Consider the following 113839-nt stretch of genomic DNA (forward strand, 5'->3'; position numbering starts at 1 on the left):
CCACAGGTTCCGCGGGCTCTGCCAGACCACATATGCAGAGGAGAGGGTCGACGTTCGCGTCAACTCGCACCAATCGAGGCTGTCGAAGCGGTATGCGAGCAGGTCTGAGAACGGAGCGGGGAACGTGGCGTCCAGGGCCTGGACGACGATCCTCCGGGCATCCTCCACAGTCAGCCCGCCGGTCGCCCGGTGACATCCCCCGTCAAGAACAACCGACACCAATGAGCCCTCGAACTCGAACCGATTCAGAACTGAGAAGGGTACGTACTCTCGCTCAACATGCCCGAGCGGTGTCTGCGTCGCAAGGTCGCTGAAGCGCTCCAGAAACTCGGCCAGCCGCTGAGCGTCGTCGCGACCCCGGATGGAGGGTTTTGGCTTTAAAAACTTCGAAACGACCTCGCCACATTGAGACAGCACCCCAAGAAGCTTGATGAGAGGTTCCTTTTCCACCCGGAACTCGTCGGCTGACGTAAATTGCATCGACATTCCTGTTCTTCAGTCTTGGGGTCGTGGTCGAACGTCTGGTGTTGGCCGACTGTAGCCGGTCGCATAGCCGTCGCTTATCTGCTCACACTTGTGCTCACCAAAGGTCCAGTCGGTCAAACTGAAATCGGACAGTTTCTGCACTAGCCGGGACATCCCCGAAGTTGAAGACGAGGCCGCGCGCCCGGACCAGTCCCTCAGCTTGATCGACTACTTCGCCGCAACCGCGATACCCGTAGCTCCCGTGACACTCCAGTTGCTCTGCACTAGCAAGCGCTTTCTCATCTGCCGGCCAGTCTTGCAGGTACGGAGACTCCAGTTCGTCAACCATGACCGGATGCAGCAGGTTGGGAACTGTTTGGCCAACCTTGTAAGAGCACTGAAAGCAGAAGGCCACCACCGTGGCCACATCGCTGGAAAGCGTAACGTTGGCGTCCCCGCTATCTCAAAGCCAGTGGATGCTCGAAATGGTGAGGTGACTCATCGAAGTTGCGATTCTTGGTTCGATTGACAGCTTGTATTGAACGACCGCTGTTGGCCGAATTTAGACCTCGGCGTCGTGGACTTCGCGCCCCAATGCCAAGGACATTCTGGCGCACAGAACTGTGAGCCACCCGGTCCACAAAAGCGTCTCGACCTCGCCAAAAAATTGAATACCGCTGGGTTCGACCGAGGAGCCGATGTAGCGCGCATCACCCTCTCGACCGTACCAAGCCGGGCCGTCTTGGTCGTCTAGCCAGCCATCCAGCGATGCATAGACGGCCGCGACCTTCTCCCACTCCTCGTTGGAAAGGTCATACGGAATATTCAGGGTGATGTCTTGTCGCAAAGCGGCTTCTCCTGTCCGCGGCCGTGGCAATCGGCCGCTATCCCACGAATTCTGAGCCGCAGCCGGTCGGCTGCTTTTGCCCGACTGTCGGTGGTCGCGCCGATGTCGAAGAAAGAGAGAAAGTGGTGCGAGTATCAACGCGGCCGTGACAACACGCTGTGCGCTATCTCCTCGATGTGCGTAGAGGTCGCAGTGCTACTGATCTCCTGCAGCGTGAGTAGCAGAGAAACGCCGTCGACCGATGTAACGCCGGAGTTCAACATGCGACCGACCATGACGATCCCGAGTTCGCTTGGCTGGCGTGCCAGAGAAGAAAGAAGCGCTGACTCGTAGTTCGGAAGCTTTTCCAACCCGTGAACGAGACTCCACATCACTCCGTGTCCGTCTTCCTCGGGATAGCGCTCAAAGACACTCAGCATTTCGGGGATTGCCTGTTCTGGAGAGCCTGCTTGCCAAAGTTCATCCAGCAGCACGTCCAGGCGGCGCCAGTCGCCATCGTCATCGGGTGCGAACTTGGCAATGTCGCGGGCTATGGTTTTTATTTTTCGAGGCACCGGGAGTCCTAGGCTATTGGCTGCTCTTTGGCCGTCAGTTCTCGCTCATCCAGGCCGAGCGCGAAGCGCGGCATACAGTGCAGTACCAAACGCTCACACGCATAGGCATATTCTTGCGGCCCTCCGTCGACACTGGGTCAGCAGCCGCATGCGGAAATGTGGCCCGCCTCGCGTTGAGGTATGTCTGGCTGTAGTCGATACACCCATCAATCACCTCGACGACTTCAGGCTGCAGCAAACCATCATGCAACTCGCAGACCCTCAACGCGTCTGCGATTTGTGTCACGGCCATCTGGTGCTCGGGATGCCGCACGAAGAACTTCTGGAGTTCGACTTCCTGCCAATATCGAAGCCGCGGCACTGCTCCAGCCGCCACGAATCGACGATACCCTTCTTCCCCGAGCGCCGCGCGGAACGCCGCTCTAAAAAGAGCATTTTCAATCGAATCCATATTGCACAAGTCGGAACAGCTGGTGGAATCTGTGAGGTCTGAAAGCCGGTGGCGGCGAGCGGCTCCTTTGAGGCGAATTCTGCCTCAACACTGAGCGGCTGCTTCTGGCTGCGGATTCAACCGGTCGATGCAACACACTGACAACTGCTTAGGCAGAAGGAGTGTTGCATCGACCGGTTGAATCCGCAGCCGAATGTAGCCAAGCCATTCGCCGGTGAGAAGGGCTCTTTGCAGTCCTTCTACAAATCGAGAGCAGACATTCAAATACCAACGGCTATTGCCCCTTAGGTTCCGTTACTCCGGAAGACACACCGGACCCTTTTGTGTACGCAAGTAGTCTTGCGAGAGTTTTCTTAACCTAAAGGGTGATGGCTCCCAAGAAGCGTCTCCTGATCTACGGCGTTCCATGACCCGCTGACAAATCCCCGCTCCGGCTCTGTTGATATATCTGTACTCGTAGTCGCTAGCGACTGGGAAAGTGAGGTAGTGGTTGCAGTGAATGAAGGTTGCCGTTCCGTACCCAAGGGTGCTGCTGATATTGGCCTGAATTCCAATGGAGTGCTCGCGATCTGCTTCGAGAAAGATGGTTCTGTCGCTATCGAGAGCAACGCCGATCTGCTGAAAATCGGTACAAGTCTCTGTATTGCCGTAGTACACGGAATTCAAGATGACAAAGTCGCGCGAATTTGCGACCAAGGTAAATCTGCTCGTTTTCTTCCCCTGCGGGGCCTCATACATCTTGGGCGCTGTGCATGCGGACAGGACGAGAGTGATCAGAACCAGGCTCTTGCGCATCGTATGCATATGGATTGGCAATCTTCAAGAGAACAAGGCAGCGAGACCGACGCACATGAGGCATCTACAGTTGATCCGATCAAAGCCTTCACATCGGAATGCGGAAATTTCGAGTTGCTCGATACATCGATCTCAAGCAACTCTTCGCTGCCAGGATCGTCGAACTCCAATTGATCGATACGAGGTGAGCGCATTGTGCTGGCGAACTTCTGGTTGTGGCCGACTGCGGGCTCAACCCATACGTGTGCCGGCTTCAGCGCTTGGGTAGACGACCGCGAAATCGGCAGGGCGCTCCGTCTCATCAAGCAGTGAAGCTCCCACTCTGGCTGAATCGGCCAACCGGTTCTCATAAATCATTTCATTCTCTAGGAGTTCGATCACGAAATGGAGTGCGGCATCCAGGTTATCTGTGGACAGGTAGATGAGCATTGCATCGGTACCCTCTTCGTAGTCGTAGCCGCTGTCGGTCAAAATTCCGCTAGAAAGCTCGGTCAAGCGATCAGGTACGACGTATCGAAGATCGGTATCTGGGTTCTCCATGCGGCCTGGATCAAGACGAATCAGGACTGACGGCATATTCGCATCCTCCACGTACTTTCCGCTCGCCTTCAGGCGCTTGACGACCAGCGCCTCCTCAGGCACTCAGCGAAGCTTGAGGAAGGCTTAAACGCGCTCCAAAACTGGACCCCACGTGCCAGTTGGATAGATGAAGATGTTAAACCGACCTTGACCCCTGTCGTGACCACTCACCTCGGCGAAGCTGTTCTGAGAAAAGGCCCGCACGAATGTTCTTTCAACTTGTAGCAGCGCATCGAAGCGTCGTGGACGCACTTGGAAAGCTGGACGATGAACTGACTGCGAGGCGGGCGAAGGATGATTGTGTGCGAACTGGAAGCTCAGGTCGGACGTCCGCCCCTGGCCGAATTCCGGCGCTCGATCGCGCCCAAGTTCACCTCGATCAACGAGTCGCGAAGTCGAACCTCAGCTGGCAGAGATGGCAGCGTCACGGCGATATCGCGCAGCCGCCTCACTCAATGCGACCGCGTCCCCGACATCAAATTCACCAACCGCGCCGTGGAACTCACCCCCAGCTTGCTCCGCGCACTGCGCAACTGGTGATCCACCGTCGAGAACGACCGATTGAGTCGCCGCGCAATCTCCTTGTAGCTCAACCCATCGACCGCCAGCCGAGCCACCGTGCGTTCAGCCGGCGTCAGGCTCTCGAGCAGATCGATCGCATCGCCGCCGTGCACCGGCCGGCCCACATCCCGCTGCACGCCACTGGCCATGCGCTGCGCCGCGCTCATCACCGGCCCCAGCACCACCGCCGCGATCTCCTCGAAGCGCGCCCAGCGCTCGTCGCGCGCCGGTTCGCAGGCATCCATCCAGTCGACGCACATCAGCCCCAGCGGCCGCGTGCGGTCCATGATCGGCGCGGCCATCTTCACGCGCGTGCCCATGCGCAGCAGTTCGGCGCGCGTGCTCTGGCCGAGCCGGCGTTCCTGCTCGACGTCGCGCAGCACCACCACGCCGTGCGCATGCCAGACGGTCTGCACGCCGCAGTCGGCGGCGTCGATGGCGAGGCCGATGACCGAGGGCACGTCGCGGTCGCGGCGCAGGGCCTCGGCCTGGGGGCGGTAGCAGGCTTCTTCGGGGCGGCCGAAGCCGCAGTCGACGCGGTCGGCGTCGAAGGCCTCGCGCAGCCAGCCGGCGGCGAAGCGCCAGCAGTCGTCGGGTTCGTCGAGGTGCAGCAGCAGGTGCGCGGCCAGGTCGCGCGCGGGCCGCCAGCGCAGGGCGCCGTGGCCATCCAGCAGGCTGCGGCGCAACTGGCGTTGCGCGGCCATCAGCTCTTCGTCGTTCATGCGCCCATCTCCGACTGCACATCCAGGTCGGCCGGATGATAGCCAGTCCGGGCGGGGCGTCGGCATGGGGTTTGCCTATTTGGCGGCCGGCCGGGCGGCCGCGATCTCCGCGCTGAGGTCGTGCGTGCGCTTGATGACGTACTGGTGCAGCAGCTGCATGTCCTCGGGCTTGAGCACGCCCGCGAAGCCCGGCATGCCGCGGTTGATGCGCGCGCCGCTCACGGTGGCCGCGAACAGCTCGTGCTGCTCGGGCTTCATGTAGCGCAGGTCGGGCACGACGCCGCCGCTGACGGCATTGAGGCCGTGGCAGGAGCCGCACAGGCCGTTGAACATCAGGCGCGCCTGCTTGATCTGCTCGGCCGAGGCGGTGAGCGGCGGCACGTCGGCGGCGCGCGGCAGCGCGGGCGCGAGCCTGGCGGGCGGCAGCTTCTGGCTGGCGCCGAGCTTGAAGGTGACGACGCGCGCCTCGGGCCGCACGCGGGCGCTCAGCGAGATCGGGCCGGTGATGTGCGGGAAGGCGCCGCCCCAGCCGACCATGAAGCTCACGTACTGCTCGCCGTCGACCTCGTAGCTGATCGGGCCGGCCATGGCGCCGCTGTTGACGGGGCTCTGCCAGAGCTGCTTGCCGTTGTCGGCCGCGTAGGCCACGGCGCGGCCATCGGCCGTGCCCTGGAACACGAGGTTGCCCGCGGTGCTCAGGGTGCCGCCGTTCCAGGCGCTGGCGTAGTCGTGCGACCACGCGGCCTTCTGGCGCACCGGGTCCCAGGCCAGCAGGCGGCCCTTCCAGGCGCCGCGGATCTGGGCCTCGATCTTGGGGTCCTCGGGCAGCTCGGGCACCTCCAGGCCGAGGTTGACCACCGACTTGGTCGGCAGGAACAGCGGTTCCTTCTGCGCCTCGAGCTCGGCCATGGTCTCCTGCGCGGGCAGGTAGACCAGCCCGGTCTTCGGGTTGAAGGACATCGGGTGCCAGTTGTGGCCGCCGAGGAAGGCCGGGATCACCAGCTTCTTCTGCTCGCCGGGCCCGTAGTTGCCGGCGCCGGTCTCCACCGGCCGGCCGGTCTTCAGGTCGATGTGCGATGCCCAGTTGACCGGCACGTAGTTCTTCGCCGAGATCAGCTTGCCGTCGGTGCGGTCGAGCACGTAGAAGAAGCCGTTCTTCGGCGCCTGCATCAGCACCTTGCGCAGCTTGCCGTCGATGCGCAGGTCGGCCAGCACGATGTGCTGGGTGGCGGTGTAATCCCAGCGATCTGCGGGCGTGGTCTGGTAGTGCCAGACGTAGTCGCCGGTGTCGGGGTCGAGCGCGACGATCGACGACAGGAACAGGTTGTCGCCCTTGCCCTCGCTGCGGAACTGGTAGTTCCACGGCGAGCCGTTGCCGGTGCCGATGTACAGCAGGTTGAGTTCGGGGTCGTAGGCCATCGAGTCCCAGGCCGTGCCGCCGCCGCCCCACTTGACCCAGCCGTTGCCCGACCAGGTCTTCATCGCCATGGCCATGGCCTTGTTCTCGGGCGGCTGGGCCGGGTCGCCGGGCACGGTGAAGAAGCGCCAGGCCTGCTGGCCGGTGTCGGCGTCGTAGGCCGTGACGTAGCCGCGCACGCCGAACTCGGCGCCGCCGTTGCCGATCAGCACCTTGCCCTTCACGATGCGCGGCGCGCCGGTGATGGTGTAGCTCTTGCTCTTGTCGAGCACGGTGTCGACCGACCAGACCTGCTCGCCGGTGCGCGCGTCGAGCGCGATCAGCCGGCCGTCGAAGGCGCCGACGTAGACCCGGCCCTTCCACACGGCCACGCCGCGGTTGACCACGTCGCAGCAGCCCTGGCTCAGCGACTCGGCATTCACCTTCGGGTCGTGGCGCCACAGCAGCTTGCCGGTGCGCGCGTCGAGCGCGTAGACGATGCTCTCGGCGCCGGTGGTGTACATCACGCCGTCGACCACGATCGGCGTGGCCTCCACGCCGCGGTCGACGTCGAGCTTGTAGGTCCAGGCCATGCCGAGCTTGCCGACGTTGCGGTCGTTGATCTTCGCGAGCGGGCTGAAGCGCTGCTCGTCGTAGGTGCGGCCGTGGCTCATCCAGTTGCCCGGCTCGCGATCGGCCGCCGCGATGCGCGCGCCGTCCACGGCCTGGGCCGCGGCCGCGCCGGCGAGGGCGCAGCCGGCCAGCAGCAGCGCGAGGCGCGCAGGCGGGCGAAGGCCGGTGAGAGCGAGCGGAAGGCGGTGGGGCATCGTGACTCCTGAGTTTTTGTCGGTTGTTGTGAGGGGGCCGGGGCCGGCGAGGGCAGGGCAGCGGCCCTCGGGATTCTGGAAAGCGCCCGCGCGCCTGGCTATCGCGAGCTTTCGCGATAGGGTTTGCCGCAGGGGCGGCGCGCCGGGCCCCGGGGAAAGGCCCCGGGAATACCCCGTCGCGAATGTTCGCGATGCCACGAATGCGGCGGGCTCGCAGACTGCGCCCCATGAGCCTTCAAACCTACCCCAATACCGTCGACAACCGTCCGGTCACGTCGGAGCGCAGCTTCGAATCGAAGAACCCCGCCACCGGCGAAGCCATCGGCCTCGTGCCGCATTCCACGGCCGAGCAGATCGAGCAGGCCGTGCGCGCGGCGCGCAAGGCGCAGCCGGCCTGGGCCGCGCGCCCCGACGCCGAGCGCCGCGCGCTGCTGATGAAGGTGGCCGAGGTGCTGCACGGCAATGCCGAGTACCTGGCCGGCTGGGTCACGCGCGAGCAGGGCAAGCCGCTGGGCGGCGTCGGCCCGACCGAGGTGCCGGGCGCGCGCTTCGAGCTGTTCGGCTGCGAGGCCTGGACCCAGGTGCCGGCCAGCCTCGAGATGCCGGTGGACGTGGTGTTCGAGGACGCCACGCGTCGCGACGAGATGCACCGCAAGCCCTTCGGCGTGATCGCGGCGATCGCGCCGTGGAACTGGCCACTCTTGATCGCCATCTGGCAGATCGTGCCCTCGCTGCGCGCGGGCAACACGGTGGTCATCAAGCCCTCGGAATACACCAGCATCGGCACGCTCGAGATGGTGCGGCTGATCGCCGAGGTGCTGCCGCCCGGCGTGCTCAACACCGTCAGCGGCACCGGCGAGGTCGGCGGCTGGCTGGTCGAGAACCCCGACGTCGACAAGATCATGTTCACCGGCTCGAGCGCCACCGGCGCGAAGATCGCGGCCGCCGCGGCGCGCAACCTCACGCCCACCACGATCGAGCTCGGCGGCAACGACGCCGCCATCGTGCTGCCCGATGCCGACCCGAAGGCCATCGCCATGGACCTGTTCTGGGGCGCCTTCCTCAACATGGGCCAGACCTGCGCCTGCGCCAAGCGGCTGTACGTGCCCGATGCGCTGCACGATGCGGTGGTGGCCGAGCTCAAGGCAATCGCCGAGGCGATGCCGATGGGCGACGGCGCGCAGCCCGGCATCGCGATGGGGCCGATCCAGAACCGCATGCAGTTCGACAAGGTGCGCCGGCTGGTCGACGAGGCGCGCGCCGGCGGCGCGACCATCGTCTGCGGCGGCGAGCCGCGCGCGGGCGCCGGCAACTTCTATCCGCTCACGTTGGTCACCGACATCGCGGACGGTGCGAGCCTGGTCGACGAGGAGCAGTTCGGCCCGGTGCTGCCGGTGATCCGCTACCGCGACATCGACGACGCGATCGCGCAGGCCAACCGCGTCGACGTGGGCCTGGGCGCCTCGGTGTGGGGCACCGACATCGAGCAGGCGCGCGCGGTCGCGTCGCGCATCGAGGCCGGCACCGTGTGGATCAACCAGCACGGCGCGATCCACCCGATGGTGCCCTTCGGCGGCGTCAAGGGTTCGGGCTGGGGCCTGGAGTTCGGCATCGACGGGCTCAAGGCGGTGACGCAGCCGCAGGTCATCAGCCTGAAGAAGAAGCCGCAGTAGCCAACGCCACCGGATGGCATTTGCCGGCACGGGCCGGGCGTCGCGCACGCTCGGCCCGTGCCGTTTTGGGGTGTCGCGCTCCTACAGGAGGCCGCGCCGCGAACTGACCTGGCGATTTTTCGTGGGGCCTAAGTTGATCCATGTCGGGCATCCGGTCCGGCGGATCTCAACCTTCCGGCCTTGCCGGATTTCCCCAAGGAGCATTTCCATGAATCGCACGTCTCACCTGATCGCAGCCCTCGCACTCACCGCCGCCGGCGCCGCCTTCGCGCAGGGCAACCCGCCCACCACCGCGCCGCCGAACCCGGCCACCGCCGCCGGCCAGCAGAGCCCCGCGGGCGGCCCGATGGGCACCACCGGCACCACGCCGCAGAACAACACCATGGCCGCCACCCCGGCACCGGCTCCGATGCGTGGCAACGCGATGTCGCAGGACTCGGGCAGCAGCAACATGGCCGCCGCACAGCCGATGCGTCCGGCGCGCGCCGACCGCAACTGAGGCCGCGGGCTTCAGTGATGCACACAGGCATTCCGTATCCGCGGGCGGCGGCGGCAGCGCTGCTGCTCGCGAGCGCGGCGGCGTTCGCCGCTCCGCCCGCGATGCCCGCGGCCCCGCTGACGGCCGATGCCCAGCGCATCGCCCAGGCCGCGGTCGCGGCGCGCGACAACGCGGGCGGCGCCTTCGCGGTGGTCGACAAGAAGGCCGCGAGCGTCTTCGTCTTCGACGCGAAGGGCACGCTGCTAGGCTCATCGCCCGTGCTGCTGGGTCTCGCGCGCGGCGACGATTCGGTGCCGGGCATCGGCGAGCGCCCCATGGCCAAGATTCGCCCGCATGAACGCACCACGCCGGCCGGACGCTTCGCTTCCGAGCCGGGGCGCAACACGGGCGGCGAGGACATTGTCTGGGTCGACTACGACGCCGCGATCTCCATGCACCGCGTGCGCACCACCAACAAGGCCGACCGCCGGCTCGAGCGGCTGGCCTCGCCCACCATCGCGGACAACCGAATTTCCTACGGCTGCATCAACGTGCCCGCCGCCTTCTACGACGCCTACGTGAAGCCCGCGCTGGGGCAACGGCGCGGCGTGGTCTACGTGGTGCCCGAGTCCTCGCCGGTGGCCACGCGCTTCGATTTCCTGAATCCGGCGAAGGATGCGCGCGCGCCATCCGCTGCGCGGCCGGCGCTGTAGGCATCCGCGAAGATCCTCCGCACGCTCCTGCGACACAATGCCGCATGCCGACGCATGGCGGCATGCTCATCGAAGGAGACACACCCATGGCAAGTGCGGACGCCGCGCCGCCCGTTCAGGACCCCGCGCTGCTGCGCCGCCTGCTGCGCGCCAAGGACCGCATGGACGCCGCCTCGCACGAGGAATGGCCGGTCGAGCGGCTGGCGCAGGTCAGTGGCGTTTCCGAGGCCCACTTCGCGCGCTCGTTCAAGCAGGCCTTCGGCACCCCGCCGCATCGCTACCTGCTCACGCGCCGCATCGAACGCGCGAGCGCGCTGCTGCGCGAAACCGAACTCTCGATCACCGACATCGCCTTCGCCACCGGCTGGTCCAGCCTCGGCACCTTCGGGCGCACCTTCCGCGACATCACGGGCGGCAGCCCGGGCGAGGTGCGCACGCGCGGCAAGGGCGAGGCGCAGGCCTTCGGGCCCGTGCCGGCCTGCATCGTCAGCGCCTCGCAGCGGCCGCATCTCCAAACAGCAGTTTCGGAGAAGCGCCGCCAGGCCGCGGCCGGTACAAACGAGGCCGAACCACAGGAGATTCCATGAGCCAAGGTATTGAAACGGTCGGTCTGTACGTGCGCGATCAGGAGGAGGCCCTCGCCTTCTACGCGGGCAAGCTCGGCTTTCGCGTCCACACCGATGTCGGCAACGGCGACTACCGCTGGTTGACCGTGCAGCATCCCGAGCAGCCGGCGTTCCAGCTCGGCCTGTTCAAGCCCGGCCCGCCGGTGCACGACGCGGCCACGGCCCAGGCGCTGCAGGCGATCGTCGCCAAGGGCGCGATGCCGCCGCTGGTGCTGAGCGTCGACGACTGCCGCGCCAGCTACGAACGGCTGCGCGCCCAGGGCGTGGAGTTCACGCAGGAGCCGGTGGAGCGCTATGGCACCGTGGATGCCGGCTTCCGGGACCCGTCGGGCAACGGGTGGAAGATGATCCAGCGCGCCGGCTGAGGCCGCGGCTCAGCGCTTGACGAAATAGTCCTTGGCACCCGTCGCGTCGAGCACGGCGTTGAGGGCGAAGGCCACCGCGAGCCCGCGGCCATCCACGGCCTGGGCGGGTGGCGGCAGGCCGTCCGTGGTCAGGAAGCTGCGTGTGCGCGTCTCCCAGCGGGCCGAGGGGTAGAGCCCCTGGTTCGGGTCCGACGCCATCAGCGGCTTGGCCCCGACCCAGCTTCTCTTGATGTAGGACGACGAAGCGGCCTGCGACGCAGCGGCTTCGAGGAGCGGGTCGCTCGCGGACTGCGCGAGCGACTCCGCGAAGGCATGGCCGTGCGACAGCAAGACGGCGAGCACGCCGGTGGACAGCAGCAATTTCATTTTTTCTCTCCCTGTTCGATCGTGTCGGCGCGGGGCCGACGGGCATGCGGCCCGGCGTCGCCGTGCCGCGCGCGCATCTTAGCGTCACGATCGGCGGGCCCGCGCGTGCCCGCGTGCCCCGCGTTCTTCAGCCCACGAAGTTGCCGCTGCTGTTCAGCAGGATCTGGCTGACCTGGCTGCTGGCGCGCGATCCGCCCGCGTAGTCGAAGCGCCAGCCGTCGAGATCCACCGCGGCGCGGCGCTTGAACTGGGTCAGCAGCTTCGCGCGCCCGGGCTCGGTGCCCGCGCCGGCGATGACGGCGCCCGCATAACGGCCGCCGAGGTAGCCGGCAAAGCTGGTCGGCGAGGGGTCCTCGTCGAAGTAGCGCTGCAGCGCGTTGCGGTAGCTGCGCACGATCGCCACCTTGCTGGTGCGCGGATCGGGCACCACGCGCGTGAAGATGATCGGCACGCCCTTGCCGGGGCTCAGCTGCAGGAAGGTGTTGGTGTCGACGTCGGACAGGCACACCACGGTGCGCTGCACGCCTCTTTTGGCGAGCCCGCGCGTGAACAGCGCCAGCTCGATGGCGTCGCCCGTGAACAGCAGGAAGTAGGGCGTGCTGGCGGGCAGCTGGCCACCGAAGGCTTCGAGGTCGCGGCCCTTGGGCGCCGTCAGCACCTGCGCCTCGAGCTTGAGCCGCTCGGCGATCTGCGCCATGCCCGGCTGCAACGCCGTGGCGTGGGCGGCCGTCGGGTACACGATGCCGATCTTGGCCACGCCCATGGTCGCGAGGTTCTTGAGCACGTGCCGGATCTGGTCCTCGCGCGATGCGAACAGGGCGAACAGGTTCGGGTTCGCATCGAAGCGCGAGTCGGCGAGCCAGGGCGCGACATGCGCGATCTCGAGGCGGCCGCTGTCGGCGTGCGCGAGGCTCGCGAGCGCGAGGCGTTCTCCCACGGTGCCCACCAGCGCCACCTGCGCGCTGTCCTCGCCGATGGCCTTGAGCGCGGCCTGGGCGTCGGCGTCCGAGTCGCCGACCTCCACGGCCTTGAGCTGCACGTTGAGCCCCGTCGTGGCCTTGAGCTCCGCGAACGCGAGCCTGAAGCCGGTCGCGTAGTCGCGCGACAGCGCCTGCTGGCTCGGCGACGTGTCCATGAGCTGCGTGACCCGCACCGCCGGCTGTTCCGTGGCGCGGGAACCCTGGGCGAAGCTGGCGCCGACGGACGACGCGAAGGCCATGGCCGTCGCACCACGAAGGACTTGGCGGCGGCTGGGGCGATGCAGGCTCATGCGGCCATGCTAGGTGGAATTTATGACATCGGTGCTCGCCGCCGCGCTTGCATCGGCGGGCTCGCAGGCTGTCACGAAAGTGTCGTCTTGAGTCCTTAAGTTTCAGGCCCCGGGCGATTCGCGTCGCTCCTCCCTTCTGGAATCGACGGCTGCGCGACAGGAAATGGCAGGTTCCCCGCTATTGGGTCATGTGGTCGCGCTGGCACGAAGACTGATCTCGCTGTCTCTCATGGCCGGGGCGGGCGCCGCGCATGCGCAAGCGATCGAGTCCGTGACCACCGCGCCGGGATCGAGCGAGTCGCAGATCGAATTCAACATCCCGGCCCAGCCATTGCCCATCGCACTCGACCAGTTCGCCAACGCGGCGCGGCAGTCGGTGCTGTTCGACGACGAACTGGTGGATGGCCGCAGCTCGGCGGCCGTGCAGGGGCGCTACACGCCGCTGGCGGCACTGCATGCGCTGCTCGCCGGAACCGGCCTGACGGCGGAGAACGTCGGGGGCCGCCAGGACCGGATCGCGGCCTTCGTGCTGAAGACAGCTCCGGAGGTCGCGACCCGCGATGTTCCCGCCGAGCTGCATCGCCGCTACGACGGCGCGGTGCAGGCCGGGGTGTGGAAGGCCCTGTGCGCCGACCCGCGCACCGCCCCCAGCGACTACCGCGCGATGCTGCGCTTCCAGGTGGATGCCGCCGGCCTGGTGCGCCAGGCGCGCCTGCTCGCCTCGACCGGCAACCGGCAGCGCGACGCGGCCGTGATCTCGACGCTCTCGGCGCTGCGCGTCGAGCCGCCGCCGCCCGACCTCAGGCAGCCGCTGACGCTGATCGTGCTGCCGCTCGATGCCGTCGCGCAGGCGCGCGTCTGCCAGCCGGTGCCCTGACCATGGCCGAAGACGTCCTGCCGCTGTTGCGCAGCTTCCTGGTCCAGCGCTATGGCGACCTGAAGCGCCGGCTGCGTCGCACGGTGGGCAACGACGAGCTCGCCGACGATGCGCTGCACGACACCTGGTTGCGTTTGCAGCGCGGCGAGATCCAGGGGCCGATCGCCAATCCGCAGGCCTACGTGATGCGGATGGCGGTCAACTTCGCGCTCGAGGCGCGGCGCGGCCAGCAGCAGCTGCTGTCCGCCGAAGACGCGCAGGCGCTGCTCGACCTGGTGCCCGACGGCGCGGCCGGGCCGGACCGGGTGGCCGAGGACCGCTCGCAGCTGCAGGCGCTCCACGAGATCCTCGAGAAGATGCCGGCGCGGCGGCGCGACATCCTGCTGCTGGTGCGCTGGGAGGGCTGGTCGCAGCAGGACGTCGCCAAGCACCTGGGGGTGTCGCTGCGCACCGTCGAATACGAATTGAAAGCGGGCCAGGACTACTGCGCGACCCGCCTCGCGCAGCGAAACGGCAGGCCGGGATGAAGATGTCGAGAAGAAATAGTTCGGGGATTCGCCGCGCGAAATCCATCTTGAGAGAAGGCAGGCGTGCGACGGACCGCACGGGCAGCGCGAGGCGAAGGAGCTGAGATGCGCGACCTCTCCGATTCATCCGACAAGACCGATTTCCCCGAGCTGCTGCGCCAGGACGCGCATGCCTGGCTGGTGCTGCTGACCTCGGGCAAGGCGACGCAGGAGGACGCGCAGGCGTTCCAGCGCTGGCGCGCGCTCGGCCCGCGCCATCAGAAGGCCTTCGAGGAGGCGCGCGACCAGTGGCGGCTGCTGAAGCCCGCCTTCGGCAAGCTGCTGGGCACGCGCGCGGAACTCGCGCGCCACCACCAGCGGCTGCTGCAGCGGTCGTCGCTCGGTCGTCGCGTCTTCCTGGGCGCGGCCGTGAGTGCCGCGGCGGTCGCGGGCGTGGCCGTGGTGCATCCGCCGCTGGGGCTGTGGACGCCGCTGGACGAGTGGAACGCGGACTACCGCACCGCGACCGGCGAACAGCGCTCGGTGGCGCTGACGAGCCAGGTCGACGTGACGATGAACACCCGCACCAGCGTACGCCAGGTCGCCGCGGAGGGCCGGACCGTCGGCCTGATCCTGCTGGCCGGCGAGGCGGCGGTCGACGTGCGCGCCGCCGAGCGCGCCTTCGGCGTGGTCGCGGGCAAGGGGCGCAGTCTTTGCGAGGGCGGGAAGTTCGAGGTGCGCTTTCTCGATGGCAAGGCCTGTGTGACCTGCATCGAGGGCGCGGTGCGCGTCGAGCATCCGGCGGGCAGCCTGTCGTTGCGTGTGGGGCAGCAGGCGAGCTACGACGTCGCGTCGATCGGCGCGCCGGTCGCGGTCGATCCGGCCGATGCGGCGGCCTGGCGCCGGGGCGAGCTGGTGTTCAAGCGCAGCCCGCTGTCCGCGGTGATCGACGAGATCAACCGCTACCGGCCCGGGCGCGTCGTGCTGATGGCGCCGTCGCTGCGCCACAAGACCCTCAGTGCCCGCCTGCAGTTCAAGGCGCTCGATGCGGCGCTGCTGCAGATCCAGCGCTCGTTCGACCTGAGCGCGCGGTCGTTGCCGGGCGGTGTGCTGATCCTGAGCTGAGGGTGGATTCGATGACCGCGTCATGACAGCGGTCGTCGGCCCGGGAGAAAAAAATTCTTCGGGGTTTCGCGCGGTACCAGCCATCTAGAAGGGACGGGCCTTGCATCGGCGGCTTCCAGCCGCAGCGGTGTCGGGTTCTCTCCGGAAATGGCGGGCCGCGCGAGCGGCCGGCCGTGGCAACGACTCAACCAGCGGGCGGGAACATCACATGAGCACAGGCGGACGCAACGGCGCGGCCAGGCAGGCGACACAGGCGAAGCACCATCCACGGGCGAGGCACGATCTGCGGAGGGCGCCGATCGCGCGGGCCATCGCGATGGCGCTGGCGGCCGGCGGCCTGCTCGGCACGGCGCATGCGCAGCGCGCGTTCAGCGCGGGCTGGATGGCGCAGAAGAACATGGCGCAGAACACCGCCATCGCCACGGGCCGGCTGCCCAACGGCATGCCGGCGTCGAGCCTGACGAGCACGCAGGCGCAACAGCAGCAGGCCAATGCACAACTGCAGCGCTCCATCGGCAACCTCAACCTGGCGGCGCAGGCGATCGCGGCGCAGCAGGGCGCGCAGGCCGCGGCACGGCAGGCGGCCGCGAACGATCCGGCGTCCGTTCCCGATGGCCTGGCCGACGGCGGCCTCAAGGTCGACACCGATTCGCTGACCGCCGGCTGGCTCAACGCCAGCGCGCCCGTGCAGACCGTGTCGAACGGCCGCACCAACGTCGCGATCCGGCAGACCGCCGACCGCGCGATCCTGAACTGGGAGAGCTTCAACGTCGGCAGGCAGACGACGGTGGAGTTCCAGCAGCAGTCGGCCTGGAGCGTGCTGAACAAGGTCAACGATCCGCAGGCGCGGCCCTCGCAGATCCAGGGGCAGATCAAGGCCGACGGCACGGTGATGATCGCCAACCGCAACGGCATCGTGTTCTCGGGCTCGAGCCAGGTCGACGTGCGCAACCTGGTGGCGGCCGCGGCCAGGATCACCGACAACCAGTTCACGAGCGGCGGCCTGTACGGCGCCAGCGTGGCGACCCCCACCTTCACCGACGCGCTCGGCAAGGTCGAGGTCCAGGCCGGCGCGAAGATCACGACCACCGAGCCGCGCTCGGTCACCGACGGCGGCGGCTACGTGATGCTGCTGGGCACCGAGGTCTCCAACGCGGGCGAGATCGCCACGCGCAAGGGCCAGGCACTGCTGGCCGCGGGCGACAGCTTCCTGATCCGCAAGGGCGTGGGCACCGACGGCAACACCTTCTCCACCACGCGCGGCAGCGAGGTCGCGCCGCAGTTCATTGCCGACAGCACCGCGGGCAAGGTCGTCAACAGCGGCCTGCTGCTGGCGCGCGAGGGCGACATCACGCTCACGGGCCGCGACCTGCGGCAGAACGGCGTGGCCGTGGCCACCACCACGGTCAACACGCGCGGCACGGTCCACCTGCTGACGTCGGCCAACGATGCCAAGGGCACCGTGCGCATGGGCGAAGGCGCGGTCACGGCCATCGTGACCGAGGACGACGGCAAGACCACCGCGCTCGACTCCCAGCGCGATGCGCTGATCAAGGACTCGGCCGCACTCGACCAGCTGCGCGCCCTGGCGGCCGCCACCTCCGGCAGGAACTTCGACAACCTGTCCACGCTGACCGACCGGCGCGACCTGTCGCGCATCGAGATCGTCGGCGGCGCCGCCGTCGACTTCGAGGGCGGCTCGCTGACCCTGGCCACCGGCGGCCAGCTCGCCGTGTCGGCCGGCAACGCGGCGGCCGGCACGCGGGAGGACGTCGCCACCACCACGCCGGCCACCTTCGGCGCGATCCGCGTGCGTTCGGGCGCGCAGCTCGACGTGTCGGGCAGCGTGGGCGTGCGGGTGGCGATGGAGAGCAACGACGTCAAGGTCAACGTGCAGGGCAACGAGCTGCGCGACGCACCGCTGAACCGCGACGCGGGCAAGCTGTTCAACCGCGACCTGTGGGTCGACCGCCGGCGCCTCGTGCGCGTGCCCGCGGCCGCGGGCGTGTACGACAGCGACCGCTGGTACACGGCCGGCGGGCTGCTCGAGGTCAGCGGCTACCTGGGCAACCAGGGCCACGGCATCGGCGAGTGGACCGCACAGGGCGGCATCGTCAACCTGGCCGGCGACAGCACCGTCACCGCGGCGGGCTCGAACATCAACCTGTCGGGCGGCACGCTCGACGTGCAGACCGGCTCCATCCACAACACCTGGCTCAAGGGCAGCGACGGGCGGCTGTACACAGCGAACAACGCGCCCGCGGACCTGGTCTACAGCGGCGTGTACGTGGGCTACGAGGACAAGCACGCGCGCTGGGGCGTGACCGACTCCTTCTACAACCCGCTGATCGCGCCGCAGCGGCAGATGGAGAACGGCTACACCGTGGGCCGCGACGCGGGCTCGCTGGTCATCGCCTCGGCCAACGCGCTGCTCGATGGCGAGATCGAGGCGCGGGTCTACAACGGGCCGCGCCAGACCGACGCGCGACCGCTGACGGTGAGCGATGCCTACAAGCTGAGCCAGACGCAGGCGGCGCTGCCGGCGCGGCTGGTGATCCAGAGTTACGACCCGACGCTCAAGACCGACGGGTCGAGTCCGCGCCTGCAGAGCATCTCCGACGTGCGCATCGACAACGAGCGCCCCTCGGACGAGCAGCTGCCGAGCGCGATCGCCAAGACGGGCAACCTCGTGTGGATGAACCGCGACCGCCTCAACGACGCGGGGCTCGGCGGCCTGAAGACGGTGGCCTTCGGCGACCTGACGATCGGCGGCGACCTCGCGCTGGCCCCGGGCGGCGCGATGGACTTCACCACCTCGGGCAACGTCACGCTCGACGGCAGCCTGAGTGCGCGCGGCGGCTCCGTGAGCCTGGTGGGCGGCACCGGCCTGTTCGGCGACCTCCACGGCCTGACGGTCCAGCGCGGTGTCGTGATCGACACGCGCGGCCTGTGGACCAATGCGGCGCTCGACCCCGCGAGCGCCTGGGGCGCGGCCTTCCGCAACGGCGGCACGGTGACGCTGGTCACCAATGGCGCGCTGCAGCTCGAGTCGGGTTCGCGCATCGACGCCTCGGCCGGCGCGGCGCTGCTGTCGAACGGCAGCGTGCTCGGCGGCGCGGGCGGCGACGTCAGCCTCAGCGCGGGCGGCCTGGTGATCGATGGCGGCGGCACCATCGCCTCCTACGGCTTCACCCGCGGCGGCAAGCTCAGCATCGTCACGCCGGCGGCGATCTCCATCGGCGGCACGCTGCTGGCGACCCGCGGCCTGCTGGCGCCCGGCGAGGCGGCGCCCTTCGATCTCACGGTCGGCGCGGACTTCGTGCTGCCGGCCGGCACCACGCTGCCCTTCGAGCTGAAGGTGTCCTCGGGCGACTTCATCCGGCTGGGCGCGGTGGTGCCGCCCAACGCCATCGTGAACATCCCCTTCAACAAGCCGGTCACCGTCGGCCCCAACGGCTGGACCACGCCGATCGACGGCGTGTACGCAAGGGATCCGGTGACGGGCGTGCAGACGGCCTATGCGGCCGGCAGCCTCGTTCCGGCCGGCTACCTCGTGGTGACGATCCAGAAATCCTTTCCGGCCGGCTACGTCATGCCGGCCGATGCCTTCACGGCACCGCTGCCGATCTACCGACGCACCACCACCTATGCCGCCGGCACCGTGCTGGCGATGGACCTCGACGTCATCGCCGGCACCGCCTTGCAGCGCGGTGCCGTGCTGCCGGTGGCGGCCTCGGTCATGCCGGTGTTCGAGGTCACCGATGCCCAGGCCTTCTTCCAGCAGGGCTTCTCGGCCTACAACCTGAGCGGCGCGGCCGGCGCGGTCGTGAAGCCGGGCACCAAGGTCGACGTGGCGATGCCGATCTACCGCCTCACCGGCGCCAGCCTCGACAGCGGTGCGCCGCAGCAGTCGCTGGCCGGCGATGCGCTGGCCGAGGCCGCGCAGCTCTACCTGCCGCCGCTGTTCACCGAGAACGCGCTCAAGGGCACGCTCAAGCAGCGCGCCGGCGCCGACCTGTCGCTGACCGGCGGCATTCCCAATTCGGTCGCGGGCGCGGTGGCGAATCCGCTGGTCAGCGGCGGCATCGTGATCGGCGAGGGGGCGGTGGTCAGCGTCGACCCCGGCCGGCGCATCGACCTCACCAGCAAGGGCCAGATCACCGTCGACGGCAGCTTCGTGGCGCCGGGCGGCGCGATCTCCATCGTCAACACGCGCACGCTGGACGACGTGGCGGCGGCCTGGCGCATCGCCCATCCCAACGAATGGAACTACGAGGACAACGATCCCGCCGACGCGATGTCGGTGTGGATCGGCGAGCACGCGGTGCTCGACGTCGCGGGCCGCGCCTACACCGCGCTGGACGCGCAGGGCCGGCCCTACGGCACCGTGCTCGACGGCGGTGCCATCGTGCTCGGCAGCCTGGGCGGCAAGAACCCGCTCGCGAGCGGCGTCATGTCCAGCAGTTCCTACGTGGTCGTGCGCCCGGGCGCGCGCATCGATGCCTCGGGCGCGAGCGCCGTGCTCGACGTCGCGGCCGGCAGCGTCGGTGCCGCCGGTCCCGCGCGCGCGCCGCGGACCGTGGCCAGCGACGGCGGATCGATCACGATCAGTTCCTACCAGAGCTTCTTCCTCGACGGCGAGCTGCGCGCCGCGGCCGGCGGCGCGGGCGCCAGCGGCGGCAGCCTGTCGCTGGTGCTCGAATCGCCGGTCTACGGCGGCCCCTTCGGCATCGACCCGCTGACCCGGCCGGGCCGCGTGATCATGGTGGCGCAGGACGACCGGCCCGGCAGCCTCGCGGCCGACCTGGCGCCCGGCGCGCTCGACGACGGCTTCGTCGTCGGCACGGCGCGCGTGAGCGCCGCGCAGGTCGCGCGCGGCGGCTTCGACAGCCTGTCGCTGTGGGCGCGCTCCGGCCTCTTCTTCGACGGCGATGTCGACCTGCGCCTGGGCCGCAGCCTCGCGCTGCAGCAGGGCCTGATCTACCAGACCACGGCCGGCGCCAACGTGCGGCTCGCCGCGCCCTATCTGCTGTTCGACGGCGGCATCCAGATGGTGGGGCGCTCGCCGTCCTCGCAGGTGCCGCTGGTGGGCGGCGCCAAGCTGCCCGACCACGAGACCGGCGGCAGCTTCACGGCCGAGTCCGACCTGATCGACCTGCGCAACGCGGTGCGCATGCAGTTCGACCACACGCTGCTGCAGAGCAGCGGCGACCTGCGCTTCCTCGCCGGCACCGCCTCGGCGCCCGAGGCGCAGCTCAACGATTCGTCGGGGCGCACGACCGAACTGCGCGCCTGGGGCGATCTCGAGCTGGCCGCCGCGCAGGTCTATCCGGTCAGCGGCGCGGTGGCCGTGGCGCGCGCCGGCGCGGGCAAGGCGCCCGATGCCACGACCTCGTCCGTGCTGTCGATCCGCTCGACGGGCGACGTGCCCGCGCAGCCCTACTCGGTGCTGGGCAGCCTCACGCTGAACGCCGATGTCATCCGCCAGGGCGGCGTCGTGCGCGCGCCCTTCGGTTCGCTCACGCTGAACGCGACGCGCGAGGTCGAGCTGCTCGACGGCAGCGTCACCTCGGTCGGCACCAGCGGCCTCGCGATGCCCTTCGGCGGCACGGTGGATGGCGTCAACTACACCGTCAACGGCGTGGACGTTCTCAAGCCGGCCCTGGGCTCGGGCCAGTTCGGCGGGGTCTTCACCAAGGACGAGCTCGGCATCAACGGCCAGGTCGGCCTCCGGATCAACGCGGCCTCGCTGGTCGGCGATGCCGGCTCGCTGCTGGACCTGTCGGGCGGCGGACAGCTGCTGGGCGCGGCCTTCGTCACCGGCCGCGGCGGCTCGGTCGACACGCTGCTCAGTCCGCTCAAGGCGGGCGGCAAGGTCTACGCCATCGTGCCCGGCGCGAAGACGGCGCCGGTGCCCGGCGGCTACAACGCGGCCTGGACCGGCGCTGCGCCCGGCATCGGCCAGCAGATCACCCTTCCCGACGGCGTGCCCGGCCTGGCCGGCGGCACCTACACGCTGATGCCGGCCAACTATGCCCTGCTGCCCGGCGCCTTCCGCGTCGAGCTCGGCGGCCCGGTGCAGGAATTCGCGGGCGCGCTGCCGCTGCGCAACGGCTCCTACGCGCTGACCGGCGTGCAGGGCATCGCCAACACCGCCATCCGCGATTCGCTCGGCACCATGGTCACGGTCACGCCGGGCGCCACGCTGCGCACCTACTCGAGCTACAACGAGCAGGGCTACGACCAGTTCCAGTTCGCGCGGGCGAACACCTTCGGCACCCTGCGCCCGCAGCTGGAGATCGACGGCAAGCAGCTGATCTTCAACGCCCGCGTCGCGCCCGACAACGCCAACGCCAGCGCGCTGGTGTTCAACGGCCGCGCCGACTTCTCGGCCGCCAGGGGCGGCTATCCGGGCGCCTTCTCGCTGCTCGGCGGCGTCTACACCGATCCCGCCGCCACCAACCTCGTCATCACCGCCGACGGCAGCGCCACGCGCAACGACGCCACCACGATCGCCGTGGCGGCCTCGGAGATCGGCAAGCTGCAGGCGCCCAACCTCTACATCGGCGGCATGCCGAACGTCACGGCGCCGAACATCGCCCTGCAGGGCGTGATCGGCAACGAAGGCCTGATGGCGAAGCACCTGGTGCTCGAGCGCGGCGTGACGCTGACCGGCGGACAGGTGGTGCTCGGCGCCGCCAGCAAGATCACGCTCGAGGAGGGCGCCAGCATCAGCACGCTCGGCCAGGGCACGAGCTGGCTCGATTCGCGCAACGGCCTGCTGTTCGGCCCCAAGGCCTCGCCCTTCGGCAGCACGGCCATCCTGCTGGTGTCCAACGGCACCTTCACGCTCGATGCGCCCTCGGGCCTGTACGGCAGCAACATCGAACTCAAGGACGGCGTGGCGCTGTACTCCGAAGGCACGGTGGGCTTCTACTCCGACCTCGGCGTGTCGCTGGTCGGCACACCGAAGATCGGCACGCGCAACCTGTCGCTCGCGGTGCCCTCGTTCAACATCGGCACCGCGGCCGCGCTGGCGGCGGTGGCGCAATTGCCGGCGGGCATGAGCCTGGACCAGGGCATCCTCGACACGCTGTTCGCCGGCAATCGCGCCGCGGGCGTGCCCGCGATCGAGAACCTGGTGCTGAGTGCGGGCAAGTCGATCAACTTCTTCGGCAGCGTCGACCTCGACACCATCGACCCGGCCACCGGCAAGTCGCACCTGAAGCAGCTGGTGTTCAACAGCCCCGCGATCTACGGCTATGGCGCGGCCGGCGACACGGTGCGCCTGAGCACCGACACGCTGGTGTGGAACGACACCTTCACGAAGGTCATCAACGACAACGCCAGCCGGCCGCTGTACGGCAGCGCCGCGCCGGGCGCCGTGATGGCGGGCGGCCCGGGCAGCGGCCGCTTCGAGGTCAACGCGAACAGCATCGTGTTCGGCTACCCGACGCCGGCACAGCCCGACAGCTCGGTGCGCTTCGACCGGCTGATGCTGGGCTTCTCGGACGTGGCGCTGAACGCCAGCGAGCGCATCGTCGGCAATGCCAACGGCACGGTCTCGATCTACCAGAACGGCGCCGATCCGAGCACCGCCTTCGATCCCGCCACCTATGCCGGCACCGGCGCCACGGTGCGGCTGAACACGCCGCTGTTCACGGCCGAGTCCGGCGCGGTGCTGGGGCTGTACGCGGGCGGCGCGCTCTCCGTGACCGCGCCCGACGGCGCCACCGCCAGCACCGACAAGGTCGGCGGCCAGATCGACCTGCATGCGGGCCGCATCGACATCGCCTCGGCGATCGTGCTGCCCACCGGCAAGCTGACGCTGACGGCCGAGGGCGACATCACGCTGGCCGCAGGCTCGCGGCTCGACGTGTCGGGCCGCAGCCTCGCTTTCTTCGACCAGGTGCGCAACACCTGGGGCGGCGACATCGTCATCGAGAGCCGGCACGGCAACGTGCTGCAGGCGCAGGGTTCGACGATCGACGTGTCGGCCGCGCACGAGGATGCGGGCACGCTGCGTGTCTCGGCGCTGAACGACGGCGCCGATGCGAAGCCCGATGCCGGCGTCGTTCGGCTGAACGGCACGCTGCGCGGCGGCGGCGCGCAAGGCCATGCGGGCGGCGGCATCGACCTGCGCGCGCAGCGCATCGGCGACAGCGCCGCCAACCTCACGAGCGACTTCGCGGCTCTGAACGCCCGGCTCACCGACGCCGGCTTCCTCGGCAGCCGCGGCTTCGCGTTCAAGCAGGGCAACCTGGAAATCGGCGACGAGCTCAAGGCGCGCGACGTCACGGTCTCGGTCGATGGCGGCAGCCTCACGGTGAAGGGCCGCATCGACGCCTCGGGCGAGCGCCCCGGCAGCATCCGGCTGGCCGCGCGCGACGACCTGCGCCTCGCGGGCGGCGCGGTGCTCGATGCGCACGGCACGGTGCTGCAGGTGGACAGCTACGGCCAGCCCATCGAGGCCCTGAACCGCGGCGCGATCGAGCTGACATCGGCCCAGGGCTGGCTGCGGCTGGACGACGGCACCACGCTGGACGTGTCGGCGCCGGGCGTGAACTTCGGGCGCGTGGTGCTCAATGCACGGCGCGCCACCGAGACGGGCGGCGACATCCTGGTCGATGCCTCGGGCCAGGTGAACGTGCACGGCGCGGCCAGCATCGCGGTGAACGGTTTCTGGACCTACGCGCCCACCGATGCCGCGGGCACCATCGTGCGCGACACCGGCGCCGACAACGTGCCGGCCGGCGCCGTCGGCCTGAACCAGATCGACGCGAAGAGCCAGGTCTTCTACGCCAACGCGCTCGCCAACGGCGCGCTGCAGGGCCGCCTGGCGGGCCTGAAGGCCTATGGCGATGCCTACCACCTGCGCCCGGGCGTGGAGATCGTCAGCAGCGAGGCCTCGGGCGGCAAGCTGACGATCGCCAGCGACATCGACCTCGCGGACTACCGCTACGGCCGCGGCGAGCCGATGGCACTGACGGTGCGCGCCGCGGGCGACCTCGACATCAAGGGCAGCATCACCGACGGCTTCGGCAAGCCCAAGGGCTCGCCCGACGACTTCACGGTGCTGCTGCTCGCGGGCGCCAAGCTGAACGCCGACTACGTGCTGCCGGAGAACGCGACGTTGGCGGTCGGCACCACGCTGGGCGTGGGCGTGACCCTGCCGTTCAACATCGAGCTGCACGATGGCGAGGTGCTGCGCGCGGGCGAGGCCACGCCGCGCCAGATCGTGCTGCATCCCGCCTACGACCCGAACGTGGGCGCGAACGTCTACTACTTCGGCGGCGCGAACTCCTGGGGCGAGATGCTGGAGCCGGTCCAGGTGGTCTCGGGACGCGTGGACGACTGGAACTGGAACGGCACCAGCTTCGGCCCCGGAAGCTACATCGCCTACGGCCTGGGCGACGGCGCGGTCATCTACCCCGGCACGGTGTTCCGTTCGGCCACGGCCGGCTATGCCGACGTGGTGCTGGCACCCCCGCCCCAGGTGGCGGCGGGCAAGTCGCTGCCGCAGGCGGTGACGCTGGCCGCGGGCTACACGCTGTCGGCGGCGCTGACCGCGACCGGCACCATCGCCACGCCGACCCGCACCTGGACCGCGGGCATGACCATTCCCGCCGGCACCGTGCTGCCGAGCGGCACGACGCTGGGCACCGGCGCCTCGCTGCCCTTCGACTTCGACATCGCCGCCACCACCTGGCAGGCGGGCAACCCCCTGGTGCTCGTCGGCGGCTACACCCTGACCGCGTCGATGGACCTGCCGGCCGGCACCGTGCTGCCCACGGGCACGGTGGTGTCGACCACGGCGGACGTGCTGTCGATGCGTTCGCGGCCACTGTGGGCGCTGGCACCGATGCTCGCGGCCGGCAGCCCCTCGGCCTCGATCCGCCTGGTCGGCGGCGCCGACCTCGCCGCCGCCGACACGCGCGCGCTGCGACCGGCCAGTGCGCTGCGCGGCGCCGGCAACATCACGCTGGACGACTCGCGCCTCAGCGGCCTGACGCAGAAGCCGATCTTCAGCGTGATCCGCACCGGCACCGGCGACCTCGACATCCTGGCCGGCGGCGACTTCAGCCAGGCCACGCCCTTCGGCGTCTACACCGCCGGCACGCAGAGCGAGCTGCCCGAGGGCAACGCGGCCTTCGAACTGCCGCGCGCCAAGCTCACCGGCGTGGCCGCCTACGACGCGGCGCTGAACGATCGCAGCACCTGGTTCCCCGACCACGGCGGCGACCTCTACATCGCCGCGCAGGGCAATCTGACCGACTGGGGACCGTTGAGGGACGACAAGACCACCTCCATCGCCAGCTGGCTGTGGACGCAGGGCGGCGACGGCATGGGACAGCAGCCGGCCTGGTCGATCAACTTCGGCACCTATGTGCAGACCGGCACGCGCTACAACCCCGCCACGGGCCGCAGCGACGCGCTGATCGGCGTCTCGGGCTTCGACGGTTTCGGCGCGCTGGGCGGCGGCAACGTCACGCTGCGCGTGGACGGCCATGCCGGCGTGCTCGAGGCCTACGACCCGAACGGCCTTGACGTCGGCACCCGGCCCGCGGGCGGCCTCACGGTGGCGGTCGGCGCCACCGGCCGCGTGACCTCGGTGACGACCCGCGACGGCGTCGTGACCGGAGGCACGCTGGTGCAGACCGGCGGCGGCGACCTGCGGCTGAAGATCGGCGGAGCGCTCAATCCGGCGCCGGCCGCGGACCGCCGGGCCCTCGCCGACGAGATGAACGGCACCTTCGCCGACCTGCGCGGCGACATCGCCATCGACGCGGGGTCGATCGGCAGCCTCCAGCTCGCCTACGGCGTCAAGGGCTCGCAGGATCCGCGCGGCGTGGACCTCTACACCGCCAGCCTCGCGGGCAGTGCCGGCGGTCCGGCCATCGTGCCCGGCGACGGCACGGCGAGCTTCCGCACCCGCGGCGACCTGGTGCTGGGTGGCTACGGCGATGCCACCATGCTCGATCCGGGCACCGTCGGGAACTACCAGTTCAACTACACCGTGCTCGGCGCGCTGGCCTCGGACCCGACCAAGGTCGGCGTGGGCCGCAGCTGGTTCTCGCTGTGGACGCCGCGCACGGCCGTCTCGCTGTTCGCCGCCGGCGGCAACCTGGCGCCGTTCTGGGGCCAGGGCACCAGTGTCAACGAACAAGGCTATGGCGGCATCTACGGCATCGCCCTGATGCCCGCGCAGTTCAGGGCCGTGGCCGGCAGCGGCAGCATCTACTACGGATCGCAGCAGAGCAATGCGCCCACCACCTACGAGCTGACGCCATCGGCCGGCGGCCAGCTCGAGCTGCTGGCGGCGGATTCGATCTATGCCAGCGGCGCGGGCGAGGCGACGGCGCTGGTCGGCATGTCGGGCGCCCGGGCCGGCGTCGACGCGCTGCCCAATCCGTTCAAGCCCGCCTGGCTGCTGGTCGCACCGAACTTCACGTCCAACATCGTCACGCTGACCATCGACGGGATCAACGGCTACGGCACCAACACGCTGGTGCGCATCGCGCCGCCGCCCTTCGTCGGCGGACCGACGACCTACTCGCCCACGCTGGGGTACTTCGCCTTTCAGCCCGCGGACACGCCGGCCGGCGTGCTGCATGCCGGCGACACCGAGCCGATCCGGCTGTATGCCGTCGACGGCGACATCGTCGGCGCGACGCTGGGCGCCAGCCAGCCGGCCAGCACCTTCGGCGCGCCGCGGCCCGCCACCTACCTCGCGGCCAAGGCCGCGCAGGTGCGCGCGGGGCGCGACATCGTGGGCTTCGGGCTCGGGAATGCCAACGACCCGCTGGGCGCGCCGAGCGTGATCATGAATGCCAACGACACCGACGTCTCGTCGATAGAGGCCGGGCGCGACATCTTCTATGCCAATGCCCGCATCGCCGGCCCCGGCACGCTCGAGGTCGCGGCCGGGCGCAACATCTACCAGGGCGACAAGGGCACGATCGTGAGCATCGGCCAGGTGGTGCCGGGCGACAACCGCGCGGGAGCGGACGTCGTGCTGCAGGCCGGCACCGGCGCCGGCGGCCCGGCCTACGCGGGCCTGATGAAGTACCTGGATCCCGCCAACCTGCTGCCCGAGGGCACAGCGCTCGCGGGCTCGGGAAAGGTGGTCAAGACCTACGAGCAGGAACTGGCCGAGTGGCTGAAGAAGACCCACGGCTTCGGCGGCAGCCCCGCCGAGGCGCTGGCCTACTTCGGCACGCTGGCACCCGAGCAGCAGCACATCTTCCTGCGCACGGTGTACTTCGCGGAGCTGCGCGCGGGCGGACGCGAATACAACGACGAGGCCAGCAAGCGCTACGGCTCCTACCTGCGCGGGCGCGATGCGATCGCCGCGCTGTTCCCGAAGCTCGATGCCGAGGGCAACGCCATCGAGCGCGACGGCGACATCACCCTGTTCGGCGGCTCGGGCGTGCGCACGCTGTTCGGCGGCAGCATCGAGCTGCTGGCACCCGGCGGGCAGGTGGTGGTGGGCGTGCAGGGCCAGGTGCCGCCCTCGACCGCGGGCATCGTCACGCAGGGCGCGGGCGACATCGGGATCTTCAGCAAGGGCAGCATCCTGCTGGGCCTGTCGCGCATCATGACCACCTTCGGCGGCGGCATCCTCGCGTGGTCGGAAGAGGGCGACATCAACGCCGGGCGCGGCTCGAAGACCACGCTGGTCTACACGCCGCCCAAGCGCGAGTACGACACGCTGGGCAATGTGAAGCTGTCGCCGAACGTACCGAGCACGGGCGCGGGCATCGCCACGCTCGACCCGATTCCGGAAGTACCGCCGGGCGACGTGGACCTGATCGCGCCGCTGGGCACCATCGACGCGGGCGAGGCGGGCATCCGCGTGTCGGGCAACGTGAACCTCGCGGCCTTGCAGGTGGTGAACGCCGCCAACATCCAGGTCAAGGGCGAGTCGAAGGGCCTGCCGGTGGTGGCCTCGGTCAACGTGGGCGCGCTCACCAATGCGAGCGCGGCGGCTTCTCAAGCCGCGATGGCCGCGCAGGACACGGTGCAGCGCGAACGCGCCACCGCGCGCCAGGCGCTGCCCTCGGTGTTCACCGTGCGCGTGCTGGGCTTCGGCAACGAGCCGGCGGGCACGAGCCCGGGCGACGAGAAGAAGCCGACGCCGCAGACCGGCTCGCTCTCTTCCTCGGCCCCGACGGGCCCCGACGCGCGGATTCCGGTCCAGGTGCTCGGCCATGGCGGCGGCTTCGATGCCTCGGTGCTGTCGATGCTGAGCAGCGAAGAGCGGCGCCTGCTGCGGCAGGGCCGCTAGGCCTTCTTCCACGCCTGCCTGCCTCCTCCGCTCCCGCTTGCCGCGGGGCGGAGGGCGGCGCCCTGCGCGCGGCAGCGGCGGAGTTTGCAACCCCTGAATGCGGAGATCGAACGGCCATGGATCTGAGCGTTATGCAGTATCTGGACGTCGCCGCGCCCGCCGACGCGGACGCGGCGCACCCCGGCGGCATCGACGACGGCCTCGCGCTGCGTGAGGTGCTGGTCATGCACTACGAGAGCCTGAAGCGCCGCCTGGTGCGCAAGCTCGGCTGCCCGGACCTGGCGAGCGACTGCCTGCATGACGCCTGGCTGCGCCTGGGCGAGTTCACGGCCCCGGTGCCCACGCGCAGTCCGCAGGCCTACGTCTACCGCGTCGCCTGCAACGTGGCCATCGACGGGCTGCGCCGCAACCGGTTCTGGCAGCCGGCGGGCGAGGAGGCGGTGGCACCGGAGGCGATGGCCGATCCCGCGCCGGGGCCCGACGTCATCGTCGAAAAGCGTTCCGAGATGCGCGCGATGGACCGCGCGCTGCAGCGCCTGCCGGGCCGGCATCGCGCCGTGCTGGTGGCGCTGCGCATCGAGGAGCGCACGCGCGAGGAAGTGGCCGACTGGCTGCAGATGTCGCTGCGCAGCGTGGACACGACCCTGCGCCAGGCGCTCGACCACTGCGCCGAGGTGTCGGGCCAGAAGGTGTGCGTGGGCGTCAGCGGGCCGCGCCGGCACTGGCGCGCCGATGCTGAGACGAGGCGCTAGAGCTGGTCGATGGCGCTGCCCGCCGACGCGGCGGCGCCGAGCGCGAAGCGCTGCTGCGTGCCCACGTAGAAGCTCGCGCCGAAACGCCCCACGGGCTTGTAGTCCTGCAGCTGGACGCGCCAGCGCTCCGTGTCCACGAGCCCGTCGCGCACCGCGAGCCATTTCACGCGGCCGAAGAACACGTAGCGGCTCTCGGTTTCCATCGTCTCGTGCAGCACGCATTCGAAGGCCACGGGCGCCTCGGCGATGCGCGGCGGCGCGACGCTGTTCGACGGGATCGCATGCAATCCGGCATGCGCGAGCTCGCTGCTGCCGCGCGGCAGCGAATCGCCACAGGCATGCATCTGCTCGGCCATCGCCTCGTCGGTCAGGTGCACGACGAACTCGCCGGTGCGCAGGATGTTGGCGGCCGTGTCCTTGATGCGCCCGTCGTGCAGGCGGTTGATGCTCACGAAGACCAGCGGCGGGTCTTCGCCCACCATGTTGAACATGCTGAAGGGCGCGGCGTTGACCGTGCCCTCGGGCTCGAGCGTGGTGATCAGCGCGATCGGCCGCGGGACGATGAGGCTCGCCATCAGCTTGTAGCGGGCGTAGGGGTCGAGGGTCTGGAAGTCGATTTCCATGGAGGTTGGGCGTCGGTTATTTAAGAAATCGCATGCAATTTGTTTTTAATTTTGCATGCGAATGGTGCGTTCAGGTTCGCTGGAGGCTTCATTGTTGTGCGGTGCGTGTTTCGATGGATGCAGGAGGATCGGTCGATTTCATTGGGGAATTCAAGAATTCTCGCGGACGGCGGCCCTTGGCATGAAGGATGCATGCGGCAAATATCGTATGCAATCCGTGTTCCACCCTTTCTGAAGGAGTCGTCATGTCCGCTGCCCCGCTTCCGCCCCCGCGCGATCTCAGCCGTCGCACCTTCCTGCAAGCCGGCCTTGCCGCCGGCGCCGCGGCCGCCGGCGCGGCCTGGACTCCGGCCGATGCGGCGTCGCCCCAGGTGCTGAACTATCTCTCCTGGCCCGGCAATGCCGATCCCTATCTGATCGAGGCCTTCGAGAAGGCCCACGGCGTGAAGGTGCGCATCAAGGAATACGTGGGCGGCGACCAGATGATGGCCGTCATCAACCAGTCCCCGCCCGGCAGCTTCGACGTCGTGCTCGCGGACGCCGAGTACATGCACCTGCTGCACGAGGCCGACTTCATCGAGGCGCTCGATCCCGCCGACTATCCGCTCAAGGACTACTGGCCCGAGTTCCAGAAATTCCCGCTGCACTGGTTCGACGGCAAGCTCTATGGCGTCATGACGGACTTCGGCTACCTGGGCCTGTCGTACAACACCAAGGCCTTCACGCCCAGGGAGGTGGCCTCCTATGCGGCGCTGTGGAGCGAGAAGGCCAAGGGCAAGGTCGGTCTGTTCGACTGGTACCTGCCGTCGATGGGCTCGATCAGCCTGGCCAACGGCAACCGCCCGCCCTTCGACATCGACAAGGCGCGCTTCGAGGCTGTGAAGAAGAAGCTCTTCAGCCTCAAGCCGCAGGCCTCGGGCTTCTACACCATCGCCGACATCTTCTCGTCGATGACCAATGGCCGCGCCCAGCTCGTGCCCGGCATCGGCGAATGGATCACGCTCGGGCTGCGCCAGAACGGCGTGCCGGTCGACACCATCATCCCGGAGGAGGGCGGGCTGCAGTGGACCGAGTCGCTGTCGATCGTCAAGGGCACGCCCAAGCGCGACCTCGCGCGCAAGTTCATCCAGTACACGACCTCGCCCGAAGGCCAGGTGCGCATGGCCACCAAGGCCGACAACAAGAAGAGCATTCCCTCGATGGCCGGCTGGAAGCTGCTCAACGAGACCAAGCCGAAGGAGGCCGAGATCCTGCGCATGACGCTCAAGGGGCCGAACGTGATGGACGAGTACAAGGCCAGGAAGATCCAGTTCCGCCAGTTGCCCTCGAAGCAGTCGATCGAGGACTGGAACGACGCGTGGAGCCAGTTCAAGAGCCTCTGAGCGCGCGCACCATGAACGCCTCCTCCACGCCATCGATGGCGATCGCTCCCGTGCCCGCCAGAGGCCGCGGGAGCGCGCGCCGCGGTCCCTCGCCCAGGACGGTGCCGGTGCTGCTCGGCCTGCCCGTGCTGCTGTGGCAGCTCGTCTTCTTCGCGGCGCCGCTGCTGTTCCTCGTGGTCGTCACCTTCTGGCAGGTGCGCTCCTTCAAGCTGCAGCCGGCGCTGTCGCTCGACAACTGGACGCGCATCCTCGGCGCGTCGAGCTTCCACCAGGCCGCGCTGCACAGCCTCGCGGTCTCGGCCACGGCCACGGTGCTCGCGCTGGCGATCGCGTTCCCGGCCGCCTACACGATCGCGTTCCGGCTGCCCGTGCGCTGGCGCGACGCCGCGATTGCGGCGCTGCTGGTGCCGGTGTTCTCGAGCTACATCCTGCGCATCTATGCATGGCAGATCGTGCTGAGCCCCGAGGGGCTCGCGAACACGCTGCTGGGCGCGTTCGGCGTGCCTGCGCTGCCCTTGCTGGGTGGCGCGCTGTCGCTGCAGATCGGCCTGCTGACGCTGAGCCTGCCGGTCGCGGTGCTGATCCTGGTGTTCGCGCTCGGCGGCGTCGATGCCTCGCTGGTCGAGGCGGCCGAAAACCTCGGCTGCAGGCGGCTGCGCGTGGTGGGTCACGTGCTGCTGCCGGCCATCCGCCCGGCGCTGGTGCTCGCGGGCTCGACCACCTTCCTGCTGGCCTTCGGTGACTACGTGAGCCCGGTGTTCATGACGGGCAGCAATCCGCCGACCCTGTCGATCCTGATCGTCGACACCGTCAAGTCGGGTTCGCAATGGCCGCGGGCCTCGGTGATCGGCGTCTGCATGCTGGCGCTGCTCGGCCTCGTGCTGGGCCTGGCCCGGCGCCTCGGCGCGAGGAGCACCGGATGAGCGGCATCGACCACGCGCGCGCCAGGAAGATCTCGCGCGCCGCGCAGTACGCCTGGCTGGCCCTGTTGTTCGCCTTCATCGCGGCGCCGATGCTGGTCATCGTCGTGTTCTCGTTCGACGCGAACCGCTATCCCACGATCCCGTGGGGCGGCTTCAGCCTGCAGTGGCAGCGCGCGATCCTCGACGACGAGATGGTGCGCGACGCCTTCGTCAACACGCTGGTGGTCGCGCTCGGCACCGCGGTGCTCTCGACCGTGCTCGGCTTCGCGGCCGCCTACCTCGACCACCGCTATCGCTACCGCGGCAAGTCGGCCTTCGCGATGCTGGTGGCCATTCCGCCGGCCGTGCCGGCCACCATCCTCGGCATGGCGATGCTGGCCTTCCTGTCGCGCATCGGGCTGTTCGGAAGGCTCGAGGCCATCGTCGCCTGCCACGTGGCGATCGCGACCTCGTTCTCGATGGCGATCATTCGCCTGCGCCTCGGCGAACTGGGGCCCGACATGGAGCAGGCGGCCTGGAACATGGGTGCATCGCCGGCCACGGGGCTGGTGCGCGTCGTGATCCCATTCTGCCGGTCGTCGCTGATCGCTTCCTTCTTCCTCGCGGCGGCGGTCTCGTTCGACGAATTCATGATCGCCTGGTTCGTCGGCGGCGTGCACGAGACCTTGCCGGTGCGCATTCTCAACCTGCTGCAGGGCCAGGTCAGTCCGAAGATCAACGCCATCGGCACCGTGGTGCTGGCGGTCAGCGTGGCGCTGGTGCTGCTCGCGCAGCGCTTCATGGGCGTGCGGGCCGGACGACCGGCCGCGCGCATCGCAACCGAGTGAGACCAGGATGAACAACGACGCTTATGTTTCGCTGCGCGCGCTCGACAAGCGCTTCGCGGGCCACCACGCCGTGCGCGGCATCGACCTCGACATCGCGGCCGGCGAGTTCGTCGCCATCATGGGGCCCTCGGGCTGCGGCAAGTCCACCACCTTGCGGCTGTTGGCCGGGCTGGACCAGCCCACGTCCGGCGACATCCTGATCGGCGGGCGCAGCATGCGCGATGTGCCGGCCTACCAGCGCGACACGCCGATGGTGTGGCAGAGCCTGGCGCTGTTCCCCTTCCTCACGGTGGCCCAGAACGTGGAGTTTCCGCTGCGCATGAAGGGGCTGGGCGCAGAGGCGCGGCGCAAGCGCGCGCTCGACTGGCTCGGCCGCATGGGGCTCGCCGGCATGGGCGACCGGCAGATCGCGCAGCTCTCGGGCGGCCAGCGCCAGCGCGTGGCCATCGCGCGGGCGCTGGTCACCGAGCCCTCGATCCTGCTGCTCGACGAGCCGCTGAGCGCCCTCGACGCGCACCTGCGCGTGCGCATGCAGACCGAGCTCGCGCGGCTGCACCGCGAGCTGCGCATCACTTTCGTCTACGTGACGCATGCGCAGTCGGAGGCCTTCGCGCTGGCCGACCGGATCGTGATCATGAACGAGGGTCGCATCCAGCAGGTGGGCGCGCCGCAGGACGTCTACCGCGCGCCGGTGAACCCCTTCGTGGCCGACTTCATCGGCACCAACAACCTGCTGACCGGCACGGTGGGCGCGCTCGATGCCGAAGGTTGGGCGCGTGTCGATGGCGCGCTCGGCAGCTTCGCGGTGCCAGCGCGGCGCGCGCTGGACCGCGGCGCCGACGTGAGCTTCGTGGTGGCGGCCGATCGCGTGTCGCTCAGGCCGTCGGAGGCCGAGGCACCCGCGGGGGCTTCGCGCCTCGAGGGCGCCGTGCTGGGCCTGGAGTTCGTCGGCTCCACGCAGACGGTCTTCATCGAACTGCCGGGCGGGCACGAGTTCCGGGTCCAGAAGCAGCAGCACGAGATCGAGTCGCTCGAGCTCGCGCCGGGCCGGCGCGTGGGCCTGCATTGGGACCCCAGGCATGCGTGGCTGCTGCCGCGCAACGCCTGACGACATCTCGAGACTGGAGCACACATGTACGAAGAGAGATTCATGCGCCAGGCGCTGGCCTTGTCCGCGCAGGCACTCGCGAAACCCGGCACCGAACCCTTCGGTGCGGTGATCGTGAAGGACGGCCAGGTGGTCGGCGAGGGCTTCAACCATTCGGTCGCGCACTTCGACCCGACCTCGCATGGCGAGGTCGAGGCCATCCGCGATGCCTGCCGGCGGTTGCGCCGCGTCGACCTGTCGGACTGCGAGCTGTATTCGTCGTGCGAGCCATGCGCGATGTGCGTGGCCGCGATGCGCGTGGCGGGCATCCGCCGGCTGTTCCATGCCGCCACGCTCGCGCAATCGGGCGCGGCCTTCGAGGGCCTGCCCGTGGCGGCACGCCATCCCATCGACGTGGACGAGCTGCGCCGCGTGGCCGGTGCCACGCTCGCCGAAGGCCTGACGCCCGCCGAGCAGCACCTGCCGTGGGATGCGATCGAGATCCTCGAGGCCTGGGCGGCCCCGCGCAAGCTGCCGCAACCCTCCCGTTGAGCGGGGCACCGGCACGGCCGCGGGCGCAATAATCGCGTTTCCCGATCCTTTCGCCACGCGACACCGAGCCCCGTGCCACCCTCCAGACGCCCGCCGAGCAACGCCACCGCCCCCGACGACAAGCTCGGCCGCACGCGGACCGAGACCGTGCACGAGGCCCTGCGGCTGGCCATCATCGAGCAGAGCCTCCAGCCCGGCGCGCGCCTGCCCGAGGACGCGATCGGCGAGAGCTTCGGCGCCAGCCGCACCATCGCGCGCGAGGCGCTGGGCCGGCTCGCGGTCGAAGGCCTGGTCGAGCTCAAGCCCAACCGCGGTGCCTTCGTGGCCAACCCCAGCCTCGAGGAGGGCCGCGAGATCTTCCAGGTGCGCAACGGGCTCGAGCGCACGGTGGTGCAGACGCTGTCGGGCAAGCTCTCGGCGGCGCACGAGTCCACGCTGCGCTCGCACGTCGTCAAGGAGCAGCAGGCCTCGGGGCGCGACGCCGTGCGTTCGATGCGCCTGGCCGGCGAGTTCCATCTGCAGCTCGCCGCGATGACGGGCAACCAGCTGCTCGAGCGCTATGTGCGCGAGGTGGTCTCGCGCTGCTCGCTGATCCTCGCGACCTATGGCCGGCCGCATTCCAGCGAATGCGCCGTGACCGAGCATGCGGAGATCGTCGATGCCCTGGCCAAGGGCGATTTCGCAACGGCCGCCGACGTGATGCAGCGGCACCTCGAAGCGGTGGCCGACCGCGCGCTGCCGCCGATTCGCGCGGGCGTGGACATCCGGGACGTACTGGCGCGCTATGCGTCGGCGTCGGCGGGCACCGGCCTGGAAGCCGAGGCCGCGGCGGTTCCGGCGCCCCAGGCGAAGGGCGGCGGGCGCGGGCGGCCGCGGAAGAAGGGATAGCGCTGCGGCACGGGCATCGAGCAGAAGATGCCCCCAGTCGATTGGACACGGGCAGTCGGATCGACTCGAAATATTGAGCGGTCGATTCGACATGAAAGCCGCTAACCCGTTGATTTGAAAGGCCCTTCCCCATGGCACACCGGTTGCGTTGAAAGCCCCATCTTTCAACACCACCCCGAGGTCCCATGCTCACCGCCACCCAGCGCGCCATCGTTTCGTCCGCCGTGCACCTGCTCGAACAGGGCGGCGAGGCGCTCACCACCCACTTCTACCGGATGCTGCTGGCCGAGCATCCCGAGGTGCGGCCCTTCTTCAACGAGACCCACCAGGCCAGGGGCGACCAGCCGCGCGCGCTGGCCAACGGCGTGCTGATGTACGCGAAGAACATCGACCGCCTCGAGGCCATGGGTCCGCTCGCGACGCAGATCGTCAACAAGCACGTGGCGCTGCAGGTGATGCCCGAGCACTACCCGATTGTCGGCGGCTGCCTGCTGCGCGCGATCCGCGACGTGCTCGGCGCCGAGGTCGCGACCGACGCGGTGATCGATGCCTGGGCCGCCGCCTACGGGCAGCTCGCCGACATCCTCATCGGCGCCGAGAAGCAGCTGTACGACGCGCAGGCCGCGGCGCCGGGCGGCTGGCGCGGCATGCGCGCGTTCAAGGTGGCGCGCAAGCAGGCCGAGAGCGCGGAGATCGTCTCGTTCCACCTGGCACCGGCCGATGGCGGGCCGTTGATGGACTTCGCGCCCGGCCAGTACATCGGCCTGTGCCTGCGGGTCGAGGGCAAGGACATCCGCCGCAACTATTCGCTGTCGGCCGCGCCGAACGGCCGCAGCTATCGCATCAGCGTGAAGCGCGAGCCCGGCGGCGTGGCCTCGAACCATCTGCATGACGACGTGCACGAGGGCGACACGCTGCAGCTGCTGCCGCCCTCGGGCGAGTTCACGCTGGCCGAGAGCGCGCGGCCGCTGGTGCTGATCAGCGGCGGCGTGGGCATCACGCCCACGCTCGCGATGCTCGAGCAGGCACTGGCCACGCAGCGCGAGGTGGTGTTCATCCACTGCGCGCGCAATGGCGCGGTGCATGCGTTCCGCGAGCACATCGACGGCATGGCGTCACGGCATCCGGGGTTGAGCCGCTTCTATTGCTATGACGAGAGCGACGCGAGCGATGCCGTGCGCCCGCATGCAGTCGGCCGGCTCGACCGCGAGAAGCTCGCGGCCTGGCTGCCCGCGCACACGCGCGACGTCGATGCCTATTTCCTCGGACCCAAGCCCTTCATGCAGCAGGTGCGGCGCGAGTTGCGCGCATGGGGCGTGCCCGATGCGCAGTCGCGTTTCGAGTTCTTCGGGCCGGCTTCGGCGCTCGAGTGAATCGCGCCGCGGTCAGCGGCGCGCAACGCCCAGCCGCTTCGCGGTGCGCGCGAGGTTGGCCGGGTCGACCTGCAAGGCGCGCGCCGCCGCGGCCCAGCTGAAGCCGTGGCGCTCGAGCGCCTGCTCCACCATCGTTCGCTCGAACTGCGCCACGGCCTCGCGCAGGCCGGCCTGTGCGCCGGCCGCAGCGCCGCCGGGGCTCGCGGCCGCGGGCTCGGTCTTCGGCGCGGTCGAGGCCGGGCTGGCGAGCCCGAGGTCTTCGGCGCTCAGCGTGAGGATGCGCGGGCGCTGCGCATGCCGGCCCAGTGCCTTGAGCACGCTGCGGCCCAGCAGGTGTTCGAGCTCGCGCACGTTGCCGGGCCAGTCGTAGGCCAGCAGCGCGGCCTGCGCGCCCGCGTCGAGCCGCACGCCGCCCAGGCCCATGCGCACGCGCGCCTCCTCGAGGAAGAAGCCGCCGATCGGCAGCACGTCGCGCCCGCGTTCGCGCAGCGGCGGCACCTGCAGCGGATAGACGCTGAGCCGGTGGTAGAAGTCGGCGCGCAGGCGGCCCGCGCGCACTTCTTCAGCCAGGTTGCGGTTGCTCGCGGCGATCACGCGCACGTCCACGCGATGCTCGCGGTCGGAGCCCAGGCGCTGGATCTGGCCGTCCTGCAGCGCGCGCAGCAGCTTGGCCTGCACCGGCAGCGGCAATTCCGCCACCTCGTCGAGGAACAGCGTGCCGCCATCCGCGAGCTCGAACTTGCCGCGGCGATCGGTCACCGCGCCCGTGAAGGCGCCGCGCACATGGCCGAAGAGTTCGCTCTCGACCAGGTTGTCGGGCAGGGCCGCGCAGTTGATGCTGACCAGCGGCCGCTTCGCGCGCGGCGAGGCCGCATGCAGCGCCTGCGCCACCAGTTCCTTGCCCACGCCGGTCTCGCCCTGGATCAGCACGCAGAGTTCGCTCGGGCCCGCGAGCGCGATCTCCCTGAGCAGCCGCTTGTGCGCGGCGCCATGGCCGATGAGCTGGCGCGGCGCCTGGCCGCCCGCGCGCGCATAGCTGTCGGCGCGCAGCCGTTCGTCTTCCACGCGCGCGGCCAGGCCGTCCATGCGCGCGGCCACCACCACGGTGGCGGCCGCGAGGCTCGCGAAGGCCTGCAGCACATCGAGCTCGACGCGCGAGAAGCGGCCGACCTCGAGCGCATCGAGCGTGAGCAGCCCCCAGGGCCGGCCATCGACGCGCAGCGCGCAGCCCATGCAGTCGTGCACCGGCAGATGGCCCTGCACGCCCTCGACCAGTCCGTCGAAGGGATCGGGCAGCCCGCAGTCGGCCGCGAAGCGCACCGGGCCGGGTGCCTCGAGCAACTGGGCGAAGCGCGGATGCTCGCTCGCACGAAAGCGCCGGCCCAGCGTGTCGCGGCCGAGGCCGTCGACGGCCAGCGGCACCAGCCAGTCGCCGTCGAGCCGCAGCATCGCGGTGGCGTCGCAGGGCAGCAGGGCGCGCAGGGTCTGGAGCAGGCGGCGATGGCGTTCGGCCTCGGGCAGGTCCTGGGCCAGGTCGGCCATCAGGGGCAGCAGGGCGGTGAGCAGGCTGGGAGGCGTCATGGAGCAGTGGCCATTGTCGCGGCGCGCCGATGCACGCAGCGGCCGCAAGGCCACCTGCTTAACATCCGCCCATGTCGAAGCTGCAGATACGAATCGACCGCGCGGCCCGCGAACCGGTCAGCGAACAGATTGCCGCGGGCCTGCGCGCCGCCATCCGAGAAGGCCGCCTCGCGCCGCGCGCGCGGCTGCCGTCGTGGCGCGACCTGGCCTCGCAGCTCGGCGTGGCGCGCGGCACGGTGAGCGCGGCCTACGAGCGGCTGCTCGATGCGCAGCTGATCGTCTCGCTGGGCGCAGCCGGCACCTTCGTCGCCGAGCACCTGCCGCCGTCGTCGCGCCCGCGCGAGGCAGTGGCGGTTCCATCTGCGCCCGTCGGCACCATCCCGAGCTTCCCCGGCCGCTCGGGCATCTTCCAGATGGCGAACCCGGCGCAGGACCTGTTCCCGGCCAAGGTCTGGGCGCGGATCATGACGGGCGCGGTGCGCGCCACCTCGCAGGCGCGGCAGATCAATCCCGATCCGCGCGGCGAGCTCGCTCTGCGCAGCGAGATCGCGGCCTACCTCTCGCTCGCGCGCGGGCTGCCGTGCACGGCCGCGCAGGTCTTCGTCACCACCGGCTACGCGGGTTCGCTCTCGCTCGCGGTGCAGGCGCTCGGGCTGCGCGGCACCTCGGCCTGGACCGAGGACCCCGGTTATCCCACCACGCGCCGCTGCCTGCAGGCGCTCGGCGTGGAGCCGGTGCCGGTGCCGGTCGATGCCGAAGGCCTGGTGGTCGATGAGGGCGTGGCACGCGCGCCGGATGCGGTGCTGGCCGTCGTCACCGCGGGGCAGCAGGCGCCGCTCGGCGTGGCGCTGTCGGCGCGGCGGCGGCAGGCGATCCTCGCCTGGGCCGAGCGCGCGCGGGCCTGGGTGGTGGAGGACGACTATCTCGGCGAGCTGCAGCTCGGTGCCCGCGCCGCGCCCTCGCTCGTGGCCGCGGGCGACGGCGCGCGCGTGCTGCACGTGGGCACCTTCAGCAAGACCATCAGCCCGATGCTGCGGCTCGGTTTCCTGGTCGTGCCGGCGGCGGAGGTCGAGCGCTTCGCGCGCCATGCGGCGGTGGTGCCGCCGGCCCCGGCGCCGCTGGTGCAGCTGGCGGTGGCGGCCTTCCTGCGCGACGGCCATTTCCTGCGCCACCTGCGCCGCACCCGGCAGGTCTATGCGCAGCGGCGCGCGGCATTGGTCGCCTGCCTCGATGCCGCATCGGCCACCTACATCGCCGCGGGCCTGACCGTGCTGCTGCGCCTCGCGCCGGGCGTGTCGGACCTGGCGCTGGCGCAATCGCTCGCGGCGCATGGCCTGACGCCGGTGCCGCTGTCGCCGTGGTACGCGCGGCCCGGGCCCGAGAACACCGGGCTGCTGCTCGGCGTGGCGGACCTGCGCGTGGAGATCGCGGCCGAGACCTGCGCGCGGTTGCTGGCGCTGGTGCGGCAAGGCTGAACGCGCCGTCGCGATGGGCCGCGATGGTCCATCCGATCCACCGATTCTTGGCACTGTGCGCCGGACCATCGGCTGCCTAAGCTGGAGGCTCCAAAGCATCCGTCTCCGAGAAAGAACGCCATGAGCGAAAGAGTTTTCCTGGCCGGCGCCACCGGCGCCATCGGCTCGGCCCTGATCCCGCTGCTGCGCGAGGCCGGCTACGAAGTGCACGGCAGCACCCGCCAGCCCGAGCGCGCCGCAGTGCTCGAGGCCCAGGGCGTGAAGCCGGTGCTGGTCGACGTGTTCGATGCGCAAGCGCTGAAAGCCGCGCTGGTGCGCATCGCGCCGCACGGCGTGATCCACCAGCTCACCGACCTGCCGCGCGGCCTCGATCCCGCGCGCATGGCCGAGGCCACGGCGCGCAACGCCCGCGTGCGCACCGAGGGCACGCGCAACCTGGTCGAGGCCGCGCGCGCCGCGGGCGCGGTGCGCATGGTGGCGCAGAGCATCGCCTGGGCCTACGCGCCGGGACCCAAGCCGCATGCGGAAGCGCAGCCGCTCGACACCGAGGCCGAAGGCGCGCGCCGCATCAGCGTGGGCGGCGTGGTGGCGCTCGAGCAGGCCGTGCTTCACGCACCCGGCATCACCGGCACCGTGCTGCGCTACGGCCAGCTCTACGGCCCGGGCACCGGCGCCGACGAGCCCAAGGGCGCGAGCCCCGTGCACGTCGAAGCGGCCGCCTGGGCCGCGCTGCTGGCCTGGCGCCATTCGGCCGGTGGCGTCTTCAACGTCACCGAGGACAACCCCGAGGTCGACAGCGGCAAGGCGCGCCGCCTGCTGGGCTGGACCCCGTCGATGCGTCTGGGTGCGGAGGCGAGGTCGTGAGCATCGCGGTCCGGTCATGGCCGCGCGCGCCGCGGCATGCGGTCGCGCTGTCGCTCGCGGCGCTCGCCCTCGGCGCGGCCGCGTGGGCCCTGGTGCCGCATACGGGCAAGCAGGCCACCGTCGCATGGCTCGACGACCTCTGCAGCAGCGTGACGCGCCCGATGTTCGCCTCGGCCCCCGCGCCCGAGGGCAGCGCCGCGCGGCCGCAGACGACCGTGCGGCCGCTGTCGTGCGAGCCGCTGCCGAACGTGCCGGGCAAGTCCATCACCACCGCCCTGGTCGAGTTTCCGCCGCTGGCCTACACCCCCGCGCACCGGCATCCGGGCTCGGTGCAGGCCGTGGTGGTCAGCGGCACCGTGCGCTCGCAGATGGCGGGTGGCCCCGCGGTCGACTACCAGACCGGCCAGACCTGGTTCGAGCCGCCGCGCGCGCTGCACCTGTTCGCGGAGAACCCCGATCCGGTGAAGCCGGCGTCGCTGATCGCGACCTTCATCGCGGATTCGGATTGCGGGCCGTTGGTGTTGCCGCCTTGAGCGGCCAGCTTTTCCAGAGAAGATTCCGCGCGGGAGCGTGCAGAACTGCACTGGGGGATTTGATATAAAATTTTGTATAAATGGGCATGAAGCCCATCGAGTTCCGAGGCACTTCCTTGAACGACCTACGCAGCTTTCCCGAGCTTGCTCGGAGCGAAGCCGGCTACCAGTTGCACCTCGTGCAGAACGGCCTGGCGCCGGTCGATGCCAAGGCGGTGCCCAACATCGGCGCCGGCGTGGTGGAGTTGAGGATCTGGGATGAAGCGGGAACCTTCCGCGTGATGTACGTGGCTCGGCTGGCCGATGCTGTCTATGTGCTGCACTGCTTCCAGAAGAAGACCCAGCAAACTGCGAAGCGCGACATCGAACTGACCAGAAAGCGCTTGAAAGACCTAGTGAAGGACCTTGCATCATGACCGGAGCCCGGCGTTTCGACAGCGTCTTCGACGCCATTGCAGGCACGCCCCAGGAGGCAGCCAGCATGCGCGCGCGTGCCGATCTGATGATGAGCCTGGCCGAAGTCATTCGGCAGCAGGGCATGACGCAAACCGAGGCGGCGCAGCTGTTCGGCGTGACGCAGCCGCGCATCTCCGACCTGGTTCGGGGAAGGATCAACCTGTTCTCCCTGGACACCCTGATGGACATGGCCGCCACCGCCGGCATGGCGCCGGTGGTGAAGCTGTCCAGACCGAAGGGCCTAGCGCAAGCTCGCCGTCGCAAGGCGGCCGAGGCTGCATAGCGCGGAGAGTCGTCGGACCCGTTGCCGGGTGCGCCAAGTGGCGGCGCACCGACGTTTCAGCGCCTGCGCTCCCGCACCAGAATCACCACCCCCGAGATCAGGAAATACACCGCCCCCACCGCCGCATAGCCCGCCAGCGTCTGCGGAATCGGCGCATCGGTGCCCTGCCGCGAGATGAAGAGCCCGCCGGCCAGCGCGGACTGCGCGCCGCTGAGCATCATCACCCACTGGCCGCGTTCGGCCTTGCGGCGGCGGATGGCCGTGGCCAGTTGCAGCAGGCCCGAGACGATGGCCCAGATGCCGAAGATCAGCAGCACGACCTGCCATCCAGCCACGAGCGAGGCCGCGACCGCGAGCGCGACCAGGGTGCTCATCCAGAGGTTGAGCATCTGCGTGGGATTGGCCTGCGCGCCGCCGCTCATCCGGGCGTCCCACAGGTTGGCGAAGGCGTCCCAGGCGGGGTAGACGATCAGCAGCACGGTGGCCAGCGCGGGCGACTGCTTCGCGACGGTGAAGGCCAGCGCGACCCAGGCGAAGGAGAAGGCGGCGCGGGTGAAATAGAGCTTGCGCAGCCAGGCGGCGCGCGGGGATGGGTTTTGCAGGATGTCGGACATGAGGAAGAGGCGGTGGAAGCCGCGAGTGAAGGGGAGCCGCCCGTCGAGCGGTGGATGCCACGATTCTTCCGAGCCACCCCGGCGGCCGGTATCGGTCGAATGACCGACACGCGCAAAATGTGCCATGTCCGACGACACGACCATCCCCGTTTTCGACGCCGTCCGCGCGCTGGCCTTCATCGGCGACCTGAGCATGGGCCAGCCGATCGACCATTCGCTGCGCACGGCCTGGCTCGCGGGCCGGATCGCGGCGCGGGCCGGCTGCACCGCGCCGCAGATCGAGGCGGCGCGCCATGCCGCGCTGTTGCGCTGGTCGGGCTGCACGGCCAATGCGCAGGAGTTCGCCGACTTCCTCGACGACGACGTCGAGGGCCGCCGGGCCCTGCTCGCCTCGTCGGCACCGCGCATGCGCCAGCCCCACGACAGCGCGCCGGTGCCCGGTGCGGTGCTCGCCATGGCCGAGATCCACTGCGAGATCGCGGGCGACATCGCCCACACGCTGGGGCTGAGCCACGACACCGAAGCCACGCTGCGTGCCGTGTTCGAGGCCTACGACGGCAGCGGCGTGCCGGGCCTGCTGCGCGGCGAGGCGGTTCCGTTCTCGACCTACGTGGTGGCGCTGGCCAGCGACCTCGAGATCTTCGGTCGCCTCTACGGCATCGAGCAGGCGCTCGCGTTGGTGCGCGGCCGTGCCGACAGCCTCTATCCGGCCGCGCTGCTCGACGCCAGCGCGTCCGATCTCGCGGCCTGGATGCAGGCGCTCGATGCGCCCGCCGCGCCATGGGCCGAGGCGGCGGAACAGCCGGACTCGATGCGCCGGCCCATGGGACTGGAACTGGTCGGCGACGTGATCGACCTCAAGCTGCCGTGGATGACGGGCTACTCGCGCCGCGTGGCCGCCCTGGCGCGCGACTGCGGCGCGCGCATGGGGCTGGACGAAGCCGGCTGTGGCCGCGCCTACAAGGCGGGGCTGATCCACGGCATCGGACGTGCCTCGGTGCCCAACGCGATCTGGAACGCGCCCGGGCCGCTGCAGGCCTCGGCGCTGGAGCGCGTGCGGCTGGTGCCTTACTGGACCTCGCGCGCCGCCGGGCAGATCGACGGCCTCGCGGCCGAGGCGGAGATCGCGTCCTTCGCCTTCGAGCGGCGCGATGGCTCGGGCCATTTCCGTGGCCGCTCGGGTGCGGCCATGCCGCTGGAAGGGCAGGTCGTCGCCGCGGCCGAGCAGTGGTGGTCGCATTGCACGCGACGTCCGTGGCGCGAAGCGCTGACGCGGGAAGAGGCGGCCGAGCGCATGAACGAAGACGCCGCGGCCGGCCGCTTCGACGCGGCCGTGGTCGAGGCGCTGTGCGCCAGCACGCAGCCGGGCGCGGTGCCGCCGAAGCCCGCGGCGCCGGCGCAGGACGATGCATCGCTGTCCCAGCGCGAGCTCGAGGTGCTGCGCTGCATCAGCCAGGGCGACAACACGAAGGAGGTGGCGCGCGCGCTGGGCATCAGTCCCAGCACGGTGCGCACGCACGTGGAGCGCGTATTCCAGAAGCTGGGATGCACGACGCGCGCGGCCGCGACGCTGAAGGCGGCGACGCGGGGGCTGATCTAGCGACGGATCGTCCGGTCCTCAGAGCATGACGTCGCCCCCGTTCGGCGACAAGGTCTGCCCCACGTAGAACGCACCCGCTTCCGACGCCAGCAGCAGCGCGGTCGGCGCGATCTCGTCCACCTGGCCGAACCGTCCGACCGGCAGCTGGCTCTTCTTGAATGCCAGCCATTGCTCGCTGTGATTGCGCAGCAGATCGGTGTCCACGGGTCCCGGCGCGATGGCATTGACCAGCACGCCGCGTGGGGCGCCCTCGTAGGCCAGCGCACGCGTGAATCCGACGACGCCGGCCTTGGCCGCGCAGTAGTGGGCGAGGCCGGGCGCGCCCTTGTAGGCGAGCTGGGAGGCGACATTGATCACGCGTCCCCATTGGCGCGAGGTCATGCCCGCGAAGAAGGCCCGCGTCACCAGCATCGTGCCGCGCAGGTTCACGCCGACGGTCAGGTCCCAGTCGCGCTCGTCGGTCGACTCGAAGGGCCGGTCGCCGCCGCCGACGCCCGCGGAATTGACGACGATGTCGACCTGCCCGAGCCGCTGCGTGGCCCATTCGGCGAACCGGTCGACGGCGGCGGGGCTGGAGACATCGCATTCGGTGCAATGGAGCGTGTGTCCCCTGGCCGCCATCCGCTCGCGCAGCGAGCCGGCGTTGGCCTCATCGCCGAGATGGCAGATGGCGACCTCGGCACCATGTTGCAGGAACAGCTCGGCGATGGCTCCGCCGATGCCGCGGCTGCCTCCGGTGATGACGGCCTTGCGGCCGGAAAGATCGAACGGGCTCTTCACGATTCGGCTCCTTGGGTTGCAGGCGCCGGATGCACGTGCCGCCAGTGCCGGGCAATATCGATGCGCCGCGTCACCCAGACGTCGGGGAACTGGCGGATGTAGTCAAGGAAGCGCTCCAGGGCCGCGGCGCGCGCGGGATGACCGACGAGCCTCATGTGCAGGCCGACGGACATCATCTTGGGCTGGGTCCGGCCTTCCTTGTAGAGCATGTCGAAGGCATCCTTGAGGAAGCCGTACCAGTCGTTGCCGGTGCTGACGCCGGCGGCGAACTGGCCGTCGTTGTTGGTCAGGGAGTAGGGGACCACCAGGTGCGGCTGGCCATCGACCCGTGTCCAGAACGGCAGCTCGTCGCCGTAGTAGTCCGAGTCGTAGAGAAAGCCGCCTTCCTCGACCAGAAGCTGGCGCGTATGGACGCTCGGTGCGTAGCGGCAGTACCAGCCCTGCGGGCGCTCGCCGATCGAATGGGTCAGGGACTCGACGGCGCGACGGATGTGCTCGCGCTCTTCGTCCTGCGACAACCGATAGTGCTGGATCCAGCGCCATCCATGCGAGCACACGTCGAAGCCCGACGCCCTGATGGCATCGCAGGCCTCGGGGTTGCGTTGGAGCGCCAGCGCGCAACCGAAGATCGTGGCGGGCAGCGAACGCTCCTGCAGGAGCCGCATGACCCGCCAGAAACCCACGCGGCTCCCATACTCGAAGAGCCCCTCGGCAGCGAGGTCTCGCCCCTCGAGGTTGGCCAGGCCGTGGCTTTCGGTGAACCAGGTCTCGGTGAGGCCCTCTCCGTCGTGGACCGAGGGCTCGGACCCTTCCTCGTAATTGAGGACGAAGTTGAGAGCGAGCCGGGCGCCGCCTGGCCACTTCGGATCGGGAGGATTGCGGCCATAGCCGACGAAGTCTCTTTGAAGGTGGTTCACGATCAAGCTTCTTTCAGGATCTTGGACAAATCGATGGTCGTCGGCTCGACGTCGACGAAGGTCTCGTCGCCTTCGGTCCCGTCGCGCCACATGAAGATGGCATGCGTCGATCGCCTGTCGAGCACATGCAGGCCGAGGTGCCAGACGCCGGGACGGAAGGTGGTGCCCTGCGACGGGCCGGCGATGAAGGCGAGCGCCTGCCGCATGTCGGGGCGGCCGAGCGCGTCGGGCGCCACGACCACCAGCCAGCGGCCGGCGTTCATGGGAATGAACGACTGGGACGAGTGCGGATGGCATTCGAGGCTGCCGAATGCGAGACTGACTCCGCGCACCGGATCGTTCGTGACCAGGGACAGCGAAGCGTTCGCGTGCGATCGACGCGAGGCCAGTTCCGCGTCGAAATAGTCCCGCCGCGGCAGGGCAGGCGCCTCGATGACGCGTCCGAAGGGCGCGAACTCGGCTTGCGAGAGAGGGCGCGGCTCGATCTCGATCATGGCCGCCCACTCCGGCGTGCCTCGATCCATTCGGCGTACGAGCGGATGCCCTGTTCGAGCGAGACCCGGGGCTCGTAGCCGAGGTCGCGCCGTGCGGCCTCGATGCTGAACTGTTCCTGGAACTCGTCCACCGGGTCCGGCCCGGGCTGCAACACGATGTCGGCTGTCGGAAAGACACGGCGCACCAGCTGCGCGAGTTCGCCCAGCGTCACGCGCGTGTCGCCCGTGACGTTGTAGGTCGTCCTGGGCAGGGATTCGGCATCGAGCGCCTGGAGCAGGCCGTCCACGGCGTCGTCGACATGGATGAACTGCCGCGGAAAGTCCGAGCCGAACGCCATGCGCGTGGGGCGCGCGGCGAGCGCATCTTCGATCATGGTGCGGACCACGCAGTCCGTCGTCCTGCCAGGTCCGTAGACCCACGACAGGCGGACGCTGGCCGCGGACAGGCCGTACTGCTGCGCATAGGAGGTCGTGATGTATTCGGACGCGACCTTGCTCGCGCCGTACAGGCTCGCGGGTCGTAGCAGGCAATCCTCCGTGACCGACGCCGCCGATCGAACGACGCCATAGGCGCTGGTCGACGAGCAGTAGACGAAGCGCCGGGCCTCGTGAACGCGCGCCAGCTCGAGCATGTTGGCGGTGCCGACGATGTTCACCTGCACCATCGCGTGCGGCGTATCATGGGCCACCATGGGCCCGGAGAACGCCCCGCAATGGACCACCGAGTCGATCCCCTCCCGCGTGAGCGCGTACATGCGGTGCACGTCGCCCAGATCGCAGCCGACGATCTCGATGCCGTCCTCGGTGACCGACGCGCTTCGGTCCAGCGCGATGAAGGCGCGCTGCTGCTCGGCCAGCCGGCGCGCGAGCGTGCGGCCGACCAGGCCCGCGGCGCCGGTGACCAGCACCGGCTTGGTGTTTGTTCGATCGAATGTCATGGGGCCTCGGCAGTCTCCAGGGTCAGGGTCGCAACCGGTTCCTTCGCCTCGATGGGAAGCTCGGCCTCCAGCAGCTTGCGCGTGTAGGCCTCCTTCGGATGCGAAAAGATCTGTTCGGTCGGGCCCTGCTCGACGATCTTTCCGTGGCGCATCACGGCGACGTAGTGGGCCAGCGAGCGCACGGAGTTCAGGTCATGCGTGATGAACAGCGCGGACAGCCCCATGCGCTTTTGCAGGTCGCGCACCAGGTCGATGATCTGGGCGCGCACGCGAATGTCCAGCGCGGTCGTTGGTTCGTCGAAGATGACGAAATCGGGCCGCACGGCCAGTGCGCGCGCGATGCCGACACGCTTCTGCTCGCCGGCCGTCAGTTCGTGCGGGTAGGCGTTCGCCTTCGCGCTGGCGATGCCGACCAGGTCGAGCAACTCCATCACGCGGGCGTCGCGCTCGGTTCGCGACAGGGCCTCCCCGAGCTTCAGCGGCTCCGCCACCAGTTCGCGCACGCGCCATCGCGGGTTCAAGGCGACGTAGGGCTCCTGGAACACCATCTGCATGCGCCGGCGAACCGTCCGGAACGCCTTGTCAGAGAGCGCGAGCGTCTCCTGGCCGTCGAAGCGGATCGAGCCGGCGTCGGAGGCCAGCAGCCGGACGAGGCATTGGCCCATCGTCGTCTTGCCGGAGCCGCTCTCGCCCACGAGGGCGAGGGTCTCGCCGCGCGCGATGGTCAGCGACACATGGTCGACGGCGCGCACCACGTCGGAGGAGCCATCGACATGGAAGGTCTTGACCAGGTCCGTGACCTCGAGCAGCGGCTGCCCGCTCGGCGGGCCCGCGCTCGCGGAAGCGTCGGGGACCATCGGAAGCGGACGCACCTTGGCCGCTTCGAGCAGCTCGCGGCTGTAGGGATGCCGCGGCCCCTGCGTGAGGAAGGAATGCACGCTCTCGAGTTCGAGCAGCTCGCCGGACTTCATGATGCCCACGCGGTCGCAGTACGCGGCGACCATGCCCAGGTCATGGGTGATGAGCACCACGGCGAGACCGAGCTCGCGGCCCTTCTGGACCAGCAGGTCGAGCACCTGCAGCTGGATCGTGGCATCGAGCCCCAGCGTGGCATCGTCCGCGAGCAGGACCTTGGGCTGCGCGATCAGTGCCATCGCGATGACGACCCGCTGCGCCATGCCGCCGGACAGCTCATGCGGGTAGGCATGGGCGCGGCGCTCCGGATTGACGATGCCGACCTGCTCGAACAGGGCGATGGCCTCGCGCCAGGCCTGCGCCTTGTCGATGCCGCGGTGGGCGCGAAGCACGCGGGCGATCTGCTCTCCCACCTTGACGACGGGATCGAGCAGGGACTTGGCGTTCGTGCCGATCAGGGCGACCTCGCCACCACGGAGTCCACGCTTCTGTGCCTGCGTCATCGTCGAGACGGCCTGGCCGCGAACGAGGACCTCGCCGCCGAGGATGCGGCCGTCGCCCGGCAGCATGTCGATGATGGCGCGCGCCAGCAGCGACTTTCCCGCTCCGGTTTCTCCGACGATGCCGAGGATCTCTCCGGGCCGCAAGCTGAAGCTCACGCCGCGCAGGGCAGGGGAGGCCTGTGCATCGGAGAAACCGACGCTGAGGTTGCGAACCTCGAGCAATGTCTCTGCAACCGGGTTCATGGCTTGCTCCTCGTCTGCGGGTCGAACATCTGCTTGGCGGCATCGCCCAGCAGCGCGAATGTCAGCACGGAGAAGACGATGGCCAGGCCCGGGAAGAGCGCGACCCACCACACGCCGAGGATCATCTGCTGCGCGCCGTTGCTCACCATGAGCCCCCACTCGGGCGTGGGCATCCGCACGCCCGCGCCGACGAAGGACAGCCCGGCGGTCAGCAGGATCGCCATCCCGATGCTGATGGAGATCTGGACGATGGCCGGGGTCAGGGCGTTCGGCAGGATGTGCTGGAACATGATGGCGCCGTCGGTCGCGCCGCTGCAGCGCGCGGCGGCGATGAAGGGCCGATCGCGCAGCGAAAGAACCTCGGCGCGGATCAGGCGCGCGAACACCGGCGTGAAGAGCACGGCCAGCACGATGGCGACGTTCCAGATCTCCTGGCCCATAACCGAGACCAGCACCATCCCCAGCACGAAGACGGGAAAGGACTGCACGAAGTCGAAGATGCGCATCGCGAAGGAGCTCGCCCAGCCCTTGTAGTAGCCGATGGCCAGCCCGATCGGCACCCCGATGACGAAGGCGATGGCCACCGCTGTCACGCTGATGAGCAGGTTGATGCGCGTCGCGAAGATCACCCGGGAGAAGATGTCCATGCCGGACACGTCGGTGCCGAACAGGTGTGCGAAGGACGGTGACTTCAGGGCATTGATCGGGTCCGCGTCGATCGGGGAATACGGCGCGATCCAGGGGGCGAACACGATCGCGAGGAACTGCATGGCCAGCAGCGAGAGTCCGATGGCCAGGGTCAGCTTCGCGCCACGCCGATGGGCGGCAGCCATGATCTTCATACTTCGATCCTCGGATCGGCAATGCCGTAGAGAACGTCCACCACGGTGTAGACGATCAGGATGAATGCGGCGGCGACGAGCACGAAGCCCTGGAGCGCCGGATAGTCGCTGTTCATGACCGCGGAGACGGCGTACTGGCCGAGTCCGCCCCACGCGAAGATGGTTTCGACCAGAACGGCGGCGCCCAGCAGGAAGCCGAACAGGAAGCCGACCATCGTGATGATCGGCGGCAGGCTGTTGCGCAGTGCGCTGCGGATGAGCTGCCGCTCCGACAGGCCACTGGCGCGCGCATGGCGGATGTATTCGCTGCGGTAGTTGTCGGCGAACACGATCTGGGTCATCTTCATCAGCGCCCCGGCATTCACGATCGCGAGGGTCAGCACCGGCAGGCACAGGCGCCCCACGGCCGACGCGAAGGCCGCCGTGTCGCCGGCCAGCAGGGTGTCGATCGTCAGGAAGCCCGTGACTGCGGGCGGCGCCGACATGATGGCGTCGATGCGTCCGAACGGCGCGGGTGCGATGCCGGCGACATAGAACAGAAAGTAGATCAGCAGCAGGCCGACCCAGAAGTCCGGCACCGCGCCCGCGGCCAGGCCATAGACCTTGCTGAAGCGGCTCACGAATCCCCGCGGCTTGACGACCGAGACGACCGCCAGCGACAGGCTCACGGCGATGGTCAGCAACATGGCGTAGGTGATCAGCTCCAGCGTGGCGGGAACGCGATCGAGCAGGTCCACCGCCACGGGATTGGCGGTGAACATGGACGTGCCCAGGTCGCCGTGCACCACGGTGGAGAGATAGCTCGTGAACTGCGACCACAGGCTGCCGTTCAGGCCCAGCCTTTCGCGCAGGTTGGCGATCTGCTCGGGCGTCGCCATGTTGCCGAGCATGAGCAGGGCCGGGTCGCCCGGCAGCAGCCGGATGAGCAGGAAGGTGGCCAGCAGCACGCCGAACATCTGCGGAATCAGAATGCTCAGCCTGGCCAGGACGATTCGAAGCGGTCGCGGTAGCGATCGCAGCGACGTGCGTAGCGTCATGTCTTTCCTTGTTGGATGGCTCGCGTGTGCCAGGGCGCCCGCGCGAGCCGCGGATCGCCCGGCACGGCGGGGTTCACTTCTTCGAGAAGTCGGACCAGTTGTTGCTGTTCGGCGTGTACCAGCTGTAGCCCGTCACACTGGCCCGCGTGGCGAGCTGGTAGCCCGGGTTCATGAGAAAGACCCACGGCGCCTGGTCCATCACGATCTGCTGCACGCGCTTCATGCCGGCTTCACGCTTGGCCTCATCGGTGCTCGACAGCCCCTCGTTGATCAGCTTGTCGACCTCGGCGTTCTTGAACTTGGGATAGTTGATCAGCGATGCGCTGTTGAGCCACAGGTTGGCGACATAGGCGGCGTCCGGCACGATGGCCATGTCGCGGAAGAAATACATCGGGATCGTGCCCTTGGAGTAGCGCTCGACCAGCGTCGACGCGGGCAGCTTGACGAGTTCGGCCTCCACGCCGGCACGCGCGAAGGCGGTCTTCAGGATGACGGCGATCTCCTCCTCGATCTGGTCGCCGGTGCGGTAACCGAGTTGCGTCTTGAAGCCCGACGGCTGGCCGGCCTCCTTGAGCAGGGCCTTGGCCTTCTCGACGTCGAGGCTGTACTTGAAGTACTGGTCGGTGTAGGACGGATAGATCTCGGAGATCGGACTCTTGGTCGGCCGGGCCTTGCCGTAGTACACGGCCTTCAGGATGTCCTCGCGGGGCACCAGGTAGTTCAGTGCCTGGCGGACCTTGGGGTTGTCGAACGGCGGCGTGGTGTTGTTCATCTCCACGCGGTGGATGTAGTTGCCGAAGACCTGCCACACCTTCAGCTGCGGGTTCTTCTCCAGCGTGGCGAGTTCGCGCGGCGAGAGCCATTCGGCCACGTCGACCGCGCCGGCCTGCAGTGCCGCCAGCCGGTTGGCGGAGGTGGGCATCTCGCGGAAGATCACTTTCTTGATCTGCGGCGCGCCACGGTAGTAGTTGGGGTTGGCCTCGTAGACCACCTCCTGGCCCGACTGGAACTTCGTGACCTGGTACGGCGCGAACGATGCCGAATGCGTCGCCAGCCAGCGCGATGCCCAGGCGTCGTCGGCGGTGGCGTTCTTCTTCGCCGCCGTCGCGTCCAGGATGCCGAGGTCGTTGTTGACCCAGAGGCGCTCGATGAGCGGCGAGGTCTTCGGCAGCGTCACCTTCACCGACATGTCGTCGATCTTCTTGAACGCGTCCTCGTACTTGCTGATGCCGAGGATCTGGTTCATGTACCAGCGGAAGTTGGCGTTCTTGTTCCAGCCTCGCTCGAACGACCACATCACGTCGTCGGCGCGCAGCTCGTTGCCGGCCGCGCTCTTCACGCCCTTGCGCAGGAAGAAGGTGATGGAGGTCTTGTCCGCCGAGACCTCCCACCGTTCGGCGAGCGCGCCGACGAGCTTGTCGAAGTTCTCGACCTTGACGCCGTCGACCGTCTTCGTGTCGTAGGCCAGCAGGCGCTCGTAGATGTTGCGCTTCGCTTCATGCGTCGCCTCGGTCGGCGGGTATTCCTGGTCGAGGGACTCGGGCGTCCGGGGACCGGCCACCACGAGGATCGATTTCGCATCCTGCGCGAACGCGGCGGGCACGAGGACCGCGCCGAGCAGCGATGCCGCGAAGAGAGCCCGGGCGGCAGGCCCTGCGAGCGATTGCACGACGTCGGTCTTGATGTTCATTGCTGGCTTTCCAAGTTTCTGAGGGTGGTTGAAATGAGAGAGGCGCACGGGTCGGCCGGGCCTCAGGCCGCGGCGAGATGAGCGGGCGTCAGGATCGATGGGCGACCGGCGGCGATGAAGCGGCCCTGGTTCCTCGGGCCGACGCAGGAGCTGCCGTCCCATAGCACTTCGCCGCGCAGCAGCGTGAAGGCCGGCCAGGCGCCGAGCTGCATGCCTTCGTAGGGGGTGTAGTCGACCGCGTGGTGCAGTGCGCTGTTGCGGATGGTCAGCTCGCGCTCGTCCCAGATCACCAGGTCCGCATCGGCGCCGATGCAGATGGCGCCCTTGCGCGGATGGATCCCGTAGGTCTTCGCGGGGCCGGTGGCGGTCAGTTCGACGAACTTCTCGAGGCTGATGCGGCCCTTGAGCACGCCTTCGGAATAGAGCAGGGGCATGCGCGTCTCGAGTCCGGGAATGCCGTTGGGGATGTGGCGGAAGGCCACCTCTTCGCCGTTCGGGTGCTTGCCGCCAGGGCCATCGAACTTGAAGGGCGCATGGTCGGACGAGAACACGCTGAAGAGGCCGTCTCGCAGGCCGTTCCAGATGACCTCCTGGTTGGCCTTGTCGCGCGGCGGCGGGCTGCAGACGCACTTCGCGCCGTGATAGCTGTCGTCGATGCCCAGGTCTTCCGCGGTCAGGAACAGGTACTGCGGGCAGGTCTCCGCGAAGATGTTCAATCCATGGGCGCGGCCCCAGCGGATCTGCTCGATGGCTTCCCGGCCCGAGACATGAACGATGAGGATCGGCACGTCCACGAGTTCGGCGAGTGCGATGGCGCGGTGCGTCGCTTCGCGCTCCACCAGCATGGGGCGCGAGTGCGCATGAAAGCGCGGCGCGCTGCGGCCCATGGCCTCGAGCCGCTGGGTGAGCCATTCGATGCAGTCCGAGTTCTCGGCGTGGAGCATCGCGATCGCGCCATGGCGCTTCGCGACATCGAGCACGTCGAGGATCTGCCCGTCGTCGAGCTTCAGGTCGTCGTAGGTCATGTAGGCCTTGAACGAGGTGTAGCCCTCGCGGATCAACGCGGGCAGCTCGGCATTCAGCACTTCGGGCGTCGGATCGCTGACGATGAGGTGGAACGCATAGTCGACATGGGCGATGCCGTCCGCGCGCCGGTGGTAGTCCTCGACGGCGGCGCGCAGGCTGCCGCCTTTTTGCTGCGCCGCGAACGGGATGACGGTGGTGGTGCCGCCGCAGACGGCGGAAAGGGTCCCGGTGTCGAAGTCGTCGGCCATCCTGACCGGCGGCGGCGAGGGCTGGTCCAGGTGGCAATGGGCGTCGACGCCGCCGGGGGTGACGACGCGGCCCTTCGCGTCGATCTCGCGGCTGCCTCGCGGAAGGTCCAGCCCCAGCTGGACGATCCGGCCGTCCTTGATGCCGATGTCGGTGTCGAACACGTCCGAAGCCGTCGCCGCGCGGGCGTTGCGGATCACTAGATCAAAAGGGGATGCACTCACTTGGGTTCTTTCGCACCAAAAATGTTCAACAAAATGAGCTTTCTTTGAGTTCAGTGGATTGGCTTTGAGTGTTTGCAAAACATATGCCATATTGTCTAAAATATTGTTGACATAACTTTAGCCGGTTGATGGGCAGCGAGAAGGGAGGGCAAACCCTCGAAGGAGATGCGCAAGGATCTGGTGGCTCGGGCCGCTCGTGCCGGCGGTGCGGCTATCCTCATCGGGCCCTTCCGCAGAGGAGGCAAGGGTCGTCCGGGCGTCGAGCGGGGTGCCCTCGGGAGCGCGGCCTCGGTGTTAGACTTTCTACAATCTTCTAAAAAATTGTTGGCACCTGAAGAACCGATGCCTGGAAACATGTCTACGCCTTCCACCGCCATCCCCGCGCCGCGCCGTGAGCGCGACAGCAGCGAAGAGATCTACGAAAAGATCTATGTCGCGATCCAGGAGCACCGGCTGCTGCCGGGGACCAAGCTGGCCGAAGAGCGCCTGGCCGAAATCTTCAAGGTGAGCCGGCCCCGCATACGGGAGGTGCTGACCCGGTTTGCCTACGAGCAGATCGTCGAGCTCATTCCGAACAAGGGGGCCTTCGTCGCCCGGCCGACGATCGAGCAGGCGCGCGATGTGTTCGAGGCGCGCCGCGTGATCGAGCCGGCGATCATGCGGCGGCTCGCGCAACGGGCCACGCCCGAAGTGGTCGACGCCCTGCTCACGCACGTGGACCAGGAGATGGGCGCACGCACGCGTGGCGACAAGCGGGCCGTCATCCGCCTGTCGGGCGAATTCCACAACCTGTGCGCCGACCTGGCCGGCAACACGACGCTCGCGCGCACGCAGCGCGAGCTGTCGACGCTGACCTGCCTGATCATCCTGGTGTACGACGCGCCCCCGGCGGAAAGCTGCCGGGCCGATGAGCACTCACTGATCGTGGAGGCGATCAAGTCGAAGGACGCGGAGCGCGCCGCGCAGCTGATGCTGCATCACCTCGACCACATCGAGAAGAGCGTGAACCTCCATCAGGAGCCTGAAGAGGTCAATCTCGAGGACATCTTCGGGGCCAGCTAGTCCTGGCGCGCCGCCGCGCGGACGCCTAGGCGACGGCCGCGACCCCCGGCCGCACCGGAATGCGCGCCACGAAGCTCGTGCCGTGCTCCGCCGTCGAGGTCACCTGCAGCGTGCCGCCGTGCGACTTCACGATCAGCGAGCAGATGTGCAGCCCGAGGCCCAGTCCGCCATGGCCCCGGCTCTCGGCCGGTCGCCAATAGGGCTGGAAGATCTTCTGCAGGTTGCCGGGCGAAATGGGCTCGCCCTGGTTCTTCACGCTCAGCACGAACCAGCCGTCGCGGGTCCAGGCCGCCACGTCGATGGGGCTGTCGGGCGCGCCGTGCGAGACGGCGTTGCCCAGCAGGTTCGACAGCACCTGCTGCAGGCGGCCGCGGCTGCCGTGCACGATGTCGGTCACATGGATGTCGGCCGCGATGGTGCGCGCGGGATGCGCGGCGCGCATCTCGGCCACCACGTCGTCGAGCGCGAGGCCCAGGTCGGGAATCTGCTCGCGCGCGACATCGAGGCCGCTGCCCATGCGCCCGCGCGCGAAGTCCATCACGTCCTCGATCAGCGAGGCCATCCGCTTCGTGGTGGCGCGGATGCGCAGCCCCGCGCGCGTGCTGTCGGGGTCGGCCGCGCGGCGGGCCAGCAGCTCGCCGATGGCGCTCAGCGAGGCCAGCGGATTGCGCAGGTCGTGGCCGAGCACGGCGATGAACTGGTCGCGCAGTTCGGCAGTGGCCTCGGCATCGAACAGGGCGACTTCGGTCGCGCTCTGCCGGTCCTCGAGTTCCAGCGTGTGGCCGATCAGGTCGGCGAAGCCCTGGAACATCGCGATGGTGCGGGCGTTGTCGACGCCGTGCGGCGTCGGATCGATCGCGCAGAGGTTGCCGAAGTAGCTGCCGTCGCCCTTGACGATCGGGACCGAGATGTAGCTCTCGATGCTGTAGATCCGCGGCGTGTGGTGCGTGCGAAAGACCGGGTGCGTGCTCGCGTGGTCGAAGGCGATGGGCTGGCGCGCCGCGCGCGACTCGACGCACAGCGTGGTGTGGACCTCGAGCTGGCCGCCGGGCTTGAGGCCGAAATTGATCCGGTCGAGCACCGCGCAGGCGGTCCAGCTGTCGCCGTCGACGCGCGCGACGGCGGCGAAGCCCATGCCCGTCTGCTCGCAGATCAGCCGCAGCATCGAGGGCACGGCGCTGATCCGGCCGATGGCTTCGACGTCGCGCCGGATGTGGTCGGCCAGTTCCAGGGATTCCATTCGGGGTCGTCCTGACTCGGGGGATCGGAGTCATCCGATCGGTCTTTCGATGATCGACGGGGTCCGCATGTCGGGCGGACGGCCCAGTCTGCGGACATTGTCGAGCAACGGTCGGGATGCTCCTATGGCAAAAGACATGGCGGTGGGGCGCCCGGTCAACCGGCCAGCGCCACCGCCTGGGCCACGAGCGCCATGATCGCCGTCGTCTGCGCCTGCAGTTCCCGGGGCCCGGGATCGGTGGCCGCGGTGGCAATGGCCAGCCGCAACGCCGGTGCCGTGAAGGCGAACTGGCCGCCATAGCCCCAGGCCCACGCGACCGGCGTGCCGTGAAGCTGCCCGGTGAACCACAGGTAGCCGTACGCGGTCGGCCCGATGGGCGGGATCGACCAGGCGCCTGGCGTGTGTGCATGCGTGCTGTCCTCGATCCAGCGCGACGGCACGACGGCCTGGTCGTTCCATCGCCCGCCATCCGCGACCAGCCATGCCACCTTCGCGAGGTCGGCGGTGCGAAGGGACAGGCCCCGGTGCGCGAACGCGCGCCCGGTCCTGTCGCGCTGCCACGCGGAGTGCGCGATCCCCAGCGCATCGAACAGATCGCGCTGGGCCAGCGCGGCCAGGCCCAGGCCCTGAACGCGCTCGAGGATCGGGCTCAGCAGCGCGATGGCGGCGTCGTTGTAGGACCAATGGCCCGGTGGCTGGGCGTTGGCCTCGAGGCCCATCGCGTAGATCGCCGGGTCGGCGGAGATCGAGAGCGCGCGGGCTTGAAGCCGGTAGTCGTAGGCGAGGCCGGTCGTTCCCGAAAGAATCTGCCGCAGCGTCAGGCCGTTGGCCGCGGCGTCGGGAAAGCGGGCGGCCAAGTCCGGCAGCAGCTCGGCCACGGTCTGGGACAGGTCGCTGTTCAGCTTGCCCTGCGCCACGGCCTGGCCGACCAGCAGCGAGACGATGCTCTTGGTCGCCGAGTGGATGGGCAGCAGATCGTCGGACCGGGTGCCCGCGTAGTGGCGCTCGCCGACGAGATGGCCGTTCCGGACCACGACAAGGGCGCGAAGCGCGGGCACCAGGCTTCCCGTTTCGAACAGGCGGTCGAGCGCGCCGGCTGCGAAGCCTTGCGTCTCGGGTCCTGCTTTCATCCAGGCCGCCGCTGCCGCCGCCGGTATGCCGATGCCGGACGCCAGCGCCGATGCACCCAGCACGAAGGCGCGTCGCGAGCCCATTCAAGGCGCCTGTTGCGGCTCGCTGGCGAGCGTCGACCGATGGGCGAGGAAGAAGCGCAGCATCTCGCGGCTGGCATCGATGCCATCGGGTTGCGTATAGCTGCCCGCGGCGCTGCCGCCCGACCACGCATGGCCCGCGCCATGGAGCAGCCAGTGCTCGGCATCGCCACGGCCCGGCGATGCGGGATGCACGGTGCGGGTGTAGCGCCGGCCCGCCGCGGAGCGGCCTTCGCTGACCGTGCCGGGCAGCGCGCCCGCGACGATCGCGCGGCCGTTGCCCGGATGCACCGTCGGGTCCGCGTCGCCGTGGAAGACGATGGTCGGCTGCGATCCCTTCGCCGCAACGGCGCGCGCCTCGGGTGCCCCGGTGCGCATGACGTTCAACGCGCTCATCATGTCGTTCGCCGCGCCGTGCGGCAGCCCCGAATGCACGCCGACCGCGGCGTAGAGATCGGGATAGCAATGGCCCAGCACGTCGGCCATGGCACCGCCGGCCGAGAGGCCCGCCACATAGACGCGCGAGCGGTCCGCCTGCTGCTGCGCGACGATGTGCTCGGTCAGCGCGGCGAGCAGCGCGGGCTCTCCGCGTCCGCGTTGCTGGTGCTGGGTCTTGAACCAGTTCCAGCACTTCTGGCCATGGGCACGCTTCGCCTGCTCGGGGTAGAGCACGATGCAGCCGTTCTCGCGCGCATGTTCGTTCATGCGCGTGCCCGCCGCGAAATCCGCCGCGCCTTGGGTGCAGCCGTGGAGCATCAGCACCAGGGGCGGGGCGGCCGCCGGCTGCGCCGAGGCCGATGCGGGCACGAAGAGCATGTAGTCGATGCTGCGGCCCTGGTGCGTGAAGCTGCCCGGGGTCCAGGCGTCGGCCGCTTCGGACCCGCGCGGCTCGGGCGTTGGATGCACCTCGACCACGCGCACCTGCGCTTCGATCACGTCGTCTTCCACCACCGCTCGAGACGTCGTGGTGGGCGCCTCGGCGGGCGACGTGTCGCCCTGCAAGGCGCGCTGAATGAGCTGCGTGGCATCCACGAGGCGGCCAGTGCGCGTGAGTTGGGCAGCGTCGCGCATCAGGCCCGAGAAAAGTGTGTTCATGGATGAGAGTCCGTTGGATGCCGACCGGCAGGTCAGCGAATGCGGTCTGCCAGCGCGCTCTTGACGGCGGGCGACGCGTGGAGGGCACCGAGCACGGTGAGCGAAGCGATGGTGGCCTTGGCGAGCGCGGGGCTCACCTCGGGGGCGATGACGGCCAGGCCGAGCACGCGGATCTGCAGCGTCTCGCCGGCCGCGCGAACGGCCTCCAGGTCGGCCGTGGAAAAGCGCTGCAGGCCCAGCACCAGCATGTTGCGCGACACCGCCTGGCGCAGCGCGTCGGCATGCGTCGCGAGGTGCGTGCGTATCGCCGTGCGGATGAAGTCCGTGCGGTTCGAATAGAAGCCCTCGGCCACCAGCAGATCGACCTGCCCGAGGTCGACGAAGCCCATGTTGATGGTGATCTTCTCGGATTCGGGGGCGCGGGTGACGACGGGGGCGGGGCGGGTTTTGGTCGGCATGGGCCATCCTAGCACCATCTGTATGGATGGTGCTAGGATGGAATATGCTGTTACGCACTCCATTGCCGATGGCAAGGCCTTCGTTGCGAGGCCGGGAAACGCAGCTCTGGACGTACGCCTTCCGCCATACCCTGTCCGGGAGAAGACGAGACGCGGAGACCGCTACAAGATTCCTTTCTCGCGGCGACCGCCTTGCCCCCCTCGAAACAACAGCAGGAGCTCCATCGTGAACTTGGCCACCCAGTTCGAGACTCTCGGAAGAAAGCAGCTCGCGATCCAGGACGGCATCCAGTTGCTGACGCAGGTACGCAGCGACCTCGCGCGCACGCGATCGGCGGCCGATGCATGGGGGACGGTCGCCGTGTTGTCCAACATCACGCTGATTCCGCTGAATGTGGTGCTCAATGCCTTCGAGCTGAAGAGCGCGAACACGATGTACCAGGTGCTCGTGCAGCAGCTGTACGGAAAGCTCGCCAGGAGCGGCACCCGCCTCGACGGTGCCTGGAAGCCCGTGCTGTCCCTGCTCAAGCAGGCGATCGTCGAGGAACTGGAGCGCAAGGCCCTCACGGCGTTCATTCCCGGCGTCAACATCCTCGTCGGGCTGTCGGAGGATTCGCTGGCCGCGTGGCAAGCCATCCGGCTGGTCGAGTCGGGAAACCGCGAGATCGCCGGGCACCTCGTCAAGCTCGACAGAACGATCGAGGAAGCGAAGCGCCAGCTGGTGGAATTCGGTATCCGACGAGCGGAGATCCTCGGCCTGATGCAGAGTCAGGCGCACACCGCTTGAGGGACCAGAGCCGGTGACGAGATCGATGGCCGCCCGGCGCTCCGAAGCCGCGCGGGCGGACAGGTGCGTCAGGACAACAGCGGCACGAGATCGGGATCGCCCTTTGCCATGGCACGCCGATAGGCCGGCCGCTCGCCGATGCGCTGCAAGTAGGCGCGGATGCCCGGATACGGCGCGAGGTCGACCGGGATGAACAGGCGCATCGTCGTGAGCGAGAACACGTTCATGATGTCCGCGGCGCTGAAGTCCTGGCCCGCGAGCCAGGGCACCTCGGCGAGCCGGGCTTCCATCAGCGTCATCAGGCGCGCGAAGCGATCGCGCGTGGCCGCGAGCACCGGGTGGTCCGTCCCCGCGGTGGCCCGGCCGACGGTCATGAGCCGCAGCAGCGTGGGCTGCAGATTGCCGTTGGCGAAATGGAACCAATAGAGAAAGGCCGCGTAGTCGGGATGCTCGGGGCCGGGCTTCAGGCGCCCCGCGCCATGCCGGCCGATCAGGTACTCCACGATCGCGGCGGATTCGGCCAGCAGCAGGTCGCCGTCCTCGAGCACGGGCGCGGCCCCCAGCGGATGCAAGGCGAGCAGCTCGGGTGGAGAGAGACGCGTCACGGAGTCGCGCGTGTAGTGCTGCAGTCGATAGGGCAGGCCGAGCTCTTCGCACAGCCAGAGGATGCGTTCCGATTGGGAGTGCCCGAGATGGTGGATCTTGATCATGGATGCCTTGGAGTGAGAGCTGTCATGGATTGCGTTCGTGGCCGCGCACCGCGGTGGGCGCGAAGCCGAAGCGGTGGCGAAAGCGCACCGCGAACCGCGAGGGAGATTCATAGCCGACCGTGAGCGCCACCTGGGCGACGGGCTGGGTCGTGGCCTGCAACAGGCTCAGCGCGGTCGCCATGCGCGCGTCGGTCAGCAACTGCGTGAGCGAGGTGCCCTCCGCGGCGAGGCGCCGGCGCAAGGTGGCTTGCGACTGCGCGAGCTCGCGCGCCACGCGATCGGCCGGCCATGCATCGGCCAGGTGCCCGGCGATCAATGCGCGCACGCGTGTCGACGCGTCGGCACGCACGGATGGGTTGCGAAGCGCGATGCCGTGTTCCAGCAGCCAATGCATGACTTCGAGCAGGCGAAGCCGGACGATGGCATCGGGCAATCGTTCCGAGAGCGGCAGCGCCAGCGTCGCGGCGTCGAAGGCGCGCGCCAGCGCCTCGCCGGGATGGGCGAGCACGCGGGCCGGTGCCGAGGCGGCGCCCGCGCGCTCCATCGCGTCGGCGCGGCCGCGATAGTGCGCGTCCTCGAGCAGGGCGGCGTCGAAGACCAGCCAGCGCGCTTCGTACTGCGCGCCCTCGGGAATGTCGTTGTGGAAGTCGACGGTCTGGTGGCCCGCGAGCACGAGCGCCTGGCCCGGGAGCGCACGCACCGTGCGGCCTTGCGCCGTGCGCACGGTCTTGATGCCCTGGACCACGAAGACCAGCGCGGCCTGTTCGACGTGCATGCGCAAGGCCGCGAGGCCGCGCCCCTGGATCACATGCGCCGCGACGCCGATGCCCGCGCGCGCATGCAGCTGCCGGGCCAATGGCGCGCCATCGGCGGAGGGCGGAAGGTCGGGTGCAGCGGACCGGGAAGAACGGCGGTCCGCGGCGCGAAGGCGTGCTTGCATGGCCGCAGTCTAGGGCGGCACGCGCGCGGCATCGATGCCGTGCCGATCGACTTCGGTGCCGATTCGATCGGAAGTCGTTCGGCCCGGCCTCAGCCCGGATAGACGAACGGGGCCGGCCTGTATTCGGTGTCCCGCACCAGGATGCCGTCGGCATCGGCGTAGACCCAATCGCCGGGCTCGAAGGTCACGCCCCCGAAGCGCACGGCGATGTCGCGCGCGAAAGGCGCGGCCACGGTCGCGCTGCGCGGCGTCGTGCACAGGGCTTTGACGCCGAGCTCACAGGTGGCCATCTCCCGCGCATCGCGGATCGCTCCGAAAACGATCGCGCCCGCCCATCCGTTGCGCACGGCGATCGAGGCCATGGTGCCGCCGAACAGCGCGATGCCGCGCGAGCCGTGGCCGTCGATGACCAGCACCTTCCCATGGCCCGGTTCGAGGCAGATCGGGACGCCCGCGCGGTGATCGTCGCGGACCCGCAGCGTGACCGCCTGGCCCCAGAACGTGCGTCGCTGCCCGAAGTCGAGCAAGCCGGCGTCGCACCACCTGCTGGCGTCGGGATCGTCGTCGGAGATGTCGGCGGTGGCGAAGATCATGCGGGGGCCCCGGTGCCTGCCGTGCTCGCGGGAACCGGCGCGGTCACCTGGTTGTGCAGGCCGCCGTCCACGAAGATGTCGGTGCCCGTGATGTAGCGCGCCGCGTCGCTGGCCAGGAAGGCGGCCGCGTCGGCGGCGTCCCAGGGCGACCCCATGGCACCGGTCGGGCAGGTGGCGTTGCGCGTGGCCAGCAGATGGTCGAGGCCTTGCGGATGGGCCACGGCCAGTTGCTGGCGCACCAGCGCCGTGTCCATCAGGCCCAGCAGGATGTTGTTGCAGCGGATGCCGCGCCCCGCGTACTGCATCGCGACGCTCGCGCCCAGGGCGTTCAGCGCGGCCTTGCTCGCGTGATAGGCGCACAGCGCGGCCGAACCCGCGCGCGCGGCCGCGATCGACGACACCTGCACCACGGCGCCGCGCCCGGCCTTGTCCATCAGCGGCAGCACATGCTTCAGCGCGAGGAACGCCGAGCGCGTGTTCAGTGCGAAGGAGCGGTCCCAGTCCTCCACCGCCAGTTCCGCCGGCCCGCCATGCATGACGACGCCGACGTTGTTGACCAGGATGTCGACGTTGCCGTTGATCGCCTGCGCGATCCGCACCGCGTCGCGGATCGAGGACTCGACGCACACGTCCGCCTCGATCGCCTCGCAGCGTGCGCCGCTCTCCTGCGCCAGGCGCTGGGTTCGCCGCGCGGCCTCGAGGTCCTTGTCGGCCGCGAACACGAGCGCGCCGTGCTGCGCCATGCGGATCGCGATCGCCGCGCCGTTGCCCGGGCCCGCCGCGGACGCGCCGGCGCCGAAGACCAGCGCGGTTTTCGATTGAAGGGGGAAGTTCATCGTGGATTCATCCTCAAGGCGCCGTCGATGCGCACGCACTCGCCATTCATGTAGCCGTTGGTCAGCAGGAACTCGACCAGCCGGGCGTATTCGTCGGGATCGCCGACGCGGCTCGGAAACGGCACCGACGATTCCAGTGCCCGCCGAACGTGTTCGGGCCCGGCGCGCAGCATCGGGGTGTCGAAGACACCGGGCTTGATCGTGTTGACGCGGATGCCCTCGCTGGCGAAGTCGCGCGCGATCGGCAGCGTCATGCCCGCCACGCCGGCCTTCGATGCCGCATACGCCGCCTGCCCCATCTGGCCCTCGTCGGCACTGATCGACGCGGTGTTGACGATCGCGCCGCGCTCGCCGTCCGGCAGGCGGTCGAGCGCCAGCATGCCGGCGCTCGACCGGGCGATGCAGCGGAAGGTGCCGAGCAGGTTGATCGCGATCACGCGTTCGTAGTCGGCCATCGGATGGTGGCGGATCGCACCCGTCGCGCGGTCCCGCGCCGCGGTCTTGTGGGCATGCACGATCCCCGCGCAATTGACGAGGATGCGTTCCTGGCCATGCGCCTGGCGGGCGCGTGCGAAGGCGTCGTCCACGCTGGCCTCGGAGGCCACGTCGGCGTGGCAGAACACGCCGCCGATGCGCCGGGCCAGCGCTGTGCCGGCCTCGGCGTCGAGATCGAACAGCGCGACCTTCACGCCGCGCGCGGCGAGCCGGATCGCGGTGGCCGCTCCGAGTCCCCTGGCGCCGCCGGTGACGACGGCCGAGAGCTGGTCGTCGAGCTTCATGCCGCGGCTCCCGTTCCGGCGCGGCGGGCGCCTTCCTCTTCGTGCACGCTCAGCGGTTCGCGGGCCAGGGCCTCGATCAGCAGGCGCTCCAGCGGCTTCTCGGAAGCGGTCTTGGGAATCTCCGGGACCACCTGGACGAAGCTCGGCACGAAGTTGGGCTCCAGCGCCGCGCGGCAGCAGCGGAACAGCGCCTGCACATCGAGCGTCGAGGCATCGAGCGGCACCACCGCCGCCACCACGTCCTTCTCTCCCGGTGCGCCCGAGGCGGCCGGCACGCCGTACACGAAGACGTCGCGGACCAGGCCCGATTCGGCGATCGACTTCTCGACATAGGCGGTGTTGATGAAGTCGCCATTGCGGCGAAGGCCCCCGCCCTGGCGGTATTCGAAGAAGAGCCAGCCGTCGCCGTCTTCGCGCACGACGTCGCCCATGCGCAGCCAGCCGCCCGCGCACTTGCGCGCGGAGGCCTCGGGATTGCCGACGTACTCGACGCGAAACGGCGAACCGTCGGCCGGCCGCAGCCACAGCTCTCCGGCAACGCCGCGCGGCAGCTCGGCGCCCGCGTCGTCCACGATGCGGTAGCTGAAGTGCGGCGCGACCCGCCCGATGCTGCCGATGGGGCCCGCGTCCAGCGGCTTGATCGCGAGGCCGCCCTCGGCCGAGCCGTAGAACTCCAGCACCTTCACGCCGAAGCGTTGTTCGAACCGCTCCCAGATCGCGGCCGGCATGCCCGCCGACACGACGAAGCGCACCGGGTTCCGCGCATCGTCCGCGCGCGGCGGTTCGGCATACAGGGTGGTCGTCATGCCGCCCAGCAGCGTGAAGGTCGTGCATCGGTACTTGCGCGTGAGGGCCCACAGCCGCGAGCGCGTGAAGCGGCGCGAGAACACCACGGGCAGCCCGCCGAGCAGCGCCGGCGCGAGCGTGACCTGCAGCGCGTTGGCATGGGTCAGCGAGAGGCCGGAATACAGTCGGTCGTCGGGCCGGTAGCCGAAGCCCTTCAGGGCCGCGGCGGCGGTGTCGCAGAAGCGCCGATGCGTCATGACGATGCCCTTGGGATCGCCGGTGGTGCCCGAGGTGTGGAGGATCAGCATCGCCTCCTCGCCGTTGTCCGCCGGCACGGGCAGGTCGTCGCCGTCCACGAGCCGCAGCGCGGCGTAGTCCTCCACGCGCGGGGCCCACATCGCGCGTCCCGGGCCTTCGTCGGTGGCGAGCGCGGCGATCCATTCGATGCCCGCGTCGTCCTCGAGCAGTTCCTCGGCGCCGGGCAGCGCGTAGTCGGCGGCGACCAGGCCGGTCGCCCTCGAGTTCGCGATCATGAAGCGCAGCTTCTCGCCCCGGGTGCGAGGGTCGATCGGCACCAGCACCACGCGCAGCAGCGCGGCCGCGATCATCAGCTCGACGAACTCGGCATGGTTCGCCATCAGGACCGCGATCACGCTGCCGGGCCCGGCGCCGCGCCGGCCCAGGCCGCGTGCCAGCGCCTGCGCGTTGCGCCACAGCTGGCCATAGCTGCGCGCGACATCGGGCAGCGCATGGCCTCCTTCGAACAGCAGGGACTCGCGCGCCGGCTCGGCGTGCGCGAAGGAATGGACGATCGAGGCGAGATTGACGTGAGAGCGCTCGGCCATGGCTCAGTCCTTCTGCAGCACGCTGACGACGATGGCCGCGGCGTCTTCCCCGATCCAGCCACCGCCGTTCTCGGCGAGCGCGGTGCGGGCACCGTGGACCTGGCGTGCCGCGCAGCGGCCGCGCAATTGATCGCTGAGCTCGACCAGCTGCGCGCAGCCCGAGGCACCGATCGGATGGCCCTTGCGCAGCAGCCCGCCCGACGGATTGACGGGCACCCGGCCGCCGAGCCGGGTGGCGCCGCTGTCGAGCAGCGCCACGGCCTCGCCCGGCGCGGCGAGTCCCAGGTGCTCGTAGTAGATCAATTCGGCCGGGGCGCCGGCATCGTGCAGCTCGACCACGTCGAGCTCGGCCGGCCCGACGCCCGCGGCCTCGTAGGCCTGCGCGGCGACGGTCGGCGCCAGCCGCGCCGGATCGCCGGCCTCGTAGTCCCAGCCCGAAGCCAGCACCGACGACAGCACGCGCACCCGGTCGCGCAGGCCCAGCCGCGCCGCCGCCTGCGCGGACACCAGCACCAGGGCCGCGGCGCCATCGCCGATCGGCGCGCACATCGGGCGCGTCATGGGGTCGACGATCAAGGGCGCGGCCAGCACCTGCTCGATGCTCAGCACCTCCTGGAACTGCGCCTTCGGATTCAGGCTGCCGTGGAACGAGTTCTTCGCCGCCACCGCGGCGAAGTCGCGCTGCGTCACGCCGTGCGTCGCCATGAAGTCGCGCGCCATGCCGGCGTACAGGTCCATGAAGAGCGAGCGCGATTTGCCCGCCTCAGAGATGTCCGCCTCGGCGCCGGAGCGCGCGAGGTTGCGCGCCAGCCCCGCGAGGACGTCATCGATCGCCTCGAGGTCGACGGCGCCATGGAACACCGAGAAGGTGCGGGCCTTGTCCTCGCTGTAGAGCTTCTCGAAGCCGGCCACGAGCACGATGTCGTAGGCCTGCAGCGCGATCATCTGCACCGCCTGCTGGAAGGCGGTGGCCGAGGTGGCGCAGGCATTCTCGACATTGACGACCGGGATGCGCCCGATGCCCAGGCCGCGCAGCACGACCTGGCCGGGGATCAGCACCTGGCCGGTCATCACGCCGGCGGCCGCATTGCCCATGTAGGCCGCCTGCAGCTGCGAGGCTTCGATGCCGGCATCGTCCAGCGCTTCGCCGATGGCTTCGGCGGCGAGCGACTTGAGTCCACGGTCGAGGAATTTGCCGAAACGGGTCATGCCCGTTCCCGCGATGAAGACGGGTTGCATTGGAAGAAGCGTCGGGTTCGGAAAGAAACGCGGAGACGGTCGGCTGGGCGCTCGTCTATTCGGGCGTGAAGTTGATCGAGCGCAGCACCTCGCCGACCTTGTCGTAGTCGGTGCGCAGCGTCTTCGTCAGTTCTTCCGAGGTGCGTGGCTGGCCGACGGCGAGGCCGATCTCCTGCAGGCGCTCGCGCACGGCGGGCTGCTCGAGGATCTTCAGGGTGGCCTGGCGCAGCCGCGCCTGCGCCGCAGCCGGCACGTCGGGCGTGGTCCAGACGCCGATCCAGACGACGGTCTCGAGGTCCGGGAAGCCGAGTTCGCGGAAGGTGGGCACGTCGGGCAGCATCGGCGAGCGCTGCGGCAGGCTGACCGCGAAGGCCTTCAGCTTGCCCGCCTTGATCAGGGGCAGTGCGGTCGACATGCCGTCGATCATCAGCGGCACATGCCCGCCCATGACGTCCGTGAGCCCGGGCATCGATCCCTTGTAGCCGACGTGCGTCATGTCGAGGCCCGCGGCCTGGTTGAGCTTCAGGCCGGTCACGTGCGCGATCGTGCCCGCGCTGTAGGAGGCGTAGCTGACCTTGCCCGGGTTGGCCTTGATGTAGGCGATCAGTTCGCCCATCGTCTTCGCCGGCACCGAGGGATGGCCGACCATCACCAGGCCGAAGCGCGCGAACTCGGCGATCGGCTTGATCTCCTTGGCCATGTCGATGCGCAGCTTGACGATGTGCGGGACCTCGGAGACCAGGCCGCTGATTCCCACCAGCGCGGTGGCGCCGTCGTGCGGCACCTGCATCAGGTCGTTGACCGCGAGCGCGCCGCCCGCGCCCGGCTTCGGATCGACGACGACCGCCTGGCCCAGTTCCTTCTGCAGGCCGTCGCCGAGCATGCGCGCGACGATGTCGGAGGCGCCGCCGGCGGGGCCCGCGACGATGAGACGCAAGGGCTTGGCCGATGCGGACTGTGCCTGCGCGCCGGGAGCGGCGAGGGCGGCGAGCGTTGCCGCGGCGGCGGTGCAGAGAAGGCGGCGCAGCGAGTCCGTGCGCGTTCGTTCGGTCATGTTGTCTCCGGTCTTGGGGGCTGTTGCGAAATCGGGCGGCGGGACGCTTCGAGGCGTCACTTCGCCGTTCTCTTGCGGGGCGCGGTCGGCTTTTTTGCCGCCGCCGCTTCGGGCTCGCGCGCCTTGTGGGGCGTGATGCCGTTCCACAGGATCGACATCAGCGGGGCGGCCTGCGCCGCGAGCGAATAGCTGCGGCGGCGGTACTCCCACATCAGGAAGGCCCGGTTGAAGATGGCGTTGAAGGTGTCGAGGATGAGCCGGCTGTCCACGTCGCAGCGCAGTTCGCCTTGCTGCTGCGCTTCGGTGATGGCGTGGAGCAGGCGCCGCATCATCTCGTGCTGCGCGTAGCTCGGATCGCGCATCCATCGCTCGAGCGGAACGGTCATGAAGATGATGCGCCCGACGTTGGGATTCCTCTCGTAGAACTCGAGGTGCAGCGTGAGCACCGCGAGCAGCTTGGACTTCAGGTCGCCCGCGTCGTCGAAGGGCTTGAGCGCGGCCGGATAGAGGCCGCCGAGCCAGTGCTGGATGAACCAGAACAGCAGCGCTTCCTTGTCGCCGAAGTAGCGATAGATGGTGCGAAAGCTCATGCCGGCTTCGCGCGCGATGGTGCGCATGTCGGCGCGATGGAAGTCGCCGGCGGCGTAGGTTTCCATCACGACGGGCGAGAGCCGGTCGCGCAGGTTCGCGGGAATGCTCTGCGTTCCGGAAGGGGTCGGGAGGGGCTCGGGCGCCGCCGCCGGTGCGTTGCTCTTGGGCATGGACGATGTCGCGGGTGGTGAAGTCGGCCGCGAAGGTAACATCGTTACCCGCTGGCTCGTTCAAGGGAAAACCCGGGGCCTTCGCGCGGGCTGGACCCCGCATGAAGAAGGCCCGCGAAGGTCGTCACCTTGGCGGGCCGGGGCGCGGCGCATGCGCGAATGCGCGCACGCGGCATCGAATCGAGACGGCGTCGCCCCTTGCGCGGAGCGACGCGAAGATGCCTAGTGGAAGAACAACGCGATCAGGATGATCACCGGGATCGGCACGCCGAGAAACAGAAGCAGAAGCGAGCGCATGAGAGGTCTCCTCGAAGTGGTGGAAGTGGGTTCAGAGATCGCGGCGACGGCCGCCGTAGGTGGCGGCGAGGCTCGCGAAGAAGGCGCCGACGAGCAGCGAGACCACGAGCCACATCGCGGCATAGGCCGAGGCCTTGCGGGCCGTATCGGCCGCCTCCTTGGCCTTGGCCTGCACGTCGCGCAACGCGGCCTGCGCCTTGGCATAGACCTCGTTCACGCGTTTCTCGGCGTCCTGCTGGCTCATGCCGGTGCGCTGCGCGACCACCTGGCCGACGTACTTGACGTCCTCGGGCGGCAGCGCGCCGGTGCGGATGCTGTTGAGGAAGATGCGCGTCACCTCGGCGTTCGCGCCGGCCGCGTCGCGCGCGGGGGGCTGCGACACCGCGAGGGTGCCGGCATCGCCCGCGGGCGGCGGCGCGGCGGCGGCGTCCTGGCGGAACAGCGAGTCGACGAAGTAGCTCATCGGGCCCGCGCCGCTGTCAGCCCCGGACTGCGATGCAGCGGAACCGGCGCCCGCCGCGCCGGCAACCGTGGCGGCACTCGCCGCACCGCCGGCCACCGTGGCACCGGCCTGCGCACCCGCGCCGAGCACCGAGCCCACGGCGGAGCTCAACAGCGCGGCCGTGAGCAGCGTCGCGACGGCCCAGGCGAGAAAGCCATGGGCCGTGTCGCGGAAGTAGACCTCGTCGGTATGGATGCCGGCCCACTTGGTGCGCAGCCGGCCCGCCAGGTAACCGCCCAGCCCCGAGGCGGCGAGCTGCGTGAAGCTGAGCCAGAGGATGGTCGCGATGCCGATCGCGCCCGCGCTCGCGCCGCGGCTGGCCCAGGGGCTCACCGCGGACATCCCGAGGCCCGTGCCGAGCAGCAGCAGGACCAGCGACAGCGAGGCCGCGCCCGCGGCGCCCGCGAAGATCGCGCCCCAGGAAACGCCGCTTTCGCCGCGTGGCCCTTCGATGACGTCGACCGGTGAATTGATGCCGTACTGGGCCATGGCTGCTCCTTGTTGTAGAGCATCGACTCTGGACTTCGCGCGACCCGTTGCAGTCGGTTCCCGGCGCGCGCGTGGGTAGGCAACGATCCCGTCGCGACCGCCGTACGTACACTGCAAAACCCCGATCCATCGAGCCCGACCGCCATGAAACTGAGTCAACTCCGCTCGTTCCTCAGCGTCGCCGAGCATGGGAGCATCCGGGCCGCGGCGCGCGCGCTCGGCATGTCGCAGCCGGCCGTGACCCAGGCGATGCGAGAGCTCGAGCTGTCGGTGGATGCACCTCTGTTGCAGCGCGGCACGGCCGGTGTCGAGCTCACCGTGTATGGCCGCTCGCTGGTGCGCCGCGCCAGCGTGATCCAGCGCGAGATGGAGCGCGCGGTGGCGGAGATCGAGGAGATCCGCGACGGCAGCTCGGGCCTGATCTCGATCGCGATCTCCACCGCCGTCGCCTTCGAGATCCTGCCGAAGGCCTTCGCTGCGTTCCGCGCGCGATTCCCGCACGTCGAGGTCCGCTTCAACGAAGCCTCGATCCCGCACACGCTGCCGCGCATCCTCGACGGAACGGTGGACTTCATGGTCGCGCACATGCTGCCCGGCTCGCTGGCCGACTGGGAGGTCAAGCGCCTGTTCCGCACCGCCATGGTGGCGGTGGCGCGAGCGGGCCATCCGATCCTCGACGCAGCGAACACCGACCGCTTCGCCGAGTGGGAGTGGCTGCTGCCCTACGACGACGAGAGCGCACCCGAGCTGGTGCGCCAGCTGTTCGCGCAGAAGCGCATCGCGCCACCGACGCAGGTGGTGCGCTGCACCTCGACGGCGATCGGCCTGAAGCTCGTGGGCGCGAGCGACCTGGTCGGCGTGTTCGTCGACACGATGACGCGCGAGGAGTTTCCGCACTACGGCCTGGTCAAGGTGCCCTTGTGCGATCCGCTCGCGGCGCTCGACGTCAGCGTGATCTCGCGGCCCGGCTCGGTGCTGAGCCCGGCGGCGCAGAACTTCCTCGATTGCCTGCGCCATGAGGCGGCGATGAAAGGCAACGCCTATCACCCCTGAAGAGTGCTTGTCTTCCGGCCGCGGATCGCTGCTCCTAGCATCCGCCATCGCAACAAAAGGCAAGGCCAGGAGACAACGATGGGTACCCAGACAAGTGGCGTCGCGCCACCGCTATCGAAGCGCAAGGCGGTGACGGCGATCACGGTCGGCAACGCGCTGGAGTTCTACGACTTCACCGTCTACGGCTTCATGACGAGCATCATCGGCCGGATCTTCTTCCCCTCCCTGAGCCCCTATGCGCAGCTGCTGCTGGCGGTGGCCAGCTTCGGCGTCGGCTTCCTCGCGCGGCCGCTGGGCGGCGTGGTGATCGGTGCCTATGCCGACCGCCATGGCCGCAAGAAGGCGATGGGGCTGACCATCGGTCTCATGGCGCTGGGCTGCGCCATGATCGCGGCGGCACCGACGCCCGCGCAGATCGGGCTGGCGGCGCCGGCGATCATCGTGCTGGCGCGGCTGATCCAGGGCTTCTCGGCGGGCGGCGAGGTCGGTGCGTCGACGGCCATGCTGGTCGAGTACGCGGGTCGCAACGAGCGCGCCTTCATGGCCAGCTGGCAGGTCGCGAGCCAGGGCCTGGGCGTGATGTTCGGCGCGCTCGTCTCGAGCACCGTGATCTCCGTGTTGGCGCCGGCCGATCTCGAGAGCTGGGGCTGGCGGCTGCCCTTCGTGCTCGGCATCCTGATCGCGCCGGTGGGCATGTACATCCGCACGCGCCTGCACGAGACGCATGTCGACGCGCCGAAGCCATCGGCCTCCGGAGAATCGGGCGGCAAGATCGGCCTGCTGCTGCGCAACCACTGGAAGCAACTGATCCAGGCCAGCCTGCTGTTCCTCTCGTGCACGGTCGGCATCTACGTGGTCGCGTTCTACATGCCGACCTACGCGGCCCGGGAGCTCGGGCTGCCGGTGCAGGTCGGCATCTGGGCCGGCGTGGTGTTCGGCATCGTCAACCTGCTCGTCGCGCCGCTGTCGGGCCTGCTGGCCGACTGGCTGCGGCGCAAGCCCGTGATCTTCTGGTCGCGCGTGGTGTTGCTGCTGCTGGTGTTCCCGTGCTTCCACTGGCTGCTCGCCGCGCCCTCGCCGGAGCGCCTGTACGTGGTGGTCGGGCTGCTCAGCGTGTGCCTGACCTCGCAGTTCCCGGCACTGCTGGTGATGCTCACCGAGATCTTCCCGAAGCATGTGCGTGCCAGCGGCCTGTCGACCGTCTACAGCGTGGTGGTCGCGGTCTTCAGCGGCTTCTCGCCCTTCGTGCTGACCTGGCTGGTGCATGAGACTGGCGACAAGCTGGCTCCCGCCTGGTACCTGGTGGCCGTGACCGTGGTCTCGACCCTCGTCATGCCCTGGCTCGTCGATCGCACCGGCGAGGACCTCGATGCGGAGAGCCCGAAGGAAACGCCGTCCCGTGTTCGCGGCGCGATGCCGGTGGGGAGCTTCAAGTGAAACCCACGAGCCATTTCGCGGCCAGCTATGCCGCGGCACGCGAGCGCTTTCTCGCGAGCGCGGACACGGCGGGACTCGCCGTGACCTCGCATGCGATCGACGGCGTGCGCGGCGCGCAGGGCGAGGAACTCGCGATGGATGTCGTGCGGGTCGGCGATCCGCAGGCCGACAAGCTGCTGGTGCTGACCTCCGCGATCCATGGCGTCGAGGGCTTCTGCGGCTCGGGTTGCCAGTCGGCGATGCTCGTGGACGAGCCGCTGCTGGCCACGGCCGAACGCATGGGCGTCGGCCTGCTGTTCGTGCACGCGGTCAATCCTTTCGGCTTCTCGCACCTGCGCCGCGTCAATGAAGACAACGTGGACGTGAACCGCAACTTCGTGCGCTTCGAGGAGGCGCGTGCGCCGAACCACGGCTATGCCGAGCTCGAGCCCCTGCTGCTCCCGCCCACATGGCCGCCGGGCCCCGAGGCGGCCACGCGGCTCGACGCCTGGATCGGCGCGCGCGGCGTCGAGGCCTATGGGCAGTCCGTGTTCCAGGGGCAGTACGACTCGCCCACGGGAATGTTCTACGGCGGCAGCCGCGCGACCTGGAGCAACAGGACGATCCGGCGGGTTCTTCGGCAGGAGGGCGCCGCGGCGAAGCAGGTGGGCTGGATCGACCTGCACACCGGGCTCGGCCCGCGGGGCCACTGCGAGAAGGTCTTTATCGACAGGCGCGGCGAGATCGACCGGGCCCGGACCTGGTGGGGCGCGGACGTCATCTCGACCGAGCGCGACGATTCGGTGATGTACGAGATCAACGGCCCGATGGTGACGATCCTCGCGGAGGAATGCCCCCATGCAGTGGGCACCACGATCGCGCTCGAGTTCGGCACCGTGCCGTTGCTGCGGATGATCGATGCGCTGCGCGCGGATCACTTCTGCTGGCGGGCCGAGCCGCCCGTCGCACCACGGCTCAAGGCCGAGGCCGGCCAGGAACTGAAGGCCTGCTTCTACGTCGACGATGCCGATTGGCAGGGCATGGTCTTCGGCCAGGCGCGCACGGCGGTCGTGCAGGCCCTGTGCGGGCTCGGCGCTTCGGCGTGACCGGGTGCGTGGCGCGGCGGATGGCTATGCGGCACGCCCGCTTTTCCTGCGGCCGCCGGCCTTCGCGCCATGGCTCGCCAATCCGGCGAAGTCCACGATCCTGATCCTCGGTCCGTCGAGCTGCACCAGCCCGTCGGCCCGCAGCGCGCGCAGCGCCATGTTGGTCCGCTGGCGCGACAGTCCGCACAGGTTGGCGAGCTGGTGCTGCGGCAGGGCCAGCGCGTCGCCATCGTCGCCCTGGACCAGCAGCGACAGGCAGCGCGCGACGCGCATGTCGGGCGCCAGCATGCGCGAGGCTTCCAGCAAGGCCGTGACCGTGCCCATGCGCTGGTTGAGGTTGTTGAGCAGGAAGTTGTTGAACGGCACGCTCTGCGCGAGCAGCAGCTCGAAGGTGGGTGCGGGCAGCAGGCAGACGCGGCTCGCGCGCACCGCGATCACGTCGTAGCGCCGCTGCTCGCGCTTGAGCATCGAGCCTTCGCCACCCCACTCGCCCTCGCGCAGGAAATGCAGCGTGGTCTCGCTGCCATCGGCGGCGGTCACGGACATCTGCAGGAAGCCGCTGTCCACGCCGATCCAGTGCGCGGCGGCCTCGCCCACCCTGGCAACGCATTCGCCGATCGCGGCCTCCTTCTCGACCAGTGTGGCGCGCACCAGCGCCTGCTGCGCCGGCTCCAGCGTGGCGAACCAGGCGGTGCGGTCGAGCAGGGCGGTGGGCGGTGTGGCGGGCTTCATGGATGTCGTTGCAACGACAGCGCGATGCGCGTGTCTTCACGATAGTAAGCACTTCAACAGGAGACGCCAATGACCGTGAGAACCGAGAAGGATGGTGCGGTGTGGACCGTGGTCCACAGCCGCTTCGACGAAGCGCGCAACGCGATGGACCCCGACAGCGCCGACGCGCTGGTCGAGCAGCTGCAGGCCTTCGACCGCGATCCGCAGGCGCGTGTCGCGGTGCTGTGGGGCGAGGGCGGCGCCTTCTGCGCCGGCTGGGACCTCAAGTACGCGAGCACGCTGGCGGACCGCGAGCGCTTCGACCAGGACATCGTGCGCGGCCTGGCGTTTCCGATGGGCGCCAACGCGGCGCCGCGGGGACCGCTGGGGCCGACGCGGCTGGAGCTGTCGAAGCCCGTGATCGCGGCGGTGGAAGGCCCCGCGGTGGCGGGCGGCATGGAGCTCGCGCTGTGGTGCGACATCCGCGTGATGGCCGAGAGCGCCTACTTCGGCGTCTACTGCCGCCGCTGGGGCATCCCCCTGCTCGATGGCGGCGCGGTGCGCCTGCCGCGGCTGGTGGGGCAGGGCCGCGCGATGGAGATCATCCTGACCGGCCGCAAGGTGCCGGCCGAGGAGGCGCTGCGCATCGGCATGTGCGAGCAGCTGGTGCCGCATGGCGAGGCGCGGCAGGCGGCCGAGGCGATGGCCAGGGAGATCGCGCGCTTTCCGCAGGCCGCCGTGCGGGCCGACCGCCGCACGGTCCACGAGAGCCATGGGCTGCCGCTGCGCGATGCGATGCGCGTGGAGTGGGCCAACGGCGTGGAGGCGCACCACCAGGAAGGCGCCGATGGCGCGGGCCGCTTTGCGTCGGGACTGGGGCGCGGCGGCGACTTCGGCCGCATCTGATCACTCCTCGAACAGGCGCGACTGCGACGAGGTCAGCGCCGAGAAGCTCTCCCCCATCGGCAGCAGGATCGCGTCCGCGATCGGCCGCAGCTGCTTCGCGAGGTAGTGCTCGTAGTCGATGCGCGACTGCCGCGCTTCCAGCGGCTCGGGCCCGTTGCGCGTCATCACGTACTGGATCCAGCCGCCGTTCTGATACTGGCGCGGCCGCTGCGCCCGGTCGTTGAACGCGTCGGCGATGCGCGCCGCGCGCACCTGCGGCGGCACGTTGACCTGGTAGTCGTCGAGCCGATGGCGCAGCCGCTTGCGGTAGATCAGCAGCTCGTCCTTGGCGCCCGCCAGCATCGAGCGCGTGTAGTCGGTGACGAAGTCGCGGTAGGGCTCGTCGTGGAAGATGCGCGACAGCAGCCCTTCCTGGAACTGGCGCGCCAGCGGCGTCCAGTCGCTGCGTGCCATCTCGAGGCCGCGATAGACCATCTCCTCCTGGCCCTTCGCATCCACGCTCAGGCCCGCATAGCGCTTCTTGCTGCCGATCTCCGAGCCGCGGATGGTGGGCATGAAGAACTTCTTGTAGTGGGTGTCGAACTCGATCTCGAGGAAGTTGCGCAGTCCCTGTTCGTCGTGCAGGGTCCGGGTCCACCAGGCGTTGATCTCGGTGGTGAGCGCCGCCGCGATGGCGTGCGCGTCCTCGTTGGAATGCGCGCGCTTGAGCCAGATGAAGATGGAGTCGGTGTCGCCGTAGATGACCTCGTAGCCGCGCTCCTCCACGAAGTCGCGCGTGAGCCGCATCATCTCGTGGCCGCGCAGCGTGATGGCGGACACCAGGTCGGGGTTGAAGAAGCGGCAGTCGGACGCACCCAGCACGCCCGCGAAGGAGTTCATGAGCAGCTTCAGCGCCTGCGACAGCGGCTCGTTCTTCGCGCGCTTGGCCTCGTCGCGCGCATGCCAGAAGGTGCTGACGATCTCGGGCAGGCAGTGCTTGTCGCGCGAGAACAGGGTGCCGTTCGGCCCCTTGACGCCCGTGGCCGGGTCCTGCGCCCGCATGCCTTCCACCAGGCCCACGGGGTCGACGAGGAAGGTGCGGATGATCGATGGATAGAGGCTCTTGTAGTCGAGCACCACGACCGAGTCGTAGAAGCCGGGCTTGGAGTCCATCACGTAGCCGCCCGGGTAGGCCTTGCTGAGGATCTCGCCGACGTTGGGCGCCACGTAGCCCAGCCGGTGCATGCGCGGCAGGTAGTGGTGGCTGAACGCGGCGATGGAGCCGCCGAAGTGGTCGGCCTGCAGGCCCGTGGTCTGCGCGCGCTCCAGCACGAAGCTCAGCAGCTTCGTCTTCTCGAAGATGCGCAGCACCAGCTCGCAGTCGCGGATGTTGTAGGTGGCGAGCGCCGGCTTGTCCTGCTGGTAGCGGCGCTCGATCTCGGCCATCTTGTCGTACTCGTCGCCGATGGCCTTGCCTTCGCCGAGCAAGGCCTGCGACACCGATTCGAGGCTGAACGACGGGAAGCTCCACATGCCGGAGCGCAGCGCCTCGATGCCGTCGATGATCACGCGGCCCGCGGTGGTCGCGAACAGGTAGCCCTGCTTGCCCGGATGCGTGCGCCATTCGAAGGGCCGGCGTTCGCGGCCCGGCAGCAGCGGCGTGCCGGCGGTGTCGGCCGTCTTCTGCAGCACGCGCAGGTCGAACTGGATCACGCTCCAGCCGACGATGACGTCGGGGTCGTTGTGCGCGAACCAGTCGTTGAGGCGCTCGATCATCGCCTTGCGGCTCGCGCAGTAGACGAGCGAGAAGCCCAGCGGCTCGCTCGCCGCCTGCGCGGGCGCCTCGCCCAGCATGTAGACCACGCGCTCGCCGGTGCCGTCCAGCGCGATCGAGTACAGCTCCTCGTGCTGGCTGGTCTCGATGTCGAGCGACACCACCTTGAGCCGCGGCCGGTAGGCGGGCGCGGGCTTGAGCCGCGGATCGACGATGGCGGTGCCGTCGTGCCTGCCGCCTTCCACGAGCGTGCCCGCCGTGATGAAGCGCTCCATCAGGTAGCGGTCGTGCGGCCGGATGTCGGCCTCGAGCAGTGGAATGCTCTTCGCCTCGAGCAGTCGCACCAGCCGCTTGAGCTGGCGGAAATGCGTGACGTAGACGCCGACGACCGGCTCCTGCCCGAAGGTCTTGAGTGCGAGTTCGCGCAGCTGCAGGCCCGGCAGCTCCGGGGCGTGGGCTTCCACCGCCTGCCTGTGCTTCGCCGCGACGAAGGCGACCGAGCTCTGCGCGTTGAGCAGCACCTTCCTCGGGCCCTCGTCGGTGGCGAGCCAGAACTCGATCTCGGTGCCGCCGGGCGCATCGCGCCAGCGCCGGGTGAGGATGAATCCCTGGAGTTCGGTGGACGGCACGGGCGGCTGGAGATCGGGTGGAGTGGGAGCGTGATGGATTCTCACAGGGCCGCGCTTTGCTTGCGCCTGGCCGTCGCAGGGCGCGGCGGCATGCTGTCCTTCATGGCCTCCTTGAGGATGCCGAACACGCGCCGGTCGCCGAGCTGCGCGACATTGAAGCGCGCGAACGAGCCCGCCGTCTGCGAGACGCTGAAGACATTGCCGGGCGCGAGCACGACCTTCTGTTCCATGCAGCGCCGCGCCAGCACCGCGGAGTCGAGGCCATCGGGCAGGCGGCACCAGAGGTAGAAGCCGCCGCGCGGCGCGAGCCAGGGCTTGATCCCCAGCGCGGCCAGGCGCTCGGTGGCGTCCTTGCGCGCGCGCGTGAGGCGCTGGCGCACCTCGTCCATGTGCTTGCGATAGCTGCCGCCGGCCAGCACGCCGGCGATCAGTTCGGTGGCCACCGGGCTCGGGCCGCCGAACTGGGTCGCCACCTGCAGGTCGACCAGCCCGTCGATCCAGTCGCGGCGCGCGGCGATGTAGCCGCAGCGCACCGAGGCCGAGAGCGTCTTGGAGAAGCTGCCGATGCGGATCACGCGCTGCAGTCCGTCGAGCACCGCCAGCCGCGGCGAGGGCGAGGGCTCGAAGTCGGCGAAGACCTCGTCCTCGACGATCGTCATCCCTTGCGCCGCGGCCGCGCCGAGCACGCGGTGCGCGGTCTGCGGCGAGATCGTGGCGCCGGTGGGGTTGTGCAGCGCCGAGTTGGTGATGTAGAGCCGCGGGTTCTGCGCCAGCGCCTGCGTGAAGGCCGCGACGTCGGGGCCGGTGGGCGTGAACGGCACGCCCACGATCCTGGCCTGGTGGGCGCGCAGCAGCGCCTGGAAGTTGAAGTAGCAGGGGTCGTCCACCAGCACCGTGTCGCCGGGCCGCAGCAGCAGGCGGCAGATCAGGTCGATGGCCTGCGTGCCCGAGGTGGTCAGCAGCAGCTGTTCGGGCGTCGCGGCGATGCCCTCGTCGGCCAGGCGCGCCAGCAGCAGGCGGCGCAGCGCGAGCGCGCCGCGCGTGCTGCCGTAGTCGGCCAGCAGCGCGTCGTCGGCGCGGCTCAGTGCGCGCAGGCCCTTGCGCAGGGCCGCATGCGGCATCCAGTCGGCCGGCAGCCAGCCGCAGCCCGGCATGAGGAAGGAACCATCGGCATCCAGCGACTGGCGCGAGACCCAGAAGGGATCGACGTCGCGTTCGCGCGGCGCGCCCATCTCGGCCAGCGCCATCGGCGGCAGGTTGGCGCCGGTCACGTAGAAGCCCGAGCCGCGCCGCGCGCGGATCACGCCCTCGGCCTCGAGGCGGTCGTAGGCCTCGACCACGGTGGAGGGCGAGACGCCCATGGTCTCGGCGAAGCTGCGCACCGAGGGCAGGCGATCGCCTTCCACCAGGGCGCGGTTCGCGATCTTGGCGCGCACCGCGTCCATCAGCGCATCGGTCCGCATCGTCGCCTTCACACCGCTCATCCTCGTCGCCTTCCTGGTGACTGTATGGACAGGTCGAGCCATACAGTTTGGCGAAATTGTATGCCTCTGTGCCTTCCTTCCCTTGCGCCGTGCCGATACGCTGAGGGGATGACAAGCGAAGGATCTCGACGACATTCCGCCGGCTGGGGCAGCGGCCTGCTGGGCGTGCTCATCTTCAGCGGCTCGCTGCCCGCCACGCGCGTGGCCGTGGCCGATTTCTCGCCGTTGTTCCTGACGGGCGCGCGCGCGGTGATCGCCGCCTTGCTGGGCGCGGTGTTCCTGCTCGCGCTGCGCGAGGCGCGGCCCAAGCGGGCCGACCTCGTGCCGCTGACCCTGGTGGCGATCGGCGTGGTCGTCGGCTTCCCGCTGCTGACCGCGCTCGCGCTGCAGCACATCGATGCCGCGCATTCGGTGGTCTTCGTCGGACTGCTGCCGCTGTCGACCGCGATCTTCGGCGTGCTGCGCGGCGGCGAGCGGCCCAGGCCCGCCTTCTGGCTGTTCTCGATCGTCGGCGCCGCTGTGGTGGCCGGCTTCGCGCTGCATGGCAGCCGCGGCGGCAGCCTGCAGGGCGACCTGCTGATGATCGCGGCCATCGTGGTGTGCGGACTCGGCTATGCCGAAGGCGCCACGCTCTCGCGCCGCCTCGGCGGCTGGCAGGTGATCTGCTGGGCGCTGCTGCTGTCGCTGCCGCTCATGGCCGCCATCGCGCTGTTCACCCTGCCGCATGCCTGGGACCGCATCGGCGCGCCGGCCTGGGCCGGCCTCGCCTACGTGTCGGTCTTCAGCATGATGATCGGCTTCGTCTTCTGGTATCGCGGCCTGGCGCTCGGCGGCATCGCGGGCGTGGGGCAACTGCAATTGCTGCAGCCCTTCTTCGGCCTGCTGCTGGCCGGGCTGTTGCTCGGCGAGCCGGTGGCCTGGACCATGATCGCCTCGACCGTGGTCGTGGTGTTCTGCGTGGCGGGCGCCAAGCGCTTCGCCTGAGCGGCTGATGCGTTCTTCCGCGATCGAGATCGGCGCGCTCGCGCCGCTGAGCCGGCCGGGCTGGGTCGAGGCGGGCGAGCATCTGCTGGCGGGCATGGAATTGGCCGCCCTCGAGATCAATGAGGCAGGCGGGATCGCGGGCAGGCCGCTTCGATTGGTGGTGAGGGACACCGCGGCTGATCCGAACAAGGCCATGGCCGCCGTGGACGAACTGGCCCGCCTCGGCGTGGTGGCGCTGGCGGGCGAGTACCACAGCGTGGTCGCCCGCGCGGCGGCCGCGCGCGCGCATGCGCTCGGCCTGCCGTTCCTCTGCGCGTCGGCGGTGCTCGATGCACTGTGCGAACAGCCGACGCCCTGGGTGGCGCGGCTGGCGCCGGCGCAGTCGCATGGCTGGCGGATCTATGCGGACTTCCTGCTCGGCGAAGGCCATCGCCGCATCGCGGTCGCGGCCGATGCCAGCGTCTACTGGGCGGCGGGCACGGGCATCCTGCGCGAGCACCTGGCCGCGCGCGACGGCATGTTGATCGAGCTCGATGCGCGAGCGCTGTCGCCCGCGGCACTGTGCGACCAGCTGTTCGAGCAGCGCGCGACGGCCGTCCTGATGCTGGCCGGCCATCCCGAGCCGGCCGTGCCCATCGTCAAGGCCGTGCGCCATGACCCGCGCCTTGCCGGCATGCGGATCGGCGCGCCGGCCGGGCAACCCGAGTTCGCCGAATGGATGGCGGCGCTGGGCGTGGATGGCGCGGCGATTCCGTTTCTTCGCTATCTGCCCGAGCACCTCGGTTCGTCAGCCATGCGCATCGAAGCGGCATTGCGCGAGCGACTGGGTGTGGCGCCTTCGTTCGTCGCCTTCGAGGGCCACGACACGATCACCGTGCTCGCCGAGGCGATGCGATCGCACGGTGCGCGGCGCGAGGGTATCGCCGAAGCGTGGTCGCAAAGGACCTTCGACAGCAGCCGCGGCCCGCTCCGGTTCTCGCGCGTGCCGGGCATCGATGTTCTGCAATGGGCCTGGCCGCCGGTACAGGTGGTCGAGCGCGATCCCTCGAAGCCCGATCGCTTCAGGGTGCTCCACGCCAGCGCCTGATCCGGCTCAGGCGTGCACCCTGCCCAGGAAGTCGCGCATCAGGCCCGACACCTCCTCGAGGTGCGTTTCGAGCAGCCAGTGCCCGCCATCGAGCAGATGCAGTTCGGCTTGCGGCAGGTCGCGCAGATAGGCGCGCGCCGACTTCTCGGGCATGTAGTGATCGTGCGGCCCCCAGACGATCAGCGTCGGCGGCTCGTGGGTCGCGAGGTACTGGCGATGCGCGGGAAACCACGCGCGGTTCTGCTTGAGGCCCGCGATCAGGTCGATCGCAACCTCCTTGCGTTTCGGTGTGACCAGCGACCAGTGCAGCTTCCACAGGTCCGGCGGAATCCGGTCGGCGCGCTCGTCGTCCAGCGCATTGAGGAACTCCTCCTTGAAGGTTTCCTCGTCGATGGCCTTCGCCAGTCGGGCGCGCATCTCGGCCTCGGGCAAGGTCCAGGTCTCCTCGATCTCCGCGTACTTCGGGCCCAGCGCATCCTCGTAGGGAATGTCGCCGTTCTGGATGATCTGCGCCACGATGCGCTCGGGCGCCATGATCGCCAGCCGCGCGCCGATCGGCGAGCCGAAGTCGTGCAGGTAGAGCGCGAAGCGCGACAGGCCCAGCGTCTTCACGAAGCGGTCGAGGAATTGCGCATAGCCATCGAAACTGTAGTCGAAGTCGTCGGGCGTGGCGCTGTACCCCGCGCCCGGATAGTCGGGCGCGACGAGCCGCCAGCGGTCCCCGAGAAGAGGCATCAGGTTGCGGAACTCGTAGGACGAGCACGGGTAGCCATGCGGCAGCAGCACGACCGGCGCATCCGGCGGGCCGGCTTCGCGGTAGAAGGTGTCCACGTTGCCGACCTGGATGCGGCGATGTCGAACGGTGGAGGTCATGCGGTGCTTCCCGTCTCGACCACGAAGGCATGCAGCTCGGCCAGCTTTCCGTCGCGAAAGCGCCAGACATCGCAGTAGCTGTGATGGGTCGCCTTGCCGGCCTCGTCCTTCAGCGTGATCTCGCCGATGGCCGCCACGATGTCGCCCTCGGCGACCAGCCGATGCACGTCGAACTTCGGCGGCTCCTTGTACGTCTGGGCCATCCACTGGCGAACGGCTTCCTTGCCGTCGAGCGTCTGTTCGCCCACGAAGGTCCACTTCGTGTCGTCGGTGCAGGCACTCAAAAAACCTTCGTAGTCGCCCTCGACGATGGCCGCGTTGGCCTGCTCGAGGATGGCCTTGTTCGTCTGTGACATCCGGAACTCTCCTTCGTTGAACCTGGAACAGCTCCCGGTTGTAGAGCTCCGGTGTCGCGCGATCGTCAGCCCATGGGCAACGATGGCGTACGCGATCGGCTGACAGCCAGGCAGGCCCTATCGCAGATCGAATCCGAAATGCATCCCGCGCGCGAGCAGGCCGTTGCGGAAGTAGAAGCGCTGCGCCAGCGCGTTGTCCATGCCGGTATCGAGCGTGAGGCGCGTGCACCCGGCCTCGCGCGCCAGTGCCTTCAGCGCGCCGAGCAGCGCGCTGCCCACGCCGCTGCTGCGCTCGTCCTGCGTGGTCACGAGGTCGTCGACATAGAGGAAGCGCCCGTGGATCAGGTTGCGCTGGAAGCGGTAGCCCGCGAAGCCGCGGGGCGCATCGTGCTGCCAGGCCGCGAGCATGCGGTAGCCCTCGCGGCGCTGCTCGGCCACGGCCTGCTGGAAGGCCTCGGGGCTCGCGAGGTGCGGGCGCAGTTGCCGCACGATGGGGTAGCAGGCGAGGAGGTCCGCGTCGGAATCGACGGGGCGGAAAATGATCGGGGTGGCGGTCATGGGGATGAAGTCGATGAAAGGACCCGGGCAGTGTGCGGCCGCGACTTCCCCTCCCATTGGACCAACTTCGATGATTCGGGTTGGGCCATGTCGCCATGGCCCCGCCCGCTGCGTGCAGGCCTCTTCACACCTTGTCAGTTGAGCTTCATCACGGCAACGGGATTCGCCTTCGGTACGAGCGGCATGTCCAGGGTCGTGTTGGCCAGGTCCAGCGAGACCGTCTCACCGCCCCAGTTGTCGTACCCCTCGATCACCACGGAAATCTTTCTGCCCGGCAAGACGGTGAAGTCGCGCGGCATCATCTCCAGCGAGACCTTGTAGGCCGTATCGGGCGCAATGGTCTCCGGCTTCTCGAGGGACTTGTGGAAGCGAGGATTGGCCCAGCCCCAGGTCACCGCTTGTCCATCGACGAACAGCTTTGCCTTGAGATTGCTGACGCCGTTGGAGAGCTTGACGGTTGTCGTCACGTAGATCGTGCCGGCAAAGCGGGTTGCATTCACGAGAGGCCGGGACACGAAGCTCCCGCTGTCGGCGCCATAACTCAGCGTCAAGGGTTCTCCTGCTGAGCCCTCCCCGGCGTCCGGCGTCAACAGAAGACCCGTGTCCGAGGCGGCGTTGCGATGCAGGTAGTACGAAACCGTCTTCGTTGCCGGCCAGGCGTCTTCCTTCACCATGATTCCGCCCGAGGTGACGCAATCCCTCGGGTTGTGAGCACCGGAGCCAGGCTGATTGCAGTGACCTGTCAGTGTGTCGCTCAAGTCGGTCCGCGGCTCGCCGCCGAGGTCTCCGGCAACCTTGTCTCCGGGTGGTGTTTCCCGCACATAGGTCGGCTGGGCCTCGACGCCGTTGTTCACGCCAAAGAGATAGCGCGAATACCACAGCATGATCTGCTTCTGCCATTCCTTCTGCCAGGCCGGATCGTCGTGATCCTTGGCATGGAACCACAGTTGCACCGGCTTCTTCATCCGATGGAGCGATTGATACAACTGAACGGCGTTCTTCGTCTTGACGTTGTTGTCGCTCTGACCGTGCGAGATGAGCGTCGCGGCCTTGATGTTGCCCGCCAGTGCGAGCGTATTGCGTTCTTTCCAGAAGTCGGTGTAGGCGAGTGTTTCGTCGTCGACCCCCGCGTCCAGTTTGGCAAAGCTGGCGGTGCATTCGGCCGGCGGGCTTTGATCGTTGTATATCTGGGCATAGCCGTTGAGAGTGATGACGCCGAGCTCGTCGGGGACCACACCGTTGTACCGTGAGAAATAGTCGTAGGCATTGCTGATGCCAGCCACCGGAACGATGGCTTCGAGTCCGGTGACCCCCATCGCGGCGGCCATGATGGGCAGGGTCCCACCGTAGGAAATCCCTTCCATGGCGACGTGGTTCGTCGACCAGGAGGCCGCGGTCACCGCAGCACCGTTCTCGTCGAAGCCTTGTGCGGACGGATCGCTCGCCAGCCAGCGAACGACGTCGGCCATGGCCTGACGCTCCGCGCTGTCCATGATGCTGGCGCAACCCTCCGACTGGTAGGTCCCGATCGTGTCGGCGTAGACGACGGTGTAGCCCATTCGCAGGTACTGATCTTCGCCAAGAAAGGGTTGTCGCTTCCCGACGTAGGCCGGGTCCCCGTAGTAGAAGGACGGCCGAACGATCACCGGTGTCTTCAACCCATCGGCCACTTCCGCCGGTTGCACGATGCGCAGCGCGAGGCGATCGGGTTTGCCGTTGTTGTCGGTATCGAGCGCCGTCTGGACCTTGACGCTGAACTTCAACGGTTCCCGGTTCGGAGAGAGCCACGGCAGCACCATGCCGTTCTCGACGGTGGGGCCGTCGTGCCCGGGGTAGAGGCCGGCAAGCTTGGGGTACGGCACGCCCGTCGGGGAGTTCTCGAACTGAGGCCCCACATCGGGCAGCGGCACCGGCGCCGGGATCGGCCCGGGAGGTGGCTCTTGCGTGATGGTCTGCGGTGCGTTTGCCACGGGCAGGTAGACAACGGAGGAGGTACCGTCCCCGCCGCCGCAGGCGCCGACGAGCAGAGCCGCCGCGGTGGCTCCGGCGATCCGGCGTCCTCGCGCTGTCAGCCTTCGGCCCTTGTTCGTTGCGGTGTTCGACGCTTCGACATTCTTTTTCATTTCGACATTCCCTTGTGTGGTCGGTGGAGGCGAGCTCAGTCGCCGGCTTCGCTGGCCCGGACAGGTCGTGAACCGAGCGCGCCGATCCCGACGCGACATGCCGCCAGCGCGGCGGCTGAATAAGCCATGAAGATGGTTCGAATTAAGCTTCTATTAAGCATTTGTGTTGTTTCCCTAAAGGCAAAAGAAGAACGGCCGATCTGTCATGCGGCGTTCACCCACGTGTCGGTCACGAGCTGCCATTTGCATTGCAAATGGCCGCGCGAACGTCACGTATCGGCACTCTTTCCATGAGCACCGAATCTCGACAATCTTTGGGTTATCGCTCTAGGCGACAGGCCCTTTGCAACCGGCAATGCGGCGAGCTGGGCATGGCGATGCCGGGGCATGGCAAGCCCGATGGCATCGAGAGAAGGGAGTCGGGGTGCAACGGAACAGAAGGTGCAGCGAAGACTTCTGTGCGTTGGCGAAAGCGCGATGCTTTGATTCTGAAAAAAGAATGTCGCCCTGGGATTATTTCAGACCGAATCCGTGAATCATTGTTCATTTACTCTCCCTGTTGACTTCCGAAAAAGTCTGCACGAACTGTGCCAATTGGAGGAAATGAACTGGTGATATTTCTTATTTGGCCGAATCGCCTGTTGGATGTGTCACGGTCGTCCGAGGGACATGCAATGCACGCGCCCAGCGAGGCGCCGGGCCCCAGGGACGAAATGACCGAGAAGCTGGCGGCCTGCTAGACGGCCGCGCGATCGCCGCGCGCCGGCGCCACCATGTTGCGGCAGGCGATCAGATAAGCCTGCTCCGTGCTCTGGATGTGCTCGCGCAGGATCGCCTGTGCGCGCGCCGCGTCGTTGGCGCGGATCGCGTCGACCACCACGCGGTGGTTGTCCTGGCAGTGCGTGACCTGGCTGTTCTCGGCCGGCAGCCGGTAGCGCAGGGCCGTGAGTTGCGCCGCCACCAGCGTGTACGCGGACTGGATGTAGCCGTTGGCGCAGCTCTCGATGATGGCGTTGTGGAACTCGGTGTCCAGGCGCGGGAACTCGTCGTGCTGTTGCTTCGAGAAGGCGGCGGCCATGTCGTCCAGGCATTTCTCGAGCGCCTGGATCAGCGCCTCGGGCCGGTGCTCCATGCCGTCGGCCAGCGCCTCGCATTCGATCATCGAGCGGAAGCGGCAGATGTTCGCGACCTCGGCCTCGCCGAGCTGGAACACGAAGGTCCCGCGCTGCGGATGGACCTCGACCAGCCCTTCCATCTTGAGGTGCAGCAGCGCCTCGCGCACCGGCGTCTTGCTGATGCCCAGCGTGGCCGCCAGCACCGACTCCGACAACGCCTCCCCGAACCCCAATTCGCCCCTGACGATGGCGGCGCGGATCTGGTCGATCGCGAGTTCGGTGAGCGATTTGGGCCGCTCGACCTTGACGGAGAGGGCGGATTGACGGGGCGGGGCCATGCGCGATCCTAACAGGACCGGCCCTCGGGAAATACCGGATCTGATCTCTGGCGTTCCATATCTGGCATCTGATATATTTGTTGCCATAGAACAGGAGACAAGATGAATGCAGCAATGGACCGGCTCTACCGGTGGTTCGAGCACGCGCTCGTGGGTGGCCTGGCCGTGATGTCGCTGATGGTGTTCGCCAACGTGGTGCTGCGCTATGTGTTCGACACCGGCATCACCTTCACCGAGGAGGTGTCGCGCATGCTGTTCGTCTGGCTGACCTTCATCGGCTCGATCGTCGCGCTGCGCCAGGGCACGCACCTGGGCATGGACACGGTGGTCAGCCGGCTGCCGCATGCGGGCAAGCTGGCCTTCTTCGTCCTGAGCCATCTGCTGATGCTGGGCTGCATCGTGATGCTGTGGCTGGGCTGCTGGGAGCAGACCCGCGTCAACCTCGACAACCACGCGCCGGTTTCGGGCATCCCGGTGGCAGCGGTCTATTTGGTCGGGCTGGTGGCCGCGGTGCTGATGGGCATCACCCTGCTGGCCAACCTCTGGCAGGCACTGCGCGGCGACCTCAGCGACGCGCAGCTGGTGACGGTGCGCGAGAGCGAAGACCGCGCCGCCGACTGAGCGCAAGGACAGAGGCCACTCCATGACCGTCTTCACCTTCATCGCATCGCTGCTCGGCGCCATGACGCTGGGCATGCCGATCGCGTTCGCCCTCATGGTCTGCGGCGTCGCGCTGATGCTGCAGATGAACAGCTTCGACGTGCAGATCCTGGCGCAGAAGCTGGTCGACGGCGCCGACAACTACCTGTTGATGTCGGTGCCCTTCTTCCTGCTGGCCGGCGAGATCATGAACCTCGGCGGCCTGTCGCGGCGCATCGTCGATGCCGCGATGGCCGTCATCGGCCACATCCGCGGCGGCCTGGGCTACGTGGCGGTGCTCACGGCGCTGGTGCTGGCCAGCGTCTCGGGCTCGGCCATCGCCGACACCGCGGCGGTGGCGGTGCTGCTGATCCCGATGATGCGCAATGCCGGCTACGACGTGGGCCGCTCGAGCGGGCTGATCGCCGCGGCCGGCATCATCGCGCCGGTGATCCCGCCCTCGATCGGCTTCGTGGTGTTCGGCGTGGCCGCGGGCCTGTCGATCACCAAGCTGTTCATGGCCGGCATCGTGCCGGGCCTGATGATGGGCGCCTCGCTGATCGTCACCTGGTGGTGGCTCTCGCGCCGCGGCACGGTGCAGCCGGCGCCGCGCCGCAGCCTGCCCGAGATCGGCGTGGCCGTGCTGCGCAGCCTGTGGGCGCTGGGGCTGCCGGTGATCATCATCTTCGGTCTCAAGCTCGGCGTGTTCACGCCCACCGAGGCCGGCGTGGTGGCCGCGGCCTACGCGCTGTTCGTGAGCACCGTGGTCTACCGCGCGCTGTCGCTGCGCGACCTCTACCGCGCGCTGCTGAGCGCGGCCATGACCTCGGCCATCATCATGTTCCTGGTGGCGGCCTCGCTGGTGTCGGCCTGGCTCATCACGGTGGCCAACATCCCCGACCAGATCGTGGCGCTGGCGCAGCCCTTCATCGAGCACAAGACGCTGTTGATGCTGGTGCTGATGGCGGTGGTCGTGCTGGTGGGAACCGCGCTCGACTTCACGCCCACCATCCTGATCCTCACGCCGGTGCTGATGCCGATCATCAAGGAGGCCGGCATCGACCCGATCTACTTCGGCGTGCTGTTCATCATCAACAACGCCATCGGCATGGTGACGCCGCCCGTGGGCACGGTGCTCAACGTGGTGGCCGGCGTGGCGCGCATTCGCATGGACGACGCGATCCGCGGCGTCATGCCCTTCATGGCGGCGCAGCTCGTCGTGCTGCTGCTGCTGATCCTGTTCCCCGCGCTGGTCCTCGTGCCCGCCACCTGGTTCCGCTGACACCGTTCATTCATCCAACAAGGAGACAACAAGCATGCTCAAGAAGATCATCGTCGCGCTCGCGGCCACCGCGGCGCTCGGCCTGGCCCATGCGCAGGCCGGCAAGTTCGGCTACGGCGCCAGCGACGACAACTCGCAGGGCCTGGCGGCCAAGCGCTTTTCCGAACTGGTGAAGACGCGCACCGGCGGCCGCATCAACGTCAACACCTACGGCAGCGGCAAGCTCGGCACCGACGCGCAGATGCAGTCGGCGCTGCAGGGCGGCGTGCAGGAACTGATGGTGGGCCCGACCTCGGGCCTGGTCGGCGTGGTCAAGGAGTACGCGCTGCTCGACCTGCCGTTCCTGGTCTCCAGCTTCAAGGAGGCCGACTCGCTGCTCGACGGCCCGGTCGGCCAGTCGCTGTTCCAGAAGCTCGAAACCCATGGCCTGGTGGGGCTGGCCTACTGGGAGAACGGCTTTCGCCATCTCACCAATTCGCGTCGCCCGGTCAACAAGCTCGAGGACATCGCGGGCCTGAAGATCCGCGTGATCCCGAACCCGGTCTACATCGAGACCTTCAAGGCCCTGGGCGCCAACCCGCTGCCGCTGCCCTACACCGAGCTCTACGGTGCGCTCGAGACCAAGTCGGTCGACGCGCAGGAGAACGGCCTGGGCCTGATCGAGTCGGGCAAGTTCTACGAAGTGCAGAAGTACCTGACCTTGAGCGCCCACAGCTACACGCCCTACATCGTGCTGGCGAGCAGGAAGTGGTTCGACAAGCTCTCGGAGGCCGACCGCGATGTGGTGCGCAAGGCAGCGGTCGATGCCGGCACCTACCAGCGCCAGATCAACCGCGAGGAGACGCGCAAGCTGGTCGACCAGATGAAGAAGCACGGCCTGCAGGTGGTCGACCTGCCGGCCGCCGAGGCCAACCGCATGCGCGAGAAGGTCAAGCCCGTGCACGAGAAGTTCACCGAGCAGATCGGCGCCGCGCTGATGAAGCAGGCGCGCGAGGAGATCGCCAAGGCCGCGCAGTGAGCGCCTGAACCCCTGATTCGCTTTTTCGCCGCCCTCCGCGAGGAGGGCGGGCGGGAGCCTGCCCGCCATTCGCCGTCATCCAGCCCATCGCATACATACACAAGGAGAGAGATCCATGGACACCCAGCAACTGATCGCCGCCTTCGAGAAGGTCGCGACCGCCTCGGTCGCCGATGCCGTCGACAAGGTCACCGGCAAGCGCGGCTACCTCGACCACGAAATCAAGCCGCGCATCAACGACAAGCGCGTGGTCGGCCCGGCCGCCACCGTGATCGAGGTGCCGACCGACGAGTTCGTGCCGCCGCAGCATGCGCTCGACCTGATCGACGAGGCGCCCGAGGGCAGCGTGATCTGCATCGGCATCGGCGGCGAGAGCGACGTTGCCGTCTGGGGCGGCCTGATGACCGCGGGCGCCTTCGCCAACCGCCATGCGGGCGCGCTGCTCGACGGCGGCGTGCGCGACATCGCCGAGATCCGCCGCGACTACGACTTCCCGGTGTTCGCGCGCAGCGTCTCGCCGGGCACCACGCTGGGCCGCCACAAGACCCTGAGCTCGGGCGTGCCGACCATGATCGGCGGCGTGATGGTGCACCCGGGCGACATCGTGGTGGCCGACATCGACGGCGTGGTGATCGTGCCGCTCGCCCATGCCGAGGCCGTGCTCGCGATGGCGCAGGAGATCGACCAGCGCGAGCTCGAGCAGGCCAAGCTGATCGTGGCCGAGCGCTCGCTGCGCAAGGGGCTGGCGAAATATGGCCGCATCTGAAGCCACCGGCGCGGCGCAGATCGTCGCGCTCGGCGAACCGATGGTGGAGTTCAACCAGGTCCGCCCTGGCGAGCCCAACTACCTGCAAGGTTTCGGCGGCGATACCTCGAACGCCATCATCGCCGCCGCCCGGCAGGGCGCGCGCACCGCCTACCTCACGCGCGTGGGTAGCGACACCTGGGGCGACGCGCTGATGGCCCTGTGGCGCGCCGAGGGCGTGGCCACCGACGGCGTGGCGCGCGATGCGCAGGCGCCGACCGCGATGTACTTCGTCACGCACGACGGCGACGGCCATGCCTTCAGCTACCTGCGCGCCGGCAGCGCCGCCAGCCGCATGGTGCCGGCCGGGCTGCCGCGCGGCACCATCGAGGGCGCGCGCTTCCTCCATGTGTCGGGCATCAGCCAGGCCATCAGCGCGAGCGCCTGCGACACCGTGTTCGAAGCCATCGCCATCGCGCGCGCCAAGGGCGTGCAGGTCAGCTACGACGCCAACCTGCGGCTCAAGCTCTGGCCGCTGGCGCGCGCCCGCGCCGTGATCCGCGAGACCGTGGGCCTGTCGGACCTGTTCCTGCCGAGCATCGAGGATGCGCAGCAGTTCACCGGCCTCGACGGCGAAGACGCCATCCTCGACTGGTGCTTCGAGGCCGGCGCGCGCACCGTGGTGCTGAAACTCGGCAAGGCCGGCGCGGTGCTCGCCACGCCGTCGTCGCGCGAGCGCATCGCGGGCCATGCGGTGCGGGCGGTCGATGCCACCGGTGCCGGCGACTGCTTCGCGGGCTCGCTGCTCGCGCGGCTGGCCGCGGGCGACGCGATCGCGCAGGCGGTGCGCTATGCCAATGCGGCGGCGGCGCTCACGACCACGGGCTTCGGGGCGGTGGCGCCGATACCGCGGCCGGAGGAGGTGCGGGGCTTGCTGGCGCGCGTGGCCTAGGGCCGCTCAGCCGGCGGGCGACGCTTCCAGCGCCTGCCGCAGGTCCTCGAGGATGTCCTCGATCCCCTCCAGCCCGATCGACAGCCGGATCAGGCTGTCGCCGATCATGTGCTGCGCGCGCTCCTCGGGCGTGTAGGTCGCGTGCGTCATGCTCGCGGGATGCTGGGCCAGGCTCTCGGCATCGCCGAGGCTGACGGCGCGCGTCACCAGGCGCAGTGCGTTGATGAAGCGCCGTCCGGCATCGAGTCCGCCGTGGATGTCGAACGCGATCACCGCGCCCGGTTGCGACATCTGCCGCCGTGCCAGCGCGTACTGGGGATGCGAGGGCAGTCCCGGGAACTTCACGCGCGCCACCTCGGACCTGGCTTCGAGGAACTCCGCGACGCGCTGCGCGTTCGCGCAATGCCGGTCCATGCGCACCGGCAGCGTCTTCAGGCCGCGCAGGATCAGGTAGGCATCCATCGGCGACATGCAGGCTCCCGTCAGCTCCTTGATGCCCACGAAGCGCAGCGTCGACATCAAGGCCCGGGTGCCGACCAGCGCGCCCGCGATCACGTCGCCATGGCCGTTGATGTACTTGGTGAGCGAATGCACCACGACATCGGCGCCGAGCTTCAGCGGCTGCTGCAGGTAGGGCGTGCAATAGGTGCTGTCGACCGCGACCAACGCCGTGCTGTGCGCATGGACCATCTCCGACACCGCCGCGATGTCGACGACACGCATGTGGGGGCTCGCGGGCGTCTCGAACAGAACGAGCTTGGTCCTCGCGTTGAGATGGGCCGCCAGCTCGCCCGGCTGCGTGAAGTCCGCGACCCGCGTGACGATGCCGAAGTCGGGCAGCAGGTGGTGCACGAGGGCATGGGTGCAGCCGTAGAGCGTGAGGTCGACGAGCAGCTCGTCGCCCGGCCTCAGCAAGGTCCACATCAGCGTGCAGATCGCGCCCATGCCGGAGCCGAAGGCGAGCGCGGCCTCGCCGCCCTCGAGCGATGCGAGGCGCTCCTCGAGCAGCTGCACGGTCGGGTTGGTGATGCGCGTATAGATCATCCCCGGCTCTTCCTGCGCGAAGCGCGCGGCGCCCTGCTCGGCCGAGTCGAAGGCGAAGGTCGAGGACCAGAAGATCGGCGGGTTCAGCGCGCCCTGGTGCGCCGAGGCGTCGTAGCCCGCGTGGATGGCGCGGGTCGCGAGGGAGAGAGGGGGTGATTGCATTGCTGGATTCGATCCTGGGTTGAATCGCGCGGTGATGCGCACCGCATTCGATGGCTCATTCTTTCCGAATGCGCCACGCGACTATCGAGTTGTTTGCATCGCGCGCGCCCATTGATGCGGATCGGGAATCGATGAGCGGCGACTGGCCATTGCCGGCGAGGCCTGTCGAGGGGAAGGACCGTCCGCTTCGAAACGTAGAATGGCCCGGCCCTCCCCACAGACACCACAACCGTAGCAACCGCAGTGGATCGCGCGCACCTGATGACCGTGTTCCTCGCGGTGGCCGAAGCGCAGAACTTCGCCGCCGCGGCGCGACGCCTGGGAATGTCGGCGCCCGCCGTCACGCGCGCGATCGCCAGCCTCGAGGAACACCTGGGCGTGAAGTTGATCCTGCGCACCACGCGCAGCGTGAGGCTCACGGATGTCGGGCATCGCTACCTCGAGGACGTGAGGCTCATCCTCGCAAAGCTCGCCGACGCGGCCGAGGCGGCGCGCGGCGTGAACAGCGCCGTGCAGGGGCATCTCAACATCACGGCGCCCGCGCTGTTCGGCATCTCGCACGTGATGCCTTGCATCGATGCCTACCTCGAGCAGTTTCCCCGGATGAGCATCTCGGGCTACTTCCTCGACCGCATCGTGGATCTTCGCGAAGAGGGGATGGACGTCGCGATCCGCATCGGCTTTCTTCCCGACACCGGCCTCGAGGCCATCCGTGTGGGGCAGGTCCGGCGCGTTCTCTGCGCATCGCCGGGCTACCTGAAGGCGCATGGCACGCCGCGCGATCCCTCGGAACTCGATCGGCATGCGGTCGTGATGGCTGCGCCTTTGTCTCCAGGCAACGAATGGAAGTTCAGGTCCAAGGGCACGAGCGTCGCGCTTCGCCTCGCGCCTCGGCTGATCGTCGGCACCAACGATGCGGCCCTCGAGGCCGCCGTGCTCGGCAGCGGCATCACGCAGCTGCTCTCCTACCAGGTCGCCGCGCATCTGGATGCCGGCCGCCTGGCGATCGTGCTGCCGGACCACGAGGAGCCGCCCTGGCCGGTCCATGTCGTCTACGAGAAGGAGCGCGGTGAATCGCCGCGCGCCCGCGCGTTCATCGACCTGCTGGTGCACCGCCTGCGCGGCAGCAAGGCGTTGAACTGAGGGGCGGCCTCACACCCGAAGGGCCAGCCTGTCGCCCGGCTCGGCCCAGGACACGCACAGGCACAGCGAATGCGTGCGCTGCTGCGGTGTCAGGCAGTTGTCACGGTGGATCGGCGTGCCGCCGCTGTAGCTCACGATGCAGGCACCGCATTCGCCGCGCCTGCAGTCCGACGGGATCCACGCGCCCGCGGCCTCGACCGCATCGAGCAAGGTGGTTCCGGGCGAGGCTTCCAGTTCGAGTCCCGATTCGGTCAATGCGAGCCGGACCTTCGTGTCGGCGGCGCTCCACGCGGGCCCGAAGCTCTCGAAGTGGATGCGCGACGACGCAACACCATGGGCCACGGCCGCGAGGCGCACATCGTCGATGAGTTTCGCCGGACCGCAGACGTAGAAGTGAGCGCCTTCGTCGCGCAGATGAGGCTGCAGCAGCCCTCGCACATCCATGCGCCGCGGGGATTCTCCTTGCCGCGTCGCGTAGAGGAACAGCGTGTCGTGCCCATCGTCGAGCAGCCGGTCGCGAAAGGCCATCTCCCGGTCGTGCCTGGCCGCATAGTGAAGTTCGTAGGAGGCACCGCGCTGCTTCAGCGCCGATGCCATGCCGAGCATCGGCGTGATGCCGATACCGCCGGCGATCAGCACGTGGTGGCTGGCGGCAGGCGCAATGCCGAAAGCATGGATCGGCATAGAGACTTCCAGCGTGTCGCCAACGGCCAGCACGTCGTGCAGGAAGCGCGAGCCGCCGCGCCCGTTGTCGTTGCGCTTCACCGCAATGTCGTAGCGGTCGAACGCTCCGGTGTCGGAGACCAGCGAATACTTGCGCAGCAGGTGTTGACCATCGACTTCGAATCTCAGTTCGATGTGCGCGCCGGCATCGAAGCGCGGAAGCGGCGCATCGGCGGGATCCTGCAACCGGATCAGGCGCACGCCGTCCGCCAACGGCTCGGCCCGGGTCACGGTGAGGCGCATGCTCAGTTCACCTCGGGCAAGGAGGGCAGGAAGGGCGAGAACTCGATGAACTTCGTCTGCAGCGTCGCCGGCAGTTCGCTCTCGATCCAGTGCGAGGGCTTGAACTCCCAGAACCGGCCGGTGCCGCCCGTCAGGCCCTGGGGGTCGGCCTGGTTCCACATCATCTCGACCGTGCCGGCCAGCTGCAGCACGCGGCGCCGCTCGTAGTCGGGAAAGGTCAGGCCCGCTTGCGGGTTCAGCAGGAAATTCCCGAAGCTGTTGAACATGCTGTTGCCGTTGTAGTCGGGAATCCTCAGCACGCCATCGCCCGCATGCCGCACGAAGCCGCGCGGACCCCCGCGGTGCGAGCAGTCCGCGCCGCGCGTGGCATGCGCCGATGCGAGGAAGAAGGTGTCGGCGTCCGCGATCAGTTCGAGTTGAGCCGGACCCAGTTCGTTGCCCCGGCTGGAGGTCGAGGAGGGTGTCGCCTCGCCCGCGTCCGCGAGCACGATCTCGCGCCGGTGGATGTAGCGCGGGCAAATGGGAAAGGACTTGGTCACCTGGACCTCGAGCCGCTCGCCCTCCAGATGGGCCTCGCCGTTGATCTTCAGCCGGCGTCGGCTCTGCAGTTCCAGCAGCAGCAGGCCGATGCGCGCGTCGTGCCGGATGTTCTCCCAGAACGGGTCCGCATTGAGTTTCGCGACCTGGCCCAGGTCGACCGACAGCATGGCCGCGTCGTCGCTGGGAGCCAGGAAGCCGGGCTCGCCGAGCAGGATCGAGGCCCACACCTGTCCGTTCGGATCCAGGCTGGCGGCGTAGGCCGTCTTCTGCTGGCGCACGAAGGGCAAGGCGCCCCGGATGATGGTGCGGCCCACGGTCGCGCCGTTGCGCACGGCGATGTCTCTCTCGCCCGCGTTGCGCTGGGCCATCAATTCGCCTTCGTGGAACAGGGTGTCGCTGGTCGTCATGGATCGATGCCTTCGAGAACGGTCATTGGAAAAAAATTGTGCCGATCGACGCGGCGACCGGAAAGCAGACGGACCGCAATTGATAATTGCGCACGACGCAGGACGGTCGAGCCAGGACAATGGTGGTGCCATGGATGACATTCATTTGATGACGGTGTTCGTCGCCGTCGGCGAGGAACAAAGCCTGGCCGGCGGCGCGCGGCGGCTCGACATCTCGGCCGCCGCGGCCATGCGCGCCATCAACCACCTCGAGTCGAAGATGGGCGTCGCCTTCTTCCAGCGCAACACCCGGGGGCTGGCACTCACCGAGAGCGGGCAGCGGTATCTCGAGGATTCCCGCGCGGTGCTGCAGCTGGTGGAGCGGGCCGAGGCCTCCGTGATCGGCGCCAACATCGTCGCGCGCGGCCAGTTGCGGATCACCGCGCCGACGGTCTTCGGCCGGCTCTTCATCATTCCGCTGATCAAGGAATACCTGGCGCTCTATCCCGAGATGGAGATCTCGGCGATCTTTCTCGACCGCACCGTGAACCTGATCGACGAAGGCTTCGACGTGGCCATCCGCATCGCCGAGCTGCCCGATTCGGGCATGAAGGCATTGAAGGTCGGCCAGGTGCGCAGGCTGAGCTATGCCTCGCCGGCCTACCTCGAGAAGCACGGCGAGCCGGTGCATCCGATGGATCTGCAGAAGCACAGGATCATCGCGGCCGAGGTGTCGGCCCAGGTGGCGGTCTGGAAGTTCAAGTCGAAGGACAACGCCTTCTCGGTCAAGCTCAGGCCGGTGCTCGATGTGATCGGCAGCGACGCCGCCATCGATGCGGCCGTGCGCGGCATCGGCATCGTGAACCTGCCGTGCTACCAGGTGGCCGACAAGGTGCGCCGCGGCGAGCTTCGCGCGATCCTGGTCGACTACGCGAGCGGCTCGCTGCCTATCCACCTGCTGCATCGCGAGAGCCGATTCGGCTCGTCCAGGGTGCGAAGCTTCATCGACCTGGTGGGCCCGAGGCTGCGCAAGGAGATCGCCGCGCTCTAGGCGCGGCGACGGTCACATCGGTCGATCAGAAGGTCAGGACGGTGAAGCCATCGGCCGTCAGGGCGCCGATGCTCGGCAGTCCGGACGTGCCCGGCACGTCGTTGCCGGTCACCAGTTCGAAGCCGTTCTTGATGGCGTCCTCGCGCGCACCGAAGACATCGGCGCAGCCGCAGGAAACGCCCGCGACCTTGTCCTCCACGGCCTTGTAGAGGCCATGCACCGGGTGGTCGGCATTGCCGACCACGCCGGCCCAGCGCGTGCCGGTGCCCTGGAAATAGATGGCGACTTCGACGTTGCGCTGCTTGAAGTCGTAGGCGGTCGCGAGCGCATTGAAGAGGCGCCCCATGGCTTCTTCACCGGCCTTGGGATCGGAGAAAACGAAGATTGCGAATTTCATGGAGAGACCTCGAATCGGTTGCATTGAATTGAAAGAACAGCCCTTGACTCGGGCTGGCGAAGAAATCTTAGGTTTGACGGATCGATTCGATGCATCGGCACACGCAACTCACAATTGCGCCGCGCGTCGCACCCGGTGCGGTGTTCTTGCGTAGAGTCCTGCGTGCACCAATCCGTCTCGCGATGCGGTGCCATCACTCTTTCCATGGACCGTCAAAGACCTCTATCGATCGGACCCCTGCGCGCCTTTGCCGCGGTCGCGAGGCATCTCAACTTCAATGCCGCGGCGGCGGAACTCCATCTGACGCAGTCGGCCGTCAGCCGCAAGATCCAGGCACTCGAGAGCGACGTCGGCGCGACGCTGCTGGCGCGCAGCACGCGCTCGGTCGAGCTGAGCGCCGAGGGCCGGGTGCTGGTCAAGGCCCTGTTCCCGATGCTCGACCGCCTCGACGAGGCCGTGCGCCAGATCCGCTCGCCGAGCGCCAAGGCGCGCGTCACCGTCAGCACCTTCGCCTCGTTCACCTCGCTGTGGCTGTTGCCGAGGCTGGAGCAGTTCCAGCGCGAGAACACCGAGATCGACATCCGTGTCTCGTCGAGCGATGCGATGGCGCCGATCGAGAGTCCCGACACGGACGTGTTCCTGCGCTACTGCGCGCCCAAGTTCGCGCCCGCCGGTGCCACGCGGCTGTTCAACGAGTCGCTGACGCCGGTCATGAGCGCGGTCTTCGCGCGGCAGATCGAGCTCGGCGATGCGCCACCGCTGAAGAGCGTCGGCGACCTTGCACTGCACACGCTGGTCGAGGAGGACGACGCCTATGCCTCGGCCGGGCTCGCGAGCTGGCGACATTGGCTACGCATCCACAACCATGCCGAGCTGGAGCCGCGCAACTGGATGCACCTGAACTTCACTTACCAGCAGGTGCAGGCCGCAGTGGCGGGCCACGCGCTGGCGCTGGCGCGGCTGCCGCTGGTGGCCGACCTGCTACGACGCAACGAGCTGCACGAGGTGTTCGGCGAGGCGTTCCGGACCGCGGGCCCGGGCGCTTACTGGATGGTCGTCAATCCGAATGCGGTCGGCCGCCCCGAGGTCGACGGCTTCTGCCGCTGGGTCCTCCAGCAGGCCGAGGGCACCCGGGCTTTCCTGGCATGACGGGCGGGGCCGGGCGAGCGATGAACAAGCTGCAGGCAATCGAGGTCTTCGTGCAGGTCGTGGACACGGGCAGCTTCACGCGCGCGGCCGAGAACCTGAAGCTGCCGAAGGCGACGGTCTCGACACTGATCCAGTCGCTCGAGTCCTCGCTGTCGGCCAAGCTGCTGCACCGGACCACGCGCAAGGTCAGCGTGACCGCCGAAGGCGCGGCCTATCACGAGCGGTGCCTGCGCATCCTGTCGGATGTGCGCGAGGCCGACGAGTCGCTGTCGCGCACGCGGCGCAGTCCCGCGGGGCGCCTGCGCGTCGATGCGCCCACGGGCCTGGCCAGCCTGGTGATCATTCCCGCCTTGCCCGAGTTCTTCGCGCGCTATCCCGACATCCATCTGGAACTCGGCTGCAGCGACCGGCCCGTGGATCTGATCGAGGAGGGCGTGGACTGCGCGGTGCGCGGCGGAGAGCTCGGCGACTCGCGCCTGGTCGCGCGCCGCGTCGGGGCGATGCACTACGTCACCTGCGCCTCGCCGGCCTACATCGAGCGCCATGGCCGGCCCCTGCATCCGGACGACCTGGCGCGGCATCGCTGCGTCAACTATTTCTCCGCGCGCACGGGCGAGATGTTCCACTGGGACTTCACGCGCGGCGGCGAGCGCGTGCAGCTCGTGCTGCCCGGCCAGATCGCGCTGAACGACAGCTATGCGTACACGGCGGCGGGCCTGTCGGGGCTGGGCATCGTGCAGATGGCGAACTTCCTGCTGCGGCCCATGATCGAGGACGGCCGCTTCGTGCCCGTGCTCGAGGACTGGAGCAACGACCCGATGCCCATTCACGTGGTCTTTCCGCAGAACCGTCACCTGTCGAACAAGGTGCGGGTATTCGTCGACTGGGTGGCGGAGCTTTTCGCGAAGCATCCGGTCATGCGACAGGGCCGAGACTCGGTCTGATTGGAAGTTTCGAAGAAAGTCTTTCAATGTCGCCGAGCCGTTGCATTGTTCGGGATGCCGAATGCTCAATTCGATATGAGCCCGTATATCAAATGAAGTCGTCTCCATAGAATTTCTGCACCGAAAGAAGAGTCCTGGATTCCCAGGAATCAAAGTGATTCCGGTGCATATGGAGCGATCAATGACCGACATCCCCGTGGATGAAAACCAGCCCTTGGGCTATGTGCCAGACAAGGTCTGGCGTCCGAAGGCCGTCCATGGCGGCCAGTTCGCCGGGATCAATCGCCCGACGTCGGGGCCTCGCTTCGAGCAGAAGCTGCCGGTGGGCAAGCATCCCTTGCAGCTCTACTCGCAGGGAACACCCAATGGGCAGAAGATCACCATCATGCTGGAGGAGTTGTTGGCCGCGGGGCACTCGGGCGCCGAGTACGACGCGTGGCTGATCGATATCTTCAAGGGCGAGCAATTCGGAAGCGGCTTCGTCGACATCAATCCGAACGCCAAGATCCCGGCGCTGGTGGACTCATCGACCGATCCGGCCATGCGCGTCTTCGAGAGCGGCTCGATCCTCGTCTATCTCGCGGAGCGCTTCGGCGCGTTCCTGCCGACCGAAGCTGGTGCGCGCACCCGGACCTTCAACTGGCTGATGTGGCAGATGGGTTCGGCGCCGTTCGTGGGTGGCGGTCTCGGCCACTTCTACGCCTACGCGCCGTTCAAGATCGAATACGCGATCGACCGCTATGCGATGGAGACCAAGCGCCAGCTGCACGTGCTCGACACCCACCTCGCGTCGAACGAGTTCCTCGCGGGCGATCAGTACACGATCGCGGACATGGCGGTGTGGCCTTGGTATCCGGGCAGTCTCTACGGCGTCTACAACACCCACGAGTTCCTGGCCGTCGAGGACTACAGGCACCTGCTGCGCTGGTACGAAGCCATTGCCGCGCGGCCCGCGGTCGCGCGCGGCAGGGTGGTCAACCGCACGTCGGGCGCGCCGGGCACCGTGCTGCGCGAGCGCCACGACGCCAGCGATTTCGATGCCCTGGTGCCCGCTCTCTAGTCAGCCATGAAACTCTATTACGCTCCCGGCTCCTGCGGCCTTGCTTCGCAGATCGCATTGCAGGAGGCCGGCCAGGCCTATGAACTGATCAAGGTCGACTTCAAGACCAAGACGACGGTCGAAGGCGACTACCTCCAGGTGAGCCCCAAGGGCTTCATTCCCGTCCTCCAACTGGACGACGGCGACCTCCTCACGGAAGGCGCAGTGATCCTGCAGTGGATTGCCGACCGACATCCCGAGCACCGGCTGCTTCCACCCTTCGGCACGCGGGCGCGCTACCGCGCGCTCGAATGGCTGAACTTCGTCGCGAGCGATCTGCACAAGGGCATGGCCGTGATGTTCTCGCCGTATCTCGATGCGGACACCAAGAAGCGATTCGCGGACGGCAACCTCACCAGCAAGTTCGCCTACATCGACGAGCACCTGTCGACCCACGACTATGTGCTGGGCGCCGAGTTCTCGGTGGCCGATGCCTATCTCTACAACGTGCTGTCATGGCCGCCGCGCGTGAATCTCGATCTCTCGGGCTACGCGGCGATCCAGCGCTTCATGGTCCGCATGGGGCAGCGCGCCAGCGTTCGCGCGGCGCTGGAAGCGGAACGCCTCGCGGCCCGTTAACTGGAAGCCGGCGGCCACAGCACTGGGAACAGCGGATGCGCCATCGGCGCGCCCGCCGGCAGCTGCTCGGCCAGCCCCGGGAAATCCGGCGAGGTCTTCCAGCGCCGCGGTGCATGCCGCATGTCGTCGCCCAGCATGCGCACCGAGAACACCCGCCGCCGCCGACCGGGTTCGAGCCCGGCCGAGGCGTGGAGCGTGAGCATGTTGAAGGCGATGGCGTCGCCGGGTTCCGCGGCCCAGCCGAGGATGTCGTGGGCCGCGCGGTCGGCCTCGATGTCGGGCAGGTCGGCCAGCGCGCCTTCGGGAAACCACTTGGCCTCGTTGGTCATGAAGGTGCGCGGCATCAGCCACGGCCCCTTGTGCGATCCGGCGACGAGCTCCAGCGTGGAGGCACGCGACACCGGATCCACGGGAATCCAGAAACTGACGTTCTGGCTGCCCTCGACGTTGTAGTAGGGCTGGTCCTGGTGCCAGGGCGTGCGCTGGCGCGTACCCGATTCCTTGGTGAGCATGTGGTCGTGATAGAGCCGCACCTGGGTGCTCTTCGTGAGCCTGGCCGCGGCGGCCGGCAATGCCGAGCGCGAGATCACGTCCCAGTACGCCGGGATCTCCTGCCAGTTGCAGAAGTCCTCGATGAAGAAGCCCGGGTCGTCGGGCCGGCTCGCCACCTTCGCGCGCACGCTCGGCGCGGCGAGGTTGGCATCGATGCCCTGGCGCAGCAGCTCGACCTCGGGCGGCCGCAGGACGCCGCGCAGCACGATGGCGCCGTCGCGCGAAAATTCCTCGACCTGTTGGTCCGATGGAAGCCGGTCGTCGGGTCGTGCATTCATGGGCGGTGTCTCCTTCTAGGTAGGCAATGGTTGCGGGGCCGAAGGCAGTCTAGAGTGACGGCTTGCAAAACAGCCCATCCAATCGGACAAGCGATCGAGCAAGCCGGACAACATGAAGCGACCCCTCAAATCCGCCGCCGACGGCCAGCCCGTGCTCTTCAAGGTCGTGCACCTGGCGCCGGGCGGCACCGCGCCGCGCGACAGCCACGAGGAAGGGCAGTTCGTGCATGCGATCTCGGGCGTGATCGAGGTCGGGATGAGCGGCCGGGTCTTCCTGGCGCCGCCGCAGTACGGCGTGTGGATTCCGCCGCGCGTCGAGCACCTGTCGAGCAACCGCCATGCGGCCAGCTACGCCACGGTCTACCTGGCCGAGGCCTTGTGCGACCTGCTGCCGAAGCGTGCCTGCACCATGGTCATCAGCCCGCTGACGCAGGCGGTGCTCGACAGCCTGCGCAGCCGCTCCATCGAGGTGCCGCGCGACCCGGCCGAGCAGCGCTTGTTCGAGGTCCTGCGCGATGAGCTGGCCATCGCGCCCGGCCACGACAGCTACCTGCCGATGTCGGACGATCCCCAGCTGGGCCGCGTGCTCGAGGCCTTGCAGGCGCAACCCTGGGATGGCCGCTCGCTCGCCGAATGGGCCGCCACGGTGCATTCGACCGAGCGCACGCTGGCGCGGCGCTGCGAGCGCGACCTGCAGATGCCGTTCAGCGAGTGGCGCCAGCGCCTGAAGGTGATCCGCGGGATCGCCCTGCTGGAGGCGGGGCGCGCGGTGAAGGACGTCGCGATCGAGCTGGGCTACGGCTCGCCCTCGGCCTTCATCGCCATGTTCTGCAAGCAGATCGGCATGACGCCGCAGGCGTACATCCGGCAGCGGGGGCGCTGATCGCGTCGATGGCGGCGAGCCACGCTCACCACGCGAGCTGCAAGCGCGAGGGCCGTGCCTCGCCGGGTTCGTCGTCGCGCGGTGGCGCGCGGCGCTCGTCGACTCCCGCATCGACGAAATCGCTCAGCACGTCGTCACGCAACCGGATGAACGCCGGATCGCTGCGGTTGCGCGGATGCGGCAGGTCCACCGCCACGGTGCGGCGGATGCGTCCCGGCGAGGGCTGCATCACCACCACGCGGTCGCCGAGGAAAACGGCTTCCTCCACGTCGTGCGTCACCAGCAGCATGGTGATGCGCTCCTTCTGCCAGATGCGCTGCAGTTCGTTCTGCAGCCGCGCGCGCGTGAGGGCGTCGAGCGCGCCGAAGGGCTCGTCGAGCAGCAGCACGCGCGGCCGGTTGACCAGGCCGCGCGCGATGGCCACGCGCTGCGCCATGCCACCCGAGATCTGGTGCGGCCACGACTTCTCAAAGCCGCCGAGGCCGACCAGCGCCACGTGTTCGGCCACCAGCTCGGCCTTCTGCTTCGCGCCGAGCGGCGCGTTGCGCAGGCCCACGGCGATGTTCTGCTCGACCGTGAGCCACGGGAACAGCCGGTGGTCCTGGAACACGATGCCGCGCTCGCGGCCGGTGCCCGCGATCGGCTGGCCGCCGAGCAGGATCTTTCCTTCGTACTGGTCGTCGAGCCCGAGGACCAGCCGCAGCAGCGTCGACTTGCCGCAGCCGCTTGCGCCCACGATGCTGGTGAAGCTGCCCGGCGGCACGTGCAGGTCGATGTTCTCGAGCACCTGCAGTTCGCCGCCGCGCGCCTGTGCCTGCGCGTAGCGCTTGCCGAGGCCGCGGATGTCGAGATCGTTCGATGCGATGGAGGTGCTCATGGTGCGGAGAAGAAGAGGTGTCAGGCCCGGCCGGTCCAGCGCGCCAGCCGGCGTTCGAGCGCGCGCGCCGAGGCATTCATCAGCCAGCCGACCAGGCCGATGACGAACATGCCGAAGATCACCAGGTCCATCTGGAAATGCTCGCTGCCCTCGATCAGCGTGTTACCGATGCCCTTGCCGGCCACCAGCAGGTACTCGGCGCCGATGGTCGCGAGCCAGGAATAGATGAGTGCGAGGTACACGCCCGTGAAGATGGCGGGCAGCGCGGCCGGCAGCACCACCTGCGTGAGCGTCTGCCAGCGCGTGAAGCCGTAGACGCGCGCCACCTCGAGCAGCGCGGGCGGCACGGTGCGGATGCCGTCGCAGGTGTTGACCACCACCGGCACCAGCGCGGCCAGCGAGAGGAACACCACCTTGGCCACGTCGCCGAGGCCGAACCAGACCGAGATCAGCGGAATCCACGCGAACAGCGAGATCTGCTTGAAGGTGTTGAAACTCGGGCCGACGATGCGGTTGAACAGCGGCCACAGGCCCAGCAGCGCGCCGAGCACCAGGCCCGAGGCGGTGCCGATCAGGAAGCCCGTGGCCTCGCGCGCGAGGCTGGCGCTGAGCGCGCGCCACAGGCGGCCGCTGACGATCTGGTCGGCGGCGGTCGCGAGCACCTTCTGCGGCGAGACCAGCAGCGCCGAGTTCACCACGTCGAGCCACGACAGCAGCGCCCACAGCGCGATCGCCACGGCGGGCAGCACCAGGCCGCGCCAGCGGCTGCGCTCGACGGGCCGCAGCGGCTGCACCGCGGCCAGCTCGGCCGCGTCGCGCGACAGGGAGGCGGGCGCGCTCATCGCGCGGCACCGCCCGGGCGGTGCCGGTGCAGCGTGTTCTCGAGCCGCTCGAGCAGGCGGTCGATGGCCCAGCCGATCGCGCCCACGATCACCACCGCGGCCATCACCAGGTCGAGCTGGAACAGCTGGCGGCCATAGACGATCAGGTAGCCCAGCCCTTCGCTCGAGGCGACCAGCTCGACCACCACCAGCGACAGCCAGGCCTTGGTGAAGCCCAGCCGCACGCCCGTGAACAGCGTGGGCACGGCATGCGGCAGCACGATCTCCAGCACCTGCTGGCGCCGGCTGTAGCCGTAGACCTCGCCGACCTCGCGCAGCGATTGCGGCGTCTGCCGGAAGCCCTGCAGCGTGTTGAGCGCCACCGGCACCAGCGCCGCCTTGGCGATCAGGATGTACTTGAGCGGCTCGCCGATGCCCACGATCAGCAGCACGAAGGGCAGCCAGGCCAGCACCGGGATCTGCACCAGCGCGTTGAAGCTCGGCAGCAGGTAGGCCTCGACGCGGCGCGACAGGCCCATGGCCGTGCCCAGCAGCAGCCCGAACAGCGTGCCGATCGCGAAGCCCACGCCCACGCGCGCGAAACTGGTGCTCACGTGCAGCCAGAGGTCGCCGCTGGTCGCGAGGTCGCGCAGCGTCTCGGCCACGAACTCGGGCGGCGGCAGCACCTGCGGCGAGATCCAGCCCTGGCCGGCACCCACGAACCACAGCGCGAGCAAGGCGGCGGGCAGCAGCCAGGGCAGGGCGGCGTCGCCGATGCGGTGCCACGGCAGCGACAGGCGCAGCGGTGCGGCCTGCTCGCGCTGCAGGACCGCCGACAGTTCGGCTTCGGCGCTCATCGCGACGCGACCGCGGGCCCGCCCTTCGGTTGACCCTTCGCGTCCGAGGCGCTCCAGTAACCCTCGAGGCCCTGTTTCTTGAGCGCGGCCTTGAGATAGCGCGTGTCGAACCAGTCGTCGACCGTGACCTCGCGGCGGATCAGCTTGAGCTTGAGTGCGTCGCCGACGACGGCCTTGTAGCGTGCCACGATGAAGTCGTCGGCCAACGGCGAGTTGCGCTGCGCCAGCGGCTGCTTGTCGAACTCGGCGGTCCACGAGGCGACCGGCGTGCCGCTGCGGGCCCAGATGCGGAACAGCTCGTCGCGGTTCTTCTCTTCCGACGACCAGTGGGCGGCACGCACGAACACGTCGACCACGCGCTGCACCTCAGCGGGGTTGGCCTGCTCGAACTCGCTGCGCACCAGCAGCGCGGCCTGGCGCGTGAGCGCCGGATCGCGGCCCTGGGTGGAATAGACCACCTTCGCGAGTCCCTGGTCGCGCACCTTGAACCATTCGTAGCCGCCGAAGGCCGCGTCCACGCCGTTCGAGACCAGCGCCGCCTGCGCGCTGCCGGTGTCGAGGTTCACGCCCTTGATGTCGCGCTCGGCCAGGCCTTCGGCCGCGAGCACGTTGATGGCGACCAGGTGGCCGTTGGTGCCGCGGAAGATCGACACCGTGCGGCCCTTGAGGTCCTTGATCGACTGGATGTTCGATTGCGTCGGCGTGACCAGATAGAGGTTGTTGCGCGCGCCGCTGACCAGCAGCACCTTGGTCTTGAGGCCGTTCGAGCGCCCGACGATCGAGGGCAGGTCGCCCTGGTAGGCGAAGTCGATCTGCTTGTTCGACAGCGCCTCGTTCACGGCCGGGCCCGCGCCCTTGAAGAACAGCCACTCGACCTTGATGCCCGAGGCCTTGAACTCTTCCTCGAGCCAGTTGTTGGCGCGCGCCACGCCGCCGGGCGAGCCGCCCCAGGTGACGGGATCGCCGCCGCCGGCCGTGGCCACGCCGATGCGGATGGTGTCGGGCGCGGCCTGCGCCGAGGCCGCGAGGGCGGTGGCCAGCAGCGCGGTCCAGCGCAGCAGATGCCGCACGGGCTTCATGGCGTGCCTTTCTTCGCGGCCAGCTTGCGGCCGACTTCGGTGCCTTCGAAGAAGCGCGGGTTGGCCTCGGTGTAGAAGCGGTGCGGGTTCTCGAACACGAAGGCCCGGAAGTCGGCCGCCGAGATCACGCCCTGCTGCACCAGGTCCCAGGTCTCGGCCAGCGGCTCGGTGAACTCGGGCACGTCCCAGTGGCCCACGTCGGACGACCAGATCGCGTTGATCTTCACGCCCAGCGGGTTCACCTTGTCGTTGAAGGCCGCGGCCACGGTGCGGTCGTCGGCTTCCGAGCCGAAGTAGAAGTTGTTCACCCAGCGGTCGCGGATGTCCTCTACGTTCTCGATGCCCGCGAGCGCGAAGTCGTCGATCTCGCTCTCGTTCGGCTCGCGGCTGTGCGGCAGCGCCGAGATGCCCAGGCTGTCGCGCAGCAGCGTGGCCTTGTCGAGCGTGCGGCCCTTGAGCAAGTCGCCGCCATGACGCTCGAACAGCGAGGCCAGCAGCTCGATGTCGGCCTCGGCCGGGTCGTAGTTGCGCACCGCATGCCGGTTGCGTTTCTCCCAGCGGTCCACCAGGTGCGTGTAGACGTGCGAGCCCCAGTCCGCGCCGCCTTCGAGCAGGCCCACGCGCAGCCCCGGAAAGCGCCGCGTCACGCCGCCGAAGAACAGCGCCTTGGCGAAGGCCTGCGAGCCATCGGCGAAGTGGCCGATGTGGTTGTTCATGTAGTTGCTGATCGACTGCCGGCCGGTCCAGCCCTGGCTGCCGTAGTGCGTGGTCACCGGCACGCCGAGTTCCACCACCTTGGCCCAGAACGGGTCGTAGTCGTGCTCGCTGTCGATGCCGTAGAAGTCGATGTAGCCGACCTGCTTGGCGATCTCGGGATGCTCGGCGGCCGGGTACTTCTCTGCGATGGCGCGGATCGGGCGGCGCACGCCGCCCGCGATGTTGATGACCTTCAGGCCCAGCGTCTTGACCGCGAACTCCAGCTCCTCGATGCCCTCCCGCGGCGAGTGCAGCGGGATGCCCGCCACCGGCGTCAGGCGGTCGGCGTAAGGCCGGTACTGGTCGGCGTGGAAGTGGTTGATGGCGCGGTGCAGCGGCTGGCGGTATTCGCTGCCGGCCGCGGCCGGCGAGAGCACGTCGTTGGGGAACAGGATCGAGTAGTCCGAGCCCTGCTCGCCCAGGCGCTCGTGCAGCAGCGCGGGCAGGGTGTAGGTCGCGAGGTCGTAGGTGTTGCGCGTGACGCGGGCCCACCAGGGCGCGCGCAGCGTGCGGTGGAACTGGCGCTCCTCGGCCGACTGCTGGTACCAGTCCTTGCCGCCGCCGTTGCGCGTGACGAAGCGCCCGCCGAGCGCCTTGCGCAGCGCGTCGACCAGCTTGTTGCCGCCGTACTGCGCCACGTAGTCCTCGAGCACGGGTGCGAAGTCGTTGACGTGCACGTCGGTGTCGATCACGGGATGGTCGAGGCCGGCCTTCACGGCGGCCGAGCGCGAGGCATGCACGCGCTGGAGTCGGTCGTTCATCTGCGGGGTCCTTGCTGAAAGAGGATCGACGCAGACTAAGGTGGCCGCCGGTGGCGGGCCAACGAAGGCTTTCAGGGATGCTTAGCCGTCGTTCGCATAAGGCCGCATCACGCCGCGGGCGCCGTGCGATCGGCGATGGCCTCGAAGAAGGAGGCGATGAGCCGGCTGTCGCGCCGCTCGCGCAGGCAGCACACGTGGATGTGGGTCGAGACCACGTCGCCCTCGATGCGCACCGGCCGCAGGCGCGGGTCGGGCACGTACTCGGATTCCGAGACCGTGCCGATGCCCAGCCCGCGCGCGACGGCCTCGCGCAGCGCCTCGCGGCTGCCGATCTCCATCGCGACCTGCACCGCGATGCCCTGCTTGGCGAGCGCGTCCTCGAGCGCCTTGCGCGTGGTCGAGCCCGGCTCGCGCATCAGCAGCGGCTGGCCCGACAGCTCGCGCAGCGCGATCGCCTCGCGCTTGGCGAACGGATGGCCGACATGGACGAAGGCGATCACCGGGTAGCGCGCATAGAGCTGCATGTGATAGCGCTCGTCGGGAAAGCGGCTTGCCACCACGCCCACGTCGCTCACGTAGCGGTCGAGCGCGTCGAGCACCACCTCGGAGTTGCCCAGCGTGACCGAGATCTTGATGCGCGGATGCACCGCGTGGTAGGCCTCGATCATCTCGGTGACGTGGTACGGGCCGACCGCGCCGACCTTCAGCGAGCCGTGACGCAGCTTGCCGCTGTCGTCGAGCAGCGAGCTCATGTCGCCCTCGAGCGCGATCATGCGCCGCGCCAGCGGCAGCATCTCGAGGCCGAGCGCGGACAGCTCGACGCGGCGCCCGCGCCGGTGGAACAGCTCGGCGCCGTACTCGCGCTCCATCATCTGGATCTGCGAGTTGAGCGTGCTGTGGCTCATGCCCAGCGTGCGTGCCGCGGCCGTGAATCCGCCGTCGTGGGCGACCGCGACGAAGGCGCGGATCTGGTTGAGCGTCACTGCGGGTCTCCGGGATCGGTGGGTCGTTGCGAAACGCACCATGATGCCGGCCGATCGTGATGGCCTCGTGTAAGCGTGCCGCCGCGCTGGGCGGCGGCACCTTGCACTACGAGGCGGCGACGCCCATCGCCGGATCGCTGGTGCCGTCCTGGCCGGTCTCGAGCCGGCCAGCGAAGCGCCGCTCGAAGCCATCGCCCATGGTCAGCGTGAAGTCGTACCAGCTGTGGGTGTCGGCGAGGCTCCACGAGGGCTCGAGCTGCATGCCCGGCGACACGGTGTAGGTCCACGGGCCGTCGCCGCGGTAGGCGTTGGCGCGCACCGTCACCGCGGCCGGGGCCTCGCCCATGTTCATGATGGTGAGGCGGACCGCGTTGCGCTCGGGGTCGTAGCACACGCGCACCTCGGGGTTGGCCGCGCCGGCCAGCGCGCCGAGCTGGCCCTTGAAGCGCCGGTGATAGCCGTTCGGCCCCAGCACCCAGAGGCTGTAGCGGCCCGCATCGTCAGTGCTGGCCTGCCAGGCGTCGGAGATCATCTTGCCGGCCTCGACGGTGTAGCGCCGCGGATAGCGCGTGAGGTTGAGTTCGTCGTAGACGTGGAACACCGCGCCCTGCGTGCCCGTGTTGCCGAAGATGAGCCACACGCGGCGGCCCGCGAGGTCGACGTTGGCGCTGGTGTGCAGGCGGTAGGGCAGCGCGCGCGAGGGGCGCAGCGCCAGTGCCTGCGAGGGCAGCGGCACCGAGCCCGCGGCGGGCACGGGCACGCCCGGCGATGCCACCTGTTGCGAGTAGGTGGCATCGGCCTGCGCGCGCGTGGGCGCGGGCACCAGCGCGGGCCGGGCGCCGTTGGGGTTGCGGAAGTCGAAGCAGGACATCAGGTCGCCGAACACCGCGCGCCGCCACGGGCTGATGTTGGTCTCGCGCACGCCGAAGCGCTGCTCGAGGAAGCGCAGGGTCGAGGTGTGGTCGAAGGCCTGCGAGTTGACCCAGCCGCCCACGCTCCACGGCGAGATCACGAGCATCGGCAGCCGCGAGCTGGCGCCGAAGGGCCGGCCGTCGGGCGTGCGCTGGCTCGAATCGCCGGCCGGCGCCGGCATCGTGTAGTACTCGTTCGCGATGTCCACCGTCGACTTGCCCTCGTGGCTGCCGTCGGCGTTGCGCCACGGCGGCGCCGGCGGCGGCACGTGGTCGAAGAAGCAGTCGTTCTCGTCGAAGTTGATGATCAGCACCGTCTTGCTCCAGACCTCCGGATTGGCGGTCAGCATGTCGAGCAAGGTCTGGATGTACCAGGCGCCCTGCTGCGGCACCGACATGCTCGGATGCTCGCTGTAGGCGCCGGGCGCGACGATCCAGCTCACCTGCGGCAGCGTGCCCGCGGCGATGTCGTCGGCCACGGCCTGCAGGAAGCCGCCGTCGGGCATGGTGTTGCCGAAGCCCTTGTACAGCGGCGACAGCGCCTCCATCGCCGGGCCGTAGGCCGCGTTGGGCGAACCCTGCGCGCGCAGCTGCTCGTCGACCGCGCGGTAGGACGCGAAGGCGACCAGCTGGTTGTTGTTGCTGTTGTTGCCGGGGCGCGTGTAGACCTTCCAATTGACGCCGGCCGCCTGCAGGCGCTCGGGGTAGGTGGTCCAGTTCAGGCCGTCGCCCGAGGGGCCGAGGCCGCCCCAGTTGGCGTTGGTGACGCAGGCGCGGCCGACGACGTTGGCGCCGTTGGTGCCGCTCCACAGGAACATGCGGTTGGTGAAGGTGCCGGTGTGGATCGACGTGTGGTACGCGTCGCAGACCGTGAAGGCATCGGCCAGCGCCCAGTGGAACGGCAGGTCGGACTGGCGCAGGTGGCCCATCGAGATCTTGGTGTTCTTGGCCTTCGGCCAGGCCGCCATGCGCCCGCCGTCCCAGGCCGCCTGCTGGTCGCCCCAGTCGTGCGCGCCGCCCACGCGCAGCGCGTTGCCCTTGGTGGCGTCGAGGTAGAAGGGCTGCACCGTGTCGGCCGCGCTCTGCTGCAGCCACACCGGCTGGCCCGAGGCCATCGGGATCGTGAAGCGGTCGCTGAAGCCGCGCACGCCGGGCATGGTGCCGAAGTAGTGGTCGAAGGAGCGGTTCTCCTGCATCAGGATGATGACGTGCTCGACGTCGTTGAGCGTGCCTGTCGCGTTGTTGGCGGGAATGGCCAGCGCGCGCTGGATGGCGGGCGGGAAGGGCCCGAGGGCGGCGCTGGCCGCGGCGGCGCGCAGCAGGGCGCGGCGGTTCAAGGTGGTCATGGTGATCGGCGGTGAGGGTGGCTGGCCGGACGCGCGCGCTCAGGGCGCGCAATCGAGCCTGGAATTCCGGACGGGGACGTCGGCGCCGGATTCGGCGCCGTTGCCGGGCGCCGAGACGATCGGCACCTGGGGCGCGGCGGCGCCATCGCCGCCCGCATTGGCCGCGGGCGGCGCGGCGAACGGGGCGCCCGATCCGCCGCCACCGCCGCAGGCGGCGAGCAGCGCGGCCGCGGCGCAGGCCAGAGCGAGCGCCTTCGCGGCGGCGCGCCATCCGGGGAAGAACATGGATGTCATCGCGCTTCCCTTCAGTTGGCCGACAGCGTCGACAGCGGCTTGTTCGACAGGAAGATCGACTGCAGCTCGGCATCGGTCAGCACGCGGTTCCACATCGCGAGGTCGCCGAAATGCTCCTGGTAGGTGGGCGCGGTCGCGCACTTGCCCGCGACATACGGCGGCGTGACGGAGCCATTGCACTTGTTCATCAGGAAGGTGCCGGTGCCGTCGTCGCCGATGCCCCAGTGCGGGTACGGCGAGAGCTTCGAGAGGTCCACGGCGCCGGTCGACTTGCCCACCGCCACGCGGTTGGTGGTGCTGGTCACGGGATCGAACACCGTCATGTTCATCGTCTTGGCCACGCCGTCGACCGAGAAGGCGATGTAGACCCAGCGATCGATGGCGATCTGCGTGTAGGGACTGGTCGGCCCGTCCGCGCGCACGCCGCCGCCCGAGCCGATGTTGAAGGCCACGCCGCACTGGTCGCCCGAACTCGCGAACAGGCCGAGCGCGACGCCTGCGTTGCCGCCGCTGACATAGCTCTTGTTGGAGAGGATGGTCACGTTGTTCTTCGAGACGCAGGCCGGCGTCTTGAACCACAGGCCGATGGTGAACTGCGGTGCCGTGCCCTTGGCGATGTCGAAGCCCTCGGCCGGCGTGAGCCGGTAGCCCTCGATGCCCGCGGTGGTGACGTAGTTGGTGTCGATCAGCAGGCCGTGCGTGCCCGGGAACGGACCCGGCACGACCAGGCCTGCCGCCGCGGGCAGGTCGCTCGCGGCCGGGCCCATGGTGCTGTGGCCCATGGCATCGACCGGCGGCAGCGTGGCGCTGAACGGGTAGTAGGAGACCAGGCCGTTCTTCAGCGTCGGCGCCAGCGGCACCGGCGGCACGTACGACACGCGCGGCGAGAGCACGGCCCGCGCGGCCGCGTCGTCGCCGTCGCCGGCCTGCACCGTGTAGTCGAACTGGTAGCTGCCCTTGGCCGTCAGCACCTGCGCGAGCTGGCTGTCGGTGAAGGTGGTGGTGCCGGCCGGCAGCTTCGAGGCGATGGGCTGGCCATCGCGCAGCACCGTGATCGCGCCGGCCGAAGGCGCCACCCAGTCGAGCTTCACGCTCACGGTGGCGGAGTTGTTGTCGAGCACAGAAGCCGTGAGCCGCGACACGGGCTGCGCGCCGGTGAGCCGGCCGCCGTCCATCGGGGACGCCTTCGCATCGGGCAGCGCCTTCAGGTGGCCGAGCACGGTCGGCGCCACGTCGGCGATGCTGGCGTAGCCGTAGAGCTCGGCCAGCGTCTGCGGCCGCGCCGCGCCGATGCCCTGTGCCGCGATGTTGGCGGGCTGGTTCAGGCCGATGAAGGTGCTCGACTCGGGCACCAGCGGCAAGCCGTCGTCCTGGCTGTTGTCGCTGAGGCCGTGGTTGCCGGTGATCACGACCAGCCAGCGTTCGTTGGCGCGCTTCGCGGTGGCTGCGAGCAGCGTGCCGACCGCCTTGTCGAGCGTGGCCAGCGTGCCCGCGTACTGGGGCGAGGCGAGCCCGAAGTCGAGCGCCGCGTCCTTGCTCGCGCGGTACTGCGCGAGCACGGTGGCGTAGTTGCCGCCGATGAGTTGCGTGGCCTGCGTGGTCACGCAGTCGGTGGCGGTCGCGTCCTGCGAGCAGTCGGCCAGCGCATCGAGCGTGCCGCTGTCGTGCTCGGAGGCCAGCAACTGGGCCAGCCCGGCCGAGGCCACGGCGGCGCCGTTGCTCGTGCCGTTCTTCGCCTTGGCCAGCTGGAACACGGTGGCGCCGCGGATCGCCTGCTTCGGCGCTTCCGACATCACCTGGTGGCGCGCGGCCCAGGTACCGGTCAGCAGCGTGGCCCAGCCGGGCGTGTCGAGCGTGGGCTGCTGGCTCGGCGTGCCGGCCATGCCGCCGCTGTAGGCGAGCCGCGGCTCGAGCTTCGCGAGGTTGGGCAGCGTGCCGGCGGCGATGCCGCTGCGCACCGCGCCGTAGGTGGCGCCATCGAGGTCGATGACCAGCGCGCGGCTCACGGCCGGCGTCGAGGGGCCCTCGGGCGCATCGCCGCCGCCTTGCGTGGGCGGCAGGAAGGGCAGCGAGGCGCCGCCGCCGCTGCCGCCGCCGCAGCCCGCGAGCGCGGCGACGAGCGTGGCGGCGAGCGCGAAGGCGCGCGTCGATGCGGCCCCGCGGGGGCGCGCGGATTCAGGGAAACGGCGCGCCGGCGTGGCGCGGTCCGCGGGGGCGTGGGGTAGTTGCTCGACTGGCATGTCTATCGGCCTCTGGTGATGGAGTGGCCGAATTACAGAAGAGCGGGGTGACGTGCGAGAGACGAAAGCCCATGAGTATTTCGTTCGTCCTGTCGGTTTTTTCGTCAGGTCGATGGGCCGCGGCGCGGCTCATGAGGCGCCTTCGAACTCCCCCTTGCGCAGCTTCAGCGCCACGTCGAAGAAGGACGCGAGCACGCGGCTCTCGCGCCGCACCTGCAGGCAGTAGAGGTAGGTCTGCGTGACCGCGGGATCGCCCTCGATGCGCACGGTGCGCAGGCGCGCGTCGGGAATGAACTCGGCCTCGGAGACCGCGCCGATGCCGATGCCGCGCGCGGCCGCTTCGCGGATCGCCTCGCGGCTGCCGATCTCCATTGCGAGCTTGGGCCGAACGCCCGCGCGCGCGAAGGCCTCGTCGAGCGCGCGCCGCGTGCTGGAGCCGCTCTCGCGCTGCAGCATCGGCTGGCCGTGCAGTTCCTCGAGCCGGATCTCGCCGCGCCTGGCGAACGGATGGTCGCGGTGCACGAACAGGATCAGCGCATGGCGCGCATACGGCGTCGCGCTGAAACCCGGCGCCTCGTGGAAGCGCGCGAGCACGCCGATGTCGACCGCGTATTCCTCGAGGTCCTTGAACACCGACGACGAATTGCCCATGCGGATCGAGACGTCGAGCCGCGGATAGCGCCGGCGGTAGGCGTCGACCATCTCGATCACGTGGAAGGGCCCGACCGCGCCGAGCTTGAGCTCGCCCGACTGCAGGTCGCCGCTGTCGTGCAGCAG

102 protein-coding genes (2 of these 102 running past the window's edge) are annotated in these 113839 nt (G+C 69.0%); 44 read left to right on the forward strand and 58 right to left on the reverse strand.

Annotated features, from left to right (window positions below; genetic code table 11):
- The 4 genes from BM109_RS20940 to BM109_RS41270 all read right to left on the reverse strand — a co-directional run.
- Positions 1–486: the 5' portion of a hypothetical protein gene (locus tag BM109_RS20940; protein WP_093346555.1), read on the reverse strand. Its footprint begins 30 nt before the window's first position; the window shows 486 of its 516 coding nt (coding positions 1–486); its start codon is at positions 484–486; its stop codon lies beyond the left edge, outside the window.
- Positions 487–1027: 541 nt separating this feature from the next.
- Positions 1028–1312, reverse strand: coding sequence for a hypothetical protein (locus BM109_RS20945; RefSeq protein WP_093346557.1), 285 nt, complete (start codon positions 1310–1312; stop codon positions 1028–1030).
- 134 nt (positions 1313–1446) lie between these two features.
- Positions 1447–1866, reverse strand: coding sequence for a hypothetical protein (locus tag BM109_RS40820; protein ID WP_143129218.1), 420 nt, complete (start codon positions 1864–1866; stop codon positions 1447–1449).
- A gap of 34 nt (positions 1867–1900) precedes the next feature.
- Positions 1901–2317, reverse strand: a complete 417-nt coding sequence (locus BM109_RS41270) for a hypothetical protein (RefSeq protein ID WP_177239419.1) — start codon at positions 2315–2317, stop codon at positions 1901–1903.
- Positions 2318–2803: 486 nt separating this feature from the next.
- On the opposite strand from BM109_RS41270, the gene BM109_RS40830 reads away from it, so the two are divergent.
- Positions 2804–3286, forward strand: a complete 483-nt coding sequence (locus tag BM109_RS40830) for a hypothetical protein (RefSeq protein ID WP_143129220.1) — start codon at positions 2804–2806, stop codon at positions 3284–3286.
- A 57-nt stretch (positions 3287–3343) separates the two neighbouring features.
- On the opposite strand, the gene BM109_RS20960 is transcribed toward BM109_RS40830, so the two are convergent.
- The 3 genes from BM109_RS20960 to BM109_RS20975 form a co-directional block, all read right to left on the reverse strand.
- The gene (locus BM109_RS20960; RefSeq protein WP_093346565.1) at positions 3344–3754 is read right to left on the reverse strand and encodes a hypothetical protein; all 411 of its coding nucleotides are present in this window, start codon (positions 3752–3754) and stop codon (positions 3344–3346) included.
- Positions 3755–4143: 389 nt separating this feature from the next.
- Positions 4144–4974 carry a helix-turn-helix transcriptional regulator gene (locus tag BM109_RS41500; RefSeq protein ID WP_218159400.1) on the reverse strand — a complete coding sequence of 277 codons (831 nt, stop codon included), beginning with the start codon at positions 4972–4974 and terminating at the stop codon, positions 4144–4146.
- Between the two features lie 75 nt (positions 4975–5049).
- Positions 5050–7197 (reverse strand): PQQ-dependent dehydrogenase, methanol/ethanol family, encoded by a 2148-nt coding sequence (locus BM109_RS20975; RefSeq protein WP_093346568.1) that lies wholly within the window; start codon positions 7195–7197, stop codon positions 5050–5052.
- A 227-nt stretch (positions 7198–7424) separates the two neighbouring features.
- Here BM109_RS20975 and BM109_RS20980 point away from each other — a divergent pair, with 227 nt between their 5' ends.
- The 5 genes from BM109_RS20980 (at position 7425) to BM109_RS21000 (ending at position 11052) form a co-directional block, all read left to right on the forward strand.
- Positions 7425–8870: an aldehyde dehydrogenase family protein gene (locus BM109_RS20980; protein ID WP_093346570.1), complete on the forward strand. Its 1446-nt coding sequence runs from the start codon at positions 7425–7427 to the stop codon at positions 8868–8870.
- A 208-nt stretch (positions 8871–9078) separates the two neighbouring features.
- Positions 9079–9369 carry a proteophosphoglycan ppg4 gene (locus BM109_RS20985; RefSeq protein ID WP_093346573.1) on the forward strand — a complete coding sequence of 97 codons (291 nt, stop codon included), beginning with the start codon at positions 9079–9081 and terminating at the stop codon, positions 9367–9369.
- 17 nt (positions 9370–9386) lie between these two features.
- Entirely contained in the window at positions 9387–10061 is a 675-nt protein-coding gene (locus BM109_RS20990; RefSeq protein ID WP_093346575.1) for a L,D-transpeptidase, read from the forward strand.
- Between the two features lie 86 nt (positions 10062–10147).
- Complete coding sequence (locus BM109_RS20995; protein ID WP_093347260.1) at positions 10148–10648, forward strand: helix-turn-helix transcriptional regulator; 501 nt, start codon at positions 10148–10150, stop codon at positions 10646–10648.
- A complete protein-coding gene (locus tag BM109_RS21000; RefSeq protein WP_057589938.1) occupies positions 10645–11052 on the forward strand; it encodes a VOC family protein in 408 nt (135 codons plus the stop codon). Before BM109_RS20995 ends, BM109_RS21000 begins: the two co-directional genes overlap by 4 nt.
- A 9-nt stretch (positions 11053–11061) precedes the next feature.
- Here the strand turns inward: BM109_RS21000 and BM109_RS21005 are convergent, their stop codons facing one another.
- On the reverse strand, positions 11062–11418 hold the full coding sequence (locus tag BM109_RS21005) for a hypothetical protein (RefSeq protein ID WP_093346578.1): 357 nt from the start codon (positions 11416–11418) through the stop codon (positions 11062–11064).
- Positions 11419–11545: 127 nt separating this feature from the next.
- A complete protein-coding gene (locus tag BM109_RS21010) occupies positions 11546–12688 on the reverse strand; it encodes a type 1 periplasmic-binding domain-containing protein (protein WP_093346581.1) in 1143 nt (380 codons plus the stop codon).
- A gap of 271 nt (positions 12689–12959) precedes the next feature.
- On the opposite strand from BM109_RS21010, the gene BM109_RS21015 reads away from it, so the two are divergent.
- The 5 genes from BM109_RS21015 (at position 12960) to BM109_RS21035 (ending at position 29236) form a co-directional block, all read left to right on the forward strand.
- The gene (locus tag BM109_RS21015) at positions 12960–13565 is read left to right on the forward strand and encodes a TonB family protein (RefSeq protein ID WP_177239421.1); all 606 of its coding nucleotides are present in this window, start codon (positions 12960–12962) and stop codon (positions 13563–13565) included.
- A 2-nt stretch (positions 13566–13567) separates the two neighbouring features.
- The gene (locus BM109_RS21020) at positions 13568–14092 is read left to right on the forward strand and encodes an RNA polymerase sigma factor (protein WP_093346587.1); all 525 of its coding nucleotides are present in this window, start codon (positions 13568–13570) and stop codon (positions 14090–14092) included.
- Positions 14093–14197: 105 nt separating this feature from the next.
- Entirely contained in the window at positions 14198–15196 is a 999-nt protein-coding gene (locus tag BM109_RS21025; RefSeq protein ID WP_093346590.1) for a FecR family protein, read from the forward strand.
- Positions 15197–15404: 208 nt separating this feature from the next.
- Positions 15405–28484 (forward strand): filamentous haemagglutinin family protein, encoded by a 13080-nt coding sequence (locus BM109_RS21030; protein ID WP_093346593.1) that lies wholly within the window; start codon positions 15405–15407, stop codon positions 28482–28484.
- A 116-nt stretch (positions 28485–28600) separates the two neighbouring features.
- Positions 28601–29236: an RNA polymerase sigma factor gene (locus BM109_RS21035; RefSeq protein WP_093346596.1), complete on the forward strand. Its 636-nt coding sequence runs from the start codon at positions 28601–28603 to the stop codon at positions 29234–29236.
- Here BM109_RS21035 and BM109_RS21040 read toward each other — a convergent pair.
- Positions 29233–29859, reverse strand: coding sequence for a flavin reductase family protein (locus BM109_RS21040; protein WP_093346599.1), 627 nt, complete (start codon positions 29857–29859; stop codon positions 29233–29235). The genes BM109_RS21035 and BM109_RS21040 overlap by 4 nt on opposite strands.
- A 245-nt stretch (positions 29860–30104) precedes the next feature.
- Between BM109_RS21040 and BM109_RS21045 the strand changes: the two genes are divergently transcribed.
- The 7 genes from BM109_RS21045 (at position 30105) to hmpA (ending at position 36891) form a co-directional block, all read left to right on the forward strand.
- Positions 30105–31241 carry an ABC transporter substrate-binding protein gene (locus tag BM109_RS21045; protein WP_093346602.1) on the forward strand — a complete coding sequence of 379 codons (1137 nt, stop codon included), beginning with the start codon at positions 30105–30107 and terminating at the stop codon, positions 31239–31241.
- An 11-nt stretch (positions 31242–31252) separates the two neighbouring features.
- A complete protein-coding gene (locus tag BM109_RS21050; RefSeq protein WP_143129221.1) occupies positions 31253–32164 on the forward strand; it encodes an ABC transporter permease in 912 nt (303 codons plus the stop codon).
- On the forward strand, positions 32161–32991 hold the full coding sequence (locus tag BM109_RS21055; RefSeq protein ID WP_093346608.1) for an ABC transporter permease: 831 nt from the start codon (positions 32161–32163) through the stop codon (positions 32989–32991). The genes BM109_RS21050 and BM109_RS21055 overlap by 4 nt, the downstream gene beginning before the upstream one ends.
- Before the next feature lie 7 nt (positions 32992–32998).
- Positions 32999–34099, forward strand: coding sequence for an ABC transporter ATP-binding protein (locus BM109_RS21060; RefSeq protein WP_093346611.1), 1101 nt, complete (start codon positions 32999–33001; stop codon positions 34097–34099).
- A gap of 24 nt (positions 34100–34123) precedes the next feature.
- Positions 34124–34630: a nucleoside deaminase gene (locus BM109_RS21065; RefSeq protein ID WP_093346614.1), complete on the forward strand. Its 507-nt coding sequence runs from the start codon at positions 34124–34126 to the stop codon at positions 34628–34630.
- A gap of 72 nt (positions 34631–34702) precedes the next feature.
- Positions 34703–35518, forward strand: coding sequence for a GntR family transcriptional regulator (locus tag BM109_RS21070; protein WP_218159401.1), 816 nt, complete (start codon positions 34703–34705; stop codon positions 35516–35518).
- 185 nt (positions 35519–35703) lie between these two features.
- On the forward strand, positions 35704–36891 hold the full coding sequence (hmpA, locus tag BM109_RS21075) for an NO-inducible flavohemoprotein (RefSeq protein WP_093346617.1): 1188 nt from the start codon (positions 35704–35706) through the stop codon (positions 36889–36891).
- Positions 36892–36903: 12 nt separating this feature from the next.
- Here hmpA and norR read toward each other — a convergent pair whose 3' ends face one another.
- Positions 36904–38472, reverse strand: a complete 1569-nt coding sequence (norR, locus tag BM109_RS21080; RefSeq protein ID WP_093346620.1) for a nitric oxide reductase transcriptional regulator NorR — start codon at positions 38470–38472, stop codon at positions 36904–36906.
- A gap of 71 nt (positions 38473–38543) precedes the next feature.
- Between norR and BM109_RS21085 the strand changes: the two genes are divergently transcribed.
- From BM109_RS21085 to BM109_RS21105, 5 genes are all read left to right on the forward strand, one after another.
- Entirely contained in the window at positions 38544–39947 is a 1404-nt protein-coding gene (locus BM109_RS21085) for a MocR-like pyridoxine biosynthesis transcription factor PdxR (protein ID WP_093346622.1), read from the forward strand.
- 120 nt (positions 39948–40067) lie between these two features.
- Positions 40068–40811 (forward strand): NAD-dependent epimerase/dehydratase family protein, encoded by a 744-nt coding sequence (locus BM109_RS21090; RefSeq protein ID WP_093346625.1) that lies wholly within the window; start codon positions 40068–40070, stop codon positions 40809–40811.
- Positions 40808–41344 (forward strand): cupin domain-containing protein, encoded by a 537-nt coding sequence (locus BM109_RS21095; protein ID WP_256222692.1) that lies wholly within the window; start codon positions 40808–40810, stop codon positions 41342–41344. The genes BM109_RS21090 and BM109_RS21095 overlap by 4 nt, the downstream gene beginning before the upstream one ends.
- A 116-nt stretch (positions 41345–41460) precedes the next feature.
- The gene (locus BM109_RS21100) at positions 41461–41760 is read left to right on the forward strand and encodes a type II toxin-antitoxin system RelE/ParE family toxin (RefSeq protein ID WP_371268825.1); all 300 of its coding nucleotides are present in this window, start codon (positions 41461–41463) and stop codon (positions 41758–41760) included.
- Complete coding sequence (locus BM109_RS21105; protein WP_057589932.1) at positions 41757–42083, forward strand: helix-turn-helix domain-containing protein; 327 nt, start codon at positions 41757–41759, stop codon at positions 42081–42083. The genes BM109_RS21100 and BM109_RS21105 overlap by 4 nt, the downstream gene beginning before the upstream one ends.
- Positions 42084–42139: 56 nt before the next feature.
- On the opposite strand, the gene BM109_RS21110 is transcribed toward BM109_RS21105, so the two are convergent.
- Positions 42140–42697: a DUF308 domain-containing protein gene (locus tag BM109_RS21110; RefSeq protein ID WP_177239422.1), complete on the reverse strand. Its 558-nt coding sequence runs from the start codon at positions 42695–42697 to the stop codon at positions 42140–42142.
- A gap of 124 nt (positions 42698–42821) precedes the next feature.
- Between BM109_RS21110 and BM109_RS21115 the strand changes: the two genes are divergently transcribed.
- Entirely contained in the window at positions 42822–44297 is a 1476-nt protein-coding gene (locus tag BM109_RS21115) for an HD domain-containing phosphohydrolase (protein WP_093346630.1), read from the forward strand.
- An 18-nt stretch (positions 44298–44315) separates the two neighbouring features.
- Here BM109_RS21115 and BM109_RS21120 read toward each other — a convergent pair whose 3' ends face one another.
- The 9 genes from BM109_RS21120 to hydA all read right to left on the reverse strand — a co-directional run bounded on the left by BM109_RS21120 (position 44316) and on the right by hydA (position 54152).
- On the reverse strand, positions 44316–45077 hold the full coding sequence (locus BM109_RS21120) for an SDR family NAD(P)-dependent oxidoreductase (protein ID WP_093346632.1): 762 nt from the start codon (positions 45075–45077) through the stop codon (positions 44316–44318).
- Positions 45074–46000 carry an allantoinase PuuE gene (locus BM109_RS21125; protein ID WP_371268826.1) on the reverse strand — a complete coding sequence of 309 codons (927 nt, stop codon included), beginning with the start codon at positions 45998–46000 and terminating at the stop codon, positions 45074–45076. Before BM109_RS21125 ends, BM109_RS21120 begins: the two co-directional genes overlap by 4 nt.
- Positions 45997–46488, reverse strand: a complete 492-nt coding sequence (locus BM109_RS21130) for an ureidoglycolate lyase (protein ID WP_093346635.1) — start codon at positions 46486–46488, stop codon at positions 45997–45999. The genes BM109_RS21125 and BM109_RS21130 overlap by 4 nt, the downstream gene beginning before the upstream one ends.
- Positions 46485–47426 (reverse strand): NAD-dependent epimerase/dehydratase family protein, encoded by a 942-nt coding sequence (locus tag BM109_RS21135; protein WP_093346637.1) that lies wholly within the window; start codon positions 47424–47426, stop codon positions 46485–46487. The genes BM109_RS21130 and BM109_RS21135 overlap by 4 nt, the downstream gene beginning before the upstream one ends.
- The gene (locus BM109_RS21140) at positions 47423–49087 is read right to left on the reverse strand and encodes an ATP-binding cassette domain-containing protein (RefSeq protein ID WP_093346638.1); all 1665 of its coding nucleotides are present in this window, start codon (positions 49085–49087) and stop codon (positions 47423–47425) included. Before BM109_RS21140 ends, BM109_RS21135 begins: the two co-directional genes overlap by 4 nt.
- Complete coding sequence (locus BM109_RS21145) at positions 49084–49929, reverse strand: ABC transporter permease (RefSeq protein WP_218159402.1); 846 nt, start codon at positions 49927–49929, stop codon at positions 49084–49086. The genes BM109_RS21140 and BM109_RS21145 overlap by 4 nt, the downstream gene beginning before the upstream one ends.
- Positions 49926–50966, reverse strand: coding sequence for an ABC transporter permease (locus BM109_RS21150; protein ID WP_093346641.1), 1041 nt, complete (start codon positions 50964–50966; stop codon positions 49926–49928). The genes BM109_RS21145 and BM109_RS21150 overlap by 4 nt, the downstream gene beginning before the upstream one ends.
- 73 nt (positions 50967–51039) lie before the next feature.
- Positions 51040–52656 carry an ABC transporter substrate-binding protein gene (locus BM109_RS21155; protein WP_093346643.1) on the reverse strand — a complete coding sequence of 539 codons (1617 nt, stop codon included), beginning with the start codon at positions 52654–52656 and terminating at the stop codon, positions 51040–51042.
- A gap of 62 nt (positions 52657–52718) precedes the next feature.
- Positions 52719–54152: a dihydropyrimidinase gene (gene hydA, locus BM109_RS21160; RefSeq protein ID WP_256222694.1), complete on the reverse strand. Its 1434-nt coding sequence runs from the start codon at positions 54150–54152 to the stop codon at positions 52719–52721.
- A 354-nt stretch (positions 54153–54506) separates the two neighbouring features.
- Here hydA and BM109_RS21165 point away from each other — a divergent pair, with 354 nt between their 5' ends.
- The gene (locus BM109_RS21165) at positions 54507–55214 is read left to right on the forward strand and encodes a GntR family transcriptional regulator (protein ID WP_093346649.1); all 708 of its coding nucleotides are present in this window, start codon (positions 54507–54509) and stop codon (positions 55212–55214) included.
- Between the two features lie 25 nt (positions 55215–55239).
- Here BM109_RS21165 and BM109_RS21170 read toward each other — a convergent pair whose 3' ends face one another.
- The 4 genes from BM109_RS21170 to BM109_RS21185 all read right to left on the reverse strand — a co-directional run bounded on the left by BM109_RS21170 (position 55240) and on the right by BM109_RS21185 (position 59218).
- Complete coding sequence (locus BM109_RS21170; RefSeq protein WP_093346652.1) at positions 55240–56454, reverse strand: GAF domain-containing sensor histidine kinase; 1215 nt, start codon at positions 56452–56454, stop codon at positions 55240–55242.
- 155 nt (positions 56455–56609) lie between these two features.
- Entirely contained in the window at positions 56610–57668 is a 1059-nt protein-coding gene (locus tag BM109_RS21175; protein WP_093346654.1) for a serine hydrolase domain-containing protein, read from the reverse strand.
- Entirely contained in the window at positions 57669–58760 is a 1092-nt protein-coding gene (locus tag BM109_RS21180; RefSeq protein ID WP_093346656.1) for an extracellular catalytic domain type 1 short-chain-length polyhydroxyalkanoate depolymerase, read from the reverse strand.
- A gap of 32 nt (positions 58761–58792) precedes the next feature.
- Positions 58793–59218 (reverse strand): CopG family transcriptional regulator, encoded by a 426-nt coding sequence (locus tag BM109_RS21185; protein ID WP_093346658.1) that lies wholly within the window; start codon positions 59216–59218, stop codon positions 58793–58795.
- 226 nt (positions 59219–59444) lie between these two features.
- Between BM109_RS21185 and BM109_RS21190 the strand changes: the two genes are divergently transcribed.
- Positions 59445–60005, forward strand: coding sequence for a hypothetical protein (locus BM109_RS21190; protein ID WP_143129222.1), 561 nt, complete (start codon positions 59445–59447; stop codon positions 60003–60005).
- A 68-nt stretch (positions 60006–60073) separates the two neighbouring features.
- Here the strand turns inward: BM109_RS21190 and BM109_RS21195 are convergent, their stop codons facing one another.
- The 10 genes from BM109_RS21195 to BM109_RS21240 form a co-directional block, all read right to left on the reverse strand.
- The gene (locus tag BM109_RS21195) at positions 60074–60715 is read right to left on the reverse strand and encodes a glutathione S-transferase family protein (protein ID WP_093346663.1); all 642 of its coding nucleotides are present in this window, start codon (positions 60713–60715) and stop codon (positions 60074–60076) included.
- Positions 60716–60737: 22 nt separating this feature from the next.
- Positions 60738–61655, reverse strand: coding sequence for a helix-turn-helix transcriptional regulator (locus tag BM109_RS21200; RefSeq protein ID WP_143129223.1), 918 nt, complete (start codon positions 61653–61655; stop codon positions 60738–60740).
- A gap of 89 nt (positions 61656–61744) precedes the next feature.
- Positions 61745–62248, reverse strand: coding sequence for a ribonuclease E activity regulator RraA (rraA, locus tag BM109_RS21205; RefSeq protein ID WP_093346668.1), 504 nt, complete (start codon positions 62246–62248; stop codon positions 61745–61747).
- Positions 62245–63084 (reverse strand): SDR family NAD(P)-dependent oxidoreductase, encoded by an 840-nt coding sequence (locus BM109_RS21210; protein WP_093346671.1) that lies wholly within the window; start codon positions 63082–63084, stop codon positions 62245–62247. Before BM109_RS21210 ends, rraA begins: the two co-directional genes overlap by 4 nt.
- Positions 63081–63863 (reverse strand): SDR family NAD(P)-dependent oxidoreductase, encoded by a 783-nt coding sequence (locus BM109_RS21215; protein WP_093346674.1) that lies wholly within the window; start codon positions 63861–63863, stop codon positions 63081–63083. The genes BM109_RS21210 and BM109_RS21215 overlap by 4 nt, the downstream gene beginning before the upstream one ends.
- Positions 63860–65494 (reverse strand): AMP-binding protein, encoded by a 1635-nt coding sequence (locus BM109_RS21220; protein WP_093346676.1) that lies wholly within the window; start codon positions 65492–65494, stop codon positions 63860–63862. The genes BM109_RS21215 and BM109_RS21220 overlap by 4 nt, the downstream gene beginning before the upstream one ends.
- A 3-nt stretch (positions 65495–65497) precedes the next feature.
- Positions 65498–66733 carry a thiolase family protein gene (locus BM109_RS21225; protein ID WP_093346679.1) on the reverse strand — a complete coding sequence of 412 codons (1236 nt, stop codon included), beginning with the start codon at positions 66731–66733 and terminating at the stop codon, positions 65498–65500.
- Between the two features lie 55 nt (positions 66734–66788).
- Positions 66789–67787 carry a tripartite tricarboxylate transporter substrate binding protein gene (locus tag BM109_RS21230; RefSeq protein ID WP_093346681.1) on the reverse strand — a complete coding sequence of 333 codons (999 nt, stop codon included), beginning with the start codon at positions 67785–67787 and terminating at the stop codon, positions 66789–66791.
- A 56-nt stretch (positions 67788–67843) separates the two neighbouring features.
- Positions 67844–68548 carry a TetR/AcrR family transcriptional regulator gene (locus tag BM109_RS21235; RefSeq protein ID WP_177239423.1) on the reverse strand — a complete coding sequence of 235 codons (705 nt, stop codon included), beginning with the start codon at positions 68546–68548 and terminating at the stop codon, positions 67844–67846.
- 328 nt (positions 68549–68876) lie between these two features.
- Positions 68877–69836: a hypothetical protein gene (locus BM109_RS21240; RefSeq protein WP_093346686.1), complete on the reverse strand. Its 960-nt coding sequence runs from the start codon at positions 69834–69836 to the stop codon at positions 68877–68879.
- A 144-nt stretch (positions 69837–69980) separates the two neighbouring features.
- On the opposite strand from BM109_RS21240, the gene BM109_RS21245 reads away from it, so the two are divergent.
- From BM109_RS21245 to BM109_RS21255, 3 genes are all read left to right on the forward strand, one after another.
- Positions 69981–70889, forward strand: coding sequence for a LysR family transcriptional regulator (locus tag BM109_RS21245; RefSeq protein WP_093346689.1), 909 nt, complete (start codon positions 69981–69983; stop codon positions 70887–70889).
- A 78-nt stretch (positions 70890–70967) separates the two neighbouring features.
- Entirely contained in the window at positions 70968–72326 is a 1359-nt protein-coding gene (locus tag BM109_RS21250) for an MFS transporter (protein WP_093346690.1), read from the forward strand.
- On the forward strand, positions 72323–73411 hold the full coding sequence (locus tag BM109_RS21255) for a M14 family metallopeptidase (RefSeq protein WP_093346693.1): 1089 nt from the start codon (positions 72323–72325) through the stop codon (positions 73409–73411). The genes BM109_RS21250 and BM109_RS21255 overlap by 4 nt, the downstream gene beginning before the upstream one ends.
- Before the next feature lie 24 nt (positions 73412–73435).
- Here the strand turns inward: BM109_RS21255 and BM109_RS21260 are convergent, their stop codons facing one another.
- Positions 73436–74143 carry a Crp/Fnr family transcriptional regulator gene (locus BM109_RS21260; RefSeq protein WP_093346695.1) on the reverse strand — a complete coding sequence of 236 codons (708 nt, stop codon included), beginning with the start codon at positions 74141–74143 and terminating at the stop codon, positions 73436–73438.
- A 69-nt stretch (positions 74144–74212) separates the two neighbouring features.
- Between BM109_RS21260 and BM109_RS21265 the strand changes: the two genes are divergently transcribed.
- Positions 74213–75028, forward strand: coding sequence for a crotonase/enoyl-CoA hydratase family protein (locus tag BM109_RS21265; RefSeq protein WP_093346698.1), 816 nt, complete (start codon positions 74213–74215; stop codon positions 75026–75028).
- On the opposite strand, the gene BM109_RS21270 is transcribed toward BM109_RS21265, so the two are convergent.
- Positions 75029–77410, reverse strand: coding sequence for a DNA polymerase II (locus BM109_RS21270; RefSeq protein WP_093346699.1), 2382 nt, complete (start codon positions 77408–77410; stop codon positions 75029–75031).
- Between the two features lie 41 nt (positions 77411–77451).
- Positions 77452–78894, reverse strand: coding sequence for an aminotransferase-like domain-containing protein (locus BM109_RS21275; protein WP_256222697.1), 1443 nt, complete (start codon positions 78892–78894; stop codon positions 77452–77454).
- 108 nt (positions 78895–79002) lie between these two features.
- On the opposite strand from BM109_RS21275, the gene BM109_RS21280 reads away from it, so the two are divergent.
- Complete coding sequence (locus BM109_RS21280) at positions 79003–79878, forward strand: DMT family transporter (protein ID WP_093346702.1); 876 nt, start codon at positions 79003–79005, stop codon at positions 79876–79878.
- Positions 79879–79885: 7 nt separating this feature from the next.
- Positions 79886–80965 (forward strand): ABC transporter substrate-binding protein, encoded by a 1080-nt coding sequence (locus tag BM109_RS21285; RefSeq protein ID WP_093346705.1) that lies wholly within the window; start codon positions 79886–79888, stop codon positions 80963–80965.
- A 6-nt stretch (positions 80966–80971) separates the two neighbouring features.
- Here BM109_RS21285 and BM109_RS21290 read toward each other — a convergent pair whose 3' ends face one another.
- The 5 genes from BM109_RS21290 to BM109_RS21310 form a co-directional block, all read right to left on the reverse strand.
- Positions 80972–81838: an alpha/beta fold hydrolase gene (locus BM109_RS21290; RefSeq protein WP_093346709.1), complete on the reverse strand. Its 867-nt coding sequence runs from the start codon at positions 81836–81838 to the stop codon at positions 80972–80974.
- Complete coding sequence (locus BM109_RS21295) at positions 81835–82194, reverse strand: nuclear transport factor 2 family protein (protein ID WP_093346711.1); 360 nt, start codon at positions 82192–82194, stop codon at positions 81835–81837. The genes BM109_RS21290 and BM109_RS21295 overlap by 4 nt, the downstream gene beginning before the upstream one ends.
- Before the next feature lie 117 nt (positions 82195–82311).
- Positions 82312–82752 carry a GNAT family N-acetyltransferase gene (locus BM109_RS21300; protein WP_093346714.1) on the reverse strand — a complete coding sequence of 147 codons (441 nt, stop codon included), beginning with the start codon at positions 82750–82752 and terminating at the stop codon, positions 82312–82314.
- 134 nt (positions 82753–82886) lie between these two features.
- Positions 82887–84656 (reverse strand): CocE/NonD family hydrolase, encoded by a 1770-nt coding sequence (locus BM109_RS21305; protein ID WP_177239433.1) that lies wholly within the window; start codon positions 84654–84656, stop codon positions 82887–82889.
- Positions 84657–85611: 955 nt separating this feature from the next.
- A complete protein-coding gene (locus BM109_RS21310) occupies positions 85612–86328 on the reverse strand; it encodes a GntR family transcriptional regulator (protein WP_177239424.1) in 717 nt (238 codons plus the stop codon).
- A 102-nt stretch (positions 86329–86430) separates the two neighbouring features.
- Between BM109_RS21310 and BM109_RS21315 the strand changes: the two genes are divergently transcribed.
- The 5 genes from BM109_RS21315 (at position 86431) to BM109_RS21335 (ending at position 90964) form a co-directional block, all read left to right on the forward strand.
- A complete protein-coding gene (locus BM109_RS21315; protein WP_093346722.1) occupies positions 86431–86949 on the forward strand; it encodes a TRAP transporter small permease in 519 nt (172 codons plus the stop codon).
- Between the two features lie 22 nt (positions 86950–86971).
- Positions 86972–88249 carry a TRAP transporter large permease subunit gene (locus BM109_RS21320; RefSeq protein ID WP_093346726.1) on the forward strand — a complete coding sequence of 426 codons (1278 nt, stop codon included), beginning with the start codon at positions 86972–86974 and terminating at the stop codon, positions 88247–88249.
- A gap of 34 nt (positions 88250–88283) precedes the next feature.
- Positions 88284–89267, forward strand: coding sequence for a TRAP transporter substrate-binding protein (locus tag BM109_RS21325; protein ID WP_093346728.1), 984 nt, complete (start codon positions 88284–88286; stop codon positions 89265–89267).
- A gap of 115 nt (positions 89268–89382) precedes the next feature.
- Positions 89383–90033, forward strand: a complete 651-nt coding sequence (locus BM109_RS21330; RefSeq protein WP_093346731.1) for an RraA family protein — start codon at positions 89383–89385, stop codon at positions 90031–90033.
- Positions 90020–90964, forward strand: a complete 945-nt coding sequence (locus tag BM109_RS21335) for a sugar kinase (RefSeq protein WP_093346735.1) — start codon at positions 90020–90022, stop codon at positions 90962–90964. The genes BM109_RS21330 and BM109_RS21335 overlap by 14 nt, the downstream gene beginning before the upstream one ends.
- Before the next feature lie 6 nt (positions 90965–90970).
- Here the strand turns inward: BM109_RS21335 and BM109_RS21340 are convergent, their stop codons facing one another.
- Positions 90971–92170: a trans-sulfuration enzyme family protein gene (locus BM109_RS21340; protein ID WP_093346737.1), complete on the reverse strand. Its 1200-nt coding sequence runs from the start codon at positions 92168–92170 to the stop codon at positions 90971–90973.
- A gap of 243 nt (positions 92171–92413) precedes the next feature.
- Here BM109_RS21340 and BM109_RS21345 point away from each other — a divergent pair, with 243 nt between their 5' ends.
- Positions 92414–93313 carry a LysR substrate-binding domain-containing protein gene (locus BM109_RS21345; RefSeq protein ID WP_093346740.1) on the forward strand — a complete coding sequence of 300 codons (900 nt, stop codon included), beginning with the start codon at positions 92414–92416 and terminating at the stop codon, positions 93311–93313.
- A 9-nt stretch (positions 93314–93322) separates the two neighbouring features.
- On the opposite strand, the gene BM109_RS21350 is transcribed toward BM109_RS21345, so the two are convergent.
- The gene (locus BM109_RS21350; protein WP_093346742.1) at positions 93323–94279 is read right to left on the reverse strand and encodes a PDR/VanB family oxidoreductase; all 957 of its coding nucleotides are present in this window, start codon (positions 94277–94279) and stop codon (positions 93323–93325) included.
- A gap of 2 nt (positions 94280–94281) precedes the next feature.
- A complete protein-coding gene (locus BM109_RS40835) occupies positions 94282–95226 on the reverse strand; it encodes a pyridoxamine 5'-phosphate oxidase family protein (protein WP_177239425.1) in 945 nt (314 codons plus the stop codon).
- Between the two features lie 130 nt (positions 95227–95356).
- Between BM109_RS40835 and BM109_RS21360 the strand changes: the two genes are divergently transcribed.
- Positions 95357–96256, forward strand: a complete 900-nt coding sequence (locus tag BM109_RS21360) for a LysR family transcriptional regulator (protein ID WP_093346745.1) — start codon at positions 95357–95359, stop codon at positions 96254–96256.
- 25 nt (positions 96257–96281) lie between these two features.
- Here BM109_RS21360 and BM109_RS21365 read toward each other — a convergent pair whose 3' ends face one another.
- Positions 96282–96653: a DsrE family protein gene (locus BM109_RS21365; RefSeq protein ID WP_093346748.1), complete on the reverse strand. Its 372-nt coding sequence runs from the start codon at positions 96651–96653 to the stop codon at positions 96282–96284.
- A gap of 204 nt (positions 96654–96857) precedes the next feature.
- Between BM109_RS21365 and BM109_RS21370 the strand changes: the two genes are divergently transcribed.
- From BM109_RS21370 to gstA, 4 genes are all read left to right on the forward strand, one after another.
- Positions 96858–97802 (forward strand): LysR family transcriptional regulator, encoded by a 945-nt coding sequence (locus BM109_RS21370; RefSeq protein ID WP_093346752.1) that lies wholly within the window; start codon positions 96858–96860, stop codon positions 97800–97802.
- Between the two features lie 20 nt (positions 97803–97822).
- Entirely contained in the window at positions 97823–98746 is a 924-nt protein-coding gene (locus BM109_RS21375) for a LysR family transcriptional regulator (protein ID WP_093346754.1), read from the forward strand.
- A 181-nt stretch (positions 98747–98927) separates the two neighbouring features.
- A complete protein-coding gene (gene yghU, locus BM109_RS21380; protein ID WP_093346757.1) occupies positions 98928–99806 on the forward strand; it encodes a glutathione-dependent disulfide-bond oxidoreductase in 879 nt (292 codons plus the stop codon).
- 6 nt (positions 99807–99812) lie between these two features.
- Complete coding sequence (gene gstA, locus BM109_RS21385) at positions 99813–100424, forward strand: glutathione transferase GstA (protein WP_093346760.1); 612 nt, start codon at positions 99813–99815, stop codon at positions 100422–100424.
- Here gstA and BM109_RS21390 read toward each other — a convergent pair.
- Positions 100421–101254, reverse strand: a complete 834-nt coding sequence (locus BM109_RS21390) for a phytanoyl-CoA dioxygenase family protein (RefSeq protein ID WP_093346762.1) — start codon at positions 101252–101254, stop codon at positions 100421–100423. The two genes, gstA and BM109_RS21390, sit on opposite strands and share 4 nt — an antisense overlap.
- Before the next feature lie 112 nt (positions 101255–101366).
- Here BM109_RS21390 and BM109_RS21395 point away from each other — a divergent pair, with 112 nt between their 5' ends.
- Entirely contained in the window at positions 101367–102137 is a 771-nt protein-coding gene (locus tag BM109_RS21395; RefSeq protein WP_093346765.1) for an AraC family transcriptional regulator, read from the forward strand.
- 25 nt (positions 102138–102162) lie between these two features.
- On the opposite strand, the gene BM109_RS21400 is transcribed toward BM109_RS21395, so the two are convergent.
- The 10 genes from BM109_RS21400 to BM109_RS21445 all read right to left on the reverse strand — a co-directional run.
- The gene (locus tag BM109_RS21400) at positions 102163–103014 is read right to left on the reverse strand and encodes an ABC transporter ATP-binding protein (RefSeq protein WP_093346768.1); all 852 of its coding nucleotides are present in this window, start codon (positions 103012–103014) and stop codon (positions 102163–102165) included.
- 20 nt (positions 103015–103034) lie between these two features.
- Positions 103035–103856, reverse strand: a complete 822-nt coding sequence (locus BM109_RS21405; protein WP_093346770.1) for an ABC transporter permease — start codon at positions 103854–103856, stop codon at positions 103035–103037.
- On the reverse strand, positions 103853–104692 hold the full coding sequence (locus BM109_RS21410; RefSeq protein WP_093346773.1) for an ABC transporter permease: 840 nt from the start codon (positions 104690–104692) through the stop codon (positions 103853–103855). The genes BM109_RS21405 and BM109_RS21410 overlap by 4 nt, the downstream gene beginning before the upstream one ends.
- Positions 104689–105771 carry an ABC transporter substrate-binding protein gene (locus tag BM109_RS21415; protein ID WP_093346775.1) on the reverse strand — a complete coding sequence of 361 codons (1083 nt, stop codon included), beginning with the start codon at positions 105769–105771 and terminating at the stop codon, positions 104689–104691. Before BM109_RS21415 ends, BM109_RS21410 begins: the two co-directional genes overlap by 4 nt.
- Positions 105768–107288, reverse strand: a complete 1521-nt coding sequence (locus BM109_RS21420; protein WP_093346778.1) for an amidohydrolase family protein — start codon at positions 107286–107288, stop codon at positions 105768–105770. Before BM109_RS21420 ends, BM109_RS21415 begins: the two co-directional genes overlap by 4 nt.
- Positions 107289–107395: 107 nt before the next feature.
- Complete coding sequence (locus tag BM109_RS21425; RefSeq protein ID WP_093346780.1) at positions 107396–108271, reverse strand: LysR substrate-binding domain-containing protein; 876 nt, start codon at positions 108269–108271, stop codon at positions 107396–107398.
- A gap of 106 nt (positions 108272–108377) precedes the next feature.
- Entirely contained in the window at positions 108378–110528 is a 2151-nt protein-coding gene (locus BM109_RS21430; RefSeq protein ID WP_093346783.1) for a phosphocholine-specific phospholipase C, read from the reverse strand.
- 39 nt (positions 110529–110567) lie between these two features.
- Positions 110568–110822 carry a hypothetical protein gene (locus BM109_RS21435; RefSeq protein ID WP_143129225.1) on the reverse strand — a complete coding sequence of 85 codons (255 nt, stop codon included), beginning with the start codon at positions 110820–110822 and terminating at the stop codon, positions 110568–110570.
- Between the two features lie 11 nt (positions 110823–110833).
- On the reverse strand, positions 110834–113062 hold the full coding sequence (locus BM109_RS21440) for an alkaline phosphatase family protein (RefSeq protein WP_143129226.1): 2229 nt from the start codon (positions 113060–113062) through the stop codon (positions 110834–110836).
- A gap of 129 nt (positions 113063–113191) precedes the next feature.
- Positions 113192–113839, reverse strand: the 3' portion of a protein-coding gene (locus BM109_RS21445) for a LysR substrate-binding domain-containing protein (protein ID WP_093346788.1). It continues 240 nt past the right edge of the window; only the last 648 of its 888 coding nucleotides appear in the window; its start codon lies off the right edge, out of view — the gene reads right to left on this strand; the stop codon is at positions 113192–113194.

The sequence above is a fragment of the Variovorax sp. PDC80 genome (genome assembly GCF_900115375.1).
GTDB lineage: Bacteria > Pseudomonadota > Gammaproteobacteria > Burkholderiales > Burkholderiaceae_C > Variovorax.

Coding starts and splice junctions, on each gene's coding strand:
- BM109_RS21025 (WP_093346590.1), top strand. CDS start 14,198: ATGCGCGACCTCTCCGATTCATCCGACAAGACCGATTTCCCCGAGCTG.
- BM109_RS21115 (WP_093346630.1), top strand. CDS start 42,822: ATGTCCGACGACACGACCATCCCCGTTTTCGACGCCGTCCGCGCGCTG.
- BM109_RS21130 (WP_093346635.1), bottom strand. CDS start 46,488: ATGATCGAGATCGAGCCGCGCCCTCTCTCGCAAGCCGAGTTCGCGCCC.
- BM109_RS21315 (WP_093346722.1), top strand. CDS start 86,431: ATGAATGCAGCAATGGACCGGCTCTACCGGTGGTTCGAGCACGCGCTC.
- rraA (WP_093346668.1), bottom strand. CDS start 62,248: ATGATCTTCGCCACCGCCGACATCTCCGACGACGATCCCGACGCCAGC.
- BM109_RS20995 (WP_093347260.1), top strand. CDS start 10,148: ATGGCAAGTGCGGACGCCGCGCCGCCCGTTCAGGACCCCGCGCTGCTG.
- BM109_RS21415 (WP_093346775.1), bottom strand. CDS start 105,771: ATGAAGCCCGTGCGGCATCTGCTGCGCTGGACCGCGCTGCTGGCCACC.
- BM109_RS21230 (WP_093346681.1), bottom strand. CDS start 67,787: ATGACCGAACGAACGCGCACGGACTCGCTGCGCCGCCTTCTCTGCACC.
- BM109_RS21195 (WP_093346663.1), bottom strand. CDS start 60,715: ATGATCAAGATCCACCATCTCGGGCACTCCCAATCGGAACGCATCCTC.
- BM109_RS21325 (WP_093346728.1), top strand. CDS start 88,284: ATGCTCAAGAAGATCATCGTCGCGCTCGCGGCCACCGCGGCGCTCGGC.
- BM109_RS21275 (WP_256222697.1), bottom strand. CDS start 78,894: ATGAGCGGTGTGAAGGCGACGATGCGGACCGATGCGCTGATGGACGCG.
- BM109_RS21105 (WP_057589932.1), top strand. CDS start 41,757: ATGACCGGAGCCCGGCGTTTCGACAGCGTCTTCGACGCCATTGCAGGC.
- BM109_RS21200 (WP_143129223.1), bottom strand. CDS start 61,655: ATGCAAGCACGCCTTCGCGCCGCGGACCGCCGTTCTTCCCGGTCCGCT.
- BM109_RS21395 (WP_093346765.1), top strand. CDS start 101,367: ATGAAGCGACCCCTCAAATCCGCCGCCGACGGCCAGCCCGTGCTCTTC.
- BM109_RS21260 (WP_093346695.1), bottom strand. CDS start 74,143: ATGAAGCCCGCCACACCGCCCACCGCCCTGCTCGACCGCACCGCCTGG.
- BM109_RS21040 (WP_093346599.1), bottom strand. CDS start 29,859: ATGGAAATCGACTTCCAGACCCTCGACCCCTACGCCCGCTACAAGCTG.
- BM109_RS21005 (WP_093346578.1), bottom strand. CDS start 11,418: ATGAAATTGCTGCTGTCCACCGGCGTGCTCGCCGTCTTGCTGTCGCAC.
- BM109_RS40835 (WP_177239425.1), bottom strand. CDS start 95,226: ATGACGACCAGCGACACCCTGTTCCACGAAGGCGAATTGATGGCCCAG.
- BM109_RS21320 (WP_093346726.1), top strand. CDS start 86,972: ATGACCGTCTTCACCTTCATCGCATCGCTGCTCGGCGCCATGACGCTG.
- BM109_RS21185 (WP_093346658.1), bottom strand. CDS start 59,218: ATGCCGACCAAAACCCGCCCCGCCCCCGTCGTCACCCGCGCCCCCGAA.
- BM109_RS21420 (WP_093346778.1), bottom strand. CDS start 107,288: ATGAACGACCGACTCCAGCGCGTGCATGCCTCGCGCTCGGCCGCCGTG.
- BM109_RS21030 (WP_093346593.1), top strand. CDS start 15,405: ATGAGCACAGGCGGACGCAACGGCGCGGCCAGGCAGGCGACACAGGCG.
- BM109_RS21235 (WP_177239423.1), bottom strand. CDS start 68,548: ATGCCCAAGAGCAACGCACCGGCGGCGGCGCCCGAGCCCCTCCCGACC.
- BM109_RS21285 (WP_093346705.1), top strand. CDS start 79,886: ATGCGTTCTTCCGCGATCGAGATCGGCGCGCTCGCGCCGCTGAGCCGG.
- hmpA (WP_093346617.1), top strand. CDS start 35,704: ATGCTCACCGCCACCCAGCGCGCCATCGTTTCGTCCGCCGTGCACCTG.
- BM109_RS21410 (WP_093346773.1), bottom strand. CDS start 104,692: ATGAGCGCCGAAGCCGAACTGTCGGCGGTCCTGCAGCGCGAGCAGGCC.
- BM109_RS20985 (WP_093346573.1), top strand. CDS start 9,079: ATGAATCGCACGTCTCACCTGATCGCAGCCCTCGCACTCACCGCCGCC.
- BM109_RS21000 (WP_057589938.1), top strand. CDS start 10,645: ATGAGCCAAGGTATTGAAACGGTCGGTCTGTACGTGCGCGATCAGGAG.
- BM109_RS21390 (WP_093346762.1), bottom strand. CDS start 101,254: ATGAATGCACGACCCGACGACCGGCTTCCATCGGACCAACAGGTCGAG.
- BM109_RS21175 (WP_093346654.1), bottom strand. CDS start 57,668: ATGGGCTCGCGACGCGCCTTCGTGCTGGGTGCATCGGCGCTGGCGTCC.
- BM109_RS21405 (WP_093346770.1), bottom strand. CDS start 103,856: ATGAGCGCGCCCGCCTCCCTGTCGCGCGACGCGGCCGAGCTGGCCGCG.
- BM109_RS21290 (WP_093346709.1), bottom strand. CDS start 81,838: ATGACCTCCACCGTTCGACATCGCCGCATCCAGGTCGGCAACGTGGAC.
- BM109_RS21010 (WP_093346581.1), bottom strand. CDS start 12,688: ATGAGCCTGCATCGCCCCAGCCGCCGCCAAGTCCTTCGTGGTGCGACG.
- BM109_RS21440 (WP_143129226.1), bottom strand. CDS start 113,062: ATGCCAGTCGAGCAACTACCCCACGCCCCCGCGGACCGCGCCACGCCG.
- BM109_RS21225 (WP_093346679.1), bottom strand. CDS start 66,733: ATGCAACCCGTCTTCATCGCGGGAACGGGCATGACCCGTTTCGGCAAA.
- BM109_RS21170 (WP_093346652.1), bottom strand. CDS start 56,454: ATGGAATCCCTGGAACTGGCCGACCACATCCGGCGCGACGTCGAAGCC.
- BM109_RS21350 (WP_093346742.1), bottom strand. CDS start 94,279: ATGCGCCTCACCGTGACCCGGGCCGAGCCGTTGGCGGACGGCGTGCGC.
- BM109_RS21220 (WP_093346676.1), bottom strand. CDS start 65,494: ATGGCCGAGCGCTCTCACGTCAATCTCGCCTCGATCGTCCATTCCTTC.
- BM109_RS21180 (WP_093346656.1), bottom strand. CDS start 58,760: ATGAACACACTTTTCTCGGGCCTGATGCGCGACGCTGCCCAACTCACG.
- BM109_RS21335 (WP_093346735.1), top strand. CDS start 90,020: ATGGCCGCATCTGAAGCCACCGGCGCGGCGCAGATCGTCGCGCTCGGC.
- BM109_RS21365 (WP_093346748.1), bottom strand. CDS start 96,653: ATGAAATTCGCAATCTTCGTTTTCTCCGATCCCAAGGCCGGTGAAGAA.
- BM109_RS21045 (WP_093346602.1), top strand. CDS start 30,105: ATGTCCGCTGCCCCGCTTCCGCCCCCGCGCGATCTCAGCCGTCGCACC.
- BM109_RS21215 (WP_093346674.1), bottom strand. CDS start 63,863: ATGAAGCTCGACGACCAGCTCTCGGCCGTCGTCACCGGCGGCGCCAGG.
- BM109_RS21310 (WP_177239424.1), bottom strand. CDS start 86,328: ATGGCCCCGCCCCGTCAATCCGCCCTCTCCGTCAAGGTCGAGCGGCCC.
- BM109_RS21300 (WP_093346714.1), bottom strand. CDS start 82,752: ATGACCGCCACCCCGATCATTTTCCGCCCCGTCGATTCCGACGCGGAC.
- BM109_RS21240 (WP_093346686.1), bottom strand. CDS start 69,836: ATGGCCCAGTACGGCATCAATTCACCGGTCGACGTCATCGAAGGGCCA.
- BM109_RS21370 (WP_093346752.1), top strand. CDS start 96,858: ATGGACCGTCAAAGACCTCTATCGATCGGACCCCTGCGCGCCTTTGCC.
- BM109_RS21330 (WP_093346731.1), top strand. CDS start 89,383: ATGGACACCCAGCAACTGATCGCCGCCTTCGAGAAGGTCGCGACCGCC.
- BM109_RS41270 (WP_177239419.1), bottom strand. CDS start 2,317: ATGGATTCGATTGAAAATGCTCTTTTTAGAGCGGCGTTCCGCGCGGCG.
- BM109_RS21265 (WP_093346698.1), top strand. CDS start 74,213: ATGACCGTGAGAACCGAGAAGGATGGTGCGGTGTGGACCGTGGTCCAC.
- BM109_RS21145 (WP_218159402.1), bottom strand. CDS start 49,929: ATGAAGATCATGGCTGCCGCCCATCGGCGTGGCGCGAAGCTGACCCTG.
- BM109_RS21090 (WP_093346625.1), top strand. CDS start 40,068: ATGAGCGAAAGAGTTTTCCTGGCCGGCGCCACCGGCGCCATCGGCTCG.
- BM109_RS21250 (WP_093346690.1), top strand. CDS start 70,968: ATGGGTACCCAGACAAGTGGCGTCGCGCCACCGCTATCGAAGCGCAAG.
- BM109_RS21430 (WP_093346783.1), bottom strand. CDS start 110,528: ATGACCACCTTGAACCGCCGCGCCCTGCTGCGCGCCGCCGCGGCCAGC.
- BM109_RS21055 (WP_093346608.1), top strand. CDS start 32,161: ATGAGCGGCATCGACCACGCGCGCGCCAGGAAGATCTCGCGCGCCGCG.
- BM109_RS21140 (WP_093346638.1), bottom strand. CDS start 49,087: ATGAACCCGGTTGCAGAGACATTGCTCGAGGTTCGCAACCTCAGCGTC.
- BM109_RS21165 (WP_093346649.1), top strand. CDS start 54,507: ATGTCTACGCCTTCCACCGCCATCCCCGCGCCGCGCCGTGAGCGCGAC.
- BM109_RS21375 (WP_093346754.1), top strand. CDS start 97,823: ATGAACAAGCTGCAGGCAATCGAGGTCTTCGTGCAGGTCGTGGACACG.
- BM109_RS21050 (WP_143129221.1), top strand. CDS start 31,253: ATGAACGCCTCCTCCACGCCATCGATGGCGATCGCTCCCGTGCCCGCC.
- BM109_RS21065 (WP_093346614.1), top strand. CDS start 34,124: ATGTACGAAGAGAGATTCATGCGCCAGGCGCTGGCCTTGTCCGCGCAG.
- BM109_RS20980 (WP_093346570.1), top strand. CDS start 7,425: ATGAGCCTTCAAACCTACCCCAATACCGTCGACAACCGTCCGGTCACG.
- BM109_RS21295 (WP_093346711.1), bottom strand. CDS start 82,194: ATGTCACAGACGAACAAGGCCATCCTCGAGCAGGCCAACGCGGCCATC.
- BM109_RS20975 (WP_093346568.1), bottom strand. CDS start 7,197: ATGCCCCACCGCCTTCCGCTCGCTCTCACCGGCCTTCGCCCGCCTGCG.
- BM109_RS21210 (WP_093346671.1), bottom strand. CDS start 63,084: ATGAACTTCCCCCTTCAATCGAAAACCGCGCTGGTCTTCGGCGCCGGC.
- BM109_RS21400 (WP_093346768.1), bottom strand. CDS start 103,014: ATGAGCACCTCCATCGCATCGAACGATCTCGACATCCGCGGCCTCGGC.
- BM109_RS21340 (WP_093346737.1), bottom strand. CDS start 92,170: ATGCAATCACCCCCTCTCTCCCTCGCGACCCGCGCCATCCACGCGGGC.
- BM109_RS21360 (WP_093346745.1), top strand. CDS start 95,357: ATGGATGACATTCATTTGATGACGGTGTTCGTCGCCGTCGGCGAGGAA.
- BM109_RS21280 (WP_093346702.1), top strand. CDS start 79,003: ATGACAAGCGAAGGATCTCGACGACATTCCGCCGGCTGGGGCAGCGGC.
- BM109_RS21110 (WP_177239422.1), bottom strand. CDS start 42,697: ATGTCCGACATCCTGCAAAACCCATCCCCGCGCGCCGCCTGGCTGCGC.
- yghU (WP_093346757.1), top strand. CDS start 98,928: ATGACCGACATCCCCGTGGATGAAAACCAGCCCTTGGGCTATGTGCCA.
- BM109_RS21245 (WP_093346689.1), top strand. CDS start 69,981: ATGAAACTGAGTCAACTCCGCTCGTTCCTCAGCGTCGCCGAGCATGGG.
- norR (WP_093346620.1), bottom strand. CDS start 38,472: ATGACGCCTCCCAGCCTGCTCACCGCCCTGCTGCCCCTGATGGCCGAC.
- BM109_RS20990 (WP_093346575.1), top strand. CDS start 9,387: ATGCACACAGGCATTCCGTATCCGCGGGCGGCGGCGGCAGCGCTGCTG.
- BM109_RS21060 (WP_093346611.1), top strand. CDS start 32,999: ATGAACAACGACGCTTATGTTTCGCTGCGCGCGCTCGACAAGCGCTTC.
- BM109_RS21085 (WP_093346622.1), top strand. CDS start 38,544: ATGTCGAAGCTGCAGATACGAATCGACCGCGCGGCCCGCGAACCGGTC.
- gstA (WP_093346760.1), top strand. CDS start 99,813: ATGAAACTCTATTACGCTCCCGGCTCCTGCGGCCTTGCTTCGCAGATC.
- BM109_RS41500 (WP_218159400.1), bottom strand. CDS start 4,974: ATGAACGACGAAGAGCTGATGGCCGCGCAACGCCAGTTGCGCCGCAGC.
- BM109_RS21035 (WP_093346596.1), top strand. CDS start 28,601: ATGGATCTGAGCGTTATGCAGTATCTGGACGTCGCCGCGCCCGCCGAC.
- BM109_RS21150 (WP_093346641.1), bottom strand. CDS start 50,966: ATGACGCTACGCACGTCGCTGCGATCGCTACCGCGACCGCTTCGAATC.
- BM109_RS21155 (WP_093346643.1), bottom strand. CDS start 52,656: ATGAACATCAAGACCGACGTCGTGCAATCGCTCGCAGGGCCTGCCGCC.
- BM109_RS21435 (WP_143129225.1), bottom strand. CDS start 110,822: ATGACATCCATGTTCTTCCCCGGATGGCGCGCCGCCGCGAAGGCGCTC.
- BM109_RS21020 (WP_093346587.1), top strand. CDS start 13,568: ATGGCCGAAGACGTCCTGCCGCTGTTGCGCAGCTTCCTGGTCCAGCGC.
- BM109_RS21135 (WP_093346637.1), bottom strand. CDS start 47,426: ATGACATTCGATCGAACAAACACCAAGCCGGTGCTGGTCACCGGCGCC.